The following is an 84,286-nucleotide window of genomic DNA, read 5'->3' as shown; positions in this document are numbered from 1 at the left end:
CGCGGCGATCGTGTTCTTCGGGGCGCTCGTCTTCTCCTCGAGCGTGTAGGGGAGATTCCTTGCCCCCCCCCCCCCCCCCCCCCCCCCCCCCCCCCCCCCGGGGGGGGGGGGGGGGGGGGGGGGGGGACGTGGCGCCTGGCCCGTCCACGCCCTCGCCTAGGCTTGTTCCCGTGAGGAGCATCGAGGACCTGGTCGAGGACATCGCCCGCGCGCTGGACCGCGGCGTCTCTCTCGAGGACCTGGACGGCCTGCTCCTCGCGTACAGCTCCAACCAGTCGGACGCGGACCCCGTGCGCGTGCAGTTCCTCCTCTCCAAGCACGTGCCCGCCGAGGTGGCGGCCTGGCAGCGCTCGCACGGCATCGAGAGCTCCGTCCGGCCCGTGGCCATCCCCGCGAACGCCGAGCTCGGCATGCAGCCGCGCGTGTGCGTGCCCCTGCTCGAGCGGGGATTCCGGGTGGGCTACGTGTGGGTCCAGCTGGCCGACGTCGCGGACGCCCCCGCGCTCCTCGCCCAGCTCGGCTCCTGCGCGGAGGACCTGGCGCAGCTCGCGCGGCTCATCCTCGAGACGAACACCGGCCAGACCGAGCATCGCCGCGCCCGCGAGGCCGTCTTCATGGGCGCGTGCCAGGGGCGCGCCCGCGCGGTGGGGGAGCTCGGCGAGTGGCCCGAGCTGCACGCCACCGGCCCGTGGCAGCTCGCCGCCATGACCCTCGTGACGCGGGACGGCGCCTTCCCGGCTGCCGGGTCCGCGGGCGCCCGGGTGGCCCTCTCCGGCGACGAGGCCGACATCGTCCACCGCACCGCCGCCCTCCGCGCCACGCTCGGCCGGGATGCGGCGGTCTTCTCGGCGGGCGCACAGTCCCACGCGCTCGTCCTCTTCTCCCTCAAGGGCGGCGGCAGCGGGCTCGCGGGCACCGGGACGCCGGCCGAGCAGGTGCTGCGCGTCTACCGCCGGGAGGCCGCGGCGCGCGGCTCCCTCGGGGACGCGGGGAACGACGACGACGGCGCCGCCCTCCTCGCCGCCGGCTTCTCCGAGCCGCTGCGGGACCTGGGGCAGCTTCCGCTGAGGCACGCCCAGGCCGTGGCGGCCCTCCAGGCGGCGGCCGTGGATCCGTCCCTCATGCCGGCGGCGCCGGACGCGCGGGCCGGGGACGGGGCGGAGGCCCGGACGCGGACTGGATCGCGGGCGGCGGCGGATGCGGCGCGGGGCGACGGGGAGGACGCCCAGCCGCTCGGCTTCCGGGCGCCCGGCCTCCGCGTGGCCGACTACCGCAACCTCGGGGCCTACCAGTTCCTCGCGGGGGCCCGGCTCGGCCAGGCGCCGGTGAAGTCCACGCGGTACGCGGCGATCCTGCGCCTGCCCGAGGGGCCGGAGCTCCTGCGCCTGCTCGAGGAGATGTACGACCGCTCCGCCACCGTGGCCCACATCGCCGAGGACATGCACGTCCACCGCTCGAGCGTCTACAACAAGCTGGCTCGGGTGCGGCGGGCCATCGGCGCGGATCCCCTCTCGGGCGCCGCGCGGCTCGAGCTGCACCTGGCCCTCAAGGCCGCCCGGTGGGAGGGCCGGCCGCGGCTGTAGGGGCGCGGCCGCATCTCTCGGGTCTTCCGCTGCTGTGCGCTGCCCGGGCTCCCCGCTTCTCGTCCCCGCGCTCTGCCCGGGGCAGCCCCTCTGCTGCTCCTCCGGGCGCCCGCGCATAATGGGTGACCATGGAGCAGTTCGAGTTCGATCCCATGGCCGAGCAGGAGGCCGCCTCCGTCCGCCGGGCCCTGGCCTCCGGCGACATCACCGTGTTCGTGGACGGCACGGCCGTGCGGCTCTCCGGCGAGACGCGCCGCGGGATCGAGCGGGTGCTCACCGCCCTGGCCGCCGGCGAGCGGGTCCGGGTGTCGGGCGGGGAAGGGGAGGAGCGGCCGCCGTCGTCGTTCTCCGGGGTGCCGCAGCCCGAGCTCCTCACGACGAGCCAGGCCGCGCGCGCCGCCGGCATCTCGCTCACGTACCTGCGGAACCTGACGGACGCGGGCGAGATCCCCGTGGAGTACCGCGGCACGCACCGGCGCTTCAAGGCCGCGGACATCGCGGAGTGGGTGGAGCAGCACCGGCAGAAGAAGGAGCAGTCGCGCGGAGGGAAGCCGGGGTCCGCCTAGCCGGGACCCTGAGCCGGGGCGCGCGGTCTCCCGTCGGCCGCCGACCCAGTAGCCCGCATCACACGCCTGCCCCGGAATAACGCGGCCGGGGCGGGGGTTGCCGCCAGGGTGAAGACGCTCAGCATCATCGTGACCAGCACCCGCCCGACGCGCATCGGGCACCGGCTCGGCGAGTGGGTCGCCGCGCAGATCCCCGCGGAGGAATGGGACGCGCGCGTCGTCGACCTCGGCGAGCTCAGCCTCCCCATGCTGGACGAGGAGGACATGCCCCGCAACGGCAACTACCGCCTCCCCCACACGCAGGCGTGGGCGCGGACGGTCGCGGAGTCGGACGCGATCCTCATCCTCACCCCCGAGTACAACGCGTCCTTCACGGCCCCGCTCAAGAACGCCATCGACATCCTCTACGCCGAGTGGAACGACAAGCCCATCGGCGTCATCGGCTACGGCTGGCGCGGGGCGGCGCGGGCCACGGCGGCCCTCAGCCCGGTGCTCGGCAACGTCGGCGCGGACGAGCGCGGCGTCCTCCACCTCACCTTCCGCGAGGACATCGCGCCGGACGGCTCGGTCCTCTCGACGACGACGGCGGACCGCGTCGTGGACCTCGCCCGGAAGCTGGCGTAGGGGACGAGCGGCCTCCGCCCCGCCCCCTCGCCTCATCGTCTGTTGCGAGTTGGAGGAAAGCGGGCCCTCATTCCTCCAACTCGCAACAGACGAGGTGCTGAGGGAGGGGGTGGGGCGAGAGACGAGCGCGATGCGCGAGAATGGGACTGGCCGTGACCGGCGTCTGCGCCCGGGACGATGTCCGGCCCAGGGGCTCGACCCAGATGCCCTGTCCTGAGTCCCGACCCAGATGCCCGGCCCAGGCCCCGATTCCCCAGCAGCCCTTCAGCCCCAAGGAGGTCACCATGTCTGAGCGGCTTCCTCGTCTGAGCGCCAGGTTCCGGCGTAGCACCGGCATCGGTTCCAACGCCGGGATCCGGCCCACCGCCCGGACCCGGCCCACCGCCCGGACCCGGCCCAAGACCGCGACTCTGCGCGGCGGGGCCGCCCTTCCTGACGCGATCACGCTGCCCAACGCGATCACCCTCACCAGGCTCATCCTCACCGCGCCCCTCAACCGCCGCATTCTGCAGGGCCGGACGGGCTGGGGCGTCGGCTGGGGAGTGGCGCTGTGGTCGGCCACCGACTGGGTCGACGGCGCGCTGGCGCGCAGCCTCCACCAAGAGTCGGCCGTGGGCCGGGCCCTGGACCCCATCGCGGACCGGATCGGGATTGCGAGCTTCATGTGGAGCCTGTCCAAGGCGGGCGTCCTGCCCCGGTACCTGCCCGCCGGAACGGTGGCGGTGGACCTCGCCGCCCTGTGGATCGCAGGCCCGGCCGCCCGCCGGGGCGACCTGCGCGTCACGTATCTGGGCAAGGTCCGCAGCACGGTCTCGTTCTGCGCGGTGGTGGCCGGAGCCTTCAGCGAGTCGGCGGCCGGGCCTGCGCACGGTCTGCGGCGGGTTGCGCGCATCCTCGGCGACGCTGGCCTCGCACTCCACGCCGTGGCCGGCCTCGGCTACATCCGGGCCGCGCGGAAGAGCCGGGCGGACTAGAGCAGAGCCGCCCGCCTCGGCCCGCTTCTCCAGCACCTGCCCTTCCGCTGCCTCCAGCGCCTCCAGCCCTCAGTCCCTCCACCCCTCGGCTCCTCCCGCGCTTAGCCCCTCGTTTGTTGCGAGTTGGAGGAAAGACGGCTCCTATTCCTCCAACTCGCAACAAACGAGCTGAGTTGGGGGCCGGGAGGGGGTCGGGAGGGGGCCGGGTGGAGCGGGGGAGCGGAGACGCGGGGGACAGGGCGGACAGGCGGGGAAGGCCCCTAGATCCACTTCTTCAGCTTGAAGATCCCCCACAGGACCGCGGCGAAGAGGACCATGAGCAGGATGGCGTAGGGGTAGCCGAGGTGCCAGTGCAGCTCCGGCATCGCCTCGAAGTTCATGCCGTAGATGCCCGCCACGAGCTGCGGGGCGAAGAAGATGGCCGCCCAGGAGGACACCTTCTTCATCTGCTCGTTCTGCGCGAGGCTCGTGTTGGTCTGCCGCTGCGCCACGAGGGTGGCGTGCACGGTGAGCGCGTTGTCGAGGATCTCGCGGAAGGCGTCCACGCGCTCGTTGATGCGGATGACGTGGTCCTGCACGTCGCGGAGCAGGCGCATGAGCTCGACGTCGGAGGAGTCGTCCCGGATGAGCTGCTGGAGCGAGGTGAGCATGCCCCCGAGCGGGTGCGTGGCCCGCTGGAAGAGGATGACCTCGCGGGAGAGCTGGTAGATGCGGCGGGAGAGGGCGTCGTCGTCGGCCACGCCGAAGAGCTCGTTCTCGATCTCGTCGATGTCGTTCTCGAGTCCGGCGACGACGGGCTCGTACTCGTCCACCACCTTGTCGAGGATCGCGTAGATGACCGCTTCGGGGCCGAGGCGCAGCAGGTCCCGGTCCGCCTCGAGGCGCTCGCGGACGGAGGCCAGCTCGGGCTTGTCCGCGTGGCGGATGGTCACCACGAAGTTCTGGCCCGCGAACACGTGCAGCTCGCCGAACTCGACCCGCTCGGTGCTGTCGATGTACCGGCACGGCCGCAGCACCGCGAAGAGGGTGTCCCCGTACCGCTCCAGCTTGGCGCGCTGGTGGCCGGAGAGGGCGTCCTCGACGGCGAGATCGTGCAGGCCGAACTCGTCCGCCACCGCCCGGACCTCCTCCTCCGTGGGCCGGTACAGGCCGATCCAGGCGAGGCCGCCGTGCTCGCGCAGCAGGTCGAAGGTGGTGTCGAGGCTGGTGGGGGTGGCCACGCGCTCGCCGTCCACGTACACGCCGTTGTCGATGATCGAGGTGTTGGGGTTCACCGGGTCATCTTCCATCGGAGGGCGGGTCGCGCGCCACTCGGCTACCGCGCGGCCGCCCGAACCCGCTATCCTGTCTTGCAGATCACAACTGAACACGCCCTGCGCGGGCGGGAGAGCTACGAGGCGGATGGGGGTCCGCCCAGGTGGCGCCGTAGGAGCAACCCTCCCCGGGAATCTCTCAGGCAGCTGTACCGTCCGCGCGCGTCCGCGATCCGAGGCCCTCAGGGGCGGGACCCGGCGGACAGGGCGACTCTGGAAAGCAGCGGCGGCCGCCGCGCGGGCACAGCAGCGCCCGGGCAGGCCGCGGCTCACCGACGGTGCAACGCGCACCGCGCCCAGCGGGCCTGCGGGTCCGCAGCGGGCGCACCGGCATGGGGGTGCCGGGCCGCGCGGAATCTCTCAGGTCCAGTACAGAGCGGGGAGAACACCGGCACCACCCGACACAGCCAGGAGTTCTTCCATGACGGCAGCAGCCAGCGCAGACCAGGCCGCCAACCAGCCCCTCGACTCCGACGAGGAGATCGGCGGCCAGCGCGTCGGCGACTTCTCCGAGCGCCACATTGGCGCGGACTCGGACGCGCAGCGGACCATGCTCGACTACATCGGCCACGAGTCCCTCTCCGCCCTCGCGGACAAGGCCGTCCCGAAGGCCATCCGCCAGGAGCAGCCGCTCGCGCTCGCGGACCCGCTGACGGAGGCCGAGGTCCTCGCCGAGCTTCGCGCCCTCGCCAAGAAGAACACCACGGCGGTCCAGATGATCGGCCAGGGCTACTACGACACGATCACGCCCCCGGTCCTGCGCCGCAACATCCTCGAGGACCCGGCCTGGTACACGGCGTACACGCCCTACCAGCCGGAGATCTCCCAGGGCCGCCTCGAGGCCCTCCTCAACTTCCAGACGATGGTCCAGGACCTCACGGGCCTGCCCATCGCCAACGCCTCGCTCCTCGACGAGGCCTCCGCCGTGGCCGAGGCCGCGCTCTTCATGCGCCGCGCCAACAAGAAGGTCAAGGAGGGCGCCATCCTCGTGGACGAGGAGATCCTCCCGCAGTCCCTCGCCGTCCTCGAGGGCCGCGCCGAGGGCCTCGGCTTCGAGGTCAAGACGGTCAACGTGGCCCACGGCCTCTCCCAGTTCGAAGGCCCCGTCGTGGGCCTCGTGCTCCAGCAGCCGGGCGTCTCCGGCGTCGTCCGGGACCTCTCGGGCGTCATCAAGGAGGCCAAGGACCGCGGCGCGATGGTCACCGTCGCCGCGGACCTCCTCTCCCTCACGCTCATCGAGGCGCCGGGGCTCCAGGGCGCGGACGTCGCCGTCGGCTCGGCGCAGCGCTTCGGCGTGCCGCTCTTCTTCGGCGGCCCGCACGCGGCGTACATGGCCGTGGGCAAGGGCCTCGAGCGCTCGCTCCCGGGCCGCCTCGTGGGCGTGTCCAAGGACGACGCCGGCCAGCCCGCCTACCGCCTCGCCCTCCAGACCCGCGAGCAGCACATCCGCCGCGAGAAGGCCACGTCCAACATCTGCACCGCGCAGGCGCTCCTGGCGATCGTGGCCAGCATGTACGCGGTCTACCACGGCCCGGCGGGCCTCAAGCGGATCGCGCAGCGCGTCAACGGCCACGCGCGCTCCCTCGCCGCGAGCCTCGACGCGGCGGGCCTCGAGCTCGTCCACGACGCCCCCTTCGACACGGTCACCGTCTCCGTGCCGCGCCGGGCCGCGGACGTCGTCGCCGCCGCGAAGGAGCGCGGGATCAACCTGCGCCTCGCCGGCACGGACGCCGTCGGCATCTCCTGCGATGAGACGACGACGGAGGCCGTCCTCGCCGACGTCGTCGCCGCCTTCGCCGAGACGCTGGGCTTCGAGGCGCAGCTCGTGGCCGCGGACGCCGCGGAGGGCTTCGAGCTCCCGGAGGCCGTCCGCCGCGAGACCGACTTCATGACCCACCCCGTCTTCCACCAGCACCGCTCCGAGACGCAGATGCTGCGCTACCTGCGCAAGCTCTCGGACCGGGACCTCGCGCTGGACCGGACGATGATCCCGCTCGGCTCCTGCACCATGAAGCTCAACGCCACGGCGGAGATGGAGGCCATCAGCTGGCCCGAGTTCGCCACGATCCACCCGTTCGCCCCGGACGACCAGACGGTCGGCTGGCGCGAGCTCATCGCGGGCCTCGAGGAGGACCTCGCGACGATCACGGGCTACGACCGGGTCTCGATCCAGCCGAACGCCGGCTCCCAGGGCGAGCTCGCAGGCCTGCTCGCGATCCGCAGCTACCACCTCGCCAACGGGGACACGGAGCGGGACGTCTGCCTCATCCCGGCCTCGGCCCACGGCACCAACGCGGCGTCCGCGGTCCTCGCGGGCATGCGCGTCGTCGTGGTGGCCACGGCCCAGGACGGCACGATCGACGCGGACGACCTCGCCGCCAAGATCGAGGCGAACCCCGGGAAGATCGCCGCGATCATGATCACCTACCCGTCCACCCACGGCGTCTACGACGGCGACGTCCGGGACGTCTGCGACGCGGTCCACGAGACCGGCGGACAGGTCTACATCGACGGCGCCAACCTCAACGCGCTCGTGGGCCTCGCCCAGCCGGGCCGGTTCGGCGGCGACGTCTCCCACCTCAACCTGCACAAGACGTTCTGCATCCCGCACGGCGGCGGCGGCCCCGGCGTGGGCCCCGTGGCGGTCCGCGAGCACCTGGCCCCGTACCTGCCGGGCGACGCGAACACGTGGCGCGGCGGCCGGGACGTCCCGGTGGCGGCGAGCCGCTTCGGCTCCGCCGGCGTGCTGCCCATCTCCTGGGCCTACGTGAAGCTCATGGGCGGCGCGGGCCTGACCAAGGCCACGCAGAGCGCGCTGCTCGCGGCCAACTACGTCTCCCGCCGCCTCAGCGAGCACTACCCGACCCTCTACACGGGCGAGGGCGGCCTGGTGGCCCACGAGTGCATCCTCGACCTCCGCGAGCTCACCGCCAAGTCCGGCGTGACGGCGGAGGACGTGGCCAAGCGCCTCATCGACTTCGGCTTCCATGCGCCCACCCTCGCGTTCCCGGTGGCGGGCACGCTCATGGTGGAGCCCACGGAGTCCGAGGACCTCGGCGAGCTCGAGCGCTTCGTGGACGCGATGATCGCGATCCGCGAGGAGATCGACGCCGTGGCCCACAACGAGATCGCCCTGGACGCCTCGCCGCTGCGGCTCGCCCCGCACACGGCCCGCTCCGTGGTCGAGGGCGAGTGGGACCGCGCCTACTCCCGCGAGCAGGCTGTCTTCCCGGGCTCGACGACCCGCCAGGACAAGTACTTCCCGCCGGTCGGCCGCATCGACGGGGCGAACGGGGACCGCAACCTCGTCTGCTCCTGCCCGCCGATCGAGGACTTCGAGAACTAGCCGGACCGCCGGAAAGGGAGAACCATGGCCAAGACCACCGCACTGCACGGCGTCCACGAGAAGCTGGGCGCGCACTTCACCGACTTCGGCGGCTGGGACATGCCGCTCAAGTACGCCTCCGAGCTCGCCGAGCACAAGGCCGTCCGCGAGGCCGCCGGCATCTTCGACATCTCGCACATGGGCGAGATCCGGGTGACCGGCCCGCAGGCCGCCGAGTTCCTCGACCACGCGCTCGTGGGCCGCATCTCCGCGGTCAAGGAGGGCAAGGCGAAGTACTCGCTCATCGTGGCCGAGGACGGCGGCATCATCGACGACCTCATCACCTACCACGTCTCCGAGGGCGAGTACCTCGTGGTCCCCAACGCGGGCAACGCGGCGACCGTCTGGGACGAGTTCCAGTCCCGCTCGAAGGGGTACGACGTCGAGCTGCGCAACGAGACCGAGGAGACGAGCCTCATCGCCGTCCAGGGCCCGCGCTCCGAGGAGATCCTCCTCGCGGTGGGCGATGACGCCGTCTCCGGATGGCTCCCCGAGCTCTCCTACTACGCGGCCCGCCGCGGCGTCCTCGCGGGGCACGACGTGCTCGTCGCCCGCACCGGCTACACGGGCGAGGACGGCTTCGAGCTGTACGTGCCCAACGCCGAGGCGGAGGACCTCTGGGGCGCCCTGCTCGCAGCCGGCGAGCCGCTCGGCCTGGTCCCCTGCGGGCTCGCGGCCCGGGACTCGCTGCGCCTCGAGGCGGGCATGCCCCTCTACGGCAACGAGCTCTCCCGCGAGGTCACGCCGGTGGAGGCGGGGCTCGGCGGCGTCGTCGCCACCAAGTCCAAGGAGTCCTTCGTGGGACGGGAGGTCCTCGCGGCCCGCAAGGAGTCCGGCCCCGAGAAGAAGCTCGTGGGCCTCAAGGGCCAGGGGCGCCGCGCGGCCCGCAAGGGCTACACGGTCCTCGACGCGGACGGGAAGGCCGTCGGCGAGGTGACCTCGGGTGCTCCGAGCCCCACGCTTGGCTACCCTGTAGCTATGGCGTACGTCTCGAACGACGCCGCCGAGATCGGTGCCGAACTGGCCGTGGACCTGCGCGGCAAGGCTGAGCCGTTCACGGTGGTCGAGCTCCCGTTCTACCGCCGAGAGAAGTAAACACCGCCCAAGACCAGGGCCGCACGCCCGTGCGGCGCTCAACCCGAAAGGCTTCACCATGAGCAAGGTTCAGACCGGATTGCGCTACTCCGCCGAGCACGAGTGGATCGACGACGCGAGCCCCGCGAAGGTCGGCATCTCGCAGGTCGCCGCGGACGCTCTGGGCGACGTCGTCTACGTCGACCTCCCCGAGGCCGGCACGGCCGTCACCGCGGGCCAGACCTGCGGCGAGGTCGAGTCCACCAAGTCGGTCTCCGACCTCTACTCCCCGGTCACGGGCGAGGTCGTGGAGATCAACCAGGAGGCCATCGACAACCCGGGCGTCCTCAACGAGGACCCGTACGGCAAGGGCTGGCTCTTCACGGTCAAGGTCGAGTCCGAGGGCGAGCTCATGTCCGCCGAGGAGTACGCCTCGAAGAACGGCGGCGAGCTCTGAGCATGGCTGACTTCCTCAACGACGCTCTCCGCGAGGTCGACCCCGAGGTCGCCGAGCAGATCGACAACGAGCTCCGCCGTCAGCAGGACGGGCTCGAGATGATCGCCTCGGAGAACTTCGCCGCAGTCGGCGCGATGCAGGCGCAGGGCTCGGTCCTCACCAACAAGTACGCCGAGGGCTACCCGGGCCGCCGCTACTACGGCGGCTGCGAGTACGTGGACGTCATCGAGCAGCTCGCCATCGACCGGCTCAAGGGGCTCTTCGGCGCCGGCTTCGCCAACGTGCAGCCGCACTCCGGCGCGCAGGCGAACGCCGCGGTGTTCCACGCGCTCGTCACGCCGGGGGACACCGTCATGGGCCTGTCCCTGGCGCACGGCGGCCACCTCACGCACGGCATGCGGCTCAACTTCTCGGGCAAGTACTACAACGTGGTGCCCTACGAGCTGGACGAGTCCGGCCGCGTGGACATGGCCGAGGTGGCCCGCCTCGCCGAGGAGCACAAGCCGAAGATGATCGTGGCCGGCTGGTCGGCGTACGCCCGCCAGCTGGACTTCGAGGAGTTCCGCCGCATCGCGGACTCCGTCGGCGCGTTCCTCTGGGTGGACATGGCCCACTTCGCGGGCCTCGTGGCCGCGGGCCTGCACCCGAGCCCCGTCCCGCACGCCCACGTGACCACGTCCACCACGCACAAGACCCTCGGCGGTCCGCGCGGCGGCGTGATCCTGTCCAACGACGCGGACATCGCCAAGAAGATCAACTCCGCGGTGTTCCCGGGGCAGCAGGGCGGGCCGCTCGAGCACGTCATCGCCGCCAAGGCCGTGGCGTTCAAGGTCGCGGCGTCCGAGGAGTTCAAGGACCGCCAGAAGCGGACCCTCGAGGGCGCGCGCATCCTCGCCGATCGCCTGCTCAAGCAGGACGTGGCGGACGCGGGCATCTCGCTCGTCTCCGGCGGCACGGACGTGCACCTCGTGCTCGTGGACCTCGTCAACGCCTCGCTGGACGGCAAGCAGGCCGAGGACCTCCTCAAGCAGATCCACATCACGGTGAACCGCAACGCCGTCCCGAACGACCCTCGCCCGCCGATGGTCACCTCGGGCCTGCGCATCGGCACCCCGGCCCTCGCCACGCGCGGGTTCCAGGCCGAGGACTTCGCCGAGGTCGCGGACATCATCGCGGAGCTGCTCGTGGCCGGCGAGGGCGCGGACATCGAGGGCCTCGCGTCCCGGGTCTCCGCCCTGGCGCAGAAGCACCCGCTGTACCCGGACCTCAAGCCGCTCGCCTAGGCGGCGCCCTCGCCCGGGCGGGCCGTCCTGCGCGGGCGGCCCGGCTGAGCCGTCCTCCCGGGCGGATCCACCACCCCGAGCGGGCCGGAGAGAATATCCGCTCCGGCCCGCTTGTTGTGCCAGATAGAGCCGCTGCGCGTGGGCAGAGCCGCCGCGCCGGCAGGGCTGCCGCGCACGGCGGCACACTGTCCCCGACCATCCCCGTCTTCCAAGGAGCTGACCCGCCATGGCTGTTGGAGTCTTCGACCTCTTCTCGATCGGCATCGGCCCGTCGTCGTCCCATACCGTGGGGCCCATGCGCGCGGCCGCGCAGTTCGCCCAGGAGATCGTCAAGGCGCAGGTGGTCGACGACGTCGCGAGCATCCGCGTGGACCTCTTCGGCTCGCTGGCCGCCACGGGGCACGGGCACGGGACGCTGACCGCCACCCTGCTCGGCCTCGAGGGCTTCGAGCCGGAGCTCATCCTCCCCGAGCAGGTCGAGGAGCGCCTCGCCGCGATGGCGGAGACCGGCAAGATCAGCCTCGCCGGCCGAACCGAGCTCGAGTACGGGCTGGACGACATCGTCCTGCGCCCCCTCACGATCCTGCCGTACCACACCAACGGCATGAAGATCGCGGTCTTCGACGCCGAGGGCGAGACCCTCCACGAGTCCACCTACTTCTCCGTGGGCGGCGGGTTCATCGTCAAGGAGGGCGAGGCGGACGCGGAGCAGGAGGAGCTGAAGGAGACCAAGCAGGAGCAGCCGCTGCCCTTCCACACGGCCGCCCAGCTGCTCGAGATCTGCCACCGCGAGGACAAGTCCTTCGCGGATGTCATGATAGCCAACGAGGTCATCGTCCGCCCCGAGGAGCAGGTCCGCGCGGGCCTGCTCAAGATCCGGGACGTCATGAACGACGCCGTCGAGATGTCCGCCCAGCGCACCGGCGTCCTGCCCGGAGGGCTCAAGGTGCGCCGCCGCGCCCCGGGCTGGCGGCAGCGCCTGGAGCAGGAGGACCCGGACCGCAGCCCCGAGTTCTGGCAGGAGTGGGTCAACTTCGTGGCGCTCGCCGTCAACGAGGAGAACGCGTCCGGCGGGCGCATCGTCACCGCGCCCACGAACGGCGCGGCCGGCATCATCCCGGCGGTGCTGCACTACGCCGTGAACTACACGAAGGCCTGCCGCGGCAAGTCCCAGGAGGAGAAGGACGAGGCCACCGTGCGCTTCCTCCTCGCCGCCGGCGCCGTGGGCGTGCTCTACAAGGAGCAGGCCTCGATCTCCGGCGCCGAGGTCGGCTGCCAGGGCGAGGTCGGCTCGGCGTCGTCGATGGCCGCCGCAGGCCTCGCCGAGGTCATGGGCGGTACGCCGGAGCAGATCGAGAACGCGGCCGAGATCGCCATGGAGCACAACCTGGGCCTCACCTGCGACCCGATCGGCGGCCTCGTCCAGGTCCCCTGCATCGAGCGCAACGCGATCGCCGCGGCCAAGGCCATCAACGCCGCGAAGATGGCCCTCTGGGGCGACGGCGAGCACCGCGTCTCCCTCGACGAGGTCATCGTGACGATGCGGGACACCGGCCGCGACATGTCGGACAAGTACAAGGAGACCGCGATGGGCGGCCTCGCCGTCAACGTCGTGGAGTGCTGACGGACTGTGCGGCGGGGTCCCGGCCCGGGTCCGCATCACGCGCCTGGTCCGGCTGGTCCGGCTGACCCGCCCGTTCGGTCCGCGCCGACTGGCTCGTCTGCCCGCCCGTTCGGTCCGCGCCGCCTGCCTCGTCCGCCCGCCCGTTAGATCCGCGCCGCCTTCAGATCGGTGACCGTTTTCGAAATCGTGCTCGATCTCCTGAATCTGCGCATGATCTGGCCGAGGACTCGCCGAAGTGCGGGCTGATGGTGCTCAGGTTTCCGGCAATCGGTGACGATTTCCTAAACTGTCATCGATCAGCCCGGCCCCCTGATCCGACTACTCCGCCCGTCCGCCGCCCAGCCCGGCCCCGCCCCCACACCACCCCACAGAAGGAGCCCCGTGACCCTGTTCCACGAGTTCGCGCTCAAAGAGCCGCCGCAGCACCGCGGCTGGAACGCGCCGCTGCGCATCCGCGTGGCGCTCGCCGGGTTCACGATCTACCTGCTCCTCATCGGCGCCAACCTCGCCACCCCGCTCTACCCGTACCTGCGCGAGCAGATGCACCTCACGTCCGCGGCCACGTCGCTCGCGTTCGTCGCCTACGTCATCGCCCTCATCGTTGGGCTCCTCTGCGCGAGCCACTGGTCCGAGCACATGGGCCGCCGGGCCGTGCTCGTGGCGTCCGTGCTCGTGGGCCTGGCCGGCGCCGTCGTCTTCACGTTCGCGACGGGCCTCACGGGCCTCGTCGTCGGCCGCCTCCTGCAGGGCGCCGCCGTCGCGCTGGCCACGGGAGCGTCCGCCGCGGCGGTCCGGGAGCTGCTCCCGGAGTCGCCGGATGCGGCCACGCGCATCACGCTCCTGTCCTCGTCCGGGGGAGTGGCCTCGGGGCCGCTGCTCGGCGGGTGGCTGTCCACGCTGGGACATCCGGTGCTCGTGCCGTTCGTGCTGCACATCGTGACGCTCGTGGCGGTCATCGTCCCGCTCGTGCTGCTCAAGGCCCGCCCGGCCTCGCAGCGGCCGGTGGGCCCGCGCCGCGTCCGCGCGCTCATGCCGTTGCGCCCCACTCCGCCGCGCGAGGCCAAGCGCATCTTCTTCCTCTGCTCGCTGACGGGCTTCCTCAGCTTCGCGACCTTCGGGTTCTTCCTCTCCTTCGCCCCCGCGTTCTACAGCCCGCTGCTCGGCTCCTCCCGCATCATGACGGGCGTGCTCGCCGCGCTGGTGCTGGGCTCGGCCGCGGTGGCGCAGCTCGTGACCCTGCGCCCCCGGCATCGCGGCGCGGGCGGGCTGGCGCTCATGGCGGCGGGCCTGGCGCTCGTGGCGGCCCTGGGGCACGAGTCACGGCTCGCCCTCCTCGCCGGCGGCGTCCTCACCGGCCTCGGCCAGGGCACCGCGTTCCGCACCCTCTTCACGTACATGTCCGCGTCCGTGCCGCGCAGCCGCCACGCCACGACCATCAGCCTCATGTACGTCATCACGTACCTCGGCTCGGCGGTCCCGATCCTCCTCCTCGGCGCCGCGATCGACCGCTTCGGCATCGTCGCCGCCGTCACCGTGTTCCTCGCGGGCCTCGTGGCCATGGCGGCGGTCCTCGCCGTGTGGACGCGCTTCGAGCCCGAGCCGCCGCAGTACGTCGAGGTCCGCGTCTCCGAGGCCGACGTGGACCACAAGATGGGCGAGGAGCCCCCGCACCTCTGAGTCCCCCTCGGAACGACGACGACGGCGCCCGCGGACCCCTTCGCCGTCGGCCGTCGGGCACTCCGCCGAGCTGCTCGCCGTGCGAACGCCCCCACCGGAGCGGAAGCGCCGCGATTCCTGCACAGCGCTCACCCGCCGCCGCGGAGGTGAAGGGCCCCTCGCTAGGATGGCGGGATGACTCACATCCTCCTCATCTCAGGCAGCGCGAGCCAGCCCTCGGTCAACACGGAGACGCTGCGTCAGCTCTCGGAGCTCGTGGAGCAGGAGGAGGGCGTGACGGCGTCCTTCCTCGAGACGAGCCTGTTCGACGTCCCGCACTTCACTCTCCAGGGCGAGAACGAGGGCCAGCCGATCGTGGACGCCCTGCGCCAGGAGATCGCGGCGGCAGAGGCCGTGGTCTTCTCCACGCCGCAGCATAACGGCCGCGTCCCGGCCGTCCTCAAGAACGCCCTGGACTGGTCCAACCGCGGCGAGTTCCGGATGCTCTGGAAGGACATCCCGGTGGGCGTCGTCTCGGTGTCGCCGGGCGCCCGCGGCGGGGCCAAGGCCAACGAGCAGCTCCGCGAGGACCTGGAGAAGGTGTTCAAGGCCCGAGTCGTCGAGCCGCACATCGAGGTGGCCCGGTTCGAGGAGCTCCAGGCGGCCGGCGGCGTCTTCGCGGACGAGGTCCTCAAGGACCAGGCGCGCCGGATGCTCGAGGCCCTCAAGGCCGCGGACGAGGAGCGCAAGGCCGCCGGAGCCTAGGCTCACTCAGCAGGCCCGACCCCGCTCAGACCCGCTCAGACGCTTGTGCACCCGGTTCGTTCGGATTCAGGCCTGGAAACCGAACGAACCGGGTGCACAAGCGGTAAGAGAGGAAGCCTAGGCCGCGTCCGCCTCGCCCGGCTGCTCGAGCACCGTCTCCTCCTCGGCCTGCTCCAGCGTCTCGCCCGGAGCGGCCTGGACGATCCGGAACTCCGCACCCCACGGGTCCGCCAGCCCGGCGACCCGCCCGTACGGCGAGTCCTCGGCCGGGTGGGTGACGCGCCCGCCGAGGCGCTCCGCGGCGGCGATCGCGGCGTCCGCGTCCTCCACGCCCCAGTAGATCCGCCAGGCGGAGGGCGCCTCCGCCGGCAGCGCGTCCGCCGCGTCCAGGATCCCGGCGGAGGCGTCCTCGCCCTCGCCGAACGTGCAGTAGCTGAACTCGGGCGTCTCCATCATCGGCGCGAGCGTCACGCCGAACGTCTTGGCGTAGAAGTCCTTGGCCCCGGCGTAGTCCTTCGTGTGGACCTCGAACCAGCCGGGCGTGCCCGGGGTCCCCATCGCCGCGAAGCCCCGGTGCGTGCCGGACTCCCACACGCCGAGGTTCGCCCCCGCGCTGTCCAGCATGAGCGCCATGCGGCCGAGGTCTCCCACCTCCGCCACGGGCATGTGCACGGTGCCCCCGGCGGCGTTGGCGGCCTCCGTCGTCGTCATCGCGTCGTCGCTCGCGAGGTAGACGGTCCAGGCGTCCGGGATGCCCTCCATCCCCGCCTCCTTGCCCATGAGGCCGGCCACCACGGCCCCGTCCCGGAGGACGTTGACGTAGCCGCCGAAGCTCTCGGGCGTCTCCTCGAAGGTCCAGCCGAAGACCTCTCCGTAGAAGCGCCTGGCCCCGGCGACGTCGGAGGTCATGAGATCGGCCCAGACGGGGTCGCCCTGTGCGAATTCGGTCATGGTGAGTGTCCTTAGCCTCTGGAGCGCGACGACGCGGCCGGCCGCCGGCCGGGGGATCGGCCCGGTTGTGGCCATCGTAGCGGCGCGCGGGGGAGCGCGTCTCGGGCATCCCGCAGCCCGGGCGCGTCAGCCCCGAGAAAGTCAGCCCGGGCGCGCCTGCGGGCGAGCGGGCGCACCGCAGGCACCGTAATAAGCTGGGGGCATGGCCGTTTTCCGCAATGCCCGCGCTGCAGCCCTGCCCGCCAAGCTCTCCCGTTCCTGGCTCCTCGCCTCCGCGGCGGATGAGAAGAACTTCGCACCGGCTCTCGCCTCGGAGGCGGACTCCGTCATCTTCGACATGGAGGCGGCCGTCCCCGACGACCAGAAGGCGGAGGCCCAGGACCGCGTCGTGGAGGCGCTCTCCACGGGCATGACCGCCTGGGTGCGCGTCAACGGCCGGGACACCGAGTTCTGGGCGGAGGACCTCGCGGCCCTCTCCAAGGCCCCGGGCCTGCGCGGCGTCATGCTCGCCATGACCGAGCACCCCGAGCAGGTCACGTACACGGCCATGCGCCTGCGGGCCGGCATCCCGGTCCTTGCGCTCATCGAGTCGGCGGTGGGCCTCGAGAACTCCGTGGAGATCGCCAAGGCGCCCGGCACGTTCCGCCTCGCGTTCGGCACCAATGACTTCCGCAAGGACACGGGCGTCTCCGAGGACCCGATGGCGCTCGCGTACGCCCGCTCCAAGCTCGTGGTGGCCTCGCGCGTGGGCCAGCTGCCCGGCGCCATCGACGGCCCCTCGGGCGGCCTCGAGGGCAAGGCGCTCGCGGACGCCTGCGCCGTCACCCAGAAGATGGGCATGACCGGCAAGCTCATGCTCTCCCCGGCGCAGGCCGTGGACGTGAACAAGGGCCTCTCGCCGCAGCAGGACGAGATCATGTGGGCGCACGAGATGCTGGACGCCCACGCCGCCGGCGCCAAGGTCGGAGACGGCTCCTACCTGCCGCGCCTGGCCCGCGCCCAGAAGATCGCGGACCTCGCGGACTCCTACGGCCTCTGGAACGCGTAGGCGCAGACGGCCTCGCGGACGCGCCGGCGGGGCGAGTTCACTCCGCCGTCGTGCGCTGTTAACGCGGCCCTGCGAGGGTGGCCCGCATGGGGCAGAGACTCGTGGCGATCGGCGACTCGTTCACCGAGGGGCTCGGGGACTGGAACCCCCGCTTCCCCAACTCCTGCCGCGGCTGGGCGGACCGGGTGGCGCGCCAGCTCTCCAAGCAGGACCCTGAGTGGACGTACGCCAACCTGGCGATCCGCTCCCGCAAGCTCGCACCGATCCTGGACGAGCAGCTGGAGCAGGGCATCGCGCTGCGCCCCACCCTCATGACGCTCTACGCGGGCGGGAACGACCTTCTGGAGTTCAACGCCGACATCCCCGCCCTCATGGACCGCTACGAGTCGGCCGTGCGCCGCATGCGCGCCTCCGGGAGCGACGTCCTCCTCTTCACCGGCTACGACGTCCACATCTCGCCCCTCGTTGCCCCCATGCGCAAGCGCAACTGGGAGTTCAACAGCGCCGTCCGGGAGATCGCCGAGCGCCACGGCGCGGTCCTCGTGGACTACTGGGGCTTCGAGGAGTTCGCGGACCGGCGCTTCTGGGGCTCCGACCGCCTCCACATGACCGCGCAGGGGCACCGGCAGCTCGCGCGCCGCGTCCTCGAGACCCTCGGCGTGGAGCACAGCATCCGGAACGACGACGACGGCGACGACGAGCTCGACCGCGAGACCGGACGCCTGGGCCCCGTCGGGGACTTCGGCCGCGCGGTGGCGGACGAGCACGCCTGGATGCGCCGCTGGGTGCTGCCCATGATGGCCCGGAGGATGCGCGGCGTGACCCTCGGGGACGAGCTCGAGCCCAAGTGGCCGTACCCGATCCGCCCGGCCGCCGGCATGAAGCGGAACGCCCGGCGGCGGGAGCGGGTCTCGGTGCCGGCGGGCTCGTTCGTGGACCCGGACACTGGGCTCGTGTCCACAGGGGGAGGGGCCGGGACTGCGTCGTCGCGCGTCATTCCGTAGGATATTGGCCTAAAGACGGTCCCCTACCACGAACGGAAGACATGGGTCTCTTCTCCTCTTCACACCATGAGAGGTCCGGGCACGCGGATCCCCCCGCGGACGGGCGCGAGGTCTCCCGGCCCGGCGTCCCGGCTCTCGCCAGCGTCTGGAGCGACGGGCTCGGCCGCGTCGGCTCCCGGGCCGCTCAGATCCTCCTCATCGGCGTCGTCGCCTGGTTCGTCATCCAGGGCCTCATCAAGGTCAACGTCATCGTCATCGCGGTGGTCGTGGCCACGATCCTCGCGTGCGCCCTGCGCCCGGTGGTCCGCTGGCTCAAGAACGAGGGCATGGGCAACACCCCGGCGGCCATCACCACGTTCGTGGGCTCCATCCTGGTGCTCTCGGGCGTCATCTACGTGGTGGTCGAGTCCGTCGTCTCCCAGCAGAGCCAGCTCGCCCAGCAGGCGGTCTCCGGCGTCTCGAAGGTGCAGGAGTGGATCAACACCCTGCCGTTCAGCATCACCAATGACCAGATCCAGCAGTGGCAGCAGAAGGGGCTGAGCACGCTCTCCTCCTCGAGCTCGCAGATCTCGCAGGGCGCGCTGAGCGGCCTGTCCGCGGTCTCCAACTTCGCCACGGGCTTCATCCTCATGGCGGTCTGCCTCTTCTTCTTCCTCCTGGACGGGCCGCGCATCTGGCGGTTCTTCATGAGCTTCGTCCCGGAGAAGCACGCGGACAAGTTCGAGCAGGCCGGCCAGGGCTCCGTCAAGGTGCTCGGCCACTACATCCGCGGCACGGCCGCCGTCGCGTCCATCGACGCGGTGTTCATCGGCATCGGCCTCGTGGCCACGGGCGTCCCGCTCGCCGTCCCGCTCGCGATCATCACCTTCCTCGGCGCGTTCGTCCCCGTGGTGGGCGCGGTGGTCGGCGGCATCATCGCCGTGCTCGTGGCGCTCGTGACCAAGGGCGTCACGACGGCGATCATCATCACCGTCGTCGTCATCCTCGTCCAGCAGATCGAGGGCAACGTGCTCCAGCCGCGCCTCATGGGGGACGCGCTCAGCCTGCACGGCCTCGTCATCCTCCTCACGCTCGCCGCGGGCTCCACCGTGGGCGGCATCGCGGGCGCCGTCCTCGCGGTGCCGATGACCGCGGTGGCCTGGCACTGGGTCAAGGTGTTCCGCGGCCGGGGCGCGCCCCTCATGCCGGAGGACATCGCCAAGCGGGAGAAGAAGGAGCAGAAGAAGGCGGAGAAGGCCGCACGCCGCGAGGAGAAGAAGCGGCAGAAGCGCCTCCAGGAAAGCGCCTAGCCCGTGGAGTTCAACGGGATCACGCTGCTCGCGATGCTCGCGGTGGCGGCGGGGCTGTTCTTCACGGTGGTCCCCGTCCTGCCGGGCTCGCTCATCGCGCTGCTCGGGCTGCTCGTCTGGGCGATCGCGGAGGGGAACACGGTCGGGTGGATCGTGTTCGCCGTCTGCGCGGTGCTGCTCGCGGCCGGCGCCTCGATGCAGTACGTCCTGACGGGCCGCTCGCTCAAGCGGAACCGGATTCCGAGCGCGAGCGTCATCGTGGGCCTCGTGGCGGGCGTCATCGCGATGTTCTTCATCCCGGTGGCCGGCCTGCCGCTGGGCTTCGCGCTCGGGCTCTTCGGGATGGAGCTGGCGCGGCAGAAGGACGCGGGGCGGGCGATGCGCTCCAGCGTGGAGGCGCTCAAGGCCACCGGGCTCGGCATCCTCGCGGAGTTCGGGCTGGCCTCGGCCGCGGCGATCGTGTTCTTCGGGGCGCTCGTCTTCTCCTCGAGCGTGTAGGGGAGATTCCTTCCCCCCTCCCCCCCCCCCCCACGCCCCCCCAGACGCGTTTGTGGCGCGTTTCGTGCGAAATCAGGTCTGAAATCGCACGAAACGCGCCACAAGTCTGTGTGCCCTTGTTGTGGGGCGAGCGCCGCGGGCCGGCCGTCAGTACCGGGAGTCGGCGAGGGACGCCTCGGCCGGGCTCGGAGTGGCGTTGGTGCAGCTCGGGCCGGGGCCGCCGCCGGACATGAGGTCCGAGCACGGGCCGGAGTAGTTGTCGGCCAGGTCGCCGATGACGTGGCCCGTCTCATGCGTGACCACGCGCAGGGGGCTGTTCTGCGCGGTCTGGCTGTAGTCGATGGCCACCGTGCCCTGGCCCGGGGCGGTCCAGGTGGTGCTGGAGCCGTTCGCGCCGAAGTCGCCCTCCTTGTAGTAGACGTCCGCGGGGCCGTTGGTCTTCACCATGCGGACGTTCTTGAGGGAACCGTTCCAGATGCCGGCCGCCTGGTCGATGACCCCCGTGTAGGACGGCGCGCTCTGGCTGTTGTAGTAGACGATCTTCGGCTGCGCCGCGGCCTTGGGGGCCTGGGCGTACTGGGCCTGGCTGTTCTCGCCGGCGCCGTTCTGTGCGGCGTTCCCCTCGGCCGCGCCGTTCTGCGCGGGGGCCGCCTTCGCCTGGCCGGCCTGAGGCTGGGCGTTCTGGGCCTGCCCGGCCTGCGCGGCGGCGGGCTGCTGCGCCGGAGCCTGTGCCGGGGCCGGGGCCTGCCGGTTAGGCGCCTGCTTCGCCGGTGCGCTCGGCGCGCCGGCCGTCGTCGTGCCCTGAGCGGAGGCGGGGGCGTGGGACGAGGCGTGCGCCACGGGGCCCGCGAGGCCGCTGGCCGCAACGAGGCCGGCGGCGGTGATCAGAGCTTGCTTGCTGCGAAGCTGCATGCTGGATGACTCCTCTGTGTCGGTTGTTCCGCCGGAGGACGTGGTGTCTCGCGCGACGGCTGCCGAGGGAGAGTCCTGTGGCGGGCTGATACATCGGTCGTTGATCCGGCGTCCACCATAGGCAGATCGCCGGAGCGATCGAAAGCGGCGGGACGGACCGTCCGGGATGCGGGCGCGGTCCTGGTGGCCGGTGATCCCTGCGAGGGCGGGGTACACGCGGGGGTCGGACTCTGTTCACCCGCGTGTCGATTCGGGCCCCTAGCGTGGCGCGGGTCAGGAGCCGCTCGCCCCGCCGGCTCTGCGGCCGGTCCAGCGCCGGCCCGGCCGCAGCGCCAGGCGAGCCGGCCGCAGCCGCGAACCCTTCGCCTTGCACCCGGGAGAACCGCCATGACCTCTCTGACCGCTTCCCGCTCCGCCCGCCGGGCACTCGCCGCCCAGGGACTCGCCGCCGTGGGCGCGGCCGGGGCCCTCGTCCTCGCGGGGCTCGCCCCGGTCACGGCCGCGCCGGCACCCGCTTCCGCCTCCCCGGCCCCGGGGGCCGCCCTGCGGCAGGGCGCTCCGGGTGCCGCTGCGCAGCAGGGCGGCTCCACGAGCTTCGCCCTCTTCGGGGACACCCCCTACGGCGACGCAGCCATCGAGCACTTCCCGCAGACCATGCGGGAGATCTCCACCGGGCCGGGCATCGAGTACGCGGTCCACGTGGGGGACATCAAGAACGGCTCCACCCGCTGCGACACGGACTACTTCCAGTGGGTCCGCACCCAGTTCGACGCGTCCCGCGTGCCGCTCGTCTACACGCCGGGCGACAACGAGTGGGTGGACTGCCACCGCCCCAACAACGGGGCCTACAACCCGCTCGAGCGCCTCTCCGCGCTCCGCCAGACCTTCTTCAGCCGCGCCGGCCAGGGGCACGGCGCCCCGGGCCGCGCCGACCACGGCACGCCGGGCCACGGCGCCCCCGGCCGCAGCACCCTGGGGCACGGGAACCTCGCCGCGCGCTCCCAGGCGGCCGAGGGCTTCCCGGAGAACGTCGCGTGGACCACGAACAAGGTGGAGTTCGCCGCCGTCAACGTCCAGGGCTCGCACAATGACCTGGATCCGTGGTCGGGCCTCGGCAAGACCGCGGCCACGCCGGAGCAGCGGGCCGAGTTCCAGGCGCGTCAGGCGGCCAACGTCCGGCTCATCGAGGGGCGCTTCGCCCAGGCCGAGCAGCGGCACAGCACGGGAGTGGCGATCGTCATGCAGGCCGACATGTTCGACTCCTACCTCGCCGCGGACCCCGCCGCCGCCCGCGAGGCGTTCGGCCCCGTCATCCAGGCGATCGCCGACGGCGCCCGCCGCACGGGCCTGCCCGTCTACATCCTCAACGGCGACAGCCACAAGTACAAGGACCAGCGCCCCCTCGCCGCCGGCTCCCCGTGGGCGGCCGTCTACGGGCAGGCGCCGGTGCAGAACATCCGCCAGATCACGGTGGAGGGCGCGGCCGAGGCGCACGAGTACACCCGCGTCACCGTCGCCTCCCCTTCCCAGGCGGGCCGCCCGCAGGAGCCCCTCTCCTTCACGCGCGTCCCGATCCAGTAGGGGAGGACGACGACGGCGGCCGTCCGGCCTGGGCCTCGCACGTCCGCCGGACGGCTGCCTGTGCGGGCGCTGTCCCCGGCCTGCGCAGCCCGCCTGTCTCAGCCCAGCCCCGTCTCCCGGAGGGTGATGTTGATGCGGCCGCCGGGCCCGCCGTCGTCGGCCGAGAGCCCGATCCCGCGCGGCCCCGTGCCGTCCAGGACCGAGGGGACCCCGTGGAACGCGAAGCGGCAGGGGCCGCCGAAGACGAAGAGGTCGCCCGAGGCGAGCCGCACGTCCTCGTAGGGGCGGTTGCGGTGCTCGGTGTTGCCGAGCCGGAACACGCACGAGTCGCCGAGGGACAGGGAGACCACGGGCGCCCGGCGGCGCTCGTCGGCGTCCTGGTGCATGCCCATGCGCGCGCCGGGCGCGTAGTAGTTCGCGAGCGCCACGTCCGGCTCGAACGGCCCGTCCGGCGTCAGGTCCGCCTCGGTGAGGAGCTGGGCGTCGGCGACGGCGCGGGCCGCGAGCCTCGCGAGCCAGTCCGGGAGGGGGAGCGGGCGGGCGCCGTCGAACTCGGGCGCGGAGGGGGTGTAGCCGCCCTGCCGCCAGTGCCAGCCGAGGCCGAGGGACTCCACGCTCATGGGCTTGCCGCCGATGAGCGCCCGGTGCGCGGGGACGGGCCCGGAGCGCCACTCGGCGTAGGCGCGGACGGTCCAGGCCTGCTGCTCGGGCGTGAGGTAGCCGGGGATGTGGACGGCCCCGGGACGGATCTCGCGGGGGCGCGGGGCGAGGGCGTCGTCGCCGAACAGCGGGGAGCTCACGGACTTTAGACTAGGGTTCATGAGCCCGAAAGTCGTACCCGCGCGCGGCATGCGCGACATCCTGCCCAGTGCACACCGGCGTCGAGCCCGCATTCTCGACACGATCCGGCAGGCGTACGCGGAGCACGGGTTCACCCAGATCGAGACGCCGGCCGTGGAGCCGATCGAGCGCCTGAAGTCCGGGCAGGGCGGGGACAACGAGTCCATGCTCTTCGAGATCCAGAAGCGCGGCCTGGACCCGGAGCAGGCGGTCCGGCCGGGGGAGTCCGTGGACTCCGCGCTGCGGTATGACCTGACGGTCCCGCTGACGCGCTTCTACGCGAGCAACCAGGCGGAGCTGCCCGCCGTCTTCCGCGCCTTCCAGACCGGCCCGGTGTGGCGGGCGGAGCGCCCGCAGAAGGGCCGCTACCGGCAGTTCGTCCAGTGCGACATCGACGTGATCGGCGAGGAGAGCGTCCTCGCCGAGATGGAGCTCGTCACCGCCACGATGGACGCGCTCGGCCGCCTGGGCCTTGCGGAGGGGGTCACGCTGCGGGTCAACGACCGCCGCGTCCTCACCGATCTCCTCACCCGCGCCGGGGTCCCGGAGGCGGAGCAGCCGAAGGCCCTCATCACGGTGGACAAGCTGGACAAGATCGGCATGGACGGGGTGCGCGCGGAGCTCCTCGAGAAGGTCGGCCTGGCCCCGGACTCCGTGGAGGCGCTCACCGCCGAGCTCGAGCGAATCGGGACGGACTCGCCCCTGGACGCCTCGGCCCCCGCGCTCGAGGGCGTGGACCTCTACGACCTGCCGCAGATCGCCGAGGCCGTCCGCGCCGAGCTGCCGGACGTGCGGATCGTGTTCGACCCGACCCTCGTCCGCGGCATGGGCTACTACACGGGCCCCATCTTCGAGGTGGCGCACGCCGGCTCCGGCTCCTCCGTGGCGGGCGGCGGCCGGTACGACGGCGTCGTGGGCAAGTGGCTCGGCAAGGACGTCCCGGCCTGCGGGTTCTCCATCGGGTTCGAGCGCATCGTGGACCTCGTGGAGCTCGAGGAGACGGGCGAGCGCCGCGTGGCGCTGCTCTTCCCCAAGGACGCCTCCCCGCTGGAGACCGCCCAGGCCAAGCGGGCCCTGGCCCGGGAGCTCGACTCCGCCGTGGTCATCCCGGTGGCGATGCCGCGCAAGCTCGCCGGCGCGTTCTTCGGACGCCTCCAGGAGGACGGCTTCACCCACTCGGTCAAGCTCGGCGAGGGGCCGGAGCAGCTGCGGGCGCTGTAGGGGTGCGGATCTGCTGGAACGGCGGCCCTGTGCAGGTTGTTCGGTTGGCTAGCTAAATGAGAACCGATCTCAACTAGAGGTATGATGGACGTCCGCACCTCACTCGGGAGAACCGTCCATGCCCTCTTCGCCGCCCTCCGCCCCGTCTGTCTCGCCTGTGTCGCCGTCCTCCGGCGGATCGGCGGGCCGCCGTCGACGTCGTCGGACCCTGCGGGGAGCGCTCGCGGCCGTTCTCGCGGCGGCGCTCGTGCTGCCGTTCGGAGGCGCGGCATCCGGCCCGGAGGGGGTGCCCGGAGCGGCTCTGCCCGCGGCCGCGGCTGACGAGGAGCAGGCGGGGGCGGATCGGGGCGCCCGGCCGGAGCAGCCTCAGCGGGAGGCGGTCAAGAACGCCCACGTGGACGCTGCGCACGTCCACTGGGACCGGGACCGCGGTCTGCGGATGGACCTTGTGGTCGGGGCGCACGCGGTCCGCCCGGCGGACGACCTCTACCTTGACCTCCAGGCCCAGCAGCACGAGGGCCACGACGTCTCCAAGCTGACCGTCCCCGACCCGTCCCGCGGCACGGATCTGAGCTTCCTCGGGAAGCCCGGCACCGTGCTGTGGAACGCGCCGCAGGCCCTCTACGGGAACTGGAAGCCGGTGTGGCCGGGCGTCGGCGCGGGGGACCTCCCGGCGTCCTCCGTGGACATCGACGACGTCTCCATCCGCCTCCTCAGCGTGGACGGCCCCGGGTGGATGGAGGTGTTCCAGGCGGGAGGAGCGCGGGTCCAGCGCGTGTTCTCGAGCCGGGATCCCAAGCTCCAGTCCTTCCCCGTGAAGCCGCACGCCCACGGGCACTTCAACTGGGCGTTCAGCAAGCCCGGCCGCTACACCGTGGCCTTCCAGGCGCGGAGCCGGGACCCGCTGACGGGCAAGCCCGTGGTCTCCAACGTCTCCAAGGTCATCTGGCAGGTGGGGCCGCCGAAGGGGGACGAGCCCTCTCTCGACGTCGGCCCCGAGTCCCCGCGCCACCGGCGCCCGGACGGCACAGCCCCCGAGCCCCGGCCTTCGGACCCTGCTTCTCCTGAGCGTCCGGAGAGCCCGACGGCGCCGCAGCCGTCCCAGCCCGCCAGGCCCTCGTCGCCTGAGCAGCCGGCGCCGGCGGCGCCCTCGCCGCACCGGACCTGCCAGCGGGCCGTCATCGCGAGCGGCCACGTGGACCTCGCCGTGGAGCAGGCGGGAGGCGAGTTCAGGCCGGTGCTCGTGGACGAGTCCCGCGGGCAGGCGGTGCGCCGGGCGCCTCGGAGCGCGGTGCTCGCCGTGAACGACTCGCTCAAGACCCGCATTCCCCGCGGATTCGAGGCGGTGGGGCCTGCGGGCAGCACGGCCTGGATCATCCCGCAGGTCCAGGAGCCCCGGGGCATCTGGGCCGGCTTCAACACCGAGCGCCTGGACTACGGCCGCCTCGCCGGCCCGGTGAACGTGTCCCTCGCCTCCGTGCGAGGGCCCGGACGGGTCACGCTCTTCCAGGAGGACCTCATCAACGGTCTGACGGTGCGGTGGGACTCGGCCAAGCGGCCGCACGGCGCCTTTCCGCTCGCCGAGCCCTCGCACGTCCACCACGCCATGTCCTTCAGCCGGCCGGGCCTCTACGAGATGACGGTCCGGTACTCGGCGCGGGGCAAAGACGGCCGAGTCCACACCGCTGACGCCCCGTACACGGTGGCGGTCGGGAGCGGGACGCGGCTGCCGGCAGGCGCATGCGCCGCAGGCGCTGGCGGTACCGGGGGCGGCGGTTCGGGCGCAGTGGGCGCAGGGCCGTCCGGCGGCAGCCCGTCCGGAGGCCCGTCCGGTGATCTGTTCGGCGGCGCCCCGTCCTTCGGATCTTCGTCCGGCGGCGGGGCCCTGAGCCTTGCTGCACAGCTGGCCTCGTCGGTCGAGCCGGGCGGCTCCGCCTTCGGCGGGGCGGCGGGAGGGCTGTCCGGTGCCGCCGGTTCCGGCGCGGCCGGGCCTCTCGGCGATGCCGGTTCGCTCGGCGGAACGGACGCCGGTGCCCTGGGGGAGGGCCCCGACCCGGCCGCGGGAACGGGCGGATCCGTTCCCGCAGCAGACCCTCGCTCTGCCCAGCCGCTCGCTGGCGGACGCGGGTCCAGCGTCCCCACAGCAGCCCCCGCCTCGGCCAGTGCGGCCGTGGTGGGTGTACTCGGCGCCGCGGGCGCCGCCTTCGTCGTCGCGCTCGCCCTGTGGGCGGCTGCGACCAAGCGCTCTCAGAGGAGTTCACATGCGTCGTCGTCCGCTGAATAAGGCCGAGGTGCCCGGAGCCGCGCGAGCCACGGGAGCCGCAGCTCTCGTTGCGGCGCTCGCGCTCGGTTCTGTGGCGGCGCCCGCCTCTGCGCTCGCTGCTGAGCGGGCCGCCGTCCCGCTCCAGGGGGAGGGAGGCGGCGCGGAAGGGGTCCGTGCAGACCGTGCCCGCGCGGAGGAGCCCCGCCCCGACGAGGGCGGAGGGATCATCCGAGGCGGCGGCTCCGAGGTGCTCAGCCTCTCCTGGGACGGCATCAAGCCCGTTCTCTCGTCGAAGGACGCGGACGGCAAGACCGTGCAGTCGAGCCGGAGCCGCTTCCTCCTCGAGTCCCGCCCGGACAGCGAGAACCCCGGCAAGGACGCCTCCCTCTTCACCGTTCCCCCGGTGGACCCGGACAGCGACATCTCCTGGATCGGCAAGCCGGGTCTCACCGTCCCTGCGGCCCTGTTCCACGGCAAGGGGGACAAGCAGGACTTCGGGAGCTCCTTCGCCAAGCCGCCCGCCGGGATCAAGCCGGACTCGCTGCGGCTCAGCCTCCGGCAGTTCTCCGGGCCGTCCTGGTTCGAGCTGGGGGAGTACCGCCCCGGCTACCGCTACACGAAGCGGATGCTGAGCAGCACGCACCCGTACTTCAAGAACTTCCCGTTCGAGGGCAGGACCAACTACGAGCCGAACTGGACCTTCGGCGCCCCTGGCGAGTACAGCATCACCCTGACCCTCTACGCCGAGACCGACGACGGCGACCGGGTCTCCTCCAACTCCGTGACCCTGAGGTGGAGCGTGACGGCGGGTCGTGCAGCCGAGAAACCGAGCCCCGCCCCCTCGAAGGACCCCGGCCCACGGCCGAGTCCCGCGCCGAGCGAGTCCTCGCCGACGCCGAGCCGACCGGCGAGCACGTCGCCGAGCCACCCGCCGAGCCGCCCCGTGAAGCCGTCTCCCCAGGCCCCGGCGTCCCGCCCCGCGCAGACCCCTTCCCAGCCGAAGCCGGGTCCAGGCGGGGGAGCGGCGGCTGACCTGCCGCCTCTGCTGGGTCCCAGCTCCACCGTGGGAGCCGGAGAGGGCGGAACAGGCTCAGGCGGCTCTGCTGCGGCGCTTCGCCCGGCCCCCGTCCCGGACGCTGAGCCTGCGCTCGCCACCGGCCCGGCAGCCGGCGGTGCCGGTGCCGCCGGCACCGGCGGAGACCAGACAGGCGCAGGCGCGCCCGGCGGTGGCCAGCCCGGCGGGGACCAGACAGGCGGCGACCAGATAGGTGGAGGCCAGCCCGGCGCGGACGCGGGCGCGGGCACGGTGCCCGAGCCACCGGCCGCCCAGGGCGCGTCTCACGGCAGCGGTGTCACGGTGTTCAAGGGCTCGCCGGGCGCGTCCCGTTCGGGCTCGGCCGGCTCCGTGGGACCTGTTCCGCTGTGGGCGGTCATCGTCGGGGGAGCGCTGACCACGGGCGCCGTCGTGCTCGGAGCGCTCGCGGTCGCAGAGCGGAAGAGGGGTCAGCGGAAGGGCTGACCTGGGAGGGGCGGCCTCACCTGGGCAACACCGGCCCCCGGCCAACTCACCGGGCTGCCCCCCCCGGAAACGCAGAGCGGGCGGCCACCCGATGAGGGTGACCGCCCGCTGCGGTCTGCTGGGGCCGGGGCCTAGCGGTCCTGCCAGTCCTCGCCGAACTCCTCGGCGAAGTCGGCCCGGTCGATGCGCCGGTGGTAGCGCATGCCCGCCGCGCCGCCGATGAGCGCCGCCACGAGGGACAGCACCGCCACGACCGCGAGGGCGATGAGCGAGGGCAGGCTAAGCAGGTTGCTCGTCGAGGGCACCCACTTGGAGAGGCCCGTGCCGCTCAGGCTGGACAGACCCACCACCGCGGCCACCGAGGCGGCCGCCGTCACGATGATGAACCACAGCCACACGCCGAAGCCCTGCGCCGCGCCCGAGAAGCGCGCCATCCGGCCGGCCACGTAGCCGCCGGCCAGGAAGGACAGGAACAGGATGACGCCGCTGACCACGGCGGCGAGGATGCCCTGGCCGCCCGTGAGCGCCGAGCCCGAGGTGATGGACTGCAGCTGGCGGGTGGCCTCAGCGCCGGTCGTGTTGTTGACGTAGGAGATCATGCCCACGACGGCGCTCGCGATGAGGCCGAGGAGGCCCATCATGCCCATCGCCGTCAGCCAGCCGAAGAAGCCCGTGCCCAGGCGGAGTCCGCCGAAGGCCTGCTTCTCCCGGTCCAGGAGGTCCAGGCGGTTGCGGTATTCGAGGTCGTTGTCCGCGCGGTGGTCGCGGGGCTCGTGGCGCTCGTCCTCGCGCTCGCGGCGCAGGAACGGGGTGTCCTCGTTCCGGCGGTGCTCCTCGTTGCGGCGGTCCTCGTCGTCGCCCACCGCGGCAGCGCCGGAGAGCCCGGCGGCGGAGGCGGCCGGCATGGCCTGCGTCTCCGTGCCCATGGGGCGGACGGCGGAGTGGGAGGCCGTGTCTGCGCCGGTGGAGCCGCGGCGGTCCCCGTCCTCGGAGCGGCGTCCGCGGGAGACGGAATGCGAGCGGGTCGAGTCCTCGTGCGGCTCGTCCCACTGGCCGGGGACGTACTCGCCCACCTCGTCGTCGTCGAATCCGTTGAGGAAGTCCGGCTCGGGGCGGGTGCCCTGGGAGCCGACGCCGGAGAGGCCGCGGGGCTGGTCGTCGTCGTACCGGGTGTTGCGGCGCTGGGAGGGAGCCGCGCTGGCCCCTGCGCCCGAGGCGGCGGCCGCGCCGCGCTCCACGCCGTGGCCGGAGCCGAGATCCGCGCCGTGCTCCGGGCCGCGGCGGCCGGAGGAGCCCACGTGCTGGTGGGCGGCCGTCCGGGTGTCCTCCACCGGGCCTGCGCCGACGAAGCCGGTGGGCGGGTTCGGATCGTCGCCGGCAGAGCGGGCGGAGCGTCCCGCGCGCTCCGGGTCCGCCGGAGCGGCGCCCGGCTCGACCCGGCCGCGGTGCTCGCTGCGCTCGCCGTCGCGTCCGTCCTCGACATCCCTGCCGAAGTCCGCGCCGGAACGGGGCTCATCGAGACGGTCCTCGCCGAGGCCCTCGCCGTCGCGCTCCGCGTGCCGCTCCTCGCGGCGCCCGCGGAAGCGCTCGGCCTCGCGGGAGAGGCGCTCGCCGAGGGTCATGCCCGAGTCGGCGCGCTCCCGCGGCTCCTCGGACGTGCCGCTGACGAGCGGGATGTGCTGCGTCTGCTCCTGCTCCTGCTGGGAGCGGCGGAGGGCGCTGGAGCCGTTCCGACGCTCCTCGCGGTCTGACGTGTTCTCAGGGGTGGCGTTCATCAGGACTCCTCTGGGCCCGTCACCGAACGGGCGGGCTCGGCGTGCTGCTTCTGGCTCTCTAGCCTAGCGCCCTCCACATCCACATTCGGCAGGATCCTGTCGAGCCACCGCGGGATCCGCCACGCCCGCTCCCCGAGCAGGTGCAGCAGCGCGGGCGTGAGCGTCATGCGGATGACGAACGCGTCCACGAGCACGCCGAACGCGAGCGCGAAGCCCATGGGCCGGATCATCGCCTCGTCCGCGAAGATGAAGCCCGCGAACACCGAGACCATGATGAGCGCCGCCACGGTGACGATCCGCGCGCCGTGGTTGAAGCCGCTCCGCACCGCCGTCCGCGCGTCCTTCCCGTGGACATACGCCTCCCGCATGCCGGACACGAGGAACATCTGGTAGTCCATCGCGAGGCCGAACAGGATGCCCACCACCATGGTCGGCAGGAAGCTGAGGATCGGCGCGGGCTGGCTCACACGGAACAGGTCCCCCATGAAGCCCAGCTGGTAGATGCCGACGACGGCGCCCAGCGTGGCGAACAGCGAGAGGAGGAATCCGCCCGTGGCGAGCAGCGGCACCAGCACGGAGCGGAACACGAGCAGCAGCAGGATGAGCGAGAGGCCCACCACCACCGCGAGGTAGAGCGGCAGCGCCTTCGCGAGCGTCTCCGAGACGTCGATCTGGATGGCGGACTGTCCCGTGACGTGGGAGACCGCGCCGGTCTTGTCCTGGATCGCCTGCTTCTCGTCCTTGATCTTCTGGACGAGCTCCTTCGTGGACTCCGAGGCCGGCCCCTCCTTCGGGATGACCTGGATGACGCCCGTGCGGCGGTCCTTCGAGAGGGCGCCGGGGACGGCGGCCACGACGTCGAGCCGGCGCAGCTCGTCCGCCGCCTTGTACTGCGCGTCCTTGGCCTGCTCCTCGCTGAGGCCCTCGGGCAGGTCCGTCACCACGACGAGCGGGCCGTTCACGCCGGGGCCGAAGTTCTCGCTCACCGCCTGGTACTCGCGGTACTGGGTCGAGTCGCGGGACTCCGAGCCGCCGTCGGGCAGGGCGAGCCGCAGCTGCGCGGCCGGGATGGCGAGCGCGCCCAGCGCGAGCACGGACGCGAGGACCGTGACCCACGGGCGGCGCGTGACGATCCGCCCCCACTTCCGCTCGGAGACGTGGTGGTCCTCGAGGCGCTCGCCGCGCTCGAGGCGGCTCTGGTTCTCCTCGGCCACCGCGCGCATGCGCTTCGGCATGGCCTGCCGGCCGATCGCGGAGATGAGCGCCGGCGTCAGCGTGATGGCCAGGAGGACGGCGACGGCGATGGTGCCCGCGCCCACAAGGCCCATCGTCCCGAGGAACGGGATGCCGGTGACCGTGAGGGCCGCGAGCGCGATGATGACCGTGAGGCCCGCGAACGTGACCGCGTTGCCGGCCGTCCCGACGGCGAGGCCCACCGCCTCCGTCTTCTCCAGGCCGCGCATCCGGTTGGACCGGTAGCGGTTGACGATGAAGAGCGAGTAGTCGATGCCGACGGCGAGGCCCAGCATGGTGCCGAGCGTCAGCGACGTGGACGTGAACTGCACCAGCGAGGACAGGGCCACGCCTCCGCCCACGCCGATGCCCACGCCGAGCACGGCCACGAGCAGCGGGAGCCCCGCCGCCACGAGCGTGCCGAGCATGATGAACAGGAGCACCGCCGCGATGACGACGCCGAGGATCTCGCCCGGACCGGCGACGCTCGGCGTCTGGCCGATGATCTCCTTGGAGTACTCGACCGTGAGGCCCTTGTCCTTGAGCTTGTCGGCCTCCGTGATGAGGGCCTGGCGGTCCTCGTCCTTGAGGGCCTCGGCCTCCTCGTCGAAGGAGACGGAGACGACAGCGGCCTTGTTGTTCTCCGCCACGAAGCGCATGCCCTGGGTGGAGTCGAGCTGGCGCTTGGCCTCGTTGACCTTCTTCTCGCCGTCCGCGAGCTTCTTCTTGGCCTCGGCGAGCTGGGCGCGGCCGGCGTCGATCTTGGCCTGGCCCTGCTGCAGCTGCTCGGCCTTGGGCTTGACCTGGGACTCGATCGCGGCGGCCTGGGCTCCCATGCCGGCTTTCTTCATGCCCTCGATCTGAGCGAGGACGGGGGCGAGCTGCTTGCGGCCCTGGTCCAGCTGCGCCTGGGCCTCGTTGAGCTTCTTCTCGCCCTCCGCGATCTTGGCCTCGCCGTCCTTCTTCTTCTGCGGGAAGGCGGCGATCTGGGCGCGGCCGCTGTCCGTCTGCTCCTGCAGCGTGAAGGGGTCCCGGACGTCCTGGACGTGGTTCTTCTTCTTGAGCCGCTCGGCGGCCTGCGTGACGGCCTTCTTCTGGTCCTCGGTGAACGGCTTGTCCGAGAGGACGGCGAACTGCCCCTGCCCGCCCGAGGCCTCCGGCAGCGCGGTCTTGAGCCGCTGTAGCGTCTGGTAGGACTCCGACTGCGGGAGGGAGAAGGAGTTGACGAACTCGCCCTTGAACGCGACGGCGGCTCCGCCGACGGCAAGGATGACGACGAGCCAGGCCGCCATGAACGCGCCCTTGCGGCGGGCGGCGAGGCGGCCGAGCTTGTAGAGGAAAGTGGCCATGGATCCTAGCTTTCGGCGTGGTCGGCGGGGGAGTGGCTGGCGGCGGACGAGCGGTGCGAAGAGGCCGCACCCGCGGACAGCTCCGAGGCGAGGCCCCGGAGGAAGATCTGGAGCATGGAGCGGGCGGTCTCGGCCATGATCGGCGCGAGCTCGCGGTCAGGGCCTTCCCGGCCCCCGCTCTCCTGGAACGCGGCGACGGCCGCCTCGCAGGCCGCGTGCGCACTCGAGGCGACGGCGGTCTTGAGCGCCTTCACCACCAGCGGGTCCGCGCCGGGAAGCCGCGGGGCGAGGCTGCGCTCCAGCTGCTCCTCGAGCCGCGCCCAGCCCTGTAGCTCGCAGCTCTGCAGCTCGGGGTGCTCGTGGGAGAGGGGCGACATCCGGGCGATGATCCGGGCCATGCGCTCGCGGCCGTCGAAGAGCGAGACGCCCTCGAGGACCACGTCCAGCACGGGCTTGTCCGCTGGCTGGCCCTCGAGCACCTCGCCGAGCTCGTCGATGACCCCGATGAGCGGCTCGAGCACCGCCGCCGCGACGCTCGGGTAGTAGTTGAAGAACGTCCGGCGCGAGCAGCCGGCGGCCTCCGCCACCTCGTGCGCCGTGAACGCGCCGAACCCCTTCTCCAGGACGAGGTCCTGTGCCGCCTGCGCGATGGCCGCCCGCGTCCGCGCGCGGTTCAGCTCGTGCTTCGAGGGGGAGCCCGACGACGACGGCTGCGCGGCGGCCGTGTTCCAGGCGATGTCTTCCCTGCCGGGGGCGGTGGTTTCGGGGGCTGTCACGCCTCTCAGGCTACACGTTCTGCACGCTGTGCAAAAACCTGTGCGGGCCTGATTGAGGCGACTCCGAGCAGCCCGGTCCGCTGCTTCCGTCTGAGGCCTGCCGTTTGGTCGCCTCGCAGGCGGGGGGGGCAGACCGGGTTCGGGCTCGAGGCAGGCTTGTGCACCCGGATCGTTCGGTTTGAGGGCCGGAATCCGAACGATCCGGGTGCACAAGGCGGGCCGGGTTCGAAAAGGGGCCGGCACTCGCCGCCGCCGGGTCCTGGAGCGCACAGGTGAACGCTCAACCGGCCCCGCCCAGCCCCGTCCGGTCCAGTCTCAAGCGAGTCTGAGGCGAGTCCGGGCCGGCCCCGCCCCACTCGGCAGCCTCAGCCCAGGCCCGTCTCCCTTGTGCACCCTCTGGTGTCAGGATTCGGGCCAGATCCTGACATCAGAGGGTGCTGAAGCGCGGGAACAGGGTGCTTAAGCGGGAGAACAGGGTGCGCATGCCCGCCCCCTTCCCCCCCCCCCCCCAGGAGCGAGCATGCCTGGGGATGGGCTCATCGGAGCAAAGTCGGACGGACAGAGCGGCCTCTCAGGAGAGGGCGGCCTCATTTCCCTCCGGCCCGTCGCATCCTCCGGTCCGTCCCGTCCTCCGGTCTGTTACATCCATCGGTACTGCCTAGTCCGGGTTCGGGCTCGAGGCAGGCTTGTGCACCCGAATCGTTCGGTTTGAGGGCCGAAATCCGAACGATCCGGGTGCACAAGCGGGGGGGGGGGGACAGGGCGCACAAGGCGGGCTGGGTTCGAAAAGGGGCCGGCACTCGCCGCCGCCGGGCCCCGGAACGCACAGGTGCACGCTCAACCGGCCCCGCCCCAAAGGAAGCGCCCCGCCCCTCAGCCCTCTCGCTCGGCGAGGTACCGGTGCACGAGGGGGACGATCGTCGCGCCCTCGCCCGCCGCGGAGGCCACGCGCTTCATCGAGTTGGCCCGGATGTCGCCGGCCGCGAAGAGCCCCGGGATGGAGGTCTCGAACGCCTGGGGCGGCCGCCCGTCGATCCAGAGCCGCTGCTCCACGTCCGAGCCGGTGCAGACGAACCCGTGCTCGTCCGTCCCCAGCTCCTCCGGGTACCAGGAGCTCTCCGACTCCGCGCCCAGGAGGAGGTAGAGCCCGGCCGCCGGGATGTCGTGGTTCGTGGCGTAGCTGCCCACGCGGGAGCGCAGCGTGATCCACTCCAGCCGGCCGTTCTCGCCGCCTCCGCCCACCACCTCGCTGTTGGCCTTGACGCTGATCCGGTAGTTCGCGTTGATCTCGCGGATGAGGTAGTCGCTCATCGTGGACTCCAGCGAGTCCCGGCGGATGACGATCGTGACCGCCTTGGCGAATCGGGACAGGTGGATCGCGGCCTGCCCTGCCGAGTTGCCCCCGCCCACCACGAACACGTGCCGCCCCTGCATCTTCCGGGCCGTGGCCGCGGCGGCGCCGTAGTACACGCCCGCTCCCTCGAACTCCTCCAGCGCAGGAACGCCGAGCCGGCGGTACGTGACCCCCGCTGAGATGAGCACGCTCCGGGCCCGGAACTCGGTGCCGCGGACGGTGAGGCGGAAGAGGCCGTCGTCGTCGTCCTTGCGGAGGGAGGAGACCGGGCTGACGGAGAAGAAGGAGGCGCCGAACCGCGAGGCCTGCGTGCGCGCCCGCTGGGTGAGCCGCATGCCGGAGATGCCGCGCGGGAAGCCGAGGTAGTTGCGGATCATGGAGCTGGTGCCGGCCTGGCCGCCGATGGCCTCGGCCTCGAAGACCACGGTGTCGAGGCCCTCGGAGGCGCCGTACACGGCCGCCGCCAGGCCTGCGGGCCCTGCGCCGATGACCGCGAAGTCGATGACCCGGGCGGCCGTCTCCTCCACGGGCGGGTTGGAGAACGCCGCGAGCTCCTCGAGGGAGGGGTTGGAGAGGAACGCGCCGGTGGACAGGCGCACGAGCGGCCACTCCCACTCGAATCCGGCCTCCTCGGCCTGGGCGATGACGCGCCGGCCGTCCTCCGAGTCCGGCCGGTACACCGCCGCCGGAACGCCCATGCGGGAGGCGAAGTCCAAGAGGCGGCCGAGCTCCCGGGAGGGCTCGTGCGTCACGAGCTCGTAGACGAACACCTCCGGGGTCGCGGACGTCCACGCCCACTCGGAGAGCTGCTCGGTGACGGCCGTGTGGAACTCCTCGTCCCGGACGCCGCGGGGAATGGCGAGCGCGACGTCGATCCGGCCCGTCTGCGCCGCCTCGAGGTACGCCGCGGCCGTGGCGGAGAGGAAGCCGAAGACCGCGCCGATCCGCTTGGCCGTGGGCACGAGCCGGTGCACGGCCTCGAGCACGTCCAGCCCCACGCCGTCCGAGAGCTCGTATTCCGCGATGCACAGCGCGAGCGGCGCGCCGTCCAGATTCTGGACGAACTCGACGGCCGCGACGCCGTTGTCGAAGCACTCGACGCGGTAGTCCTGCTCGTACCGCCTGAACTCGCGGGCGAGGGTGTCCAGGTGGGCATGCCCCACGACGACGACGGCGGGGCGCGGACGGGCGGGGGAGCCCTTCTCTGCTGCGGGGATTCCAGTGTTCACATCCCCATTCTCGCAGGGGCCCTCTGCGGATTTGCACGCCCGGATAGTGTGGTGCTCAACAGTCTTGATTTCGAGGAGGAAAAGTGGCTGCTCACGAGCACTCGGCTGACCACAACGGCGTTGACGCGGCGGCTCGCTCCGCTGAGGCGGGCACGGACGATCTGATGTTCGTGGACGAGGTGGAGAGCCAGGTGAGGGACTGGCTCAAGACCGCCGAGACCGTCCCCGCGGACTCCTCCGCGCAGCAGCTCGCGGACCTCCTCAAGGACCCGGACGGCCTGGACTTCACCGTGAGCTTCGTGGACGGCGTCATCCGCCCCGAGGACTCCCGTGTGGCGGCCCGCAAGCTCGCCGAGCTCGCGCCGCGCGCGCCGAAGTTCCTCCCCTGGTACATGCGCAGCGCCGTCCAGGCGGGCGGCATCGTGGGACGGGCGGGGCGCGCGGGCGCCGGCGTCGTCGTCCCCGCCGCCCGGAAGGTGCTCCGCGAGATGGTGGGCCACCTGCTCGTAGACGCCACCGAGGACAAGCTGGGCCCGGCGATCGAGCACCTCAAGGAGCGGGACGGCATCCGGCTCAACATCAACCTCCTCGGCGAGGCGATCCTCGGCGAGCAGGAGGCGCAGCACCGCCTCGAGGGCACCAAGAAGCTCCTCGCCCGGGATGACGTGGACTACGTCTCCATCAAGGTCTCCTCGACGGTCAGCCCGCACAACCCGTGGGCGTTCGACGAAGCCGTGGACCACGTGGTGCAGTCCCTCACCCCGCTGTACCGCCTGGCGGCCGAGAGCCCCAAGGCGAAGTTCATCAACCTGGACATGGAGGAGTACAAGGACCTCTCCATGACCATCGAGGTCTTCCAGCGGATCCTCGACCAGCCGGAGTTCAAGGATCTCGAGGCTGGAATCGTGCTCCAGGCGTACCTGCCGGACGCGCTCGGCGCCTACCTCAACCTCCTCGAGTGGTCCAAGAAGCGGCGCATCGGCGGCGGCGCCCCCATCAAGATCCGCCTCGTCAAGGGCGCCAACCTGCCCATGGAGATCGTCGAGGCGTCCCTCCACGACTGGCCGGTGGCCACCGTGGCCTCCAAGCAGGACGCGGACACCAACTACAAGCGCATCCTGGACAACGCGCTCAAGCCGGAGAACATCAAGCACGTCCGCGTGGGCGTGGCCGGCCACAACCTGTTCGACCTCGCCTTCGCCTGGATCCTCGCGGGCAAGCGCGGCGTGCGGGACGGGATCGACATCGAGATGCTCCTCGGCATGGCGAGCGGCCAGGCCGAGGCGGTCCGCCGGGACGTGGGCCACCTCCTCCTCTACACGCCGGTGGTGCACCCGGAGGAGTTCGACGTCGCGATCGCCTACCTCATCCGCCGCCTGGAGGAGGGCGCGAGCTCCGAGAACTTCATGTCCGCCGTGTTCGAGCTGGACAAGAACGAGGAGATGTTCCAGCGGGAGAAGCAGCGCTTCGTGGCCTCCCTCGAGGCGCTCGTCGAGGACCGGGACGCCATCCCGGCGCCGTCCCGCCGCCAGAACCGCGCGGCCGGAGACACGGGCGAGGAGACCACCCCGTCCTTCCACAACACCGCGGACACGGACCCGGCCATGGGCCCCAACCGCGCGTGGGGCCGCAAGATCCTCTCCCGCGCCACGGGCTCCAAGCTCGGCACGGACGAGGTCAACCAGGCCACCATCTCGGCCGAGGCCTCCGTGGAGAAGGTGCTCGCCCGCGGCGTGGAGCTCGGCAGGGACTGGGGCTCCGTCCCCGCTGAGAAGCGCGCCGAGGTCCTGGACCGCGCGGGCGAGATCTTCGCCGCCCACCGCGCCGAGCTCCTCGAGGTCATGGCCTCCGAGGCCGGCAAGACCCTGGACCAGGGTGACCCGGAGGTCTCCGAGGCCATCGACTTCGCCCACTACTACGCGGAGCGCGCCCGCGAGCTCGAGCACGTGCCGGGCGCCGAGTTCCGCCCGTCCACGCTCACCGTGGTCACCCCGCCGTGGAACTTCCCGACGGCGATCCCCGCGGGCTCGGCCCTCTCCTCGCTCGCCGCCGGATCCGCGATCCTGTTCAAGCCGGCCCCGCAGGCGAGCCGCACGGGCGCCGTGGTCCTCGGCTTCATCCGCCAGGCGCTCGAGGAGAAGGGCTTCGACCCGGACGTGGCCAAGCTCGTCATCCTCTCCGACGAGCAGCGGCTCGGCACCAAGCTCATCGCCGATCCGCGCGTGGACCGCGTCATCCTCACCGGCGCGTTCGAGACGGCCGAGATGTTCCGCTCGTTCCGCAAGGACCTGCCCGTCCTCGCGGAGACGTCCGGCAAGAACGCCGTCATCGTGACGCCGTCCGCGGACATCGACCTCGCGGTGCGGGACGTGGTCAACTCCGCGTTCGGCCACGCGGGCCAGAAGTGCTCCGCGGCCTCGCTCGCGATCCTCGTGGGCTCCATCGGCACGTCCGAGCGGTTCGAGCGGCAGCTCGTGGACGCCGTCGAGTCCATGGTGGTGGGCCCGCCGCGGCAGGCCACCACGCAGATGGGCCCGATCATCGAGCCCGCCGGCGGCAAGCTCCTCAAGGGGCTGACCGAGCTCGGCGAGGGCGAGCGCTGGCTCGTGGAGCCGAAGCAGCTCGACGACTCCGGCAAGCTCTGGAGCCCGGGCGTGCGGGACAACGTCAAGCCCGGCTCCGAGTACCACCTGACCGAGTACTTCGGCCCGATCCTCGGCCTCATCCGCGTCAAGACGCTGGACCAGGCGATCGCCGTCCAGAACGCCGTGGAGTACGGCCTCACCGCGGGCCTGCACTCGCTCGACATGGGCGAGCAGATGCACTGGGTCAACCGGGTCCAGGCCGGCAACCTCTACATCAACCGCGGCATCACGGGCGCCATCGTGCGGCGCCAGCCGTTCGGCGGCTGGAAGCGCTCCTCCGTGGGCGCGGGCACCAAGGCCGGCGGCCCGAACTACCTCATCGGCATGGGCACCTGGCACAAGGCCCCGTACCGCGGAGGCCAGGGCCGGGACCTCACCGAGGCCGCGATCGAGCACGGCGAGTCCACGGTGCAGGCCCGCGTGGTCCTGGACGCCTCCCGGGCCGTGCTGTCCGCGGACGAGCTCGGGTTCGTCCGCCAGTCCCTCGCCAACGACGCGTCCGTCTGGGCCACCGAGTTCGGCGCCGTCAAGGACGTCTCCCAGCTCGTGGCCGAGCAGAACATGTTCCGCTACCTCCCGATGCCGGGCGTCTCCGTGCGCTACGAGGACACGGCGTCCCTCGGGGACTTCGCCCGCGTCCTCGGCGCGGCTGCCACGGCAGGCGTGGAGCTGGCCGTCTCCTCCGACGTGGAGCTGCCCGCCGCCCTCATGGCCGCCGCGCACTCCCGCGGCTGGAAGGTGACCGTTGAGCCCCGCCACGAGTGGCTGCGGCGCGAGTCCCGGCGCCCCGAGGGCGTCAAGGGCGCCGGCCGCGTGCGCGTGGTGGCCGGGGCCGACGACGACGCCCGCGCCGCCGTGGCCCGCGAGCTCATGGAGGCCGTGGACGGCCGCCCGGACGTGGCGGTCTACGCGGGCGAGGTGGTCTCGGCCGGCCGCGTGGAGCTGCTGCCGTTCCTGCGCGAGCAGGCCATCAGCCGCACCGCCCACCGCTTCGGCAACCCGCTCCCGGACCTGGTGCTGTAAAAGCGGGGCGGACCCAGAAAGGCTCGAGGCCGGATTCGGACTGAATCCGGCCTCGAGCCGTTTGGAGCCGTGGTGGGGCTGGACGGAGGCTTCAGGAGCCGTCGAACTCCTCGAGCCACTCCTCGAGGGAGGTGAACTCGATTCCCTCGACGCCGTCGGGGTCGTAGCGGACGATCTGACCTGCAGCGCCGTTGGGCCCCGGATCGCAGTCAACGCAGTCGAAGGCTCCCGTGCCGAAGTCGAACAGGGGGACCCAGCCGCGCCGGTAGGCGCCGTTCTTGAGGACGCCGGGCTTGTCCTCGCTCAGGTTGACGGTCTCGTTGAGGCCGTCGGAGTTCTCCTCCGCGAGCTCCTCCAGCTCCTCGGCGACCTCGATGGCCTCCTCGAGGCTCATGAACTCCCGGTACTCGGAACCGTTGTGCAGCCGGAGGATCTTCTTGTACGTCTCGGGGAACGTCACGCCGAGCGTTTCCTCGGCTTCGGCGATCTCCTCGTCCGTGGCCGGCTCGTTCCACTCGTCGCCGTCGAACTCGAGTTCCTCGGCGATGCGCTCGAGGTGCTTCTGAACCTCTGCAGTGTCCATGGTGTTCTCCTTCGCGGTGCTGGTCAGCCGAGGTTGATCTCGGAGATGGGCGTTCCCGGGGGAAGGTCTTTGACCTGGTTGTAGACCTGGGCGTTGAACGTCCAGTAGACGTCCATGTTGTTGACCTCGAAGTTGGAGATCTCCTCTTCGCCGCCGAGGAAGGCGGGGATCTTGAGGCCGATGCAGTCCGTGAATTTCAGGCCGTACACGCCGAGCGCCTCGAAGGACTTCTCCATGACCTCCGTCTCGAGCATGTCGGCGGCGCCGTCGCTCTGGAGAAGGAAGGCGACGGTGTCGTGGTAGTCGGCCATGGGGCTGGCCTCCATGAACGCCGAATCGGCGCGCAGGGCGACGTCGTTTCCCTCGATTTGGACGCGGCAGAAGTGGCGGCCCCGCCAGTCGACGGCGAAGGGGGTGAGCTCAGCGGCGCGATCGCCGAAGAAATCATAGAGGTTCTGCTGGGCGAGGGCCCCCGATTCCTCGTTGTGGAAGCGGAGCAGGCCGTTGTTGAACGTGGTCCCGGGGAGATTGTTCTCGGTGATGACAGGGCCGAGGATCTCGGGAGCGTAAGCGCGGGTGTTGGGTTCTGTCGCGGTGAGACTGAGTGCCACGATGCTGCCTTCCTGAGGAGAAGTGTTGCTTTCACCCTATGACAGGGTGCTGGGGTGGGCGCCACCCCCCCTCGTGCGATTCAACGGTTCGGCAGGGCCGGAGGGATCGGGGTCCAGTCGGGGAAGCCCTGGAACCCTTCGGGGAGGTTCACGTGCGGGTTTTCGGGCAGGTTGGGCATGGTCAGGGGGAAGCCGAGCTGCTGGCGGATGATCAGGGCGTCCGTGTGGATCGCCTGGGCGTAGTCTTCACGGGTCCAGCCGATGTCGTTCCCGAAGGGGAAGTGGCTGAGGAGATTGGTGAGGTCGATCATTTCCTCAAGGTAGGTGTGATACATCGGAACCGGGTCGGGTCTCCAGCCATGGGAGGGGTTTTCAAGGGTTCCGTAGAATCGTTCTTCCCGAGGGTCGGGGTCGACGAGACGTTCAAACTTCCGAGATGCGAGGGCGCGGAAAGGGGAGTCGACTCTGGAAGGCGCGTTGGCGGTTTTGCTGAAGAGCTTGGCGTAACCGGTCAGGTTCGCCTTCTCGGCGCTCCACCGGAGGGTGGGCAGCGAGAAGTAGATGGCGATCCTTCTTTCTGGGGGCAGAGCCATGATCTGTGTCAGGCGCCCTCGGAACAGAAGTTCGAGGGGGTCGGTCAGCTCTGCCATCGAGAACAAGATGGACAGCTCAAGCTGCAGAGCATGCGAGTTGTACTCAGACCTGCATGCGAGTTCCTTGTCTGCTTTCCTGCACAGGTATCGCTTGACGTCTTTGTTTCCAGAGGCGCGGGCGAGGTCGACAGCGTCCTTGAACAGTTGATCTGTCTGCTTCTCAAGGACGGGGTCGAAGGGCGATGCACTCATGAACGGAGTCCGGGTCCTTTCCTGGTTTGAACGGAAGTCTTCGGCGGGGGTTCAGAGGGGGCCTCAGGGCGGGCTTCGCAAGGATGGGCTGTGGTGCCTTCGCGGTGGCCGTCATTCCCTCGGAGATGCCTCTTGGTCAAGGAGGTCGAACTGTTCAGGCATGAATGTCTCTTCCGACGTGGGAAAATCGGGCAGGGCGGGAGGGAGGCCAAAATTCGACCTCATAACCCTCAAGTTCGACAGGATTGCTCTCTGGTACTCTCGCGGGCCCCAGTCGACATTGGTATTGTCTGGATAGTACTTCCAGAGGTTTGAGAACCGTATGATCTCATCGAGGTATGTGTAGATGGTGGAATTGGGGCTTCCTTTCCAATGAGTTCCCCGAATGTCCTCGGTGCCATAGAGTCTGAATTCTAGCGTTCCAGGAAATGTGTTGCGATATCTCTGAGTGATCATCTCGGCACTTGCGTCAAGGGGTGTTGCTTCCACGGTGGGGGACTTTTTGTCAAACAGTGATGCATATCCGGCAAGGTTCAAGTGACTGGCGCAGACCTCATATGCAGGAAGCGAATGATAGATTGAAGGCTTTGATAGGGGGATTACCGCAGCGAGGCGCAAAATTCTCGCTTTGAACATTTGGATTACAACATCACGGAATCCTGCAACTGTGAATAGGGCGACAAACTCCTCCTGAAACCGAATTGAACCCATGGGGGACGAAGAGCAAATCATTTTAAACGCCTTCTTTCCCATATATTTTGTTACAGGATAAAGGTCCTTTTCGCGGGCCAGTTCGATCGCGGATGCATACATGTCATCGGATTCGTCTGCGAGAGACTGGTCTGCAATATAAGCTTTGTTCACTGTAGTCGTCCTTAAAAATCTGGTTGTCGTCGGCTCGGTACCTGACCGGTGAGTTTTCCCCTTTCAGGATAGACACTCGTAGCCGTCAGGGAGCGTTGTCTAGGGGGGGGGCATCGTCAGGGAAAACCGAGGTGTTGCCGGATGACCATGGCGCTGGCCCCCATGTCCGGTCGTAGTCGCCTCGGGTTCAGACGATGCTGTTGCAGAAAAGATGCGCCAACGGGGTTGGCTAAGTCGTTCGTCTCCTCAAGCGTATGTGCGATCCATTAGGACGGGGCTGGTCTCTACGCTGTGACTGACTTGCTTGAAGGTTCCGCAGAAGCAGCCCCGTTCAAGGCCGGGGACCAGTGAACCGGTTGTCTCCCCGATAGCGGAGTGAACGGCCAGATGAGCAGCCTCGGACGAGGTGCAGTGCGTCGGCGGGTTTACCGGAGCGATCGGTGCATTCAGTCAACTTTGTGTTGTCAGTACACTTTCGCAGGATGGACTGGGGCGGGTAGCGCCTCTGCCTCCACTGGGTTGCCATGTCATGATGTCGATGTTCGTGCTTCGCGGACCAGTCGAAAATGGCCATCACGGTACTGAATTGGTGCTTGTTGACTCCTAGTCCAAACACTCTAGCGTGTCGGCAGATATTCGGAATACAGTTCATCGAATTCGCTGAACTCGACGAAATCTGCTGGAAGGATGACCCCGCTCTCCTCGGGCCATGGCGTTGCCGCTGGGGAAAGGCCGATCCGAGCCCTGAGAATCTGGGCATCCTTGTCTAGCGCTGACTCGTAGTCTTCGAGGGTCCAGTCAATATTGTTGTGCCGGGGGAAGTAGGTCTTGAGATTGATGAAATGAACAATCTCGTCAAGAAAAGTGTAGATGACGGATTGAGACCAGCCTTTCCAGTGATCGCCAGGCGTCTCTACGTCTCCGTAGGCGAGAAACTCGTTTCGTCCCTGCTCTGCGTTACGGTAGCGATTGGTATAGTCCTGTGCCGAGTTCTTGAGAGGAGCGGCGAAGGTTACCTGAGTCTTGGGTCTGAATAGAAGGGAGTAGCCAGTCAGATTCAACCGGTCTGCGCACCACGCCATAGTGGGAAGACTGTGAAATGCAGAATGTTTTGCCGGGAGTTTCAGAGACTGGATCTGAAGAATGCGACCCCGGAACATGAGAACAGCGGCTTCGCGAAGGTCGGCCAGGGTGAACAGCACCATGTAGTGTTCTTGCGTCAAAAGTGAAGCGCTCGAGGCTGAAGTGCATATTTTCTTGTAGGCGGACTTCCCCAAGTAATGGGATACGAACTGATTGCCCGACCTTTCTGCAACTTGCACGGCTTCCTTAAAGAGCCGGTCGGCTTCTCTTGCCGTGGCCTTGTCTTGGATGTGTTCAGTTCGCACGGATCGCCTCACCCTTGGTGATGAAACATGGTCTTTAGCTTCTCCTATTGTGGCGCCGATGAAGTCCCCTCATAGCCGTTCAGAAACCAGGAGGGCGAGGGTCAGGGGTCCAGTCAGGCAGACCTGTGAAGCCATCGGGTAGAGCTACGTGCGGGTTCTCGGGCAGGTTGGGCAGGATCAGCGGGAAGCCGAGCTGCTGCCGGATGATCAGGGCATCTGTCTCTAGGGCGCTGGCGTAGTCATCCCGGGCCCAGCCGATGTCGTTGCCGAACGGGTATTGGGCCACGAAGTAGTTCAGTCTGACCATCTCTTCGAGGAACGTGTGGTACATCGGGACCGGATCGGAGCCGCTCCACCCGCGGCTGGGTTTCTCAAGGGTTCCGTAAAATGTGGGGTCGAGATTTTCTGCGAGTCTTTTCGCGTGGCGTGAGGCCATGCCACGGAAGGGCGAGTCGATCCTGCTGGGGGCATTGGACGGCTTGCTGAAGAGCTCGGCGTACCCGGTGAGGTTTGTCTTCTCTGCGCACCAGCGCAGGGTGGGCAGCGACCTGTAGATGCCTCTGCCTCCCTGTGGTTGGAGTGCCATGGTCTGGGTGATCTTGCCTCTGAAAAGCAGCTCCAGCGCTTCAGTGAGCTCGGCCATCGAGAAGAGGATGGCGAACTCGAGCTGGATCTTCCACTCGTTGTACTTGGACCTGCACTTGATCTCCTCTGCGGCCTTGCGTCCCAAGTACTTCTTGACATCCTTGACCCCTGAACTCTGGGCGCGCTTCACCGATTCGGCGTACAGACGGTTGGCCTGACGCTCAAGGATTGGGTCATAAGGCGTCCGTTCCATGCCAGCGGTCTCCCATCTTCCTTGCCTCATGAGACTGATTGGACGTCCTGGGCTCCTCGTGCTCCACTTGCGTCGCAGCAGGCGAGTCCGAACGAAATCACTTCAGGAGGCAGACCGGGTCGTCGTCCTGGTTCTCCCAAGCGTGACTTCTCCGACTGCTGACTGGAGATGAACATACATATACCCGCTCAGTCGGCGATTGACCCTCCCGAAGGATCAAGTCAGCCTAACGGTCTTGACCGAGCGGCCGCATCGTATTGAGGAGGAAATCCGTTGAACGAGAACGGCAGCTCGATTCGCGACTGGACTCTTCTGGGAGGTGGATCAAGAGGCAGGCCCAGCATGTGGCGCGCGAATCGTGCATCTTCAGCGAGTTCGGCGTCGAAGTCTTCAGTAGCCCAATTCATGTCGTTTGCTGAAGGGAACTGCCTGTATGCGGCTACGTCAGACATTTCACGCATGAGGCGATCCAGCCGGGGAACTGGGGCGTTGACGACAAGCAGGCTTGGATTCTCTATGGTTCCGTACCAGTCCATTCCCGATTTCGCCTGATCAGTGACCAGTTGCTTGAACCCTCTAGATGCTGGAGGGCAGGTCATCGGCATGATCTCGAGGTCGAGCAGCGAGGCATACCCGTCAAGGCGGAGTTCTTGCGCGCACCAGCGAAGTGTCGCAATTGTCTGACAGACAAAGAAATTTATTTCGTTGAGGTTTTTCAAGTGATTCATATGATGCCAGATGAGGCGCTCAACAATAGTTGGCTGGCTCGTGAGAGTCGCCAGTATGGAGTAGTTTCGAAGCATCTTAGTCGCTTCGGACGTTCCGTCCTTCAGCTCCCTGCGAAGGTCTTTACCGCGGTATCTGTCTGCCAACCTGCACACGCCAGGAGTCCATTCCGCGACGGCCCTCGTCAAGTAGTCTTCATCATGTACGTCTTTAGCCTCACTCGCGGAGGCGAGCCTGAAAGCCCGACCTGTCAATCGGCTCATCCAATTGTCACTACGCATGTGATTGTCTTTCGGCAGATGGACAGTTGGCTGGATTCAGGGCAACCAGCCACCTCTGAACCCCGGATATGCGCTTCCGTCACTGTCTCTTCGGACCGTGCACGTCGATCTGTGGAGGAAAGCCCCGGAGGTCCGCAGGTGCCATCGTGTCAAGCTCCATCCTATGATCGGGTCGTTCTGCAGGAAGGCCCATTCGGGCCCGCGCGAAGGACGCGGATATTGCGAGCTCCTTATTAAAGTCTTCGATGCCCCATTTCAAGTCATTGCCGGATGGGAATCGACGATATGTTGCAAGGTTCGCCATATCGTCGAAGAGCCTGTCTAATGCTGGAATGGGGCTCACTGTGAATGTGGATGTAGGTTTTTCGACTGTGCCGAGCCAATCCCAGTTGTCGTCGTCATCATTCGTCACGAATCGCTGGATCTTCACAGAGGCAGGAGGTTCACTCATCGGCTCGATTTCAATTGCGAGAATTTGGGCGTACTCCGAGAGACCAAGATATTCTGAACACCACTGAATTGTGGAAATCTTGCGACATGTCAGAAACGTGATGGCACTCATCTTGCTGCTCGTCTCTAAAACATATTGTACGAGGTGTTCCATCAAGTTTTCCTGGCCGGTGAGGGCAGAGATGACTCCGAACTTTGTGAACATTTCGGCTCCTCTGACGGAGTCTTCCAGCAGCTCTGCTTCGATTTTGGGGCCGAGATACTGGTTCGCGATCTCCGATATTGTGGGATTCCAGGCCTCAACTGCCTCATGCAGAAGCCTCCCGGCATTGGCGTCTGTCGCGATCATGATTTCGGGTACCTTCCGTGAATGATCCCGGCGACTCTCGTTACGCCTCCGCCTGAAGGGTTGGCCATCTCGAATTGGCCTCGAATCATCTCATTGCGAATCTGGGTGCCGACGCTGCGACCCTGAACTTCAGGCACTCTTCTTACAGCCTTCCATCCACTTGTTGCATTAAGGTGCAAGCATATTAATTTGAGGATCGTCTCCGCCTCAGCTTGTTTCCAGCATTTACAGCGTTGGCGCGATTCGTGAATGCCCCGCCTGAAAATTCACCATAACCGGTTGTGCTCACGTCGTTAACCAGCCATTCTTGGATCATTCCCATTTTGACCATCTTCCCTTGATTTCAATTGGCGGCGGCGTTGGGATCTAGTGGATTACCCCATGGGTCAAGTGGGCCATATGGCATGTCGCGTGCATTCTCGTCGATCTGTGGCGGGAAGCCGTTGAACCATTCGGGGGTCGGAATCGTCGCGTCCGCTTCTGGGTCATCGCGGTCGGTGGGGAGCCCGAGCATAAATCGCGCAAAGCGAAAATCACTGGCAAGTTCCAAGTCGTATTCTTGTGGAGACCAATTTAGGTCATTGCCTGATGGAAATTGGCGATATGTTGCTACTTGGGACATTTCGCGAAGCAGTAGATTCAACCTTGCAACTGGTTCTCTCCTGACGAGCCGGCTGGGTTCTTCGATGGTTCCGAACCAGTCCATTCCAGCTCGTTGTCGATCGGTTACCAGATGTTGAATGGCTTCCGATGCGGGGGGCTCCTTCATTGCCTTGATCGTGATCGTAAGACAGTCTTTGTACTGAATGAGGCCGACCTTATAGCAACTCCACCGTAAGGTGGAAATTAGCTCACATGCCCGGAATCCTATCTCGCTGAGCTCGGATGCATACGACATTGTATGGAGGGCAAGAGGGGCTACGACATCTTTTTGTTCTGTGAGCACCCCTAGGATCGAAAAATTCTGAATTTGATTCAGGGCGTGGTAGGTATTCCCTGTCATCTCTTTCAAGAAGTCTCTACCGAGGTAGTTATCGGCGGGGGTGCAGATGCCCCAGTTCCATGCATCGTATGCTTGTCGGATGTATTCGGAATTGACGTGGCTTTCGGCCTGAGTTCTCTTTGGGTGTTTACCTCAACGGGCCCTGAAGCACGGCATTTACGCGCGTTCCCTTCTGATTTGGATTGCTTGGGTCATCGACCACGAATTCACCCCGTGCTCGCTCGAGTCTGATCTGAGCGCCGAAGCTTCGATTTACAGTCTTATGCAACCACTGCATGTTCTCCATGCTGTCTTTGCCGCCCAACTGCAGCTCGCGCTTGTGATCGAGATCGAAGTTGTGAAGTTCTGTCTGCAGGGCCGACTTGTAGTCGCTTTCGTTTGCGATTCCGTCGGGTCGCGCTTTTGCTCGGTCCTCAATTCGGGAGAGGATTTTGTCTTGGATTTCCTCTGGGACGTTCATGGAGCGTAGTGCGTTCCGGGGGTTTTCGGCCTGAAACACGTGCTGGCTGAACTCATCCATATCGGAGGATCGGGTGATGATTCTCTTGTCTGGAGTCTGGAAGCGAAGCGGTTTCGTGGAGTGTTGTGCCTCGTTGTTCAAGATATCGAGCTTCTTGCGGAACTCCATCTGTCGAAGCGCATCCCACTTGGCTCGTGCCCGGACGAAGATGTTCCTCGACCCATCCGGCATCTGGCGGTCAGGAAGTTTCCCGCCATGGCTGCCGTTGTTCCCGCCGTGGCCGGTCCCTGAACCGCCTCCGTGACCGGCCCCGCCGTCGCCGAGGCCGTCTCCAGCCTCGGGTCCGTGCTGCTGGTCGCCATTGTGGGCGCTGCCGTGGGAGTCGTGATGCTCGGCATGACCGGCAGGACCGGCAGGTCCGCTGGAATCAGAGGGGCGATTGTGTCGGTCGTGACCGATGCCCTCGCCGTGAGCTCCGGAGCCGTGAGAAGTGCCGGAGGAGCCTGCACGGTGGGACGGTCCAGAGGAATGCGAGGCGCTGTCCCCTGTGCTCGTCCGCTCCAGCGTCGATGTTGAACCGTGCCCGTGTGGGTGCGTGTCCGCATGGGCCGCGGGGCGTTCCAGGGTCGCCGTGCCGGCTTTGGCTCGCGGCTCCGTGAACTGGGCGTACTGGGCCCGGTGCCCCGGAGAGGACTGCGGCTGCGTGCGCGGGGTTTCAGGTTCGGTGCGGCCAGTGCTGCTGAGGCTGTCCTTCTCGGCGTGGGCTCGAGCTGCAGCCTCCTTGTGCGCAGCGGTTTCGCCAAGGTCCACCTTCTTGTGGGTGTGCGGATCCACCACGACGGTGTGGTCTCGTCCGCCGATCTTCTCCCTTTCGACCGTGACCTTCTCGCTGGGGTAGTGCCGGACGGGCCCGGTCTGGACGTCAGACAACTTCGAGGACTTCATCGAGGTCGCTGATACGTGACTGTTCCGTCCCGAGGCCTTGCCCGGCTGTGTCTCCGAGTTGCAAGTTGCGTCTAGATGCTCATCGAGGAGGTCGTTGCGCGCCAGCGGTTGCACAGAAGCCGTGTCAGAAGCCGTGTGGTGGGACTGGAGTCCAGTCGGGAAAGCCCTGGAACCCTTCGGGGAGGTTCACGTGCGGGTTTTCGGGCAGGTTGGGCATGGTCAGGGGGAAGCCGAGCTGCTGGCGGATGATCAGGGCGTCCGTGTGGATCGCCTGGGCGTAGTCTTCCCGGGTCCAGCCGATGTCGTTGCCGAAGGGGAACTGAGCCTCCAGATAGTTCAACTTGATCATTTCTTCGAGGAACATGTGGTACATCGGGACTGGGTCTGGTCTCCAGCCTTTGCTGGGATTCTCTGGGGTTCCATAGACGTCTGGATCCAGATTCTCCGCCAGTCGCTTCGCGTGACGAGATGCCATTCCTTTGAATGGGGACTCCACCCGTGAAGGCGCGTTGGCGGGTTTGCTGAAGAGCTTGGCGTATCCGGTCAGGTTCGCCTTCTCGGCGCTCCACCGGAGGGTGGGCAGCGAGAAGTAGATGGCGATCCGTCTTTCTGGGGGCAGAGCCATGATCTGTGTCAGGCGCCCTCGGAACAGAAGTTCGAGTGGCTCGGTCAGCTCTGCCATCGAGAACAGGATGGACAGCTCAAGCTGCAGAGCATGCGAGTTGTACTCAGACCTGCATGCGAGTTCCTTGTCTGCTTTCCGGCCCAGGTATCTCTTGACGTCTTTGTTGCCGGAGGTGCGGGCGAGGTCGACAGCGTCCTTGAACAGCTGATCTGTCTGCTTCTCAAGGACGGGGTCGAAGGGCGATGCGCTCATGAACGGAGCCGGGTTCCTTTCCTAGTTTGAACGGAAGCCTTCAATGGGCGTTCCCGGGGCGGCACCGGACTCAACCGTCTGGCGCACGAACTTGCCAGTGCCAGGATCTCCGATCTTCCAGCGCAGCTGCGATCCCACACTTCGGTTGACCGACTGCTCGAGCCATTGGAGATTATGTGTTGCGTCCGCGCCGCCTAGCTGAAGATCGATCTTGTGGTCCAGATCGTAGCCCTTCAATGCTGTGCGAACGAGCTCACGGCGTTCCCGGCGCAGACTTGCCTCGGAGAGGTCACTTCTCTTGTCAAGGGCCTCCCAATCCTGCGTCAGTTTCTCGGACTTCAGATGATCCGGGAGTTTTTCGTACGCCTTGTCGGGATACTGGTTGAGGAAACGGCGCTTGTTCCAGTAGCGCTCACCAGGCTTTTCGAAGGTCATCGGTTCGCCTGCAGCGCTCTTGGCCTTGGCTTCCTCGTCGAGGCCCGTGACCTTCTTGTCGAACTCCTGATGCTGAATATCGCCCCAGTCCGTCTTGCGGTTGAGGGCGACAATTCCGCGTTCCGGATCGTCTGAGACCCGTTCTCCTCCACTGCCGTGGCCCCCCGAACCGCTGCCATGGCCTGATCCTCCGCCGCCATGGCCGGTTCCCTGGTGGCTGGAGCTCATCAACATGTCATAGTTCTCGTGGAAGGAATTCAGCTTCGTCATATCGCCCGGAGCGTGGTCAGCAAACGCGAGCTTGCCCGAATCGAACGGTCTCAGTTTCGACACACCAGTTGCGAAATGCTCTCCGAGGGTCTGGGCGCCTGCTTTGGTGTAGGCATTGAAGCGGTCAACGGCCGCAGCTGCTCGCTGAGCCTGCGGCAGCACAGCTTCCTTCATGCCCTGGGCCATGCGGCTCTCCGTGACCCGGTCCAGCGTCCGAAGACCTGCCCTGGTCACGTCTTCCACGGCCAGAGAGGCCTGATTCTTGATGCTGAGCTTGATGTCGCGCAGACGGACGTTCGGCAGCTTGACCGGACTCAGCTCGCCGAGCTTGCCGAGCTTGCCACCGAGGCTGCTGGCCACGTCCCCAACTTTGCCCGCAAGGTTTCCGGCCTTGCCGGCGAGCCGGCCGACCTTGCCCGCCGTCGCCGCGCCCTTGAGGCCCGCACCGGCGCCGCCGGTGGCCACGGTCTGGAGCACATCGCCGGTGAGCATGCCTGCGGCCTTGGCCGGGTTCCGCTTCCACTCCTCGACATTGAGCATGGCCGCGCCCACGTTCTTGAGCCGCCCGGCGGACTCGCGGTACCGGTCCGGGGCCATGGCGGCCATGACCGGGGACGTGGTCACCGCGACGTCGACGGCGAGCGTGCCGATGCCCTTCCAGGTGCTGGAGAACGTCTCCCAGTCGAACGGGTTCACGAGCGAGACGAGGCCCGTGACCGTCCCCTTGACGCTCTCCCAGAGGCCGGAGCCGAAGTCCTTGGCACCGTCCCACAGATCCCGGTACCAGGGCTTGTCCCACTCGGCCGGCTTGCCCCATGGCGCCTGGCCGGCGCCGGCGGCGGAGTTGAGCATGTCCCTGCTGTAGCCGTAGTACTCCTGGCCGCTGCCTGCGGCAGATCCGTCTGCGGCAGTCTCGCGGTACTGGGTGCCGCCGTAGATCTTGTTGATCGCGTTGGCGCAGGTGCGCTCGGCGGCCTGGTGGCTGCTGACGAGGCCGCTGATGCGGTCGAGCAGCGCCTGCTGGTGCTTGACCTTGCCCTCGTCCTTCTTCCAGTCGCTGTCGCCGGAGACCTCCTTCTCGAAGGAGTCGATGTCGGAGACGAGGGTCGCCTTCGTCTTGGCCAGCTCCCGCTCGGTCTTCGCATAGGCCTCGAGGGCTTTGGCGGCGTCGTCGGCGTTGGTCTTGACGCCGTCGCCGTCGCTCAGGTTCGGGTTGAGCGCGTTGACGAGCGTCTCCGTGTCCGGCGAGACGAAGTGGGTGCGGAGCTTCTTCCACTCGGTGTCGATCTTCGTCGTCGCGCTCTCGACGCTGGAGCCGTGGCTGCGGATGCTGCGCGCGTGCTCTTCGACGGAGTCGGCGTTCGCGAGCGTGGGGATCTTGGAAGAGTCAATGCCGGAGGCGGTCATCGGGCGTCCTTTCGCGGGCCGTGGGCGGGGGCGCCGGCGGACTGCGCAGAGCCGCCCTTGGAGGCGCCGGGGGTGTCCTTGCCCTTGCCCTCCGTGTGGTCGATCGACGTGACGGCCCGGTGGATCATGGCCTCGTCGCCCTGGCGGAACTCGGCCACCGCCTCGCTGAGCTTCGTGGTTCCGTTGCTCGTCAGCGTGGAGATGGACTGGAGGTCCTTGCCGAACGAGTGCTCGTAGTAGCCCATGAGGGCCTTGGACACGATCCCAGACTGCGATGCCTTGGCGGCCGCGGGGATCTCCTTCGCCATGCCCTTGTTGGCCGTGTCGAACGGCTTGGACTCGGTGCCCACGTTGGTGATGACCGTGTTGCAGCCCTGAGTGCTGATGCTGTACTTCATATGCCCTTCAAAACCCCCATGCGAAGACAGATCGGGGCGGGCGAAGATCGGCTGTCTCCGCCCGCCCCGGCTGGCGGCCCCTCCCGCGCGGGGAGGGCGCGGCGCCCCCTGTCAGGGGAGGCGCGCCGCCTGTGAGCGGCTGCTCGTCAGCCGATGTTCGCGACGGCGGTGCGCGTCTTGGACTGCGTCTGCGTCGCGGTCTGGTCGTTGTCGCCGAGCGTCGTCTTGACCAGGTGGATGATCTGCTTGACCTCGGTGGAGGCGTTCTTCCAGCGGGTCTCCACATGCTGGTACTCGTCCGAGGCACCGTCCATCTGGAAGTCGGACATCGCGGTGGCGACCTGCTGGTCGCGCTGGCCCATCAGCGTCTCGAGACGGGAGACGATGCCGTGGATGTCTCCCTGGACGTTCTGGGAGGCGTCGGTGTCGAAGGCGATGCGGTCACTGCCTGCAGTCATGTCAGTAGTCCTCTGAGTTCTCGGAAGTGTGCGGTGTCGGGGATCAGCGGGCGGCGAAGCGGGCGCCGTCGAAGTTCGCGGTGCCCTGCGCGCGCTGAGCGTTGTCGGCGGTGTCCTGGTCGCCGGTCTGCGTGTGCTGGTTCATCTCGCTCTGGCCCTGGTTGATGGCCGCGAGCGAGGTGCTGAGGTCGTTGGTGACCTCGTCCACGCGGGACTTGAACTCGTCGAACTTGGCCTTGCCGCCACCGCTGAACTTGCCCTCGAGCGGCTGCGCCGCGTCCACGAGCTGGCGGACGAGCGAGACGAGCTCGTCGCTGCTCGTCCCCGTGTCCCGGGCCAGCGTGCCAAGGGTCTGTGCGCCCATATCGAACTTCATCAGCGAACCGTCCTCACTGTGTTGATCTCCCCCATCGGGATCGCCCGCAGAGGCTTGAGTTGACGAGCCACCCTAACCATGTTTCCGTTCGCCGCCGCAACTTCTCGGCGGGGGAGAGGGGCCATTCCCTGCCTATTCCGGTCTGCTTTCCCGGCGATATTCCAGATTTCAAATGCCTCAATTCGCCGCAGGATTCCGCGCCTCACACAGTAAGGCGGCCGAATCAAGCCCGAACTTCCCTTAGAGTTGACTGAAGACACCGTTCGCGCGGCCCGGCGGCTCGCGGACGAGGACGCGAGCAAGGACTCAGGGGGAATCCGTGCGCCAGTATGACCAGCAGGTGGTCGAGGCCGTCACCCTGCGGCGCCAGCGCGTCCAGAACGCCGTCTTCTTCGGCGGCGCCCGCTGGCGGCGCCAGCTCCCGGACCAGCTCCGACCCCTGCTCATGGGCGTCATCGTGGCCGCGGTCATAGCCGCCGGGTGCATCGCCACCTCGTTCATCGTCAACCTCATCGAGAAGCAGCAGGCCGAGCAGGCCAAGCTCCGCCGCGGCGCCGCCCCCGCCTCGGTCACCCAGATCCACCCCACCGGCACCGAAGGTCTCCTTTCGTGACAACCTCTCTCACCCGAGTCACCGTCTCCGCGGACGGCCGCAACGCCGAGCTCCTCCTCCCCTCCGACGAGCCCGTGAGCGCCCTCCTTCCCCGCCTCACCGAGGTCCTCCGCTTCTCCGGGTCCACGGGCGCGGGCCGGGTGGCCCTCAACCGCCTCGGCGGCCCCGCCCTCCCGGACAGCGCCTCCCTCCGCGAGGCGAGCGTCGAGGACGGCTCCTGGCTGCTCCTCACCGCCACCGAGGACGCGCTCCCGGAGCCGGTGGTCTACGACGTCGCGGACGTCGTCGAGGAGGAGCTCCCCGCCCTCCAGCGCGCGGGCACCCCGCAGGCGCGGGACCTCATGGCCTCGGTCTTCGGCAGCCTCGCGCTCATCGCCGCGTTCGGCCTCTTCGCCGCCTGGATGCCCTCGGCCGTGCCCGTCGCGGCGCTCGCCGCTGCGGCCGCGTGCTGGATCGCGAGCGCGGCGGTCCCGTGGCGCGCGGGCCTCTTCAGCCGGGTCCTCTCGCTCGTCCCGCTGGCCATCGGCGCGTGGGCGCTCGTCGTCGGCCCCTGGAACACGGAGGCGAGGATCTGGATCGCGGCGGGGACCGTCCTGCTCACGCAGCTCGCCCGGGAGGCCAGCCGCCGCTCGGCGCGCAGCGCTGTGGCCATCCTCGCCGTGGCGCTCTTCACGGGGGCGGCGTGGGTGCTCACCCTTCAGCTGACGCCCCGCCTCGGGGACGCGGCGGCCGTGGCCGGCTCGGTCTCGGTGCTGCTCCTCGGGTTCGTCCCGCGCTGGGCCATCGGCCTCGCGGGCCTCAACTCGCTCGACGACCGCCGCGCCCGCTCCGAGGAGGTCACCCGCCTCTCCGTGTCCACCTCCCTCGCGGCGGCGCACCGGACGCTCCAGTCCTCCTTCGTCTGGATCGGCGCCTCCGTGGCGCTCGCCTCCGTCCTGCTCGACGACGGCGGCCCCAGCCCCGCGTGGCACATCTCGCTGCTCGGGGCCTGGGCACTCGTCATGCTCCTGCGCCTGCGGCACTTCCCGCTCGTGCTCCAGCGGGTCGTGCTGGGGGTCGCCGCGGGCGTCGTCGTCGCCTCCCTCTTCACCGCGCTCGCGGCGGTCCTCGGGAACCCGGTGTGGACGGCGGCGGGGGCGGGGGTCTTCCTCCTCGCGGCGCTCGCGCTCCTCGGCGGCTCGGCGATCCGCCTGCCGGAGCACGTCCAGGCCCGCCAGCGGATGCTCGCGGACCGGGTCGAGTTCCTCATCGCGCTGTCCATGATCCCGGTCCTCATCGGGGGCTTCGGCGTGTACGCGTCCCTCGTCTCCACGTTCCAGAAGTAGGAAAGGACTCCCACGATGTCGTCACGACGAGCCGGTGACCGCTCCTACCTCCGGGGCAGCGCGACCTCACTCGCGGAGGCGGACGAGTCCCGCTGGGCCCGTTACGGCCGCCTGGCCCTCACCGCGGGGCGCAGCGCCATCCAGGACGCCTACCCCTCCGAGCTCGCGCGCACAGTCCAGGGCGCGCAGCAGCCGGTCTCCACGGGCCGCCGGATCGCCGTGGTCTCGGCGGGCGGCGGGACGGGCGCGTCCACCGCGGCCTCCCTCATGGCCCTCGCCCTCGCCGAGGTCCGCCGGGACGCCGTGGGGCTCGTGGACGTGGAGAGCCTGCGCTCGGGCCTCGCGCCCAGCCTCCTCGAGACCGCGCACGGCGGCCCGCGGGCAAGCCTCGGCGCCCTGAGCGTCGCCGCCCCCTCCGGCCGCTCCGAGTTCCTCGCGGCGCTCTCGGGGAAGGAGGGGCGGCCCGTCGTCGTCGGCGCCAGCGGGTACGAGAAGCCGCTCGACGAGCGCGGCGCCGCGACCCTCGTGGCCGAGTTCTCCCGCCACTGCGCGGTGACCCTCGTCGAGTGCCCGGCGGGGATCGACGACGAGCGGACCCGCGCCGTCCTGCGCCGCGCCCACGCGGCGGTCCTCGTGGCGGACCTGAGCGAGTCCGGCTTCCGGGACGCCCAGGCGCTCCTCGACGCGATGCGGGAGCAGGGGTTCGACCTCCCCGTGCTGCTCCTCGGCAACGAGCGCAGCTCCGGCCGGCCCGCGGTCCTCCGCCGCGCCCGGCGCACGGCCCGCGAGTCCGGCGTGGCGTTCGAGGGCCTGAGCCACCAGCGCCGGTTCCGCGCGCCGAAGCCCCTTTCCCTCGACGCGCTGCCGGAGCGCGTGCGGCTCGAGGTCTTCCGGATCGCCTCGACGGCGCTGACGCTCGCCCGGACGGGAGCGGCGTCCTCGTGACCTACCGCGTCGTCCACCGCCCGGCCCGCTCCACCCGCCCGCAGAAGGCGGGGGAGCGCGTCTTCCTCGAGCCGCCGCCCGTCCTGGACCAGACGGGAGGCAAGGTCAACCTCCTCACGATCGTGCCGCTGCTCGGCGCGGCCACCTCGATGACCGTCATGATGCTCTTCCGCGGCTCCCCGTTCGCGGCCGTGGGCGCCATCATGATGGTGGTCACCGTCATCGCCTCGATCCTGCTCCTCTTCACGCAGCGCGGAAAGGCCCGGCGCGAGCGGCAGGCCAAGCGGGACGCCTACCTCGAGTACCTCGACGACAAGCGCCGCGAGTTCACGGAGGAGGACGCCCGGCTGCGCGCCGGCGCGCGGGTCAACAGCCCCGAGTTCGAGCTGCTGCCGAACATCGTCCGGGACCCCGCCCGCCTCTGGGAGCGGCGCCGCGGCCACAGCGACTTCCTCCGCCTCCGCCTCGGCGTGGGGGACCGCCCGGTCCGGGACCTCGAGATCCGCACGGAGGCCCACTCGATCGAGCGGCCGGACTACTTCCTCGCGGGCGAGGCCGAGCAGGTCCGCCGCCGCTACAGCCTCTCGCCGGGCGTGCCCTGCGAGTTCCCGTTCCGCTTCCTCGGCGAGGCCACGGTCATCGGGTCCCGCGAGGCCACGGCGCCGCTCGCGCGCCAGATCATCAGCCGCGCCGCCGTTCTCCACTCCCCGGAGGACCTCTACCTCGCGCTCGTGGTTCCGGAGGCCCGCCGGCACGAGTGGGAGTGGGCCGCGTCCCTCCCGCACGTCAGCGCCCAGGACCGCCCCTCGGCGCTCGGCCCGCTCAAGCGCGTGTACACCAGCCGGGAGGAGATGGCCGCGGACCTGCGGGGCGAGCTCCTCAAGCGGGCGAAGCTCGCGGCCGAGGTGCGCAAGAACAGCCGGGACCTGGACCTGGACACGCTGCTGCCCGCGATGCTCGTCGTCGACCTCTCCGAGGAGGGCCCCGCCGCGGCCCTCGCCTCCCCGGACGCCCTCCTCTCCGTTGCGGACCTGGGGGTCACGTGCGTGCGCTTTCTCGAGGAGCGCCTCCACGAGCCGGACCGGATCGCGGCCCGCCTCACGGTCCGGGACCCCGAGGACGGCGAGCGCGCCTCCGCCCGCTGCGAGGACCTGCGGGACGAGGAGTCCCACCCGGACCCCGTCGAGTTCGCGCTCGAGGACGTCACCCTCGCGCAGGCCCAGGCCCTCGGCCGCCTCCTCGCGCCGCTGCGCCTCGCCCCGGACTCGCTCGAGCACAACGAGAGCGTCAACTCCGAGCGCTTCACCGAGATGCTGCGCCTCCACGAGCTCAACCGCGAGGAGATCGAGCGGAACTGGGGCTCCGGCTCCGACGCGGACTTCCTCCGCATCCCCCTGGGGCCCGACGACGGCGGCAAGCCGCTCCTGCTCGACCTCAAGGAGTCGGCCCAGCTCGGCATGGGCCCGCACGGCCTCTGCGTGGGTGCCACGGGCTCCGGAAAGTCGGAGCTGCTGCGCACGATCGTGCTCGCGCTCATGACCACGCACTCGCCGGAGCGGCTCAACATGGTGCTCGTGGACTTCAAGGGCGGCGCCACGTTCGCGCCGTTCGAGGGGGCGCCGCACGTCAACGGCATCATCACCAACCTCTCCGAGGAGACCTCGCTCATCGACCGCGTGCACGACTCGCTCGCGGGCGAGATCCTGCGCCGCCAGGAGGTCCTCAAGGCCGCGGGCAACATCGCCAACGTCACGGACTACGAGCTGCACCGCCGCGAGGCTCTCGCCCGCGGCGAGGAGTGGGCGCCGCTGCCGCACCTGCTCGTCATCATCGACGAGTTCGGCGAGCTCCTCACCGCGCAGCCGGACTTCATCGACCTCTTCCTCTCCATCGGCCGCATCGGCCGCTCGATCGGCGTGCACCTCATGCTCTCGAGCCAGCGCATCGAGTCCGGCAAGCTGCGCGGGCTCGACACGTACCTCTCCTACCGGCTCGGCCTGCGCACCCTCTCCGAGTCCGAGTCCCGCACCGTCCTGGAGACCCCGGACGCCTTCCACCTCCCCGCCATCCCGGGCTACGGCTACCTCAAGGTGGACACGACCGTCTACGACCGCTTCAAGGCCGGCTTCGTCTCCGGCCCGCTGCCGTCCAGGGCTGAGGAGGAGGCCGAGGACCGGGCGGACCGCTCCCTCGGCGTGATCGAGGCCCCCTTCGGGATGGGGGAGCAGGAGGCCGTCGTCGCCCGCGCCGTCGAGGACCGGACCGCCCAGGAGGACGAGGAGCCGAAGGGGAGCGAGCGCACCACCGGCGAGACCGTCATGAGCCGCCTTGTGGACGTGCTCCGCGAGTTCCCGCGCGCCACGAGCGAGATCTGGCTGCCGCCGCTGCCGAACGCGCTCGCGCTGGACGCCGTGCTCGGCGAGCCGCAGGTCACCGCCGAGGGGTTCGCCGCCCCGACGGGCGGCGCCCTGCGCATCCCCGTGGGCCTGCTCGACGACCCCTCCAAGCAGTGGCAGGGCCAGTGGGACATCGACTTGACGCGCGCCGGCGGCAACGCGGCCCTCATCGGCGGCCCGCAGACGGGCAAGTCGACGGCGCTGCGCACGCTCGCGCTCTCCGCGGCCCTGACCCACTCGCCGTCCGAGCTGGCGCTCTACGGCGTGGACCTCAAGGGCAGCGCCCTGCTCACGCTCGAGCAGCTGCCGCACGTGGGCGGCATCGGGGTGCGCACCGTGCGGGAGAACGTCCGCCGCACGGTGGAGGAGGTCCAGGCGATGCTCGTCCACCGCGAGGAGGTCTTCGAGCGCCACGGCCTCGACTCCCTCGAGACGATGCGAGAGCTGCACCGCCGCGGCGAGATCCCGGAGCTGCCGGTGGCGGACATCGTCCTGCTCATCGACGGCTACGGGCAGATCGCGGACGAGTTCGAGGAGATCGAGAAGCCGGTCCACGAGATCCTCGCCCGCGGATCGGGGTACGGCGTGCACGTCGTCGCCACAGCCACCCGCTGGAACGAGATCCGGATCGCCCAGCAGTCCTTCTTCGGCAACAAGGTCGAGTTCCGCATGACCGAGCCGTCCGAGTCCGTGTTCGGCAAGAAGAAGGGCGAGGCCGTGCCCGTGGGCCGCCCCGGCCGGGCGCTCCAGGACGACTCGCTCATCGGCCACTTCGCGCTGCCCCGCATGGACGGGGAGGCCGGCGCGGAGGGGCTCGCCGAGGCGTTCTCCGCGATCAGCCGCGAGCTCTCGGAGCACACGGACGCGTCCTGCGTGGCGCCCGTCCGCGTCCTGCCGCCGGCCCTGCCGTTCGAGCGGCTCGCCCCCGCACCCCGCGAGGGCGTGCTCCAGCTCGGGCTCGTGGAGCACGACTTCTCCACGCAGTTCGTCAGCCTCTTCGGGCGGGACCGCCACGTGCTCGTCATGGGCGATTCCCAGAGCGGCAAGACCAACCTGGTCCGCAGCCTCCTGCGCCAGCTCGTCGAGGGGGCGGACCCGGACGAGATCGTCGTCGCGCTCTTCGACCCGCGGCAGGAGCTCGACGGCGCGGTGCCAGAGGAGTTCCTCGGCGGCCACGCGAAGAGCTCCATGCTCGCGCAGAGCCTCGCGGCGTCCATCGCCCAGGAGCTGGAGAGCCGGGTCCCGAAGGACCCCACGGCGTCCGGTCCCGCCGTCGTGCCGAAGCCGAGGATCGTCCTGGTGCTCGACGACTACGACGTCCTCACCTCCGGCGGCACGAGCCCGCTCGCGGTGATCGCGCCGTTCATCTCGATGGCGAGCGAGATCGGCCTGCACGTCATCATGACCCGGAAGGTCGCCGGCGCCTCGCGCGGCATGTTCGAGTCCGTGACCGCGGCCGTTCGCGAGTCCGGGGCCGCCACGTTCCTCATGGACGGCGACCGCACCGAGGGCGCGCTCGTCAACGGCATCCGCGCCCGCCACTTCCCGCCGGGACGGGGCCTGTTCATCCAGGGCGGCCGCGCGCCGAAGACCGTCCAGGCCGCCTACGACCCCTCCCTCGACAAGGACGAAGAGGACTATGAGTAGCCGCTACACCGTCATCTCCCTGAACGAGCCGGACCCGGCGGCGCTCGCCTGGGCCGTCGCGGACATCAACCCGGACTTCTACCTCGTCATCAACCCGGAGAAGGAGCAGTGGGAGGTGTACGACACCGACGACACCACCCTCCTCTTCCTCGTCGACACCCCGTACTACGTGCAGGTGCCCGGGGAGATCGAACGGCTCTTCGGCTCGACGGCGGGGTTCGACTTCGAGCCCATCGGCGGCGAGCCGCCCGCGTACTGGATGGACGTCAGCGCGGTGCGCGGCAGCGAGCGGGCCGAGTCGGCAGCGGCGAAGTTCTCGCAGCTCTGCGCCCACCTCGGGCTCGGGACGGCCGTGGAGCACGGGCCCGTCTTCACCCATCTCGGCGACGCGGACGAGCTTCTTCGTCCGGAGTGGAGGGACTGACCATGAGCGAGCTCAACGGAACCGGCCGCGGCGGGCCGGGCGGCGGGAACGGCGTCGTCGGCGGCAACGCCGGCGGAGGCGGCGGCATCCCGGTGCCCAGCATGACGATGGGCGGCGGCGACCCCGTGGCCCACAGCATCGTCCTGCGCTCGGACGCGCCCCTCGTGGGCCACACGCAGTGGCTCTCGAAGGCGCTGAGCGAGGCGAAGTCCAGCGGACGCGGGTTCGTGCTGCTCACGCCGAACACCACCAAGATCACCCGCACCCTCTCGCGCCTCCTGAGCGAGGTCGGAGCCGGGTGGATCGTCGAGGACGGCCGCGGCGGATGGTTCGTCGGCGAGACCGGCCAGCGCGTCTCGCGCCGCCCGGACGGCGTCTTCGAGGGCGAGGACGGCGTCTCCGACCTCTACGCCCGCGAGGGGCTCGCGCAGGACCGCGGCGGCGTCTTCCTCCGCGCCGAGGTCCTCCGCCCCCGGAGGATCACGACGACGGTCGGGCATCTCGCCGAAGCCGTCTGCACCGAGCTGACCGGCTCGGCGCCCCTCGGCTGGGGCGTGCAGGAGCCCGTCACGCAGCCGTGGTCCGTCAAGGACATCAGCAGCACCTACTCCCGAGAGAAGGCCGCGGGCCACTACCTGCACTTCGTCGGGCCGCTGGGGGAGCGGCGCCTGACCGGCTCCCTCGAGATCCAGAAGCCGCGCAACGGCGTGGTGGAGCACGTCGAGGCGGCCCTCGAGCGGACCGACCCGCTCACCTTCGACGAGAAGGCCTCGATCACCCGCATGCTCCACGCCCAGTCCGTGCGATGGGGGACCGCGTTCCAGCTCGTCGGCGGGGACCCTGGCGTCATCTCGCCGTTCTACACGGGGGCGCCGGTGCCGGCCGCGGCCGTGTTCGGGCCCGAGGCGCTCAAGGGGCACAACCCGTCCGAGGTGGTCTCGTTCGCGCGGCACCTCGGGGCGGAGTGGTGCGACATGATCGGCGACAAGCCCAAGCGCGCCAGCCTGGCCATGGTCCTCGCGGACAGCCCGTCCGAGTCGCGCCGCCACCCGGTTGAGATCCTCGACGAGGTCACGTCCCGCCTCGTCGGCTCCCGCCCGCGGGCGTAGGGGGTGCCTGGGGCGTAGCGGGCGTCGGGGCACTCCTGGGGCCGCGCCCGGGGCCGCGCCCGGGGCCGCGCCCGGGGCCGCGCCACACCCGCTTTTGCGCGCTCCTCGCGGCCACACCCGCTTCCGTGCCCCCGCCCCGCGATCCACACCCGTTTCTGCTCGCCTCGGGTGTCCACGGCCTCGTCTGGGCCCCGGCCGCGCTCGTTTCTGCTCGTTTCGGGCGTCCCCAGCCGCGTCTGGGCCCGGCTGCACCCGCTTTCGTGCGCTCCTCGCGACCACACCCGTTTTTTGGTGAATACACCCGGAATCGAGCGCGTTTTTGAGCGATTTCGGGTGTGGCTGTTCTGCACCCGTTTTCGCGCGGCCCGAGCTTCTGCCGGCGCGGCCTACAGCTGGGGTCGCACCCGTTTTCACGGGGGTTCGGGCTGGCCGGCCTCGTCTTGGCCCGCGCCGCACCCGTTTTCGCGCGCTCTGCGCCCAACACCAGCCGCGCCCCGCGCATCCCCCCCCCGGCCCCGGCCCGCCGGCCAGGCGGCGTGTCCGGTCTGGTGCGGCCGCCGTCGTCGTCTTCCTCACAGACCCCCTAGGCAGGCGCGCCGCCTCCCGCTAGGTTGGATCGCGCATGGGCTGATACAAAGCCCGCCCATCGCAACGGATACCGCGAGAATACTGAGGATGACTGATATGACAAACGAGAACACCCCCGCCCCCGTCGGCCGCGACCGCGAGGACCAGCTGAGCTTCGGCAACCCCGTCACCCAGTTCGAGTCGATGAGCGCGCCGGAGCAGCACCAGGAGGAGCCGGGCCTCGACGTCGAGCTCACGCCGTTCCCGGACCGCGGCGAGGAGAGCTACCGCGGCACGGGCCGCCTGAAGGGCCGCCGCGCGCTCGTCACGGGCGGCGACTCGGGGATCGGCGCCGCCGTGGCCATCGCGTTCGCGCGCGAGGGGGCCGACGTCGCCATCACCTACCTCCCCCAGGAGGAGCGGGACGCGCAGGAGATCAAGCGGCTCATCGAGGCGGAGGGCCGCACGGCGGTGCTCGTCCCCGGCGACCTCACCGACCGCGAGTTCAGCCGCACCCTGCCCGGCAAGGCGGTGGCGGGTCTCGGCGGCTTGGACATCCTCGTCAACAACGCGGGCAAGCAGATCAGCGTGCCCTCGCTGCAGGAGCTCACGGACGAGCAGGTGGAGGAGACGTTCGACGTCAACATCCTCGCCATGTTCCGCGTGACCCGTGCGGCGCTCGAGCACCTGCCGGCCGGCTCGTCGATCATCAACACGACGAGCGTCCAGGCCTACAGCCCCTCCGGCCACCTGCTCGACTACGCCACCACCAAGGGCGCCATCAACGCCTTCACCAAGGGCCTCGCCGAGCAGCTCGCGCCGAAGGGCGTCCGCGTCAACGCCGTGGCCCCCGGCCCGATCTGGAGCGTCCTCCAGGTCACCGACGGCCAGCCCAAGGAGAAGCTGCCGAAGTTCGGCAAGGACACGTGGCTCGGCCGCGCCGGACAGCCGGTGGAGCTCGCGCCCGCGTACGTCTTCCTCGCGTCCAGCGAGTCCAGCTACGTCGTGGGCGAGACCCTCAACGTCAACGGCGGCCAGCAGACCCCGTAGGAGAGACCGTGCCCCCCGAGCTTCCGCTCCGGACGGATCGCCTCACCCTGCGCCTCCATGCGCTCGACGACGACGCCGCCCTCCTCGACTACTACTCCCGCCCGCAGGTGGCCCGCTACCTGTTGGACGAGCCGTGGGACGAGTCCACCGCCCGCACCCGGATCCGCCAGCATGCGGCGAAGGACGGGCTGGACGGGCCGATGGGGGCGCTCGCCGTCGTCGTCGAGCTGGAGGGGCGCGTGGTGGGGGACGTGACCGTCTGGCGGACGGACCGGCTGCACCGGCGCGCGGAGATCGGGTGGGTGTTCTCGCCGGACGTCGCGGGCCGGGGTGTGGCGGCCGAGGCCTGCCGGGCTCTCATCCCGCACCTGTTCAAGGACCACGGGCTCCAGCGGATCGAGGCGCAGATGGACGAGCGGAACACCGCCTCCGCGCGCCTGGCCGAGCGGCTCGGCATGACGCGGGAGGCGGCGTTCCGCGAGAACTGGTGGAACAGGGCGAGTGGACCAGCACGCTCGTCTACGGGCTGACGCGGGGCGACGTCCTGCGCTGGCCCGAGTGGGCGGCCCTGGGCTGAGGGCTGCCCTGGTCTGAGCGCGGCCCCATGCCCTTGCGCACCCGCTCCGCACGCTTGTGCACCCTCTCCACGCCCTTGTACACCCGCCCTACACGCTTGTACACCCTCTGGTGTCAGGATTCAGGCCGAAAACTGACACCAGAGGGTGCACAAGGATGTCGGGGCTGCGCCTAGCGGTAGACGACCTTGCCGCCCTTGACCGTGAAGGTCACGTAGGCCTCCTGCAGCACCGTGAGCGCCTGCCCGTCCCGGCCGAGAGCGCTCGCGTGGAGCACGTAGCGGCCGTCCTGCAGGCCCGAGAGCACAGCCGGCGTCGACGCGCCCGGACCCATGAGCCCGCTCGACTTCACCGGCGCCGTGCTGCCCGCGCGGCTCAGGGTCCACTGGGAGGCGGCCGCCCCGGCGGGGACCTGCGGGGTGACGACGAGCCGCGCGCCGTTCTGCTGCGCGCTCCAGTTGACCGGGAGCGCGCGGTTGACGGAGCTCTGGCGGACGCTCTTGACCGCCCCGCCCTTGACGGTCACGTAGGCCTCGCCGTAGGCGAAGCCCCAGGTGTTGTCGGGGGCGCTGGCGGTGACGCGCCACTCGCCGTCGGCGAGACGGCCCGGCGCGTGCTGGCTGCCGGCCTTGGGCACGACGGCGTTGTGCGGGTTCCCCGGCATCGGGATCGCCGCGTAGCGGAGCCCGTTCTTCAGGGGCGGGTAGGGGCTCGTCAGGCCGAAGTCCGTGCCCGAGGCGCCGGTCTTGACCGTGGGCGTGAGGCGGTCAGGGAAGCTGATGCGGACGGGGCCCGCGGGCTGCTGCGGCTCGTAGCGGGGCTGGGGCGCCGTGCCGGGCTGCGGGGCGGTCGGCTGGGCCGGCGAAGCCTGGGCCGGTGCCGCGTGGGGCGCCGGGGCCTGGGCCGCCTGCGCCGGGGCTGCGCCGAGGCCGAGGCCCGCCGCTGCGAGCGACGCCGCCACGAGTCCCGCAGCGCCCCTGCGCGCTGGGCTCGACGCACGGGCTGCGGAGGTGCCGAGGCTGCCCGAACGGTTCGCGGTCTGGTGTGCGTGCTTCATTGTGGCTCCCATTCCTTTCGACGCATGAGACTGGGACGTATTCTCAAGTCTTCCGAAGGCGCGGCCCGGTCTGAAGCACAGGAGGGCAACGGTCCGGTCTCAGTCGGATCGCAGTGCGGTCACGCACCGGTCACGAGGGCCTGGGCACTCCCTCAGCGCTGCCCCCTTGCCCCGCCGCGGCGCCTGTGCCTCTTCCTCCCGCGCCCCGTTCACCCGAGCCCCGGCCCCCGAGCCCGGAAAAGTGGCGCGTTTCGTGCAGTTTCAGGCCCGAAAATGCACGAAACGCGCCACTTTTCGGGGAGAGAGAGGGCAGAGGGACAGCCCAGCCTCAGCCCTCCCCGAGCTGCAGCTTGAACCCGGTGTGGCTCTTGGCGAAACCCAGCCGCTCGTAGAACCGGTGCGCGTCGGTCCGCGAGGCGTTCGAGGTCAGCTGCACAGTCTGCGCGCCGCGAGACCGGGCATCCTCCACCGCCCACCGCACGAACGCCGAGCCCAGGCCCCCTCCGCGCAGGGCGCTGTCCACGCGGACCGCCTCGACGGTCACCCGCTCCGCGCCCTGGTGGGAGAGGCCGGGCGTGACGGTCAGCTGCATCGTCCCGGCCAGGCGCGGCGCTCGCGGGCCCGGCAACGGAGAGACCGGCGCACACAGGCCCGGTGCACTCGCGTCCGCCTCCTCGAGGACGGCGAGGTGCTGACGGCCGTCGTCGTCGATGTCCTCGAAAGCGCGAAGGTAGCGGGCGTCCGCCTCCGGATCCCGGCCCCAGGCGGTCTCGCGGTCTGCGCCGAGGCGGTCGTCGAGGAGCAGCCGGACGATCTCCGGGAGGTCCTCCTCGCGCGCCCGCCGCACCCGGTATCGGCGCCCCTCGGCGTCCGCGATCGACGACGGCGAGCGGTACACCACCGCCCTGCGCAGCCGGTGCCCGCGCGGCACGCCCCGGAACACGGCCGAGCTCCACCGCTCCAGGCCGATCGCCCGCATCACGCCCTGGCTCGCCGCGTTGGACTCCGACGTCACCGAGTGCAGCGTCTCCAGCCCAGCCGCCGCGGCCGCGTCCCGCACGGCCCGCGCCGCCTCCGTGGCCAGCCCCCTCCGCCAGCACGACGGCGCCAGCCGCCACCCGATCTCCCAGCCGGCACTGCCCGGGAATCCGGGCTTCATGGGGAGCAGGCCGGTGAAGCCGGTGAATGTCCCGGACGGCGGGGTTCCCCCAGGGCCGGGATCGAGGAGCTCGACGGCGTAGAGCCCTGCGCCGTCGCGCTCCCAGGCCGCCTCGATGCGGTCGGCCAGCGCGTCCGACTCCTCGCGGCTCAGGGTCGCCGGGAAGTGCTCCATGACGCGAGGGTCCGCGTTCAGCGCCGCAAAGGGCTCCCGGTCCTCGGGGCGCCACGGGCGGAGCAGCAGCCGCTCGGTCCGGATCTCGCGGGGGAGGCGCACGGGCGGAGACGCGGTGGGCGCCGTAGAAGAGGGCGGCGTGGAGGAGGGGATGCGGGAGACTGCCGGAGGCTCAGGCGTCGTCATGCGGGCAGTCTACGGGGCGGGGTCTTCCGGCCCCGTCCTGCACCCCAGACCGCCTTCACCCGGAAAAGTGGCGCGTTTCGTGCATTTTCGGGCCCGAAAACGCACGAAACGCGCCACAAACGCCTGGGGGGCCCTGGAGGGGCGGGGGAGGGAAGGGAGGGCAGGCGGCAGCCCCCTCACGCCCCCGCCAGCTCCGCCCGCGCTGCAGCGCGCAGGGCCTCGACCCCCGCTGCCACGAGCGGGGACCGCAGCGCCTCCTGCCGCACCACGGCCCAGTAGCTGAGCACGTACGAGTACTCCTCCGGCAGCACCCGCACCAGCGTCCCGCGCTCCTCGGCGCCCCGGGCCAGGAAGTCCGGCAGGATGCCCACCCCGCCGCCGGCCTCGGTGGCCGCCACGTGCGCGAACACGCTCGTGGACCGCACCCCGCGCCGCGTCCCGGGCAGCTCCTCGGCGGCCATGTCGAGCTCGTCCACCTGCAGCATCGAGTCCACGTAGTAGTTGATGGCCACGCCCGCGAGGTCCTCGCGCCGCCGCGGCGTCCCGTGCGCCGCGAGCCACTCCGGCGAGGCGTACAGCCCCAGGGCGTAGTCCCCGATGTGCTCCGAGACCGCCTTGTGCACGAGCGGCTTGTTCACCACCACCTCGATGTCCACGCCGGACCGGGACTGCCGCACGCGCTGGGTCGCGGAGATGAGCTCCACCTCCACGGCGGGGTGGCGCTCGCGGAGGCGGACGGCGGCGGGGACGCAGATCTGGGTGGTGAACGCCTCGGGCGCGGCGACGCGGAGCATGCCGTGGACGAGCCCGTCGCCGTCGTCGGCCAGCTTCCCCACGGCGGCCTCCACCTCCTCCGCGACGGCGAGCACGCGCGTGCCGAGCGCCGTCGCCTCCCAGCCGTCCTGGGTGCGGGAGAGGAGGCGGCCGCCCACGGCCTTCTCGAGCGCGGCGAGCCGGCGCGAGACCGTGGAGTGGTTGATCCCGAGCGCCTCCCCGGCGGCCGAGTACCGGCCGAGGCGCACGACGGCGAGGAGCGTCATGAGCGAGTCGAGCTGATGGGCGAGCGGGGTCGCGCCCTGGGGTGAGGTGATGTGGGCCATAGGGCCAGTCAACCATGCACAAACGCACAGCGGGTGCGAGAAAACGAACCGATCCGTGCATTGATCCCACACGGAGGCCTTCGTAGTGTGTTCTGCATCACTGCAATTGCCGCGCGAGCGCCGGACAGGGCGCCGCCGCGGCGCGTCAAGGAGGACGGCATGGCACAGATCGCGTTCATCGGGCTCGGGAACATGGGCGGCCCCATGGCCCTCAACCTCGTCAAGGCCGGGCACAGCGTCCGCGGCTTCGACCTCTCGGAGACCGCGAAGGCGCTCGCCAAGGAGGGCGGCGTCGAGGTCGTCGAGTCCATCGCCGAGGCGGTCGAGGGCGCCGAGGCCGTCATCACGAGCCTCCCCAAGGGCGACCACGTCCGCTCCGTCCTGGACGGCCCCGACGGCATCTGGGCCCACGCCCCCAAGACCGCCCTCCTCCTCGACACCTCCACCGTGGACGTCGAGACCTCGCAGTGGTGCCACGACCAGTCCGCCGAGCGCGGCTTCTCCTTCGCGGACACCCCCGTCTCCGGCGGAACGGTGGGCGCCGCGGCCGGCACCCTCGCCGTCATGATCGGAGGCGACGACGACGCCGCGCAGCGCGCCGCCGAGTACGTCAAGCCATTCGCCGGCAACGCGATCGTGGCCGGAGGCCCCACCGCGGGCATCGCCGCCAAGCTCACGAACAACATGATGCTGTTCATCGAGTCCATCGCCGTCAACGAGGGCGCGGTGCTCGCGGACCGGCTCGGGCTCGACCCCAAGGTCTTCTGGGACATCGTCTCCGTGAGCTCGGGCCGCTGCTGGGCGCAGCAGACCTGGTACCCGGTCCCGGGCGTCATCGAGTCCGCCGCCGCGAACAAGAACTTCGACGCGACCTTCCGCGCGGACCTCGCCCTCAAGGACATCACCCTCGCCGTGGACGCCGCGGACAAGCACAGCCTCAACATCCCCGCCGGCAAGCTCGCCAAGGCGCAGTTCGAGCAGCTCGTCGAGGAGGGCTACGGCGACAAGGACTGCATGCTCACCGTGAAGAACGTCAGCCCGGACGGCTCGGCGAAGGGCTGGGACGGCGCCGCGCCGTCGTCGAAGTAGCCCCGGCACCCGCCCCATCCGACACCGCCTCCACCGCATCCAGAAGGAGCACCCTGTGAACGTCATCGAAAGCTATGTCAACGGCCAGCGCGTCGTCCTCGGCGAACGCCGCGGCCCGGTCTTCAACCCGTCGTCCGGCGAGCAGTCCGCCGAGGTGGCGCTCGCGTCCCAGGCGGACGTGCGCCGCGTCGTCGAGCAGGCCGCCGAGGCGCAGAAGGCCTGGCGGAAGACCGGCCTCGTCAAGCGCCAGGCCGTGTTCTTCCGCATCCGCCAGCTCCTCGACGAGCGCAAGCGCGAGCTCGCGGAGATCATCACCGCCGAGCACGGCAAGGCCGTCGACGACGCGGTGGGCGAGGTCCTGCGCGGCCTCGAGGTCGTGGACTTCTGCTCCAGCCTCATGCACCACCTCAAGGGCGAGTTCGCCGAGCAGGTGGCCACGGGCGTGGACGTGACGCAGATCCGGCAGCCGCTCGGCGTGGTCGCGGGCATTACCCCGTTCAACTTCCCGGCGATGGTGCCGCTCTGGATGATCTCGACGGCGATCGCCGCGGGCAACGCCGTGGTCCTCAAGCCGAGCGAGCGCGACCCCTCCGCCCTGCTCTGGATCGCCGAGCTCTTCGCGGAGGCCGGGGTCCCCGAGGGCGTGCTCAACGTGGTCAACGGCGACAAGGAGGCGGTGGACGCCCTCCTCGACGACCCGGACGTCAAGGCCGTCTCCTTCGTGGGCTCCACCCCGATCGCCAAGTACATCTACTCCCGCGCCGCGGAGAACGGCAAGCGGGTCCAGGCGTTCGGCGGCGCGAAGAACCACATGGTGGTCATGCCGGACGCTGACCTCGACATGGCCGCGGACGCCGCCGTCTCCGCCGCGTACGGCTCCTGCGGCGAGCGCTGCATGGCCATCTCCGTGGCCGTGGCCGTGGGCGACATCGCCGACGACCTCGTGGCCAAGATCGCCGAGCGCATCCCCGGGCTCAAGATCGGCGACGGCTTCAAGGACGGCAACGAGATCGGCCCGCTCATCACCAAGGACGCCCTCGAGCGCGTCTCCGGCTACGTGGCCGGGGCCGAGGGGGAGGGCGCCACCGTCGTCGTCGACGGCCGCGAGAAGGAGTTCGCGGAGAAGGGCTTCTTCATCGGCGCGTCCCTCGTGGACCACGTCAAGCCGGGCATGAAGGTGTACGACGACGAGATCTTCGGGCCCGTCCTCTCCGTGGTCCGCGTGGACTCGTATGACGAGGCCGTGGAGCTCATCAACGCCTCCCGCTACGCCAACGGCACCGCGGTGTTCACGCGCGACGGCAAGACCGCCCGCTCGTTCCAGTTCGACATCGAGGTGGGCATGGTGGGCATCAACGTGCCGATCCCGGTGCCGGTGGGCGCGTTCAGCTTCGGCGGCTGGAAGGACTCCCTCTTCGGCGACACGCACATGTACGGCATGGAGGGGTTCAACTTCTACACGCGCCGGAAGGTGGTCTCCACCCGCTGGCCCGAGCCGAGCGAGTCCCAGATCGAGCTGGGCTTCCCGCGGCACTAGGGCGCGGCGCTAGGGGGTCCGGGCGCCTGGGGCCGGTGTCAGGGGCCTAGGGGGTCGGGGCGCCAGGGGCCGGTGTCAGGGGCCTGTCCGGGGCCTGTCCGGGGCGGGCTCGTGAGGCGGGCCCGCCCCGAATCGATGACCATTTCAGAAATCGTCATCGATTGCCGCAGAACTGCGCAGGATCTCTCGGCGCATCCGCATGGCGGCGGCGCTGATCGTGCTCCGTTTCCGGAGATCGGTGACGATTTCCAAAACGGCCACCGATCCTTCCGCAACGGGCACCGATCCCGCCCGCGCCCTACCCTCGCGGCGCCATGATGATGCCGACGCCCACGAGGCACACCGCCGCCCCGGCCAGGTCCCAGCGGTCGGGGCGGAACCCGTCGGCCACCACGCCCCACACGAGCGAGCCCGCGATGAAGACCCCGCCGTACGCCGCGAGCACTCGCCCGAAGGACGCCTCCGGCTGCAACGCCGCCACAAACCCGTAGGCGCCGAGGCACATGACGCCGAGGCCCGCGAGCCACCACGGCCGCCCCGGCCAGGTCCCAGCGGTCGGGGCGGAACCCGTCGGCCACCACGCCCCACACGAGCGAGCCCGCGATGAAGACCCCGCCGTACGCCGCGAGCACTCGCCCGAAGGACGCCTCCGGCTGCAACGCCGCCACAAACCCGTAGGCGCCGAGGCACATGACGCCGAGGCCCGCGAGCCACCACGGCCGCCCCTCCCGCACGGCCTGCCACACGAGCCAGGCCCCGCCGATCTCGAACACGGCTGCCGCCCCGAAGAGGAGCACGGTCTTGAGAAGCGTCATGGACCCATGATCTCACCGGGGCCCCGACGACGGCAGACGACGACGGCGGACGGCGCCCCAGACGACGACGGGGGGGGGGGAGGACGCCCCTCCAGACGACGGCGGACGGCGTCGGCCCTCACGCGCCTCAACACCCCCTTCACGGCGCCCGCCTCTCGGCGTAGCGTGAGGGCCATGGACCCCGCCACGCCCCAGCCCGTCCTCACTCCGCTCACGAAGTCCGCGATCTTCCTCGTCTACACGGTCCGCCCCGGCGGCGAGGACCAGGTCCGCGACGTCCTCGGCGAGTTCACCGGCTATGTTCGCACCGTCGCCTCGCGGGCGCCGCAGGGGAGGGTGACGGGCGTCGTCGGCATCGGGTCCGCCGCGTGGGACCGCCTCTTCGCGGGCCCCCGCCCCTCCAAGCTGCACCCGTTCCCGCCCCTGCAGGGCGCCGTCCACAGCGCCCCGTCCACTCCGGGCGACCTCCTCTTCCACCTCCGCGCCGACTCGATGGACCTCTGCTTCGAGCTGGCCACGGTCCTCGCGGGGAAGCTCGCGGGCGCCGTCGAGCTCCAGGACGAGACGCACGGGTTCCGCTACTTCGACGCGCGGGACGTCATCGGCTTCGTGGACGGCACCGAGAACCCGGGCGTGAACGAGATCGCGGACTCGGCGATCGTCGACCCCGCCGCCGAGCCGGCCGAGCTCGCCGGCGGCAGCTACGCCACCGTCCAGAAGTACACGCATGACATGGACGCGTGGAACGGGGTGAGCGTGGAGGAGCAGGAGCGCGCCATCGGCCGGCACAAGTGGGACAACGTGGAGATGGAGGACGGCGTCAAGCCGGACAACTCGCACTCGTCCATCACGACCATCGAGGACGAGGACGGCGTCCAGCGCAAGATCCTCCGCGACAACATGCCGTTCGGCCGCCCCGGCTCCGGCGAGTTCGGGACGTACTTCATCTCCTACGCCTCGGACATCGACGTCACGGAGGAGATGCTGCGCAACATGTTCATCGGCCGCCCGCCCGGCCAGCACGACCGCCTCCTCGACTTCTCCACCGCCCACACCGGCGGCAACTTCTTCGCGCCCTCCCTCGACTTCCTCGACGGCCTTCCGCCCGCGCCCGGCGCGGGGGATCAGGGGACGACGACGGCGGCCGCCTCCGCCCGCGCCGAGGAGGACCCGGGAGCGGAGCCCGGCGCGGAGCCGTCCGGGTCGGAGGCCGCCTGTCTCCCGGACGGGTGCCTCGGCATCGGCTCCCTCAAGGGGCAGCCGCAACGGAGGCCCTAGACCGGCGCGTCGCCGCGCGATACCGCGCCGCCCGGGGCCACACCGCGCCCATCGCGCGGCCCACAACCACACCGCACTCAGCACAGCCCAGACCGAGCACTCGAGCACAGGAAGACGTGATCATGGACAACCTTCATCGCGAACTCGCCCCCATCTCCGCAGCGGCCTGGGCCGACCTCGAGGCCGAGGCCCGCCGCTCCTTCCGCCGCAACGTGGCCGGCCGCCGCATCGCGGACGTCACCGGTCCGCTCGGCCCGGACGCGGCCGCTGTGAGCACGGGCCGCCGCACCCGCATCGACTCGGGTCAGGACGGCGTGCACGCCGCGCTGCGCTCGGCCCAGCAGCTCGTGGAGCTCCGTGTGCCGTTCACGGTGAGCCGGGACGAGGTGGACGCCGTCGAGCGCGGGGCCCAGGACCCGGACTGGAGCCCGGTGGTGGATGCCGCGCAGCAGGCGGCCTTCGCGGAGGACGCCGCGGTGTTCGAGGGCCTCGAGAGCGCGGGCATCCGCGGCCTCTCCGACGACGACGCCGGCGCCCTCCTCGAGCTCCCCGAGGACGTCCGGGACTTCCCGGACGCCGTGGCGCAGGGTGTGAGCGCGCTGCGGCTCGAGTCGGTGGACGGCCCCTACTCGCTCGTCCTCGGCGCCGAGCCGTACACCCGCCTCGCCGAGGTCACGGACCACGGCTACCCGGTGCTGGAGCACCTGCGCCGGGTCATCGACGGCGAGATCCTCTGGGCGCCCGCGGTGGACGGCGCCTACGTGGTCTCGGGGCGCGGCGGGGACTTCCAGCTCGTGCTCGGCCAGGACCTGGCCATCGGCTACGACTCGCACGACGCCGAGTCCGTCCGCCTCTACTTCACGGAGACCTTCACGTTCCTCAACCTCTCCCCGGAGGCGGCGGTCCGCCTGGACCCCTCCTCGGACGATGAGGAAGACGACGGCGCCCCGGGCAACAGCTGAACCAGCCGCGCCCGGGGCGCCGCCGCTCCGGACTCGGCCCCGAAAGGCGGAGCCGTGACCGGATCACGGAAGTGACGTGAGGGCGCCGCGGCCCATGATCCCCAGTAGGACCGCGGCGCAGCCATGCACGGCAAGGAGACCGAGGAGCATGGCACCCGGACAGCTCATTCCCCAATGTCTGCCCGGTCCATGTGGCCCATGCCGGTGGAAAAGGCATGCACGTCAGGCGGCCACACGGAAAATCCTAACGCTTGTCTGGCAGATTGTCAGATCAACCGTCTGCTTTTTCTGAATTGTCTCAGGATCTGGACGCAGCCCCCCACCGCCGCGGTCCTCCCAGCGGGTCGGCCTCAGTGGTCGTGGCTTCCGGCCTTCTCGCGCCCCTTGGACTCGGGGTTCACGCCCGTCACGCCCGTGAGCTCGTTGAGCGGCTGCGGCGTCGTCGTCGTGGCGGTGACCTTGCCGGTGCGGAGGTCCACGCGGTGCAGCTTGCGCGAGGTCGGCTCCGTGACGAAGGCCGTCTGGCCGTCCGTGAAGAGGGTGGGGCGCGCGGCCTGCCACTCCTCGGGCTCGGTCCACGGTGCGGTCACGGGGATCTCGCGGGTGACGCGGCCGGAGCTCGGGTCGATGACGCGCAGCTTCCCGTCCGTGCCGAGCACGAGCGCATCGCCGTTGGAGGCCCGCCCGAGCGAGCGGAACGAGTAGCTCGCGGGCAGGTCGACCACGCGCATCGTGGCCGTGCGCGTGTCCGTGAGCGAGACCTTCGTGGGGTGCTCGCGCTTGCCGCCGTCGGCCTTGACCTTGAAGTCGCCGAGCACGATCGGCGAGGCCTCGCTGCCCGCCTGCGTCCCCACGCGGCCGTGGCCGCCCGGCGCCTTCGCGAGCGTGAAGCGGCCGTCCTTGAAGACGAGCACGCCGCCCTCGCAGCCGAAGACCACCGCGCCGCCCTGCGCGGCGGCCTCGCCGTGGACGCTGGGGCACTGGTCGGAGTGGCCGGCCTCGGTCTTGAGGTCCTTGTCCAGGAGGGTCACGCCCACGCGCTCCTCGCCCTGGGTGCGGGTGGTCAGGAGTCGGCCGTCCTCGAGCGGGACGGAGACGCCGTGGTGGGCGGTGGGCGCGGTGTAGGAGCCGGCGTCCTTGATCTCGCCGTTCGGGTCCTGCTTGGCGAGGGCCGCGAGGTCGAGGAGCGTGGTGGTGCCCGTGCCGTCCGCGTAGAGCGCGGCCCGGCCCGCGTGCGAGACCACGTGCCCGGCCTTGTCCGCCTTCACCGTGGCCGGCGTGAGCTGCGGCGGCGCGGTGTAGTAGTGCGAGTGGTCGCCGTGCGGCACCGACCACGTGCCCGTGTCGAGCAGCTGGAACCCCTCGCCCGTGGTCACGAACGCGTGGCGCCCGTCCCCGGCGGGGTTGACCCGGAGGAGCCCGTCCTTCTTCTCGTCCTTGACGGTCTTGAGGGTGGCCGCGTCGAGCGTCATGATGCCGCCCTCGTACGTGGCCACGAGGCGCGGCATCGCCCGGGCCTGCTCCGTTCCCGTGGAGCCGAGCGTTCCTTGGGATGCCGACGACGACGCCGACCCGCCCCCGCTCGGCTTCGCGTCCGAGTCGGACTGCCCTGCGCCCGACTGCCCCGAGCAGGCCGAGAGCACCAGGCCTGCGGCGGTCAGGGCCGCGGCCGAGACGAGAGTCCGTGTGCGACGGCGGGTGTGGCGGCGGGTCTGGTCGGAGGCAGGGCTGCAGGTGTGGTGGCGGGCGGAGTTGTGCCCGGGGCGGGCCCCGGTCCGCTGCGAGGCGCTGTCCTGCAGCGGAGAAGTCTGAGGTGAGGTGTGAGTCATGAGGAAACCTTACCTTAAGACTGAGAGTCATTCGCAATAAGGGGTGCGGTTGGGAGGCGCTCGTTCAGGCCCTGCCTCCCCCGACCCTTCCCGCCCGGTCCCGCCCGCCCCGCCACGCTTGTGCACCCGATTCGTTCGGTTTTCAGGGCTGAATCCGAACGATCCGGGTGCACAAGGCGCTGGACTGGGCACAGTACTCTCGGCCCACGCCCGGGCCGCCTTGGGGGAGGCGCGGTCTGCACTTGTCTGGCCCGCTCTAGGCCAACACCTGCCTCCGGCTCGAGAGCACGCCCGTGTTGAACCCGTTGAGCCGCAGGCCGCCGTGGAAGCGGGCGTGCTCGATCTTCACGCACCGGTCCATGACCACCCGCAGGCCGGCGGCCTCGGCGCGGCGGGCCACGTCCTCGTTCCAGGATCCGAGCTGCAGCCACAGGACGGGCCGGCGAAGCGAGTCAGGGGAGCTGCTGCCAGGCACAGACCTTCCCGGCACAGACCCGCTCGCTTCAGAGACACCGGTCCCCGAACTACCCGCCTCTCCGAGCGCGAGCACCTCGTCCAGCACGCCCGGCAGGTCGGCGTCCTTGCGGAAGACGTCCACGATGTCCGGGACCTCCGGCAGGTCGGCGAGCGAGGCGTAGGCCTTCTGGCCCAGGATCTCGTCCGCCCTCGGGTTGACGAAGTACAGGCGGTACGGGGCCGAACCCTGCAGGTACGTCGCCACGAAGTAGCTCGCCCGGGCCGGGTTGCCGCTCGCGCCCACGATCGCAATAGACCGCGCCGCCCGCAGGATCCCGAGCCGCTCCGGCGCGCTCGGCCCCTGCCAGGCCCGTCCGGCCTCCACCGCCCCGCTCATGCCCGGCCCCCGGCCTCGGGCTGCTCCGGGGAGGCGACGACGCCGGCCGCCGTCGTGCCCTCCGCCGCGGTGAGGGCCTGGTCCAGGTCCCAGAGGATGTCGTCCACGTCCTCGAGCCCGATCGACAGCCGCACCAGGTCCTCCGGCACGCCCGCCGCGGCGAGCTGCTCGGGGCTGAGCTGCTGGTGCGTGGTCGAGGCGGGGTGGATGGCGAGCGTCTTGGCGTCGCCCACGTTGGCGAGGTGGCTGACGAGCTGCAGCGCGTCGATGAACGCCGCCCCCGCCTCGCGGCCCCCGCGCAGGCGGAAGCTGAACACGGAGCCCACGCCGTCCGGCAGCAGGTCCCGCACGCGCTCGGCCTGCGGGTGGTCCTCGAAGCCGGCGTAGGCCACCTCCTCCACGCGGGGGTCGGCCCGGAGCCACTCGGCCACGCGCCGGGCGTTCCGCACGTGCTCCTCGATCCGCAGGGGCAGCGTCTCCACGCCCTGCAGGAGCTGGAACGCGGACTGTGCGGCGAGGGACGGCCCGAAGTCGCGCAGCTGCTCGCACCGCAGCTTGGTGAGGAACCCGTACTCGCCGAAGTTGCCCCACCACCGGATGCCGCCGTAGCTCGGCACCGGCTCGGTGAGGCCGGGAAACTTCCCGTTGCCCCAGTCGAACCGGCCGGACTCCACCACCACGCCGCCGAGCGTGGTCCCGTGGCCGCCCAGGAACTTCGTGGCGGAGTGGATGACGATCGCCGCCCCGAGCTCCAGCGGCCGGATGAGGCACGGCGTGGTCAGCGTGGAGTCCACGATGAGCGGGATGCCGTGCTTGTCCGCCAGCGCTGCGAGGCCCCGGATGTCCGCCACGCTGCCGGACGGGTTGGCCACGGTCTCGGTGAAGATCGCCTTGGTCTCCGGGCGGATGTGCTGCTCGAAGTCGGCGGCGTCGTCGCTGTCCACGAACGTCGTCTCGATGCCGAACCGCCGCAGCGAGACGTCCAGCTGCGTCACCGTCCCGCCGTACAGCTTCGCGGAGGAGACGATGTGGTCTCCCGTCTGGGCCAGCGCCGCGAGGGTCACGAAGATCGCGGACATGCCGGACGCCGTCGCCACCGCGCCGATCCCGCCCTCGAGGGCCGCGATGCGCTCCTCGAACGCCGCGACCGTCGGGTTGCCGAGCCGGGAGTAGATGTTGCCGTACGTCTGCAGGGCGAAGAGGTTCGCCGCCTCCGCCGTGTCCCGGAAGACGTAGGACGTGGTCTGGTGGATGGGCACCGCGCGGGAGCCGTGCTCGGCGTCGGGCGTGCCGCCGGCGTGCAGGGCGCGGGTGCGGAGCCCGAACGTGCGCTCCTCGGTCATGCCGCCTCCTTCTCGGTCTTGTGCTTGAGGGACTCTGCGGCCGACGACGACGCCTCAGCCGCGCTCACACCCGGGACGTCCGGGATGAGGGAGGTGTTCAGCTCGGTCCCGTGCCGGCGGGCGAGGTCCGCCTCGAGCTCGCGGACGATCGGCAGGACGTCCCGGCCGAACGCGGCCACCTCCTCCTGGAAGTGCAGGTAGCCCGTGAGGAAGAGGTTCACGCCGATCTTCTTGTACTCGACGATCCGCTCCGCCACCTGCTCCGGTGTGCCGATGAGCTTCGTCTTGAACCCGTCGTTGTACTGGACGAGGTCCTCGAAGCTCGAGTCCGCCCACATGCCCTTGCCGTCCCGCGCGGACTGCCCGGCCTCCTTGACGGCCTGCTGGAAGCCCTCGACGGCGGGCCGGTGCGCGTGGGCGATGATCTCGCGCAGCTGCTCCTCGGCCTCCTTCTGGGAGTCGCGGACGATCGCGAACCCGTTGAGCCCGAACTTCGGCGAGCGTCCGGCCTCCTGGGCGGCGGCGAAGACCCCGCGGACGTTCTCCTGGTACCCCTCGAGTGAGCGGCCGTTGGAGAAGTACCAGTCCGCCGTGCGGCCGGCCGCGGCCTGCGCCGCCGTCGAGTTCCCGCCGAAGAAGATCTCGGGGTGCGGGCGCCCCGGGACCGCGAGCGGCTTGGGGCTCAGGGTGAAGTCCTTGATGGAGTAGTAGTCGCCCTCCTGCGAGTAGCCCTCCTCGGTGAGAAGCCCGCGCAGCGCCCGGATGAACTCCTCGGTGCGGACGTAGCGCTCGTCGTGCTCCAGCCACTCGAGCCCGAAGTTCACGAACTCGTCCTTGAGCCAGCCCGAGACGATGTTGACCGCCGCCCGGCCGCCCGAGAGGTGGTCCGCGGTGATAAGCCACTTGGCGAGCACGCCCGGGTGCCACATGCCCGGGTGGATCGCGGAGATGATGTTGAGCCGCTCGGTGGCGCCGAGGAGCGCGAGGCTGAACGCCGTGGGCTCGTGCTGCCGGTCCGCGCCGTAGCTCGCGGCGTAGCGGGTCTGCGTCAGGGCGTACTCGAAGCCCGAGTTCTCGGCGATCCGGGCGAGCCGCTTGTTGTACTCGAACTCCCAGTCGGTGCGCTGCTCGACCGTCGAGACGACCAGCCCTCCCGAGACGTTCGGCACCCAGTACGCGAACTTGAGCGGCGTCTCGAGCGACTCGACCGGGGCGGTGACGCCCGGGGCCGAGCTGCGGGCCGCCGGTGCGGTCCCGGCTGCGGGGGTGGTGGCGGATGCGGTGGTGCTCATGGCTTCCTCCTGGTGTGGATCCTGGTGTGGAAAGGGTGGAATCGGGTGCGGGAAAGGGGGTGTGAAGGGTGAAAAGGGCGCGCGGGGTCAGAGAACGACGACGACGGCGCGCGGCCGACCTCGCCTGTCCGCGGCCGGCGTTGGCTGACCGCAGGGCGCGTCAGCCGGAGTGAGCACCGACGGGAACGCGGTCCGAGGCGCGTTCTGAGGCGCGGGCGGAGGCCTGCTCGGAGGCGCGGTCCGCCGCGTGCTCCGCCGTGTTCTCTGCCGCTCGCTCCGCCGTCCGGGCGGCTCGGTGCGCCAGTACCGCCCGGACGGCCTCGACCGCCGACTCGTTGGCGAGGCTCGACGTGTCCCCGAGCTCCTCGCCCGTCCAGAGCTGCGTGAGCAGACGGCGCATGATCTTGCCGGAGCGCGTCTTGGGCACTTCCGGCACTGCGATGACGTGCTTCGGCTTGGCCACGGGCCCGATCTGCCGGGCCACGGCGGCCCGGACGCGCTCGCGGAGCCGGTCTTCGGCGTCCGCCTCGAAGCCGGCCCGGTCCCAGCCGTCCGGGACCACCGCGAACACGGCCACGGCCTCGCCGGTCAGCTCGTCCGGCACCGGGCACGCGCCCGCCTCGGACACCTCCGGCAGGGTGAGCGCGGCCGACTCGATCTCGATGCTCGAAAGCCGGTGCCCCGAGACGTTGAGGACGTCGTCGCTGCGGCCGGTCACCCAGAGGCGCCCCTCCTCGTCGAGGCGGGCGGCGTCCCCCGAGGCGAACCACCCGTGCGAGCGGAAGCGGCTGAAATACGAGTCCCGGTACCGCGCCGGGTCGCCCCAGACCGTGCGGGCGATGCCCGGCGGGATCGCGCCCAGGACCAGGTGGCCGCTGCCGGGCGAGGTGAGGGGCTCGCCGTCGTCGTCCACCACGAGCGCGCGGGACCCCGGGAGCGCGCCGCGGACGGAGCCGCCGGGCACGGGCGGGGCGAGGACGGTGCCGCCGAAGGCGGAGACCTCGACGGGAGGGGCGTCGAACTCGTGGGGGAGCGGGGAGCAGACCGTGGCGCCGGTCTCGGACTGCCACCACGTGTCCACGTGGGGCAGCGGGCCGAGGGACTCGGCGAACCAGGCGTGGGTGTCCGGGTCGATCGCCTCGCCCACGCTGCCGAGGACCCGCAGGCTGCGGCGGTTGTAGTGCTCGGGCACCCCGCCGGGGAACGCGGCGCGCAGGGTGCGGATGAGCGTGGGCGCCGTGTAGTAGCTGGTCACGCCGTACCGCTCGATGATCTCCAGGTGCCGCCCGGCGTGCGGAGTGTCCGGCGTGCCCTCGTAGAGCACCTGCGTGACGCCGTTCGAGAGCGGCCCGTAGATCGCGTACGTGTGCGCCGTGACCCAGGCGAGGTCCGCGGTGCACCAGTGCAGGCGGCGGCCCTCGTGCGCGAACAGCTGCTCGAACGTCAGGCTCGACTGCGCCAGGTATCCGCCGCTCGTGTGCACCAGCCCCTTGGGCCGTCCCGTGGTGCCGGACGTGTACATGATGAAGAGCGGGTGCTCGGCCTCGAACGCGCGGGCCTCGTGCGTCTCGGGCTGCCCCTCGAGCAGGCGGTCCCACCAGAGGTCCCGGCCTTCTCGCATCGGCACGTCCTGGCCGGTCCGGCGCACGACGACGACGTGCTCCACCGCGTTCTCGCCCGCGAGGGCCTCGTCTGCGAGGGGCTTGACGGCCACCGCGCGGCCTCGGCGGTTCTGGCCGTCGCTCGTGATGAGGACCTTGGCGCCCGTGTCCTCGATCCGGAAGCGCAGCGCCGCCGCGCTGAAGCCGCCGAAGACGAGCGCGTGCACGGCCCCGATCCGGGTGCAGGCGAGGGCCGCGACCACGGTCTCGAGCAGCACCGGCAGGTGGACCACCACGCGGTCTCCTGGGCCGACGCCGAGGCTCTCCAGCGCGTGGGCCGCCTGGGCCACGCGGCGCTGCAGCTCGGCGAACGTGACGGTCCTCTGGTCCCCGGGCTCGCCCTCGAACTGGAAGGCGGCCTGGGCGCCGCGGCCGGCCTCGACGTGCCGGTCCACGCAGTTGCGGGCCACGTTGAGCCGGCCTCCGGAGAACCAGGTGAAGCGGGGGACGCCGTCCCCGTCCTGCTCGGCCGTGTGGACCGTATCCCAGCGGCGCTCCCACTCGAGGCGCTCCGCCGCGGCTTCCCAGTAGGCGAGGCGCTCGGCCTCGGTCTCCGGGTGGGCGAGGAAGCGGTCCTCCAGCGTGGGGTGGGACGGAGCCGGGGCCGTGAGGGGGCCGCGCGGCAGGCGCTGGTCTGCCTGGCCGCGGGCCGTGCTGAGGGTGTGCGGAATTGCCGAAGATTCGACCACAGAGAATCACTCCATCGGTCTTGGCGGAAGCACCCTGCGGGTCAGGGTTGCTGCGGCGTCTTCGAGCCAAGTCTCTCGGCCGCTCTGGATGGGTTGGTGATATTCACTCTGCACGCTCACGTCCGAGGCGCGCAACTCGGGAAGGACCCCGTGTCCACGCCTCGGACGTGTGCAGGAGCCCTCAGTTAAGGGCTGAACACAGTGGAGGAGTACCCCGGGACAGAGCCCAGGCGGGCGGTGACGTCATTGCCGTCTCCGCGGGCCGAGTCCTCCACGCGCGCCATGACGAGCACCGCGAAATCCGGGTTGGTGAACGTCTTGGGCGTGTAGTACTCGAACGGGATGACCGTGCTCTCGCCGGGCTTGAGCGGCTGGGACAGCGTCCACCGGTACGTCCGCGAGGCGTTCGTGGCGGGAATCCCCGGCGTCGTGTCCAGCAAGGAGAACCCCGCGTGGGAGGACCGGATCCGCAGCCGGTACGCCAGGTGGTGCCCCGCGCCGAACGCGTTCTGCATCTGCACCTCGATGAACCCGGTGGCCGTGCTCACCGCCTCCGAGCCCACGTTGCTGATCTTCAGCCCCGGCGGCAGCGCGCCCCGCTGGGCCACGCGGCCGGTGCTGCCCCAGTGGACCGGGGTGGACCGCTCGCCGCTGACCGGCGGATCGAGGAGGGCCAGGGCCAGGTCTGCGGCGCCCCGGCGTCGTCGTGATCCCGGGAGGGAGGCCCCGGACGAGAGGGCCGCGGGGACCTGCCCCGCGGGAGCCTGGGCCGCCGAGGCCGGCGTCAGGGCCGGAACGGCCAGCGCCGGGACCGCGAGGGCCGCGCCCGCGAGGACGCTCCGGCGGGAGGGCACGCGCCGCCCGCTCGAACGCGGCGAGGGCGAGTGCTGAGAGGAAGAGTGCGTCATGAGGTGAGTCCTCCGGTGAAGCGGCCGGCGGCGAGGAGCTTGTCCATGTTGCGCTCGGCCAGGGCGGTGATGAAGACGAAGGGGTTGACGCCCACCTTCGCGGGAACGAGCGAGCCGTCCATGACGAAGACGCCCGGGGCGCCCTTGAGCTCGCCGTTGAGGTCGGTGGCCTCGCCGAGGACGCAGCCGCCGAGCGGGTGGTAGGTGAAGTAGTCCGAGTACGCGAGCCCGCGCTCCAGCATGTCCGTCCGGACGTGCCCGCCGTTCGCCGCGTTGAGCCGCGCCATGACCGCCGCGGCGGCCTTGACGGACGGCGCGTGCGAGTGGCGGTTCCAGGAGAGGTCCACCTTCTGGGTCCTCGGGTTGTACGTGAACTCGCCGAAGTTCGGGTTGTTCGTGATGGCGAGGTAGCCGAGGGTGTTCGTCTCCAGGCCGATCGGGAACGGGGCGATCTCCGCGAAGACCGAGCCCGGGGAGTCGTCCCAGGCCATGAGCCCCTGCGCCGGGATGCAGGACTGCGGCAGGCCCGTCTTGACGGACAGCGGCAGCTTCCGCGCGACCATCGTGTTCCCGTTGGGCCCCCACTTCCGGCCCACGGCCGCGTCCAGGTCCGGGAGGTCCCCGCGGGCCTTGGCCGTCACGAGCAGCGACGATGTTCCGACCGACCCCGCCGCCAGCACCACCTTCCGGTAGACCGCGTCCGAGATTGACGCCACCCCTCCGTCCGGGCGGATGGTCTTGAGGGTGAGCGCGTAGGACTCGCCCTTCTTCCGGATGCGGGTCACCTCGGTGAGCGCCTTGACCTTGACCCGCCCGGTGGCGAGCGCCGCCTTCAGGTAGGTGGACGTGAGCGACTTCTTGCCGTGGTTGTTGCCGAAGATGACCTCCTTGGCGATGGCCGAGGCCGGCACACGGCCGAAGGTCTCGAGGCGGAGGTAGTCCCAGTCGTAGACGTTCGGCACGGTGACCGTCTGGTACCCGGCCTTCTTGTTCTGCGCCGCGCCGGTCCGGCTGAACTGGTAGTAGGGGGAGTGCGCCAGGACGTCCGGCGCCGGTTCCGCCACCCCCAGCTCGGCGTTGGCGCGCGGCAGGTAGGTGGAGAACATCTCCCGCGAGTCGATCTGCGGCATGACCTGCCGGACGAACGACTCCCGCGGCGTCACCGCCATGCCTCCGTTGACGAGCGACCCGCCGCCGAGGCCCACGCCCCGGTACACCTTCATCCCGGCGAAGCGCTCGATCCCCAGGATGCCCGCGTAGCGCGGCACGCGGCGGTTGATGAGGTCCAGCCCGGCCAGGTACCGGTACGGCATGTCCGTGGCGTCCGAGAACCACATGGCCCGCCGGTCCGGCGAGGTCATCGCGCAGAAGCGGCTTCCGGCCGGCGCCGTGGCGTCCCAGTCCTGCCCCATCTCGATGAGGTCCACGCCGATGCCCTTCTGGGCCAGCCTCAGCGCCGCCACCGCTCCGCCGTATCCGGAGCCGACGACGGCGACCCGGCCGCTCGCCTTCTCATCCCTCGGCGCCGCAGTGGCGGCGGGCCGCTTGGGCGAGGGCTTCTTGGCGGGCTCGCTCTGTGTGGGCTTGTTCTGTGTGGGCTTGTTCTGGGCGGGGGCGGGTCTGCGCGCGGGACCCTGCTGCTGAGGAGCGGGCCTGCGGGGGCTGCCCTGTCCCCGGCGGGGCGGTTCAGACCCCTGCGGCTGCGCCGGGCCCGGCTGTCCGGGACCGGGCTGTGCGGGAATGCGCCGGGCGGGGGCGGGCTGTCCGGGAAGGTGTTGTGCGGGGCGGGCTCGCCGAGGCCGGTCAGTGCCGGACTGGGAGGCGCTGGATTGGGATGAAGAGGTCATCTGCTGCGCTTTCAGGCCGAGGGGCCCGGCGCAGTCCTGTGTCGTCCCCGGAAGCAGCCCTGCGGCGTCCGGAAGGGCGAGAAGGGCAGCGAACGGGGCCGGAGAAGGTCCGGCTCCTCAGGCCCCGAGAGGTGGAAGCTCTCGATGAGAGCCTCACCAGTTTAGGAGATAACCGTACAGACGAGCAATTTATATTAGGCCTCCGAGAGACTCCCTCTCGGGGCCGCCCACCCGGGTTCGCTCCTCGGCTCGGAGGCTTGTGCACCCGGTACTTCTGCTTGTGCACCCTCTCTCGTCAGGATTTCGGCCAGATCCTGACACCAGAGGGTGCACAAGGGCGGAGGAGGGTGGGGCAGGGCTCAGGGCGCCGTCTGCAGCTCGGCGTGGGTCGCGTCCAGCCCCACACGCCTGCCTTGTGCACCCGGTTCGTTCGGTTTTCGGGCCAAAAACCGAACGAACCGGGTGCACAAGCCACGGG

General features: G+C 70.3%; 66 protein-coding genes, 1 pseudogene and 2 riboswitches. Of the genes and pseudogenes, 32 read left to right on the top strand and 35 right to left on the bottom strand.

Features of this window, described 5'->3' with window-relative positions:
- The first annotated feature begins 170 nt into the window (after nucleotides 1-170).
- The 4 genes from H9I38_RS07310 to H9I38_RS07295 all read left to right on the top strand — a co-directional run bounded on the left by H9I38_RS07310 (nucleotide 171) and on the right by H9I38_RS07295 (nucleotide 3,747).
- Complete coding sequence (locus H9I38_RS07310; protein ID WP_226338104.1) at nucleotides 171-1,583, top strand: helix-turn-helix domain-containing protein; 1,413 nt, start codon at nucleotides 171-173, stop codon at nucleotides 1,581-1,583.
- A 128-nt stretch (nucleotides 1,584-1,711) separates the two neighbouring features.
- Nucleotides 1,712-2,149 carry a helix-turn-helix domain-containing protein gene (locus tag H9I38_RS07305; RefSeq protein ID WP_226338103.1) on the top strand — a complete coding sequence of 146 codons (438 nt, stop codon included), beginning with the start codon at nucleotides 1,712-1,714 and terminating at the stop codon, nucleotides 2,147-2,149.
- Nucleotides 2,150-2,278: 129 nt separating this feature from the next.
- Nucleotides 2,279-2,773 carry an NAD(P)H-dependent oxidoreductase gene (locus H9I38_RS07300; protein WP_319002215.1) on the top strand — a complete coding sequence of 165 codons (495 nt, stop codon included), beginning with the start codon at nucleotides 2,279-2,281 and terminating at the stop codon, nucleotides 2,771-2,773.
- Between the two features lie 284 nt (nucleotides 2,774-3,057).
- A complete protein-coding gene (locus tag H9I38_RS07295; protein WP_226338101.1) occupies nucleotides 3,058-3,747 on the top strand; it encodes a CDP-alcohol phosphatidyltransferase family protein in 690 nt (229 codons plus the stop codon).
- 260 nt (nucleotides 3,748-4,007) lie between these two features.
- On the opposite strand, the gene H9I38_RS07290 is transcribed toward H9I38_RS07295, so the two are convergent.
- Nucleotides 4,008-5,036, bottom strand: a complete 1,029-nt coding sequence (locus tag H9I38_RS07290) for a magnesium and cobalt transport protein CorA (protein WP_413463529.1) — start codon at nucleotides 5,034-5,036, stop codon at nucleotides 4,008-4,010.
- A gap of 83 nt (nucleotides 5,037-5,119) precedes the next feature.
- Nucleotides 5,120-5,225: riboswitch (glycine riboswitch) on the top strand.
- Between the two features lie 385 nt (nucleotides 5,226-5,610).
- On the opposite strand from H9I38_RS07290, the gene gcvP reads away from it, so the two are divergent.
- The 7 genes from gcvP to H9I38_RS07255 all read left to right on the top strand — a co-directional run bounded on the left by gcvP (nucleotide 5,611) and on the right by H9I38_RS07255 (nucleotide 15,304).
- Complete coding sequence (gene gcvP, locus H9I38_RS07285; RefSeq protein ID WP_413463531.1) at nucleotides 5,611-8,406, top strand: aminomethyl-transferring glycine dehydrogenase; 2,796 nt, start codon at nucleotides 5,611-5,613, stop codon at nucleotides 8,404-8,406.
- 24 nt (nucleotides 8,407-8,430) lie between these two features.
- Entirely contained in the window at nucleotides 8,431-9,540 is a 1,110-nt protein-coding gene (gene gcvT / locus H9I38_RS07280; protein WP_226338098.1) for a glycine cleavage system aminomethyltransferase GcvT, read from the top strand.
- A gap of 58 nt (nucleotides 9,541-9,598) precedes the next feature.
- Nucleotides 9,599-9,976 (top strand): glycine cleavage system protein GcvH, encoded by a 378-nt coding sequence (gcvH, locus tag H9I38_RS07275; protein WP_226338097.1) that lies wholly within the window; start codon nucleotides 9,599-9,601, stop codon nucleotides 9,974-9,976.
- A gap of 2 nt (nucleotides 9,977-9,978) precedes the next feature.
- Nucleotides 9,979-11,259 (top strand): serine hydroxymethyltransferase, encoded by a 1,281-nt coding sequence (gene glyA, locus H9I38_RS07270; RefSeq protein ID WP_226338096.1) that lies wholly within the window; start codon nucleotides 9,979-9,981, stop codon nucleotides 11,257-11,259.
- A gap of 226 nt (nucleotides 11,260-11,485) precedes the next feature.
- Nucleotides 11,486-12,883, top strand: a complete 1,398-nt coding sequence (locus H9I38_RS07265; RefSeq protein ID WP_226338095.1) for an L-serine ammonia-lyase — start codon at nucleotides 11,486-11,488, stop codon at nucleotides 12,881-12,883.
- Between the two features lie 381 nt (nucleotides 12,884-13,264).
- Complete coding sequence (locus tag H9I38_RS07260; protein WP_226338094.1) at nucleotides 13,265-14,560, top strand: MFS transporter; 1,296 nt, start codon at nucleotides 13,265-13,267, stop codon at nucleotides 14,558-14,560.
- Nucleotides 14,561-14,734: 174 nt separating this feature from the next.
- The gene (locus H9I38_RS07255) at nucleotides 14,735-15,304 is read left to right on the top strand and encodes an NADPH-dependent FMN reductase (protein ID WP_226338093.1); all 570 of its coding nucleotides are present in this window, start codon (nucleotides 14,735-14,737) and stop codon (nucleotides 15,302-15,304) included.
- A gap of 117 nt (nucleotides 15,305-15,421) precedes the next feature.
- On the opposite strand, the gene H9I38_RS07250 is transcribed toward H9I38_RS07255, so the two are convergent.
- Nucleotides 15,422-16,255, bottom strand: a complete 834-nt coding sequence (locus H9I38_RS07250; RefSeq protein ID WP_226338092.1) for a VOC family protein — start codon at nucleotides 16,253-16,255, stop codon at nucleotides 15,422-15,424.
- A gap of 202 nt (nucleotides 16,256-16,457) precedes the next feature.
- On the opposite strand from H9I38_RS07250, the gene H9I38_RS07245 reads away from it, so the two are divergent.
- From H9I38_RS07245 to H9I38_RS07230, 4 genes are all read left to right on the top strand, one after another.
- Nucleotides 16,458-17,303, top strand: coding sequence for an HpcH/HpaI aldolase/citrate lyase family protein (locus H9I38_RS07245; protein ID WP_226338091.1), 846 nt, complete (start codon nucleotides 16,458-16,460; stop codon nucleotides 17,301-17,303).
- A gap of 86 nt (nucleotides 17,304-17,389) precedes the next feature.
- Complete coding sequence (locus tag H9I38_RS07240) at nucleotides 17,390-18,307, top strand: SGNH/GDSL hydrolase family protein (protein ID WP_226338090.1); 918 nt, start codon at nucleotides 17,390-17,392, stop codon at nucleotides 18,305-18,307.
- A 41-nt stretch (nucleotides 18,308-18,348) separates the two neighbouring features.
- A complete protein-coding gene (locus tag H9I38_RS07235) occupies nucleotides 18,349-19,596 on the top strand; it encodes an AI-2E family transporter (RefSeq protein WP_226338089.1) in 1,248 nt (415 codons plus the stop codon).
- A gap of 3 nt (nucleotides 19,597-19,599) precedes the next feature.
- Nucleotides 19,600-20,094, top strand: coding sequence for a DUF456 domain-containing protein (locus tag H9I38_RS07230; protein WP_226338088.1), 495 nt, complete (start codon nucleotides 19,600-19,602; stop codon nucleotides 20,092-20,094).
- A gap of 147 nt (nucleotides 20,095-20,241) precedes the next feature.
- Here the strand turns inward: H9I38_RS07230 and H9I38_RS07225 are convergent, their stop codons facing one another.
- A complete protein-coding gene (locus H9I38_RS07225; RefSeq protein ID WP_226338087.1) occupies nucleotides 20,242-21,006 on the bottom strand; it encodes a snapalysin family zinc-dependent metalloprotease in 765 nt (254 codons plus the stop codon).
- 387 nt (nucleotides 21,007-21,393) lie between these two features.
- On the opposite strand from H9I38_RS07225, the gene H9I38_RS07220 reads away from it, so the two are divergent.
- Nucleotides 21,394-22,587, top strand: coding sequence for a metallophosphoesterase family protein (locus tag H9I38_RS07220; protein ID WP_226338086.1), 1,194 nt, complete (start codon nucleotides 21,394-21,396; stop codon nucleotides 22,585-22,587).
- 98 nt (nucleotides 22,588-22,685) lie between these two features.
- On the opposite strand, the gene H9I38_RS07215 is transcribed toward H9I38_RS07220, so the two are convergent.
- Complete coding sequence (locus H9I38_RS07215; RefSeq protein WP_226338085.1) at nucleotides 22,686-23,387, bottom strand: alpha-ketoglutarate-dependent dioxygenase AlkB family protein; 702 nt, start codon at nucleotides 23,385-23,387, stop codon at nucleotides 22,686-22,688.
- Between the two features lie 19 nt (nucleotides 23,388-23,406).
- Here H9I38_RS07215 and hisS point away from each other — a divergent pair, with 19 nt between their 5' ends.
- The 3 genes from hisS (at nucleotide 23,407) to H9I38_RS07200 (ending at nucleotide 28,430) form a co-directional block, all read left to right on the top strand.
- Nucleotides 23,407-24,648, top strand: coding sequence for a histidine--tRNA ligase (gene hisS, locus H9I38_RS07210; protein WP_226338084.1), 1,242 nt, complete (start codon nucleotides 23,407-23,409; stop codon nucleotides 24,646-24,648).
- Nucleotides 24,649-24,766: 118 nt separating this feature from the next.
- Nucleotides 24,767-26,932, top strand: a complete 2,166-nt coding sequence (locus H9I38_RS07205; protein WP_226338083.1) for a choice-of-anchor M domain-containing protein — start codon at nucleotides 24,767-24,769, stop codon at nucleotides 26,930-26,932.
- Nucleotides 26,910-28,430, top strand: coding sequence for a TIGR03769 domain-containing protein (locus H9I38_RS07200; RefSeq protein WP_226338082.1), 1,521 nt, complete (start codon nucleotides 26,910-26,912; stop codon nucleotides 28,428-28,430). The genes H9I38_RS07205 and H9I38_RS07200 overlap by 23 nt, the downstream gene beginning before the upstream one ends.
- Nucleotides 28,431-28,561: 131 nt before the next feature.
- On the opposite strand, the gene H9I38_RS07195 is transcribed toward H9I38_RS07200, so the two are convergent.
- The 4 genes from H9I38_RS07195 to H9I38_RS07180 form a co-directional block, all read right to left on the bottom strand.
- The gene (locus H9I38_RS07195) at nucleotides 28,562-30,205 is read right to left on the bottom strand and encodes a hypothetical protein (protein ID WP_226338081.1); all 1,644 of its coding nucleotides are present in this window, start codon (nucleotides 30,203-30,205) and stop codon (nucleotides 28,562-28,564) included.
- Nucleotides 30,205-32,787: an MMPL family transporter gene (locus H9I38_RS07190; RefSeq protein WP_226338080.1), complete on the bottom strand. Its 2,583-nt coding sequence runs from the start codon at nucleotides 32,785-32,787 to the stop codon at nucleotides 30,205-30,207. Before H9I38_RS07190 ends, H9I38_RS07195 begins: the two co-directional genes overlap by 1 nt.
- Before the next feature lie 5 nt (nucleotides 32,788-32,792).
- A complete protein-coding gene (locus H9I38_RS07185; RefSeq protein WP_226338079.1) occupies nucleotides 32,793-33,563 on the bottom strand; it encodes a TetR/AcrR family transcriptional regulator in 771 nt (256 codons plus the stop codon).
- Between the two features lie 873 nt (nucleotides 33,564-34,436).
- Nucleotides 34,437-36,146, bottom strand: coding sequence for an FAD-dependent oxidoreductase (locus H9I38_RS07180; RefSeq protein WP_226338078.1), 1,710 nt, complete (start codon nucleotides 36,144-36,146; stop codon nucleotides 34,437-34,439).
- Between the two features lie 83 nt (nucleotides 36,147-36,229).
- Between H9I38_RS07180 and H9I38_RS07175 the strand changes: the two genes are divergently transcribed.
- Nucleotides 36,230-39,814: a bifunctional proline dehydrogenase/L-glutamate gamma-semialdehyde dehydrogenase gene (locus tag H9I38_RS07175; RefSeq protein WP_413463528.1), complete on the top strand. Its 3,585-nt coding sequence runs from the start codon at nucleotides 36,230-36,232 to the stop codon at nucleotides 39,812-39,814.
- Nucleotides 39,815-39,905: 91 nt separating this feature from the next.
- Here H9I38_RS07175 and H9I38_RS07170 read toward each other — a convergent pair whose 3' ends face one another.
- From H9I38_RS07170 to H9I38_RS07100, 15 genes are all read right to left on the bottom strand, one after another.
- Nucleotides 39,906-40,397 (bottom strand): SMI1/KNR4 family protein, encoded by a 492-nt coding sequence (locus tag H9I38_RS07170; RefSeq protein ID WP_226338077.1) that lies wholly within the window; start codon nucleotides 40,395-40,397, stop codon nucleotides 39,906-39,908.
- 23 nt (nucleotides 40,398-40,420) lie between these two features.
- Entirely contained in the window at nucleotides 40,421-41,008 is a 588-nt protein-coding gene (locus H9I38_RS10970; protein ID WP_226338076.1) for a T6SS immunity protein Tdi1 domain-containing protein, read from the bottom strand.
- Between the two features lie 80 nt (nucleotides 41,009-41,088).
- Nucleotides 41,089-41,853, bottom strand: a complete 765-nt coding sequence (locus H9I38_RS07160; RefSeq protein ID WP_226338075.1) for a hypothetical protein — start codon at nucleotides 41,851-41,853, stop codon at nucleotides 41,089-41,091.
- A gap of 111 nt (nucleotides 41,854-41,964) precedes the next feature.
- Entirely contained in the window at nucleotides 41,965-42,717 is a 753-nt protein-coding gene (locus tag H9I38_RS07155) for a hypothetical protein (RefSeq protein WP_226338074.1), read from the bottom strand.
- Nucleotides 42,718-43,334: 617 nt separating this feature from the next.
- Nucleotides 43,335-44,105, bottom strand: coding sequence for a hypothetical protein (locus H9I38_RS07150; RefSeq protein ID WP_226338073.1), 771 nt, complete (start codon nucleotides 44,103-44,105; stop codon nucleotides 43,335-43,337).
- A 79-nt stretch (nucleotides 44,106-44,184) separates the two neighbouring features.
- A complete protein-coding gene (locus tag H9I38_RS07145) occupies nucleotides 44,185-44,943 on the bottom strand; it encodes a hypothetical protein (protein WP_226338072.1) in 759 nt (252 codons plus the stop codon).
- A 221-nt stretch (nucleotides 44,944-45,164) separates the two neighbouring features.
- Nucleotides 45,165-45,932 (bottom strand): hypothetical protein, encoded by a 768-nt coding sequence (locus H9I38_RS07140; protein WP_226338071.1) that lies wholly within the window; start codon nucleotides 45,930-45,932, stop codon nucleotides 45,165-45,167.
- 97 nt (nucleotides 45,933-46,029) lie between these two features.
- Nucleotides 46,030-46,749, bottom strand: coding sequence for a hypothetical protein (locus H9I38_RS07135; RefSeq protein WP_226338070.1), 720 nt, complete (start codon nucleotides 46,747-46,749; stop codon nucleotides 46,030-46,032).
- 343 nt (nucleotides 46,750-47,092) lie between these two features.
- Complete coding sequence (locus H9I38_RS07130) at nucleotides 47,093-47,761, bottom strand: hypothetical protein (protein ID WP_226338069.1); 669 nt, start codon at nucleotides 47,759-47,761, stop codon at nucleotides 47,093-47,095.
- 118 nt (nucleotides 47,762-47,879) lie between these two features.
- Nucleotides 47,880-49,157 (bottom strand): HNH endonuclease signature motif containing protein, encoded by a 1,278-nt coding sequence (locus H9I38_RS07125; protein ID WP_226338068.1) that lies wholly within the window; start codon nucleotides 49,155-49,157, stop codon nucleotides 47,880-47,882.
- Nucleotides 49,158-49,281: 124 nt separating this feature from the next.
- Nucleotides 49,282-50,034, bottom strand: coding sequence for a hypothetical protein (locus H9I38_RS07120; protein ID WP_226338067.1), 753 nt, complete (start codon nucleotides 50,032-50,034; stop codon nucleotides 49,282-49,284).
- Nucleotides 50,035-50,055: 21 nt separating this feature from the next.
- Nucleotides 50,056-52,146, bottom strand: a complete 2,091-nt coding sequence (locus tag H9I38_RS07115) for an HNH endonuclease signature motif containing protein (RefSeq protein ID WP_226338066.1) — start codon at nucleotides 52,144-52,146, stop codon at nucleotides 50,056-50,058.
- Nucleotides 52,143-52,544: a DUF6507 family protein gene (locus tag H9I38_RS07110; RefSeq protein WP_226338065.1), complete on the bottom strand. Its 402-nt coding sequence runs from the start codon at nucleotides 52,542-52,544 to the stop codon at nucleotides 52,143-52,145. Before H9I38_RS07110 ends, H9I38_RS07115 begins: the two co-directional genes overlap by 4 nt.
- 146 nt (nucleotides 52,545-52,690) lie before the next feature.
- Nucleotides 52,691-53,002: a pore-forming ESAT-6 family protein gene (locus tag H9I38_RS07105; RefSeq protein WP_226338064.1), complete on the bottom strand. Its 312-nt coding sequence runs from the start codon at nucleotides 53,000-53,002 to the stop codon at nucleotides 52,691-52,693.
- 43 nt (nucleotides 53,003-53,045) lie between these two features.
- A complete protein-coding gene (locus H9I38_RS07100) occupies nucleotides 53,046-53,378 on the bottom strand; it encodes a hypothetical protein (protein ID WP_226338063.1) in 333 nt (110 codons plus the stop codon).
- 319 nt (nucleotides 53,379-53,697) lie between these two features.
- Here H9I38_RS07100 and H9I38_RS10965 point away from each other — a divergent pair, with 319 nt between their 5' ends.
- From H9I38_RS10965 to H9I38_RS07060, 8 genes are all read left to right on the top strand, one after another.
- Complete coding sequence (locus H9I38_RS10965; RefSeq protein WP_226338062.1) at nucleotides 53,698-53,991, top strand: hypothetical protein; 294 nt, start codon at nucleotides 53,698-53,700, stop codon at nucleotides 53,989-53,991.
- The gene (locus H9I38_RS07090) at nucleotides 53,988-55,316 is read left to right on the top strand and encodes an EsaB/YukD family protein (protein WP_226338061.1); all 1,329 of its coding nucleotides are present in this window, start codon (nucleotides 53,988-53,990) and stop codon (nucleotides 55,314-55,316) included. The genes H9I38_RS10965 and H9I38_RS07090 overlap by 4 nt, the downstream gene beginning before the upstream one ends.
- Before the next feature lie 15 nt (nucleotides 55,317-55,331).
- Nucleotides 55,332-56,261: a hypothetical protein gene (locus H9I38_RS07085; RefSeq protein WP_226338060.1), complete on the top strand. Its 930-nt coding sequence runs from the start codon at nucleotides 55,332-55,334 to the stop codon at nucleotides 56,259-56,261.
- The gene (gene eccCa, locus H9I38_RS07080; protein WP_226338059.1) at nucleotides 56,258-60,304 is read left to right on the top strand and encodes a type VII secretion protein EccCa; all 4,047 of its coding nucleotides are present in this window, start codon (nucleotides 56,258-56,260) and stop codon (nucleotides 60,302-60,304) included. Before H9I38_RS07085 ends, eccCa begins: the two co-directional genes overlap by 4 nt.
- Entirely contained in the window at nucleotides 60,297-60,728 is a 432-nt protein-coding gene (locus H9I38_RS07075; protein ID WP_226338058.1) for a hypothetical protein, read from the top strand. The genes eccCa and H9I38_RS07075 overlap by 8 nt, the downstream gene beginning before the upstream one ends.
- 2 nt (nucleotides 60,729-60,730) lie before the next feature.
- Nucleotides 60,731-61,837 carry a DUF6177 family protein gene (locus H9I38_RS07070; protein WP_226338057.1) on the top strand — a complete coding sequence of 369 codons (1,107 nt, stop codon included), beginning with the start codon at nucleotides 60,731-60,733 and terminating at the stop codon, nucleotides 61,835-61,837.
- A gap of 675 nt (nucleotides 61,838-62,512) precedes the next feature.
- Complete coding sequence (locus H9I38_RS07065) at nucleotides 62,513-63,454, top strand: SDR family oxidoreductase (RefSeq protein ID WP_319002214.1); 942 nt, start codon at nucleotides 62,513-62,515, stop codon at nucleotides 63,452-63,454.
- An 8-nt stretch (nucleotides 63,455-63,462) separates the two neighbouring features.
- Nucleotides 63,463-63,984: a GNAT family N-acetyltransferase gene (locus H9I38_RS07060; RefSeq protein WP_226338056.1), complete on the top strand. Its 522-nt coding sequence runs from the start codon at nucleotides 63,463-63,465 to the stop codon at nucleotides 63,982-63,984.
- Nucleotides 63,985-64,201: 217 nt separating this feature from the next.
- Here the strand turns inward: H9I38_RS07060 and H9I38_RS07055 are convergent, their stop codons facing one another.
- From H9I38_RS07055 to H9I38_RS07040, 3 genes are all read right to left on the bottom strand, one after another.
- Nucleotides 64,202-65,086 (bottom strand): hypothetical protein, encoded by an 885-nt coding sequence (locus H9I38_RS07055; RefSeq protein ID WP_226338055.1) that lies wholly within the window; start codon nucleotides 65,084-65,086, stop codon nucleotides 64,202-64,204.
- A gap of 328 nt (nucleotides 65,087-65,414) precedes the next feature.
- The gene (locus H9I38_RS10960; protein ID WP_319002213.1) at nucleotides 65,415-66,605 is read right to left on the bottom strand and encodes a GNAT family N-acetyltransferase; all 1,191 of its coding nucleotides are present in this window, start codon (nucleotides 66,603-66,605) and stop codon (nucleotides 65,415-65,417) included.
- A 176-nt stretch (nucleotides 66,606-66,781) separates the two neighbouring features.
- On the bottom strand, nucleotides 66,782-67,705 hold the full coding sequence (locus tag H9I38_RS07040) for a LysR family transcriptional regulator (protein WP_226338054.1): 924 nt from the start codon (nucleotides 67,703-67,705) through the stop codon (nucleotides 66,782-66,784).
- Nucleotides 67,706-67,864: 159 nt separating this feature from the next.
- Between H9I38_RS07040 and mmsB the strand changes: the two genes are divergently transcribed.
- The gene (gene mmsB, locus H9I38_RS07035; RefSeq protein ID WP_226338053.1) at nucleotides 67,865-68,794 is read left to right on the top strand and encodes a 3-hydroxyisobutyrate dehydrogenase; all 930 of its coding nucleotides are present in this window, start codon (nucleotides 67,865-67,867) and stop codon (nucleotides 68,792-68,794) included.
- 55 nt (nucleotides 68,795-68,849) lie between these two features.
- Complete coding sequence (locus tag H9I38_RS07030; protein WP_226338052.1) at nucleotides 68,850-70,331, top strand: CoA-acylating methylmalonate-semialdehyde dehydrogenase; 1,482 nt, start codon at nucleotides 68,850-68,852, stop codon at nucleotides 70,329-70,331.
- Nucleotides 70,332-70,629: 298 nt separating this feature from the next.
- Here H9I38_RS07030 and H9I38_RS07025 read toward each other — a convergent pair whose 3' ends face one another.
- A complete protein-coding gene (locus H9I38_RS07025) occupies nucleotides 70,630-70,836 on the bottom strand; it encodes a YnfA family protein (RefSeq protein WP_226338051.1) in 207 nt (68 codons plus the stop codon).
- 4 nt (nucleotides 70,837-70,840) lie between these two features.
- Nucleotides 70,841-71,146: pseudogene (locus tag H9I38_RS07020) on the bottom strand (YnfA family protein); the annotation flags it as partial.
- Nucleotides 71,147-71,320: 174 nt separating this feature from the next.
- Here H9I38_RS07020 and H9I38_RS07015 point away from each other — a divergent pair.
- On the top strand, nucleotides 71,321-72,424 hold the full coding sequence (locus H9I38_RS07015; RefSeq protein WP_226338050.1) for a Dyp-type peroxidase: 1,104 nt from the start codon (nucleotides 71,321-71,323) through the stop codon (nucleotides 72,422-72,424).
- Nucleotides 72,425-72,546: 122 nt separating this feature from the next.
- The gene (locus tag H9I38_RS07010; RefSeq protein ID WP_226338049.1) at nucleotides 72,547-73,386 is read left to right on the top strand and encodes a family 1 encapsulin nanocompartment shell protein; all 840 of its coding nucleotides are present in this window, start codon (nucleotides 72,547-72,549) and stop codon (nucleotides 73,384-73,386) included.
- Between the two features lie 350 nt (nucleotides 73,387-73,736).
- On the opposite strand, the gene H9I38_RS07005 is transcribed toward H9I38_RS07010, so the two are convergent.
- From H9I38_RS07005 to H9I38_RS06975, 7 genes are all read right to left on the bottom strand, one after another.
- On the bottom strand, nucleotides 73,737-75,215 hold the full coding sequence (locus H9I38_RS07005; RefSeq protein WP_226338048.1) for a hypothetical protein: 1,479 nt from the start codon (nucleotides 75,213-75,215) through the stop codon (nucleotides 73,737-73,739).
- Nucleotides 75,216-75,471: 256 nt separating this feature from the next.
- Entirely contained in the window at nucleotides 75,472-76,068 is a 597-nt protein-coding gene (locus H9I38_RS07000) for a CoA-binding protein (protein WP_226338047.1), read from the bottom strand.
- A complete protein-coding gene (locus H9I38_RS06995; RefSeq protein WP_226338046.1) occupies nucleotides 76,065-77,411 on the bottom strand; it encodes an O-acetylhomoserine aminocarboxypropyltransferase/cysteine synthase family protein in 1,347 nt (448 codons plus the stop codon). The genes H9I38_RS07000 and H9I38_RS06995 overlap by 4 nt, the downstream gene beginning before the upstream one ends.
- A complete protein-coding gene (sfnG, locus tag H9I38_RS06990) occupies nucleotides 77,408-78,703 on the bottom strand; it encodes a dimethylsulfone monooxygenase SfnG (RefSeq protein WP_226338045.1) in 1,296 nt (431 codons plus the stop codon). The genes H9I38_RS06995 and sfnG overlap by 4 nt, the downstream gene beginning before the upstream one ends.
- 160 nt (nucleotides 78,704-78,863) lie before the next feature.
- Entirely contained in the window at nucleotides 78,864-81,053 is a 2,190-nt protein-coding gene (locus tag H9I38_RS06985; protein WP_413463527.1) for an acetate--CoA ligase, read from the bottom strand.
- Between the two features lie 8 nt (nucleotides 81,054-81,061).
- Nucleotides 81,062-81,148: riboswitch (SAM riboswitch) on the bottom strand.
- A gap of 90 nt (nucleotides 81,149-81,238) precedes the next feature.
- Nucleotides 81,239-81,961, bottom strand: coding sequence for a hypothetical protein (locus H9I38_RS06980; RefSeq protein ID WP_226338044.1), 723 nt, complete (start codon nucleotides 81,959-81,961; stop codon nucleotides 81,239-81,241).
- Nucleotides 81,958-83,808: a GMC oxidoreductase gene (locus H9I38_RS06975; RefSeq protein ID WP_226338043.1), complete on the bottom strand. Its 1,851-nt coding sequence runs from the start codon at nucleotides 83,806-83,808 to the stop codon at nucleotides 81,958-81,960. The genes H9I38_RS06980 and H9I38_RS06975 overlap by 4 nt, the downstream gene beginning before the upstream one ends.
- Nucleotides 83,809-84,286 lie beyond the last annotated feature (478 nt).

It is taken from the genome of Arthrobacter sp. UM1, from assembly GCF_020483305.1.
GTDB lineage: Bacteria > Actinomycetota > Actinomycetes > Actinomycetales > Micrococcaceae > Falsarthrobacter.
This window is presented reverse-complemented; position numbering and strand designations above follow the sequence as displayed.

Coding starts and splice junctions, on each gene's coding strand:
- H9I38_RS07305 (WP_226338103.1), top strand. CDS start 1,712: ATGGAGCAGTTCGAGTTCGATCCCATGGCCGAGCAGGAGGCCGCCTCC.
- H9I38_RS07295 (WP_226338101.1), top strand. CDS start 3,058: ATGTCTGAGCGGCTTCCTCGTCTGAGCGCCAGGTTCCGGCGTAGCACC.
- H9I38_RS07290 (WP_413463529.1), bottom strand. CDS start 5,036: ATGGAAGATGACCCGGTGAACCCCAACACCTCGATCATCGACAACGGC.
- gcvP (WP_413463531.1), top strand. CDS start 5,611: ATGCTCGACTACATCGGCCACGAGTCCCTCTCCGCCCTCGCGGACAAG.
- gcvT (WP_226338098.1), top strand. CDS start 8,431: ATGGCCAAGACCACCGCACTGCACGGCGTCCACGAGAAGCTGGGCGCG.
- gcvH (WP_226338097.1), top strand. CDS start 9,599: ATGAGCAAGGTTCAGACCGGATTGCGCTACTCCGCCGAGCACGAGTGG.
- glyA (WP_226338096.1), top strand. CDS start 9,979: ATGGCTGACTTCCTCAACGACGCTCTCCGCGAGGTCGACCCCGAGGTC.
- H9I38_RS07265 (WP_226338095.1), top strand. CDS start 11,486: ATGGCTGTTGGAGTCTTCGACCTCTTCTCGATCGGCATCGGCCCGTCG.
- H9I38_RS07255 (WP_226338093.1), top strand. CDS start 14,735: ATGACTCACATCCTCCTCATCTCAGGCAGCGCGAGCCAGCCCTCGGTC.
- H9I38_RS07250 (WP_226338092.1), bottom strand. CDS start 16,255: ATGACCGAATTCGCACAGGGCGACCCCGTCTGGGCCGATCTCATGACC.
- H9I38_RS07245 (WP_226338091.1), top strand. CDS start 16,458: ATGGCCGTTTTCCGCAATGCCCGCGCTGCAGCCCTGCCCGCCAAGCTC.
- H9I38_RS07240 (WP_226338090.1), top strand. CDS start 17,390: ATGGGGCAGAGACTCGTGGCGATCGGCGACTCGTTCACCGAGGGGCTC.
- H9I38_RS07235 (WP_226338089.1), top strand. CDS start 18,349: ATGGGTCTCTTCTCCTCTTCACACCATGAGAGGTCCGGGCACGCGGAT.
- H9I38_RS07225 (WP_226338087.1), bottom strand. CDS start 21,006: ATGCAGCTTCGCAGCAAGCAAGCTCTGATCACCGCCGCCGGCCTCGTT.
- H9I38_RS07220 (WP_226338086.1), top strand. CDS start 21,394: ATGACCTCTCTGACCGCTTCCCGCTCCGCCCGCCGGGCACTCGCCGCC.
- hisS (WP_226338084.1), top strand. CDS start 23,407: ATGAGCCCGAAAGTCGTACCCGCGCGCGGCATGCGCGACATCCTGCCC.
- H9I38_RS07205 (WP_226338083.1), top strand. CDS start 24,767: ATGCCCTCTTCGCCGCCCTCCGCCCCGTCTGTCTCGCCTGTGTCGCCG.
- H9I38_RS07200 (WP_226338082.1), top strand. CDS start 26,910: ATGCGTCGTCGTCCGCTGAATAAGGCCGAGGTGCCCGGAGCCGCGCGA.
- H9I38_RS07195 (WP_226338081.1), bottom strand. CDS start 30,205: ATGAACGCCACCCCTGAGAACACGTCAGACCGCGAGGAGCGTCGGAAC.
- H9I38_RS07190 (WP_226338080.1), bottom strand. CDS start 32,787: ATGGCCACTTTCCTCTACAAGCTCGGCCGCCTCGCCGCCCGCCGCAAG.
- H9I38_RS07170 (WP_226338077.1), bottom strand. CDS start 40,397: ATGGACACTGCAGAGGTTCAGAAGCACCTCGAGCGCATCGCCGAGGAA.
- H9I38_RS07160 (WP_226338075.1), bottom strand. CDS start 41,853: ATGAGTGCATCGCCCTTCGACCCCGTCCTTGAGAAGCAGACAGATCAA.
- H9I38_RS07145 (WP_226338072.1), bottom strand. CDS start 44,943: ATGGAACGGACGCCTTATGACCCAATCCTTGAGCGTCAGGCCAACCGT.
- H9I38_RS07140 (WP_226338071.1), bottom strand. CDS start 45,932: ATGAGCCGATTGACAGGTCGGGCTTTCAGGCTCGCCTCCGCGAGTGAG.
- H9I38_RS07135 (WP_226338070.1), bottom strand. CDS start 46,749: ATGATCGCGACAGACGCCAATGCCGGGAGGCTTCTGCATGAGGCAGTT.
- H9I38_RS07125 (WP_226338068.1), bottom strand. CDS start 49,157: ATGAAGTCCTCGAAGTTGTCTGACGTCCAGACCGGGCCCGTCCGGCAC.
- H9I38_RS07120 (WP_226338067.1), bottom strand. CDS start 50,034: ATGAGCGCATCGCCCTTCGACCCCGTCCTTGAGAAGCAGACAGATCAG.
- H9I38_RS07115 (WP_226338066.1), bottom strand. CDS start 52,146: ATGACCGCCTCCGGCATTGACTCTTCCAAGATCCCCACGCTCGCGAAC.
- H9I38_RS07110 (WP_226338065.1), bottom strand. CDS start 52,544: ATGAAGTACAGCATCAGCACTCAGGGCTGCAACACGGTCATCACCAAC.
- H9I38_RS07105 (WP_226338064.1), bottom strand. CDS start 53,002: ATGACTGCAGGCAGTGACCGCATCGCCTTCGACACCGACGCCTCCCAG.
- H9I38_RS07100 (WP_226338063.1), bottom strand. CDS start 53,378: ATGAAGTTCGATATGGGCGCACAGACCCTTGGCACGCTGGCCCGGGAC.
- H9I38_RS07085 (WP_226338060.1), top strand. CDS start 55,332: ATGTCGTCACGACGAGCCGGTGACCGCTCCTACCTCCGGGGCAGCGCG.
- H9I38_RS07075 (WP_226338058.1), top strand. CDS start 60,297: ATGAGTAGCCGCTACACCGTCATCTCCCTGAACGAGCCGGACCCGGCG.
- H9I38_RS07070 (WP_226338057.1), top strand. CDS start 60,731: ATGAGCGAGCTCAACGGAACCGGCCGCGGCGGGCCGGGCGGCGGGAAC.
- H9I38_RS07065 (WP_319002214.1), top strand. CDS start 62,513: ATGACTGATATGACAAACGAGAACACCCCCGCCCCCGTCGGCCGCGAC.
- H9I38_RS07055 (WP_226338055.1), bottom strand. CDS start 65,086: ATGAAGCACGCACACCAGACCGCGAACCGTTCGGGCAGCCTCGGCACC.
- H9I38_RS10960 (WP_319002213.1), bottom strand. CDS start 66,605: ATGACGACGCCTGAGCCTCCGGCAGTCTCCCGCATCCCCTCCTCCACG.
- H9I38_RS07040 (WP_226338054.1), bottom strand. CDS start 67,705: ATGGCCCACATCACCTCACCCCAGGGCGCGACCCCGCTCGCCCATCAG.
- mmsB (WP_226338053.1), top strand. CDS start 67,865: ATGGCACAGATCGCGTTCATCGGGCTCGGGAACATGGGCGGCCCCATG.
- H9I38_RS07025 (WP_226338051.1), bottom strand. CDS start 70,836: ATGTGCCTCGGCGCCTACGGGTTTGTGGCGGCGTTGCAGCCGGAGGCG.
- H9I38_RS07015 (WP_226338050.1), top strand. CDS start 71,321: ATGGACCCCGCCACGCCCCAGCCCGTCCTCACTCCGCTCACGAAGTCC.
- H9I38_RS07010 (WP_226338049.1), top strand. CDS start 72,547: ATGGACAACCTTCATCGCGAACTCGCCCCCATCTCCGCAGCGGCCTGG.
- H9I38_RS07005 (WP_226338048.1), bottom strand. CDS start 75,215: ATGACTCACACCTCACCTCAGACTTCTCCGCTGCAGGACAGCGCCTCG.
- H9I38_RS07000 (WP_226338047.1), bottom strand. CDS start 76,068: ATGAGCGGGGCGGTGGAGGCCGGACGGGCCTGGCAGGGGCCGAGCGCG.
- H9I38_RS06995 (WP_226338046.1), bottom strand. CDS start 77,411: ATGACCGAGGAGCGCACGTTCGGGCTCCGCACCCGCGCCCTGCACGCC.
- sfnG (WP_226338045.1), bottom strand. CDS start 78,703: ATGAGCACCACCGCATCCGCCACCACCCCCGCAGCCGGGACCGCACCG.
- H9I38_RS06980 (WP_226338044.1), bottom strand. CDS start 81,961: ATGACGCACTCTTCCTCTCAGCACTCGCCCTCGCCGCGTTCGAGCGGG.
- H9I38_RS06975 (WP_226338043.1), bottom strand. CDS start 83,808: ATGACCTCTTCATCCCAATCCAGCGCCTCCCAGTCCGGCACTGACCGG.